The 115343-nt window shown below is 60.8% G+C and carries 104 protein-coding genes and 4 pseudogenes (1 of these 108 running past the window's edge); 72 read left to right on the top strand and 36 right to left on the bottom strand.

Annotated elements, in window-relative coordinates; genetic code table 11:
* The 9 genes from ATN84_RS07595 to ATN84_RS07555 all read left to right on the top strand — a co-directional run.
* Positions 1–202, top strand: partial view of an ABC transporter ATP-binding protein gene (locus ATN84_RS07595; protein WP_068881020.1) — the final stretch only. The gene continues 899 nt to the left of window position 1, outside the view; only the last 202 of its 1101 coding nucleotides appear in the window; its start codon lies off the left edge, out of view; the stop codon is at positions 200–202.
* 10 nt (positions 203–212) lie between these two features.
* Positions 213–1715 (top strand): GMC oxidoreductase, encoded by a 1503-nt coding sequence (locus ATN84_RS07590; RefSeq protein ID WP_068881019.1) that lies wholly within the window; start codon positions 213–215, stop codon positions 1713–1715.
* Positions 1716–1729: 14 nt separating this feature from the next.
* The gene (locus ATN84_RS07585) at positions 1730–3361 is read left to right on the top strand and encodes a GMC family oxidoreductase (protein WP_153020148.1); all 1632 of its coding nucleotides are present in this window, start codon (positions 1730–1732) and stop codon (positions 3359–3361) included.
* A 183-nt stretch (positions 3362–3544) separates the two neighbouring features.
* Entirely contained in the window at positions 3545–4168 is a 624-nt protein-coding gene (locus ATN84_RS07580; RefSeq protein WP_068881018.1) for an HAD family hydrolase, read from the top strand.
* A 4-nt stretch (positions 4169–4172) separates the two neighbouring features.
* The gene (locus ATN84_RS07575; protein ID WP_068881017.1) at positions 4173–4952 is read left to right on the top strand and encodes a DeoR/GlpR family DNA-binding transcription regulator; all 780 of its coding nucleotides are present in this window, start codon (positions 4173–4175) and stop codon (positions 4950–4952) included.
* Between the two features lie 29 nt (positions 4953–4981).
* Complete coding sequence (locus ATN84_RS07570) at positions 4982–5986, top strand: glycoside hydrolase family 3 N-terminal domain-containing protein (protein WP_068881016.1); 1005 nt, start codon at positions 4982–4984, stop codon at positions 5984–5986.
* Positions 5987–6323: 337 nt separating this feature from the next.
* Positions 6324–7616, top strand: a complete 1293-nt coding sequence (locus ATN84_RS07565) for an MFS transporter (protein WP_244491017.1) — start codon at positions 6324–6326, stop codon at positions 7614–7616.
* 17 nt (positions 7617–7633) lie between these two features.
* Positions 7634–8014 (top strand): hypothetical protein, encoded by a 381-nt coding sequence (locus tag ATN84_RS07560; RefSeq protein ID WP_068881015.1) that lies wholly within the window; start codon positions 7634–7636, stop codon positions 8012–8014.
* A 159-nt stretch (positions 8015–8173) separates the two neighbouring features.
* Complete coding sequence (locus tag ATN84_RS07555; RefSeq protein ID WP_068881014.1) at positions 8174–8356, top strand: hypothetical protein; 183 nt, start codon at positions 8174–8176, stop codon at positions 8354–8356.
* A 215-nt stretch (positions 8357–8571) separates the two neighbouring features.
* On the opposite strand, the gene ATN84_RS07550 is transcribed toward ATN84_RS07555, so the two are convergent.
* Entirely contained in the window at positions 8572–9474 is a 903-nt protein-coding gene (locus tag ATN84_RS07550; RefSeq protein WP_068881013.1) for a LysR family transcriptional regulator, read from the bottom strand.
* Positions 9475–9728: 254 nt separating this feature from the next.
* Here ATN84_RS07550 and ATN84_RS07545 point away from each other — a divergent pair, with 254 nt between their 5' ends.
* The 5 genes from ATN84_RS07545 to ATN84_RS07525 are packed head-to-tail and all read left to right on the top strand — an operon-like array spanning position 9729 to position 13986.
* On the top strand, positions 9729–10505 hold the full coding sequence (locus tag ATN84_RS07545; protein ID WP_068881012.1) for a 5-oxoprolinase subunit PxpA: 777 nt from the start codon (positions 9729–9731) through the stop codon (positions 10503–10505).
* Between the two features lie 20 nt (positions 10506–10525).
* On the top strand, positions 10526–10768 hold the full coding sequence (locus tag ATN84_RS07540; RefSeq protein ID WP_068881011.1) for an acetyl-CoA carboxylase: 243 nt from the start codon (positions 10526–10528) through the stop codon (positions 10766–10768).
* The gene (locus tag ATN84_RS07535) at positions 10765–12150 is read left to right on the top strand and encodes an acetyl-CoA carboxylase biotin carboxylase subunit (protein ID WP_068881010.1); all 1386 of its coding nucleotides are present in this window, start codon (positions 10765–10767) and stop codon (positions 12148–12150) included. Before ATN84_RS07540 ends, ATN84_RS07535 begins: the two co-directional genes overlap by 4 nt.
* Positions 12150–13025: a 5-oxoprolinase subunit B family protein gene (locus ATN84_RS07530; protein ID WP_068881009.1), complete on the top strand. Its 876-nt coding sequence runs from the start codon at positions 12150–12152 to the stop codon at positions 13023–13025. The genes ATN84_RS07535 and ATN84_RS07530 overlap by 1 nt, the downstream gene beginning before the upstream one ends.
* Positions 13015–13986, top strand: a complete 972-nt coding sequence (locus tag ATN84_RS07525; RefSeq protein WP_068881008.1) for a 5-oxoprolinase subunit C family protein — start codon at positions 13015–13017, stop codon at positions 13984–13986. The genes ATN84_RS07530 and ATN84_RS07525 overlap by 11 nt, the downstream gene beginning before the upstream one ends.
* A 60-nt stretch (positions 13987–14046) precedes the next feature.
* On the opposite strand, the gene ATN84_RS07520 is transcribed toward ATN84_RS07525, so the two are convergent.
* Positions 14047–15057: a GntR family transcriptional regulator gene (locus tag ATN84_RS07520; RefSeq protein ID WP_068881007.1), complete on the bottom strand. Its 1011-nt coding sequence runs from the start codon at positions 15055–15057 to the stop codon at positions 14047–14049.
* 555 nt (positions 15058–15612) lie between these two features.
* Between ATN84_RS07520 and ATN84_RS07515 the strand changes: the two genes are divergently transcribed.
* From ATN84_RS07515 to ATN84_RS07460, 12 genes are all read left to right on the top strand, one after another.
* Positions 15613–16686, top strand: a complete 1074-nt coding sequence (locus tag ATN84_RS07515) for an ABC transporter ATP-binding protein (RefSeq protein WP_068881006.1) — start codon at positions 15613–15615, stop codon at positions 16684–16686.
* Between the two features lie 45 nt (positions 16687–16731).
* Complete coding sequence (locus tag ATN84_RS07510; protein WP_068881005.1) at positions 16732–17637, top strand: ABC transporter permease; 906 nt, start codon at positions 16732–16734, stop codon at positions 17635–17637.
* Positions 17638–17640: 3 nt separating this feature from the next.
* Positions 17641–18486, top strand: coding sequence for an ABC transporter permease (locus ATN84_RS07505; RefSeq protein ID WP_068881004.1), 846 nt, complete (start codon positions 17641–17643; stop codon positions 18484–18486).
* Positions 18483–19220, top strand: a complete 738-nt coding sequence (locus ATN84_RS07500) for an SDR family NAD(P)-dependent oxidoreductase (protein WP_068881003.1) — start codon at positions 18483–18485, stop codon at positions 19218–19220. Before ATN84_RS07505 ends, ATN84_RS07500 begins: the two co-directional genes overlap by 4 nt.
* 14 nt (positions 19221–19234) lie before the next feature.
* Positions 19235–20002, top strand: a complete 768-nt coding sequence (locus ATN84_RS07495) for an SDR family NAD(P)-dependent oxidoreductase (protein WP_068881002.1) — start codon at positions 19235–19237, stop codon at positions 20000–20002.
* A 74-nt stretch (positions 20003–20076) separates the two neighbouring features.
* Positions 20077–21309 carry an ABC transporter substrate-binding protein gene (locus tag ATN84_RS07490; RefSeq protein ID WP_068881001.1) on the top strand — a complete coding sequence of 411 codons (1233 nt, stop codon included), beginning with the start codon at positions 20077–20079 and terminating at the stop codon, positions 21307–21309.
* Between the two features lie 66 nt (positions 21310–21375).
* Entirely contained in the window at positions 21376–22470 is a 1095-nt protein-coding gene (locus ATN84_RS07485) for an ABC transporter ATP-binding protein (protein ID WP_068881000.1), read from the top strand.
* 38 nt (positions 22471–22508) lie between these two features.
* Positions 22509–23390, top strand: coding sequence for a polysaccharide deacetylase family protein (locus ATN84_RS07480; RefSeq protein WP_068880999.1), 882 nt, complete (start codon positions 22509–22511; stop codon positions 23388–23390).
* Between the two features lie 56 nt (positions 23391–23446).
* Positions 23447–23779: a hypothetical protein gene (locus tag ATN84_RS07475; RefSeq protein WP_068880998.1), complete on the top strand. Its 333-nt coding sequence runs from the start codon at positions 23447–23449 to the stop codon at positions 23777–23779.
* A complete protein-coding gene (locus ATN84_RS07470; RefSeq protein ID WP_068880997.1) occupies positions 23772–24848 on the top strand; it encodes a CobW family GTP-binding protein in 1077 nt (358 codons plus the stop codon). Before ATN84_RS07475 ends, ATN84_RS07470 begins: the two co-directional genes overlap by 8 nt.
* Positions 24848–26080: an ABC transporter substrate-binding protein gene (locus tag ATN84_RS07465; protein WP_068880996.1), complete on the top strand. Its 1233-nt coding sequence runs from the start codon at positions 24848–24850 to the stop codon at positions 26078–26080. Before ATN84_RS07470 ends, ATN84_RS07465 begins: the two co-directional genes overlap by 1 nt.
* A complete protein-coding gene (locus tag ATN84_RS07460; RefSeq protein ID WP_161939561.1) occupies positions 26077–27438 on the top strand; it encodes an amidase in 1362 nt (453 codons plus the stop codon). Before ATN84_RS07465 ends, ATN84_RS07460 begins: the two co-directional genes overlap by 4 nt.
* 138 nt (positions 27439–27576) lie before the next feature.
* On the opposite strand, the gene ATN84_RS07455 is transcribed toward ATN84_RS07460, so the two are convergent.
* Both ATN84_RS07455 and ATN84_RS07450 read right to left on the bottom strand, forming a co-directional pair.
* Entirely contained in the window at positions 27577–28197 is a 621-nt protein-coding gene (locus ATN84_RS07455) for a response regulator transcription factor (protein ID WP_068880994.1), read from the bottom strand.
* Positions 28194–30188 carry a two-component system sensor histidine kinase NtrB gene (locus ATN84_RS07450; protein ID WP_068881066.1) on the bottom strand — a complete coding sequence of 665 codons (1995 nt, stop codon included), beginning with the start codon at positions 30186–30188 and terminating at the stop codon, positions 28194–28196. The genes ATN84_RS07455 and ATN84_RS07450 overlap by 4 nt, the downstream gene beginning before the upstream one ends.
* A gap of 145 nt (positions 30189–30333) precedes the next feature.
* Between ATN84_RS07450 and ATN84_RS07445 the strand changes: the two genes are divergently transcribed.
* Genes ATN84_RS07445 through ATN84_RS07435 form a run of 3 tightly spaced genes read left to right on the top strand, consistent with a single transcriptional unit; the run spans position 30334 to position 33348 of the window.
* The gene (locus tag ATN84_RS07445; protein WP_068880993.1) at positions 30334–31341 is read left to right on the top strand and encodes a TRAP transporter substrate-binding protein; all 1008 of its coding nucleotides are present in this window, start codon (positions 30334–30336) and stop codon (positions 31339–31341) included.
* A gap of 52 nt (positions 31342–31393) precedes the next feature.
* Complete coding sequence (locus ATN84_RS07440; protein ID WP_068880992.1) at positions 31394–32026, top strand: TRAP transporter small permease; 633 nt, start codon at positions 31394–31396, stop codon at positions 32024–32026.
* Positions 32023–33348: a TRAP transporter large permease gene (locus ATN84_RS07435; protein ID WP_068880991.1), complete on the top strand. Its 1326-nt coding sequence runs from the start codon at positions 32023–32025 to the stop codon at positions 33346–33348. Before ATN84_RS07440 ends, ATN84_RS07435 begins: the two co-directional genes overlap by 4 nt.
* A 91-nt stretch (positions 33349–33439) precedes the next feature.
* Here ATN84_RS07435 and araH read toward each other — a convergent pair whose 3' ends face one another.
* From araH to ATN84_RS07415, 4 genes are all read right to left on the bottom strand, one after another.
* Complete coding sequence (araH, locus tag ATN84_RS07430; protein ID WP_068880990.1) at positions 33440–34393, bottom strand: L-arabinose ABC transporter permease AraH; 954 nt, start codon at positions 34391–34393, stop codon at positions 33440–33442.
* 18 nt (positions 34394–34411) lie between these two features.
* The gene (gene araG / locus ATN84_RS07425) at positions 34412–35917 is read right to left on the bottom strand and encodes an L-arabinose ABC transporter ATP-binding protein AraG (RefSeq protein WP_068881065.1); all 1506 of its coding nucleotides are present in this window, start codon (positions 35915–35917) and stop codon (positions 34412–34414) included.
* A 72-nt stretch (positions 35918–35989) separates the two neighbouring features.
* Entirely contained in the window at positions 35990–36970 is a 981-nt protein-coding gene (locus tag ATN84_RS07420) for an arabinose ABC transporter substrate-binding protein (protein WP_068880989.1), read from the bottom strand.
* Between the two features lie 106 nt (positions 36971–37076).
* On the bottom strand, positions 37077–37847 hold the full coding sequence (locus ATN84_RS07415) for a FadR/GntR family transcriptional regulator (RefSeq protein ID WP_068880988.1): 771 nt from the start codon (positions 37845–37847) through the stop codon (positions 37077–37079).
* Between the two features lie 250 nt (positions 37848–38097).
* Between ATN84_RS07415 and ATN84_RS07410 the strand changes: the two genes are divergently transcribed.
* The 8 genes from ATN84_RS07410 (at position 38098) to ATN84_RS07375 (ending at position 47392) form a co-directional block, all read left to right on the top strand.
* On the top strand, positions 38098–39069 hold the full coding sequence (locus ATN84_RS07410) for a substrate-binding domain-containing protein (protein ID WP_068880987.1): 972 nt from the start codon (positions 38098–38100) through the stop codon (positions 39067–39069).
* Between the two features lie 88 nt (positions 39070–39157).
* On the top strand, positions 39158–40684 hold the full coding sequence (locus ATN84_RS07405) for a sugar ABC transporter ATP-binding protein (RefSeq protein ID WP_068880986.1): 1527 nt from the start codon (positions 39158–39160) through the stop codon (positions 40682–40684).
* A gap of 12 nt (positions 40685–40696) precedes the next feature.
* Positions 40697–41704, top strand: a complete 1008-nt coding sequence (locus ATN84_RS07400) for an ABC transporter permease (RefSeq protein WP_068880985.1) — start codon at positions 40697–40699, stop codon at positions 41702–41704.
* Between the two features lie 16 nt (positions 41705–41720).
* Entirely contained in the window at positions 41721–42599 is an 879-nt protein-coding gene (locus ATN84_RS07395; protein WP_483140689.1) for an aldose 1-epimerase, read from the top strand.
* Between the two features lie 27 nt (positions 42600–42626).
* The gene (locus tag ATN84_RS07390; RefSeq protein WP_068880983.1) at positions 42627–44255 is read left to right on the top strand and encodes a GMC family oxidoreductase; all 1629 of its coding nucleotides are present in this window, start codon (positions 42627–42629) and stop codon (positions 44253–44255) included.
* Between the two features lie 16 nt (positions 44256–44271).
* Positions 44272–45420 (top strand): galactonate dehydratase, encoded by a 1149-nt coding sequence (gene dgoD / locus ATN84_RS07385; RefSeq protein ID WP_068881064.1) that lies wholly within the window; start codon positions 44272–44274, stop codon positions 45418–45420.
* Between the two features lie 10 nt (positions 45421–45430).
* On the top strand, positions 45431–46210 hold the full coding sequence (locus ATN84_RS07380; protein ID WP_068880982.1) for an SDR family oxidoreductase: 780 nt from the start codon (positions 45431–45433) through the stop codon (positions 46208–46210).
* Between the two features lie 444 nt (positions 46211–46654).
* Positions 46655–47392 (top strand): GntR family transcriptional regulator, encoded by a 738-nt coding sequence (locus ATN84_RS07375; RefSeq protein ID WP_244491021.1) that lies wholly within the window; start codon positions 46655–46657, stop codon positions 47390–47392.
* 125 nt (positions 47393–47517) lie between these two features.
* Here ATN84_RS07375 and ATN84_RS07370 read toward each other — a convergent pair whose 3' ends face one another.
* From ATN84_RS07370 to ATN84_RS07360, 3 genes are all read right to left on the bottom strand, one after another.
* Positions 47518–48552, bottom strand: a complete 1035-nt coding sequence (locus ATN84_RS07370) for an L-idonate 5-dehydrogenase (protein ID WP_068880981.1) — start codon at positions 48550–48552, stop codon at positions 47518–47520.
* A 62-nt stretch (positions 48553–48614) separates the two neighbouring features.
* Complete coding sequence (locus tag ATN84_RS07365; RefSeq protein ID WP_068880980.1) at positions 48615–49379, bottom strand: SDR family oxidoreductase; 765 nt, start codon at positions 49377–49379, stop codon at positions 48615–48617.
* A 13-nt stretch (positions 49380–49392) separates the two neighbouring features.
* A complete protein-coding gene (locus ATN84_RS07360) occupies positions 49393–50592 on the bottom strand; it encodes a mandelate racemase/muconate lactonizing enzyme family protein (RefSeq protein ID WP_068881062.1) in 1200 nt (399 codons plus the stop codon).
* A gap of 419 nt (positions 50593–51011) precedes the next feature.
* Between ATN84_RS07360 and ATN84_RS07355 the strand changes: the two genes are divergently transcribed.
* The 3 genes from ATN84_RS07355 to ATN84_RS07345 are packed head-to-tail and all read left to right on the top strand — an operon-like array spanning position 51012 to position 54000.
* On the top strand, positions 51012–52034 hold the full coding sequence (locus ATN84_RS07355; RefSeq protein ID WP_068880979.1) for a TRAP transporter substrate-binding protein: 1023 nt from the start codon (positions 51012–51014) through the stop codon (positions 52032–52034).
* A gap of 55 nt (positions 52035–52089) precedes the next feature.
* Complete coding sequence (locus tag ATN84_RS07350) at positions 52090–52668, top strand: TRAP transporter small permease subunit (protein ID WP_201026335.1); 579 nt, start codon at positions 52090–52092, stop codon at positions 52666–52668.
* Between the two features lie 3 nt (positions 52669–52671).
* The gene (locus ATN84_RS07345) at positions 52672–54000 is read left to right on the top strand and encodes a TRAP transporter large permease (RefSeq protein WP_082766153.1); all 1329 of its coding nucleotides are present in this window, start codon (positions 52672–52674) and stop codon (positions 53998–54000) included.
* A gap of 272 nt (positions 54001–54272) precedes the next feature.
* Here ATN84_RS07345 and ATN84_RS07340 read toward each other — a convergent pair whose 3' ends face one another.
* From ATN84_RS07340 to ATN84_RS07300, 9 genes and pseudogenes are all read right to left on the bottom strand, one after another.
* The gene (locus tag ATN84_RS07340; RefSeq protein ID WP_068880977.1) at positions 54273–54764 is read right to left on the bottom strand and encodes a GlcG/HbpS family heme-binding protein; all 492 of its coding nucleotides are present in this window, start codon (positions 54762–54764) and stop codon (positions 54273–54275) included.
* 291 nt (positions 54765–55055) lie between these two features.
* Entirely contained in the window at positions 55056–55388 is a 333-nt protein-coding gene (locus ATN84_RS26720) for a BrnA antitoxin family protein (protein ID WP_244491020.1), read from the bottom strand.
* Between the two features lie 105 nt (positions 55389–55493).
* Positions 55494–55732 (bottom strand): annotated as a pseudogene (locus tag ATN84_RS26715) (BrnT family toxin); the annotation flags it as partial.
* A 384-nt stretch (positions 55733–56116) separates the two neighbouring features.
* On the bottom strand, positions 56117–57238 hold the full coding sequence (locus ATN84_RS07325) for a Fic family protein (RefSeq protein ID WP_068880976.1): 1122 nt from the start codon (positions 57236–57238) through the stop codon (positions 56117–56119).
* 198 nt (positions 57239–57436) lie between these two features.
* Entirely contained in the window at positions 57437–58738 is a 1302-nt protein-coding gene (locus ATN84_RS07320) for an SLC13 family permease (RefSeq protein ID WP_068880975.1), read from the bottom strand.
* A gap of 21 nt (positions 58739–58759) precedes the next feature.
* Positions 58760–59584 (bottom strand): amidohydrolase family protein, encoded by an 825-nt coding sequence (locus tag ATN84_RS07315; protein ID WP_068880974.1) that lies wholly within the window; start codon positions 59582–59584, stop codon positions 58760–58762.
* A 44-nt stretch (positions 59585–59628) separates the two neighbouring features.
* Complete coding sequence (locus ATN84_RS07310; RefSeq protein ID WP_068880973.1) at positions 59629–60366, bottom strand: GntR family transcriptional regulator; 738 nt, start codon at positions 60364–60366, stop codon at positions 59629–59631.
* Between the two features lie 511 nt (positions 60367–60877).
* Entirely contained in the window at positions 60878–61582 is a 705-nt protein-coding gene (locus ATN84_RS07305; RefSeq protein WP_068880972.1) for a hypothetical protein, read from the bottom strand.
* Positions 61579–62157, bottom strand: a complete 579-nt coding sequence (locus tag ATN84_RS07300; protein WP_068880971.1) for a TetR/AcrR family transcriptional regulator — start codon at positions 62155–62157, stop codon at positions 61579–61581. The genes ATN84_RS07305 and ATN84_RS07300 overlap by 4 nt, the downstream gene beginning before the upstream one ends.
* A gap of 70 nt (positions 62158–62227) precedes the next feature.
* On the opposite strand from ATN84_RS07300, the gene ATN84_RS07295 reads away from it, so the two are divergent.
* Together ATN84_RS07295 and ATN84_RS07290 are read left to right on the top strand one after the other, a co-directional pair.
* Entirely contained in the window at positions 62228–62605 is a 378-nt protein-coding gene (locus ATN84_RS07295; RefSeq protein WP_068880970.1) for a nuclear transport factor 2 family protein, read from the top strand.
* A gap of 162 nt (positions 62606–62767) precedes the next feature.
* Positions 62768–63130, top strand: coding sequence for a nuclear transport factor 2 family protein (locus tag ATN84_RS07290; protein WP_068880969.1), 363 nt, complete (start codon positions 62768–62770; stop codon positions 63128–63130).
* A gap of 439 nt (positions 63131–63569) precedes the next feature.
* On the opposite strand, the gene ATN84_RS07285 is transcribed toward ATN84_RS07290, so the two are convergent.
* The 4 genes from ATN84_RS07285 to ATN84_RS07270 are packed head-to-tail and all read right to left on the bottom strand — an operon-like array spanning position 63570 to position 68145.
* Positions 63570–64421, bottom strand: coding sequence for an alpha/beta hydrolase (locus ATN84_RS07285; RefSeq protein ID WP_068880968.1), 852 nt, complete (start codon positions 64419–64421; stop codon positions 63570–63572).
* Between the two features lie 15 nt (positions 64422–64436).
* On the bottom strand, positions 64437–65900 hold the full coding sequence (locus ATN84_RS07280) for an NAD-dependent succinate-semialdehyde dehydrogenase (protein ID WP_068880967.1): 1464 nt from the start codon (positions 65898–65900) through the stop codon (positions 64437–64439).
* 18 nt (positions 65901–65918) lie between these two features.
* Complete coding sequence (locus ATN84_RS07275) at positions 65919–67118, bottom strand: iron-containing alcohol dehydrogenase (protein WP_068880966.1); 1200 nt, start codon at positions 67116–67118, stop codon at positions 65919–65921.
* A gap of 22 nt (positions 67119–67140) precedes the next feature.
* A complete protein-coding gene (locus ATN84_RS07270; RefSeq protein ID WP_068880965.1) occupies positions 67141–68145 on the bottom strand; it encodes an Ldh family oxidoreductase in 1005 nt (334 codons plus the stop codon).
* A 94-nt stretch (positions 68146–68239) separates the two neighbouring features.
* On the opposite strand from ATN84_RS07270, the gene ATN84_RS07265 reads away from it, so the two are divergent.
* The 8 genes from ATN84_RS07265 to ATN84_RS07230 all read left to right on the top strand — a co-directional run bounded on the left by ATN84_RS07265 (position 68240) and on the right by ATN84_RS07230 (position 76829).
* Complete coding sequence (locus ATN84_RS07265; RefSeq protein ID WP_068880964.1) at positions 68240–68932, top strand: GntR family transcriptional regulator; 693 nt, start codon at positions 68240–68242, stop codon at positions 68930–68932.
* The gene (locus ATN84_RS07260) at positions 68929–70521 is read left to right on the top strand and encodes a sugar ABC transporter ATP-binding protein (protein ID WP_068880963.1); all 1593 of its coding nucleotides are present in this window, start codon (positions 68929–68931) and stop codon (positions 70519–70521) included. Before ATN84_RS07265 ends, ATN84_RS07260 begins: the two co-directional genes overlap by 4 nt.
* Positions 70487–71482 carry an ABC transporter permease gene (locus ATN84_RS07255; protein WP_068880962.1) on the top strand — a complete coding sequence of 332 codons (996 nt, stop codon included), beginning with the start codon at positions 70487–70489 and terminating at the stop codon, positions 71480–71482. Before ATN84_RS07260 ends, ATN84_RS07255 begins: the two co-directional genes overlap by 35 nt.
* Positions 71483–71510: 28 nt before the next feature.
* Positions 71511–72479 carry a substrate-binding domain-containing protein gene (locus ATN84_RS07250; RefSeq protein WP_068880961.1) on the top strand — a complete coding sequence of 323 codons (969 nt, stop codon included), beginning with the start codon at positions 71511–71513 and terminating at the stop codon, positions 72477–72479.
* A gap of 59 nt (positions 72480–72538) precedes the next feature.
* Complete coding sequence (locus ATN84_RS07245) at positions 72539–73126, top strand: DJ-1/PfpI family protein (protein ID WP_068880960.1); 588 nt, start codon at positions 72539–72541, stop codon at positions 73124–73126.
* A 728-nt stretch (positions 73127–73854) separates the two neighbouring features.
* Positions 73855–74655, top strand: a complete 801-nt coding sequence (locus tag ATN84_RS07240) for an alpha/beta fold hydrolase (protein WP_068880959.1) — start codon at positions 73855–73857, stop codon at positions 74653–74655.
* Between the two features lie 422 nt (positions 74656–75077).
* Entirely contained in the window at positions 75078–75590 is a 513-nt protein-coding gene (locus tag ATN84_RS07235) for an IS1/IS1595 family N-terminal zinc-binding domain-containing protein (RefSeq protein ID WP_068880958.1), read from the top strand.
* 123 nt (positions 75591–75713) lie between these two features.
* Positions 75714–76829, top strand: coding sequence for a mannitol dehydrogenase family protein (locus tag ATN84_RS07230; protein ID WP_068880957.1), 1116 nt, complete (start codon positions 75714–75716; stop codon positions 76827–76829).
* Between the two features lie 40 nt (positions 76830–76869).
* Here the strand turns inward: ATN84_RS07230 and ATN84_RS07225 are convergent, their stop codons facing one another.
* Entirely contained in the window at positions 76870–77772 is a 903-nt protein-coding gene (locus tag ATN84_RS07225) for a GntR family transcriptional regulator (RefSeq protein ID WP_068880956.1), read from the bottom strand.
* Between the two features lie 123 nt (positions 77773–77895).
* On the opposite strand from ATN84_RS07225, the gene ATN84_RS07220 reads away from it, so the two are divergent.
* The 7 genes from ATN84_RS07220 to fhuB all read left to right on the top strand — a co-directional run bounded on the left by ATN84_RS07220 (position 77896) and on the right by fhuB (position 87325).
* On the top strand, positions 77896–78918 hold the full coding sequence (locus ATN84_RS07220) for an ABC transporter permease (RefSeq protein ID WP_068880955.1): 1023 nt from the start codon (positions 77896–77898) through the stop codon (positions 78916–78918).
* 35 nt (positions 78919–78953) lie between these two features.
* The gene (locus ATN84_RS07215) at positions 78954–79892 is read left to right on the top strand and encodes an ABC transporter substrate-binding protein (RefSeq protein ID WP_068880954.1); all 939 of its coding nucleotides are present in this window, start codon (positions 78954–78956) and stop codon (positions 79890–79892) included.
* A gap of 72 nt (positions 79893–79964) precedes the next feature.
* Positions 79965–80735 carry an ATP-binding cassette domain-containing protein gene (locus ATN84_RS26710; RefSeq protein ID WP_068880953.1) on the top strand — a complete coding sequence of 257 codons (771 nt, stop codon included), beginning with the start codon at positions 79965–79967 and terminating at the stop codon, positions 80733–80735.
* Complete coding sequence (locus ATN84_RS26705) at positions 80732–81760, top strand: zinc-binding alcohol dehydrogenase family protein (protein WP_244491016.1); 1029 nt, start codon at positions 80732–80734, stop codon at positions 81758–81760. Before ATN84_RS26710 ends, ATN84_RS26705 begins: the two co-directional genes overlap by 4 nt.
* Before the next feature lie 470 nt (positions 81761–82230).
* Complete coding sequence (locus ATN84_RS07200; protein WP_244491015.1) at positions 82231–84426, top strand: TonB-dependent siderophore receptor; 2196 nt, start codon at positions 82231–82233, stop codon at positions 84424–84426.
* 2 nt (positions 84427–84428) lie between these two features.
* Positions 84429–85322 carry an ABC transporter substrate-binding protein gene (locus ATN84_RS07195; RefSeq protein ID WP_153020141.1) on the top strand — a complete coding sequence of 298 codons (894 nt, stop codon included), beginning with the start codon at positions 84429–84431 and terminating at the stop codon, positions 85320–85322.
* 23 nt (positions 85323–85345) lie between these two features.
* Positions 85346–87325, top strand: coding sequence for a Fe(3+)-hydroxamate ABC transporter permease FhuB (gene fhuB, locus ATN84_RS07190; protein ID WP_068881056.1), 1980 nt, complete (start codon positions 85346–85348; stop codon positions 87323–87325).
* 76 nt (positions 87326–87401) lie between these two features.
* Here the strand turns inward: fhuB and ATN84_RS07185 are convergent, their stop codons facing one another.
* Complete coding sequence (locus ATN84_RS07185; RefSeq protein ID WP_068880952.1) at positions 87402–88265, bottom strand: LysR substrate-binding domain-containing protein; 864 nt, start codon at positions 88263–88265, stop codon at positions 87402–87404.
* 117 nt (positions 88266–88382) lie between these two features.
* Here ATN84_RS07185 and ATN84_RS07180 point away from each other — a divergent pair, with 117 nt between their 5' ends.
* From ATN84_RS07180 to metC, 6 genes are all read left to right on the top strand, one after another.
* Positions 88383–89333 (top strand): tripartite tricarboxylate transporter substrate binding protein, encoded by a 951-nt coding sequence (locus ATN84_RS07180; protein ID WP_068880951.1) that lies wholly within the window; start codon positions 88383–88385, stop codon positions 89331–89333.
* A gap of 76 nt (positions 89334–89409) precedes the next feature.
* Positions 89410–89895 carry a tripartite tricarboxylate transporter TctB family protein gene (locus tag ATN84_RS07175; protein WP_082766151.1) on the top strand — a complete coding sequence of 162 codons (486 nt, stop codon included), beginning with the start codon at positions 89410–89412 and terminating at the stop codon, positions 89893–89895.
* Between the two features lies 1 nt (position 89896).
* Positions 89897–91462, top strand: a complete 1566-nt coding sequence (locus ATN84_RS07170) for a tripartite tricarboxylate transporter permease (RefSeq protein ID WP_068880949.1) — start codon at positions 89897–89899, stop codon at positions 91460–91462.
* Positions 91463–91486: 24 nt separating this feature from the next.
* Complete coding sequence (locus tag ATN84_RS07165) at positions 91487–92092, top strand: cysteine dioxygenase family protein (protein ID WP_068881055.1); 606 nt, start codon at positions 91487–91489, stop codon at positions 92090–92092.
* A gap of 14 nt (positions 92093–92106) precedes the next feature.
* Positions 92107–93681 (top strand): rhodanese-like domain-containing protein, encoded by a 1575-nt coding sequence (locus ATN84_RS07160; protein ID WP_068880948.1) that lies wholly within the window; start codon positions 92107–92109, stop codon positions 93679–93681.
* Position 93682: 1 nt separating this feature from the next.
* Positions 93683–94858 carry a cystathionine beta-lyase gene (gene metC, locus ATN84_RS07155; protein ID WP_201026334.1) on the top strand — a complete coding sequence of 392 codons (1176 nt, stop codon included), beginning with the start codon at positions 93683–93685 and terminating at the stop codon, positions 94856–94858.
* A 53-nt stretch (positions 94859–94911) separates the two neighbouring features.
* Here metC and ATN84_RS07150 read toward each other — a convergent pair whose 3' ends face one another.
* The 9 genes from ATN84_RS07150 to ATN84_RS07110 all read right to left on the bottom strand — a co-directional run bounded on the left by ATN84_RS07150 (position 94912) and on the right by ATN84_RS07110 (position 104958).
* A complete protein-coding gene (locus ATN84_RS07150; protein WP_244491014.1) occupies positions 94912–96072 on the bottom strand; it encodes a patatin-like phospholipase family protein in 1161 nt (386 codons plus the stop codon).
* A gap of 85 nt (positions 96073–96157) precedes the next feature.
* A complete protein-coding gene (locus ATN84_RS07145; RefSeq protein ID WP_244491013.1) occupies positions 96158–97579 on the bottom strand; it encodes a sensor histidine kinase in 1422 nt (473 codons plus the stop codon).
* On the bottom strand, positions 97576–98304 hold the full coding sequence (locus tag ATN84_RS07140) for a response regulator (protein WP_068881053.1): 729 nt from the start codon (positions 98302–98304) through the stop codon (positions 97576–97578). Before ATN84_RS07140 ends, ATN84_RS07145 begins: the two co-directional genes overlap by 4 nt.
* A gap of 132 nt (positions 98305–98436) precedes the next feature.
* Positions 98437–99144 (bottom strand): methyltransferase family protein, encoded by a 708-nt coding sequence (locus ATN84_RS07135; protein ID WP_082766150.1) that lies wholly within the window; start codon positions 99142–99144, stop codon positions 98437–98439.
* A gap of 43 nt (positions 99145–99187) precedes the next feature.
* Positions 99188–99874: an ATP-binding cassette domain-containing protein gene (locus tag ATN84_RS07130; RefSeq protein ID WP_068880945.1), complete on the bottom strand. Its 687-nt coding sequence runs from the start codon at positions 99872–99874 to the stop codon at positions 99188–99190.
* Positions 99874–101034 (bottom strand): ABC transporter permease DevC, encoded by a 1161-nt coding sequence (gene devC, locus ATN84_RS07125; protein WP_068880944.1) that lies wholly within the window; start codon positions 101032–101034, stop codon positions 99874–99876. Before devC ends, ATN84_RS07130 begins: the two co-directional genes overlap by 1 nt.
* On the bottom strand, positions 101031–102191 hold the full coding sequence (locus ATN84_RS07120) for an HlyD family efflux transporter periplasmic adaptor subunit (protein ID WP_082766149.1): 1161 nt from the start codon (positions 102189–102191) through the stop codon (positions 101031–101033). The genes devC and ATN84_RS07120 overlap by 4 nt, the downstream gene beginning before the upstream one ends.
* Before the next feature lie 33 nt (positions 102192–102224).
* Entirely contained in the window at positions 102225–103100 is an 876-nt protein-coding gene (locus ATN84_RS07115; RefSeq protein ID WP_082766148.1) for a DUF3313 domain-containing protein, read from the bottom strand.
* A 343-nt stretch (positions 103101–103443) separates the two neighbouring features.
* Positions 103444–104958 carry an MDR family MFS transporter gene (locus ATN84_RS07110; protein WP_068880942.1) on the bottom strand — a complete coding sequence of 505 codons (1515 nt, stop codon included), beginning with the start codon at positions 104956–104958 and terminating at the stop codon, positions 103444–103446.
* 481 nt (positions 104959–105439) lie between these two features.
* On the opposite strand from ATN84_RS07110, the pseudogene ATN84_RS07105 reads away from it, so the two are divergent.
* The 3 genes and pseudogenes from ATN84_RS07105 to ATN84_RS07095 all read left to right on the top strand — a co-directional run bounded on the left by ATN84_RS07105 (position 105440) and on the right by ATN84_RS07095 (position 109571).
* Positions 105440–107585, top strand: a pseudogene (locus ATN84_RS07105) (ParB/RepB/Spo0J family partition protein).
* A 310-nt stretch (positions 107586–107895) separates the two neighbouring features.
* Positions 107896–108291, top strand: a complete 396-nt coding sequence (locus ATN84_RS07100) for a hypothetical protein (protein WP_068881051.1) — start codon at positions 107896–107898, stop codon at positions 108289–108291.
* A gap of 89 nt (positions 108292–108380) precedes the next feature.
* The gene (locus tag ATN84_RS07095) at positions 108381–109571 is read left to right on the top strand and encodes a hypothetical protein (protein ID WP_068880941.1); all 1191 of its coding nucleotides are present in this window, start codon (positions 108381–108383) and stop codon (positions 109569–109571) included.
* A gap of 339 nt (positions 109572–109910) precedes the next feature.
* Here ATN84_RS07095 and ATN84_RS07090 read toward each other — a convergent pair whose 3' ends face one another.
* On the bottom strand, positions 109911–111101 hold the full coding sequence (locus ATN84_RS07090; protein ID WP_068880940.1) for a DUF1173 domain-containing protein: 1191 nt from the start codon (positions 111099–111101) through the stop codon (positions 109911–109913).
* A gap of 215 nt (positions 111102–111316) precedes the next feature.
* Between ATN84_RS07090 and ATN84_RS27235 the strand changes: the two genes are divergently transcribed.
* From ATN84_RS27235 to ATN84_RS07075, 6 genes and pseudogenes are all read left to right on the top strand, one after another.
* Complete coding sequence (locus ATN84_RS27235; RefSeq protein WP_161939560.1) at positions 111317–111478, top strand: hypothetical protein; 162 nt, start codon at positions 111317–111319, stop codon at positions 111476–111478.
* A 116-nt stretch (positions 111479–111594) separates the two neighbouring features.
* On the top strand, positions 111595–111864 hold the full coding sequence (locus ATN84_RS28120; RefSeq protein ID WP_425287380.1) for a hypothetical protein: 270 nt from the start codon (positions 111595–111597) through the stop codon (positions 111862–111864).
* Positions 111747–112694, top strand: a pseudogene (locus tag ATN84_RS07085) (DUF7146 domain-containing protein); the annotation flags it as partial. The gene ATN84_RS28120 and the pseudogene ATN84_RS07085, both read left to right, overlap by 118 nt.
* A pseudogene (locus ATN84_RS25855) lies at positions 112693–112899 on the top strand (toprim domain-containing protein); the annotation flags it as partial. The pseudogenes ATN84_RS07085 and ATN84_RS25855, both read left to right, overlap by 2 nt.
* Before the next feature lie 315 nt (positions 112900–113214).
* The gene (locus ATN84_RS07080) at positions 113215–114156 is read left to right on the top strand and encodes a DUF2493 domain-containing protein (protein ID WP_068881050.1); all 942 of its coding nucleotides are present in this window, start codon (positions 113215–113217) and stop codon (positions 114154–114156) included.
* 63 nt (positions 114157–114219) lie between these two features.
* Positions 114220–114480, top strand: coding sequence for a type II toxin-antitoxin system prevent-host-death family antitoxin (locus ATN84_RS07075; protein ID WP_068880939.1), 261 nt, complete (start codon positions 114220–114222; stop codon positions 114478–114480).
* The last annotated feature ends 863 nt before the right edge of the window (positions 114481–115343 follow it).

Raw genomic sequence — 115343 nt, 5'->3', positions numbered from 1 at the left:
TACCGGTCCATCGCTGACCGTCGATTTCGACGTCGTGGAACCAACGGGACCGGATACGTTGGCTGTCTTCCAGCTGGGCGGTGTCGAGGTGACAGCCCGTCTACCGCCGAGGCAAGCGCATGCGAGGCGGGAGGCTGCACTGGCGGTCGATACGACCAAGATCGTGCTCTTCGACAGTGAAACCGAAACGCGCATTGACTGAAAGACTCTCCATGATCCAGACGGCAGACATTGTCATCATCGGTTCGGGCGTGGGCGGAGCCTCCCTGGCGTATAGCCTTGCGCCTTCGGGCCTCAGGATCGTCATTCTCGAGCGGGGGAGGCATCTTCAGGACAGCCCCGAAGCACGTGATGACGTTGCGATCTTCCAGAAGGGTTTTTACCGCTCGTCCGAGGAATGGCTGGGCACGGATGGTGAAAGTTTCCTACCTGGCAATTACTACTACGTTGGCGGCAACTCGAAATTCTTCGGCGCGGTCATGTATCGCTACCGCCGCGAGGATTTTACGCCGCGCCGCCACATGGACGGCGTGTCTCCTGGCTGGCCACTGTCCTATGAGGATGTGTCGCCTTGGTATGATGCGGCCGAGCAGATATTCCGGGTGCGGGGTTCTGTAACAGGCGACCCTACGGAGCCGCCGCACGAAAAACCCTACGAATATCCGCCGGTTCCCGACGAGCCCTCGGTTGCCGTCGTCCGTCGCCGGCTGGAAAAGGCCGGTGTCCATCCAGCATCGCTGCCGCTGTCGATCGATATCGACGCCTGGCTGAAACGGGCCAAGACGGGCTGGGACGCCTTCCCCAACACGGGGCTGGGCAAGATCGATGCTGAGGTCGGTCCGCTGGCAAGCGCGCTTACCCATCCGAATGTCAGCGTGGTGACCGGTGCGAATGTGGCCCGCCTGGAAACCGATGACAGCGGATGCCGCATCATTGCCGCCGTCTACGAAAAGGACGGAGCGGAGCACAGGATCTCGGCTGACAGGTTCGTGGTCGCGGCGGGTGCCGTCCAGACCGCGGCGCTGCTTCTGCGATCGGCAAACAGGGCGCACCCCGCGGGCCTTGGCAACGGTTCTGACCAACTGGGCCGCAACTTCATGAACCACAACACGACGGCGATGCTGACCATAGATCCGTTCGTCCGCAACACCTGCGTCTATCAGAAGACCATCGCTTTCAATGACTTCTACAACGACGACAACGAATATGGTTTTCCGCTCGGCAATGTGCAGCTTCTGGGCCATATCACCGGAAACATCCTGAAGGCCAATTTCCCCGTTGCAGCGCCGGCTTGGCTGACGCGGCTCATAGCCCTACATGCTTATGGCTGGTTCCTTACGAGCGAAGACCTGCCGAATCCCGAAAGCCGGGTGATGGTCCGGGACGGCCGCATCGTCATGCACTGGGTCCGAAGCAACATGCGCGCGCACGAAGCGCTGATTGCGAAGACACGGGCGGTGATGCGCAAGGCCGGCTTCCCGATCGTCTTGACGCATACGTTTGGCCGCAAGACCACATCCCATCAATGCGGGACGGCCCGCATGGGTACCGATCCCCGCAACTCGGTGGTCAATCTCGATTGCCGCAGCCATGATGTCGATAACCTTTATATTGCCGACGCATCCATTCTGCCGACCTCTGCTGCCGTCAATCCGGCGCTTACAGTTGCGGCCCTTGCGATCAGGGCCGGCAAGTCCATTGCAGGAGGCAACTGATGGCATTCTGGAAAATGGGATCGGCCAGGTTTGGCATTCGTCCGTTCCACGCTCAGGAGCTGAACACGTTTGACTACATCGTCGTCGGCGGCGGCTCGACGGGTTGTGTGGTCGCCTCGCGGCTTTCGGAGAATCCGGACGTCAATGTCCTCCTTCTTGAAGAGGGACCACGTGACCTGAACCCCTATATCCATATACCCGGCGCATACTACAAAACCGCACAAGGCAATCTGTTGAAGCGGCTTGAATGGGAGCCTTCCACCGAGCGGGAGCGCACCGAAACGCCGACGATGGTGCAGGCGCGGGTCCTGGGCGGCGGCAGCTCCGTCAATGCGATGATCTATATTCGCGGCGTACCGTCCGACTACGAGCAATGGGTAAGCATGGGCGCGGACGGCTGGGGCTATGCCGACGTCCTGCCATTCTTCAAGCGGGCAGAAGACAACAACCGCTTCTGCAACGACGTGCACGGGGTCGGCGGACCGCTTGGGGTTTCCGATATAGACTATATCCATCCGCTCACGCGCGCTTGGCTGCGAGCCTGCCAGCAGGCGGGACTTCCTTATAATCCGGACTTCAATTCGGGCGACCCGCAGGGGTGCGGCTTGTATCAGATCACGGCCCGGAATGGGCGCCGCAGCTCGGCGTCCGTGGCTTATCTGAACCCGGCACGTGGCCGGCGCAATCTGCGCATTAAAACCGGGGCCACAGTGATGCGTGTGCTGATCGAGAAGGGGCGAGCCGTTGGCGTGGAATGCGTAGAGGGCAGGCGCAAGACGGTCTACAGGGCACAAAGGGAAGTGGTTCTCTCGGCGGGCGCGATCGCCACGCCCAAGCTGCTCATGCTGTCGGGCGTCGGACCGGCGGACCAGATAGCACGCCAGGAAATAGCGGTTCAGGCGGATCTGCCGGGTGTCGGGCAAAACCTCCAGGACCATATCGAGATCTCGCTGGTCTACCAGCTCAATGGACCGCACAGCTACGACAAGTACAAGAAGTTGCGGTGGAAAGCGGCGGCGGGCTTGAACTATCTGCTTTTCCGCAACGGGCCTGCGTCCTCGAACCTTATTGAAGGCGGTGCCTTCTGGTGGGGTGATCGCTCCGAGACCAGTCCCGACATCCAGTATTTCATGGTCGTCGGGGCCGGAATCGAAGAGGGCGTGGACGCGGTGCCGGGCGGAAACGGTTGTACTGTCAATCTTGGCCAGATCAGACCGCGCTCCAGAGGTGAGATAACGCTCGTGAGCGCCGACCCCTTGGTCAATCCGCGCGTCGAGCCACGCTACTTTTCGGACCCTTACGATCTGGAGGCGATCACCGACGGCACGATGATCGCACTTGACATCATGGCGCAGCCTGCCATCGACAAATATGTCGCGACACGACACACGCCGGGGGCCGCCCTGCGCACGCGCGATGAAATCAAAGCTTTTTGCGGCAAGAACGCTCACGCTGCACTCCATCCATCCGGCACATGCCGAATGGGCCGTGACGGCATGTCGGTGGTCGATCCGCAGCTTCGCGTATACGGCGTTGAGGGATTGCGCATTGCCGATGCCTCAGTGATGCCAACCCTTATTTCCGGCAATCCGAATGCCGTTTGTATCATGATTGGCGAGCGTGCCGCCTCGTTCTTGAGCACTTGACCAAGAGCCGAGCGAACCGAACCAGCTGGATAACCTAGAGCTTTTACACAGGGGCCTGAGTGCTGCTGGTGCTCAGCCGGTCGGCGAGGGACGGCCACTCAGGTTTGCGTTTTCATGCGGCAACATGTTGCACGAAGATACATGTTCATGCATAATAACGCATAACTTGAAATGGAGACAAACATGGAGCCGCGCGTCGTCGTTTTCGATATCGGAGGTGTTCTGATCGATTGGAACCCCGCTTATCTCTACCGAAAGCTGCTGCCGGATGAGGCAAGCGTCGCGGCCTTCCTGAACGAAGTCTGCAACTCGACATGGAACGAGCAATTTGATGCAGGCGTACCGTTTGAGGAAGGCATTGCCAATCTCGCCAAAGACCATCCGGATCGGGCCGATCTCATCGAAGCCTACTGGTCGCGCTGGCATGAGATGCTTGGTGGGGAGGTGCCGGGAACGTCGGGCATTCTTGAACGTCTGAAGACAGCAGGTGTTCCCGTACACGCGATTTCCAATTGGTCCGCGGAGACTTTTCCGCGGGCGCGGGCCATCTTTCCCTTCCTTGATTCTTTCGAGGTTCTCGTCGTCTCAGGACGGGAAAAGCTTTTGAAGCCTGATGCCGCGATTTTCGAACTCTTCCTTGAACGGGCAGGGGTGGGCGTCGAAGAGTGTATCTTCATCGATGACAACGCCACCAATATCGCAGCAGCTGCCGCATTGGGCTTTCACACGGAGCATTTCCAATCCGCGGCAGCGCTTGAGGAGCGGCTCGGCCTTCTCGGCCTTCTTTCATGCCGGGTCGAGGTATAGTGACATGGTAGAACAGCACGAACTCACCCATCTTTCGCCGGAAGAGCGGCAGGCCATTATCCTGGAGAAGATAAACGCGGCGGGCCGCGTACTTGCCACCGCCCTCGCGCAGGAATTCGGCGTTTCGGAAGATTCAATCCGGCGCGATCTCCGCGATCTTTCCGATGCGGGGCTCGTACAGCGCTTTCACGGCGGCGCATCGCGCTTGGTGAAGCCCGCTTTCGATTTTCACCGTCGCGAAACCTTGGCCACAAGGGAGAAGGAGGCAATCGGCCGGGCAGCGGCCGCAATCATACCGGATGGCGCTACACTTCTAGTCGATACCAGCACAACGGTTGTCCATTTCGTACGCAATCTCTCTCCTTCGCTCTCCGTGCGGATCATCACAACCGCTGTCGATGTCGCGGCAGCCGCACTCGACCATCCGCGTGCCGAGGTGATCATGCTCGGCGGACGGTTGGGCAGGTTTACGCGTAGCGTCACCGGAGGCAGTGCAGTCGAGGCAATCCGTTCATTGAGAGCCGACTGCTGCATCCTCGGAACCTGTGGCGTGGACGACGGCCTCACACTTCGAGCCGAGGATTTCGAGGACGCCTATGTGAAGGGAGCTATGATCAAAGCGTCGAACAAGACGCTGCTTCTGGCTGATGCGGAGAAAATCGGCCAAGTCGCCACTTACGAAGTGGCGCCCGTTACGGCCGTATCCACCCTTTTCACCAACAGCCCGGACAATACCATCTTGGAGCGTATCCGCGAACTCGGCGTCAACGTCGAAGCTGTCTGACACACGCTCCTTGCCATATGGAGAAAGACATGACGTTCTCTTTGGAACAGGACGCCAGGGCAGTCATTCTGCCTGCGTTCGATACGCTCGACGTCGCCGAGGTAATGATCCCTTTTCTGGAAAAAGGCGGCTGTTCCCTCCTGATCGGCGAGACGCGCGCAGAATATGTGGCCCGCGCCATGTCTGCGGAACGGCTTGCCGTCGAGACACCTGAGCTTTTTCGCGCCAGTATCGATAGATTGAGGTCGGTGTGCCCGCAGCTCATCGTCGCGGTCGACCAGGAACTTGGCGGCATCCAGCGTCTGGAGGGGATCGCCCCTCCGCTTCCATCGCTTGCCGAGGCTGCGGGGCTTACCGACGAAGCACTGATCGAACGGTGCAGATTAAATGCTGCGGCTGCCCGCGACCTTTCCGTAACGATGTTTCTCGCCCCAATCGCCGATGTGGTCGACGGGCAAAATCCCTGGTTGAGGGGACGCACGATGGGTAGTGATCCGCAAAGCGTTGCTCGGCTGGCGGCCGCATTTGTCACCGGCGTCCAAAGCGCCGGCATCACAGCGGTTACAAAGCATTTCCCAGGTTTCAATGATCTTGCCGGTGACCCGGCGCTGGTCGATATCTCGCTGAAAAGCGCACGCGAGCATATCTTGCAGAACTCACTGCCCTTCCGGGCTGCAATAGCGGCGGGCACAAAGGCCGTCATGACCGGGCCAGCGCCCGTAATCGCCTTCGACGCGCAGGATGCGGCAAGCACATCAGCGGCGGTCATCGGCCTGCTGCGGGAGGAATTCGGCTTTAAGGGCTTGATCGTCAGCGATGACCTCGATGCGCCAGCCACCTTACGCGGCAGGACGCTGCTCGAGACGGCCATTGCGTCGATCAATGCGGGCGCGGATCTGCTGCTCGTCGGTGGCGGATCGCATCTCGGCACGCTGTGCGACGGCATCGCGGCGGCTGCCCGGATCGGGCGCATCTCCGCGGAGCGGCTTGCGGAAGCCGCTGATCGCGTACGCCGAAACACCGCCCGCCACTGACGAATTGGATCAAGAGCGTTGAACAAGCCTGTCGCAGGCAGCGGGATTTTATCTTCAAGAACACTTCCGATGTGACGCACGGTCTATCGCGGATCCGGCCAAGACGCTGGATCGCGGCCGGATATCAGCAACAGATCGACCCCCGGGCGGCAGAGCCTCGACGATAGCGTCGTCTGATCTACTGCCCAGCGTTGGCTTGTGATCGAGGTCGCAGGGGATCCGGGTCCTCGGGAGTTTGGCATTTAGCTGATTGTTTTTGCCCTTGCCGTGGAGTGCGTCAGGTTGCGTCGGCTTGTTGATGAGTGCGAGATTGTTTGGCGGAAGATTGGCACTACTGATGAATGAACGACCTGGCCTGGCATCGGCATCGCGCTGCACCATCTTTAAGGATCTATTAACCATGTCGGCAATGCGCAATGACAAAGGCGCGCGTAGTGTAAAACGCTTGAGCTGCAGCCTGTTCTTCGTGGCGGCAGGCGTTGGGATCGGCGCATGGGCGTCGAGCCTGCCCCTGCTTACCGCGCAGGCGAAACTGGACAAGGGGCAACTTGGCCTGGTGCTTCTGTGTTTCGCACTCGGTGCGATCGTCGTTATGGTGAATGTCGGACGCTATCTGGACCGCCTTCGGAAGGTCTCTTTAATTAGCGTTTGCGGCAGCGTGACATTCGGTGTGGCCGTCTCGTTCATCCCGAACATTGAAAATCAGTTTGTGCTTGCCGGCATTGTCTTTATTGCGGGTGCGGGATTCGGTGCACTCGATGTCTCCATGAATACGGAGGCATCAGAAATCGAACGGGAAACCGGCCGGCATCTGATGGCCTCTTTTCATGCGCTGTTTAGCATCGGAAACCTTTTTGGGGCATTCGCTGTGGGAAAGCTGATCGCGTGGGGGCGCGGGCTTCATGAATGCCTGATGGGCGGCGGCGGCGTTGTCTTGCTGATGGCTCTATCGACGCTTTTCGTCTCGCATAGGCCTCGCAAGTTGCCGCCTCACAAGGACGCGTCTGCTAAAGCGCAAGCAAGTACCCCATTTACCGCGTCACAGAGATTACTGATCGCTATGTTCGGCGTGATCGGCTTCCTCGCCTTTTTGGCGGAAGGTGGCCTGATGGACTGGACGGCTATCTACATGGTCGATGTCCTCGGCACTACGGAAAGTAATGGTGCCTATGCTTTTGCCATCTTCGCCTCGATGATGGCTGCGGGACGATTGGCTGGAGATTACGCCACGAAACTGTTTGGCCATGTCCGGCTCCTGCAATTCGGCGGCGCTATCTGCGCGATCTCGCTTGTCGTGATGCTGACGGTTGACAGTATGCTCATGGCTTTTGGCGCCCTTGCAGTTTGCGGCGCAGGGGTGGCGAACATGGTGCCGACCGTGTTTGCTGCCGCCGGAAAGATTGGGGCGCAGGCAGCCGGCAAGGCCATGGCGACGGTAACCACGATGGGATACAGCGGCTTGCTGCTCGGACCTGCCATACTCGGATTTGTGGCACAGGCTTGGAGTTTGATGGTGAGTATTGCGCTGATAACGCTCGCATTCGCGCTGATCTTGGCCTTGGCCGCGTATCTCAAGGGTCGGCTGGAGCGCTATAAGCGCGCCCATCCCCTTGCTGAAAGCTTCACCTAAAGAAGAGGAGGACGGATATGGATGCGGCATCCTCCGGACGACTGACGATTTTTTCGACCGGCAATGCCTTTGACCGACAGGAGTGGGACCGGGAACAGAAAGCCGTCCGCGAGCGGATGGACAGAAGCTGGCTGGAGAGCCTGCCGGCTTGCAACATGGTGCAATACCGCAGGAGGATTGCAAAGGGCGGCAGACCGCTGTTTGTGCTTGATCAATCCTCGAAGTTTGCTAACCCCGTCTGGCTTCTACTGCTTGAGGAGCGAGATGGTACGCTGCTTCGGGTCACGACGCCGACCAACCCTCTGGCACGGCGTCTGAGTTCGATCAACCAAGTCTATTCAATAGCACGCAGCAGCGGTATTCGAAGCCTTACTGTTCCCGTCGAGCAAAAGCGGTGAAATGGCAAGTCAATTCGGCCCACTCACAACAGACTGGCGGATACCATGAACCGCGCGGTTCAGGTATCTCATCGAAGAGCATGAACGCCTTCAGAAACCGGGACATACGGCCGTGTGAGGCAGCGCGCCTTCGCTCAGATAAGCAGAAGAGGGATCATCTTGGCGCGTATTTGTCTTTTCGAGGGGCTCGGGGCACCGCTCGCCCGCCCATTCGAACACGCCCTGAAACAGGTGCTTATGAAGCGCCTGAAGATGGGCCGTGTCGAAAGTGGGTTCCGGGCCGAGACCGTTGCGCAGTTCGAGCAGCCGGATCGCAATAATCGGATGCTCGGCCGCTTCTAGCGCCTCGTGTGTCTCAGCCCCTATCTTGTTTCGAAGGGTAGGATGGCCCTGGCGTACCACGTCGATTGGCGATGGTTCGAAAGCAGCTTGACGTCACTTGGGATATGTCGGACCTACCTCATGAGAAGATCCTTCAGCTTCTTCCTACTGAGTTCAATGGTTTCAAACCAGTGGCGATGCAGGCACGGTGCTCGTGGTTCCTCGCGGCTGGCCGATCAGCGTTCCGGCAGGTGGAAAGCCTGTTGGAAATAGGAGCGGAAGGCGAGCATGGGAGGCGTCAGCTCCATGTTCCTCCGCCAGGCGAGACCCACGTCCATGGCGGGCACCGGATCGCCAATATTGACCGTCTCGATCCGCCGGCCCTCGAGTGACCAGGGCCGGTGCACCATGTCGGAGAGGATGGCGACGCCCTGGCCGTTGGCGACCAGCGAGCGCACCGCTTCGACGGAGGAGGTACGCAGGATGACACGTGGCTGGTAGGGTGTAGCGCTCCAGTATTTGAGGGCGGAGTGGGCGGCCTCGTCGACCGTCAGCATGATGTAGGGCTCTTCGGCGATCTCCTTCAGGCCTACCGTCTCGGCCTGCAGGAGCGGGTGCTGCGCCGGCAGCCAGAGGCGGCGTGTCGAGCTTAGAACCTTCTCGGTCACCAGCGCCGGGTTGAGGATGTTGGAGGTGAGCAGTACCGATATGTCGTAGCGGTTGCTCAAGAGCCCTTCCTCGATGGATTCGCGGTTGAGTTCGAACAGCTGGATCTCGAGCTTTGGAAACAGCCGGCGCAGCCGTTCGATATGCAGCGGCAGGAAGTAGCCGATAACCGTATAGGTCGCAGCCACCGTCAGCATGCCCTCTATTTCGCTGCCGATCACGTTGAGATGCGTGGCCTCATCGACCTTCTTCAGGATCTCGTAGGCATGGGAGAGGAACTGTCGTCCAGCGGGCGTCAGGTCCATGCCGTGCGGCGTTCGCAGGAACAGGCTGACGCCGACCGTGCGCTCCAGCTCCTTGATCGCCGTCGTGATGGCGGATTGGGAAATGGAAAGGTCGATCGCGGCCTGCGAGATCTGGCCGAGTTCGGCGGTCGCGACAAAGTAGCGGATCTGGCGGAGGCTGAGCGTCAAAGCTGTCGAAGTCCTTCTGATTTGCCACGAAATGCTATCGAAAAATCAGAACCGCTGGTGGCGATATAAGCATAAAATCGCACCTTTAGGGGCAACTCGCCCCCATCTCATTGTTTCGCCTCGATTTTGCGTTGCAACAAAAATAGGCTCTCCGTTCTGATTTTTAGAATTTATCCATGTGAAAATAAAATTTTTCAAAAAGCTGTAAAGGGCTTAGCGTTCCTCCGTCCAGAAAAGCATGCGAGGAACAGACGGTGCGCGAGGAAGTCGACATCAACTGCGACATGGGCGAGGCCTTTGGCCGCTGGCGTGTCGGCGACACGGACGACGCCTCCCTCATGCCGCTGATCAGCTCCGCCAACATCGCCGCCGGTTTCCATGCCGGCGATCCGAACCTGATGGACGAGACGGTGCGGCTTGCCGCCGAACACGGCGTCGGTATCGGTGCCCACCCCGGTTACAATGACCTGCAGGGCTTCGGTCGCCGCAAGATCGCCGGTACGGCGAAGGAACTCGTCAACGACATCATCTACCAGGTCGGCGCCATCAGGGAATTCGCCCACCGCCACGGCGCGCGGCTCCAGCACGTCAAGCCGCACGGCGCGCTCTACATGGAAATGGCGGCCAGTCCCGAACTGTCGCGGATCTTCGTGGGCTACATGCGAACGGTCGAGCCGAATGCCTATATCTTCTGCATGGGCGGCTCGGCGACCTGGCGCGCGGCAATGGAGGCCGGCCAGCCCGTGGTGCGCGAATTCTACGCCGATCGCGACTACGACGACACTGGCTCCATCGTCTTTACCCGCGACGCCGGCCGGCCCGATCCGGCGGCCATCGCCCGCAAGGTCCTGCGCGCCTGCAAGGAAGGCAGGGTCCAGACCGTGACGGGCAACGACATCGCCATCGATTTCGAATCCATCTGCTTCCATTCCGACACGCTCGGCGCCTTCGGCATCGTGCGCCAGATGCGCGAGGCGCTGTTGAATGCGGGTATTCGAATTGCACCGGTCTCGGACATGACCGGGCGCTGACATTTCAAGTGGAGAGAGTGATGAGCAAGATCGAAATCAGATCGCCCCTGCCGGGTACCTTCTACCGGTCATCCGCCCCGGACGCTCCGCCTTTCAAGGCGGAGGGTGACAGCGTGGCGAGCGGCGATGCGATCGGGCTCATCGAGGTGATGAAGACCTTCCAGGAAGTGCCGGCCGGCGTCGAGGGCAGGAACATCACCTTCCTCGTCGAGAACGAGGAGCCCATCATGGCAGGTCAGGTCATCGCCGAGGTGGAGGCATGACCATCCGCTCGCTCCTCGTTGCCAACCGCGGCGAAATCGCGGTGCGCATCATCAAGGCAGCGAAGGTCCTCGGCATTCGCACCGTCCAGGTCCACAGCGCGGCGGATGCCGACATGCTGGCCGTCAAGCTCGCGGATGCGGCTGTCGACATCGGTTCGCCGGCCCCGAAAAAATCTTACCTCAACATCGAGGCCGTGGTGAATGCCGCCAAGGCGGCCGGTGTGGATGCGGTGCACCCCGGCTACGGCTTCCTGTCGGAGAATGCCGATTTCGCCGATGCCGTCGAGGCGGCCGGTATGATCTTCATCGGCCCGAAGGGCGATGCGATCCGCCTGCTCGGCGACAAGGTCGCCGCCCGCGCGGTGGCGGCGAAAGCCGGCGTGCCGACCGTTCCGGGCAGCGCGGGACGTCTTGCGACGATCGAGGAAGCCCGAGCCGTAGCGGCTAAGACCGGCTTTCCGATCATGATCAAGGCATCGGCGGGCGGCGGCGGTCGTGGCATCCGCATCGCCGCCGACCTTGCCGACCTGGAACGTCACCTTCCGCAGGCCTCCGCCGAGGCGCTCGCCGCCTTCGGCGATGGCGGCCTCTATCTGGAGAAGGTCATCACCAAGGCACGCCATGTCGAGGTGCAGATCCTCGGCGACGGGCAGAACTTCGTCCATTGCTTCGAGCGGGAATGCTCGCTGCAGCGCCGCCGCCAGAAAGTATGGGAAGAAGCACCGTCATTTCTGCTGCCGGCCGATGTGCGTACCCGGCTTTGCGCGAGCGCCGTCGCGCTTGTCCGCGAGGTCGGCTATCGCGGTGCCGGGACGGTCGAATATCTCTATGACGAAGCGACGGGCGAATTCTACTTCATCGAGGTGAACACCCGCATCCAGGTCGAGCACCCGGTGACGGAAATGATCACGGGCATCGACCTCGTCGAGGAGATGATCCGGATCGCCGGCGGCGCGCCGCTGTCGATCCGGCAGGCGGATGTCGCGGCCGAGGGCCATGCCATCGAATGCCGTATCAATGCGGAGGATCCCGCAAGAGGGTTCATGCCCGCACCGGGCACCATATCGAAACTCTCTGTGCCGCAAGGCGAGGGCATCCGGTTCGATACGATGCTCTACGAGGGTTACACCATCCCGCCCTTCTACGATTCGCTCATCGGAAAGCTCATCGTCTGGGCCGAGACACGCGAGGCCTGTCTCGAGCGCCTGCGCGGGGCGCTGGAGGGCCTGGTGATCGAGGGCATCCCGACCACCATTCCGCTGCATCTGGCGCTTGCCGCGGATGCGAGCGTTGCGCGTGGCGCCTTCGACACCCGCTTCCTCGAACAATGGCTTGAAACCGAATTCGCCGCGAAGACCGGCGCGACCGCGGAGGTTGCCTGATGACGATCAGATACACATTCGGAGGCGATGAGCACCTCTTCGTCGAATGCAACGAGGAAATGTCGCTCGAAGCCTTCTTCACCAGCCTTTCCATGGCGAAGGGCGTCCGGGAAAGCGGTATCAAGGGTGTCACCGAGATCTGTCCGGCCAATGCTTCGTTCCAGATCAAGTTCAACCCCGATATCATCCATCCCGATGACATCCTGAAGGAGGTGAAGGCGATCGAGGGGGCGGCCGCCAGGGCGGAACCCATCCTGAAGACCCGCATCGTCGAAATCCCGGTGTTCTATAACGATCCCTGGACTCACGAGACGCTGATGCGCTTTCGCGAGCGCCACCAGGACCCCGCCGGCACCGATCTCGACTATGCCGCTCGCATCAACGATTACGGTTCGGTCGAGGATTTCGTCGGCGCGCATTCCGGCTCGCCCTGGTTCGTCTCGATGGTCGGCTTCGTCGCGGGCCTTCCCTTCATGTACCAGATGGTGGAGCGAAAGCGGCAGATCCAGGTGCCGAAATATCTGCGGCCGCGCACGGACACGCCGAAACTGACTGTCGGCCATGGCGGTTGCTTCGGCTGCATCTATTCGGTGCGGGGCGCGGGCGGCTACCAGATGTTCGGCATCACGCCCATGCCGATCTTCGATCCGACGCAGACGACCAGCTATTTGCGTGATTTCATGGTCTTCTTTCGCCCCGGGGACATCGTGAAGTTCAAGCCGATTGATCGCGACGCCTATGACCAGGCGGTGGAGGATGTCGAAAAGGGCCGTTTCGCGCCGCCGATCCGTGAGGTGAATTTCGACCTCGGGGAATTCCAGAAGGATATGGATGGCACCAACGCCAGGCTGGAGGGCATGCTTCATGGCCATTAAGGTTCTCCACCACGGTCTTGCGACCACTGTCCAGGATCTCGGCCGTCCCGGTTATTTCCATCTCGGCATCCCCGTCGGCGGCGCGATGGATCGTTTCGCCATGCGGGCGGCGAACCTGCTCGTCGGCAATGATGAGGGGGCCGCTGGCCTCGAGGCCGTCTTTATCGGCCCGAAGCTGGAATTCACCGAGGACGCGCTGGTCGCCGTCACCGGCGCGGACATGCCAGCCAAGGTGGATGGCGTTCCCCAGCCAGGCTGGACGGCCTTCAAGGTAAAATCCGGCCAGACACTGACCTTTGATTTTCTGAAATCCGGCGCGCGTATCTGCATCGCCGTTTCCGGCGGCATCGACGTCCCGGAGGCGCTTGGCAGTCGCTCGACCTATCCGATCGGCGCGCTCGGCGGTTACAAGGGCCGGCCGCTTGCCGCGGGTGACGTGTTGCCGGTCGGCAAGGGCAGCCTTGCCAGCGAGGGCAAGACCGTTGACGAGGACCTGCGCCGCAAGCCGGACATGCCGGCTGAACTGCGCGTGCTGCCGGGCCTCTACTGGCATCGGGTGACGGAGGAATCGCAGGAAAACTTCTTTGCCGACGAATGGAAGGTGGCGAACGAGGCCGATCGCATGGGTTATCGCTTCAAGGGCGGGCGCACGCTCGACTTCGTTGATCGTGAGCAGCCCTTCGGAGCTGGTTCCGATCCCTCGAACATCGTCGACAGCTGCTATCCCTATGGCTCCATCCAAGTGCCTGGCGGCACTGAGCCGATCATCCTGCACCGCGATGCCGTCTCCGGTGGCGGCTACTTCATGGTCGGAACGGTCATCTCCGCGGACATGGACCTGATCGGCCAGTTGCAGCCGCACACACCCACGCGCTTCGTCAAGGTGACGATGGAAGCGGCACTGGCGGCGCGCGAGGAACGCCGGGCAGGCCTTGCGCGGCTGCGCGAAGCGCTGACCTAGGAGGCGGTGATGCGCTCGACGGTTCTGCTTCTGGAAAAAGGCGGCCCGTCTGGCGGCGGGTCAGTCGAGCACGGGGGTAAGATAGGCAGCCGTGACGCCAGGGCCGGGGACGATCGCGACAATCTTCATCTGCGCAATCGTGCGGTTCAGCGAAGCCTCCAGATGGGTCTCCATCATGGAGACCGCCGATTCTGTCGCCCCGCGCAGCAGAAGTTCGGCGATCAGCCGCAGTTCCGTGATGATTGCGGGATCACCTGGCAGACCGAGGCGGCGCAGCAGCCGGTCGGTCGCCGTCACCGGCAGGAGGTTGTTGCGCACGAGATCCTTCAGTCGTTCGTTGGGCGCGGCGAGCACGCAGCATTCGATGAATTCGGTCTGGATCGCTTCGCTTTCTCGAAGCGAGCCTGTGGCGCTCGCCTCCTCGGCGGCACGCAGACGTTTCAGGAGCGCCTCCAGCCGCGCCGGGCTGACGGCGCGCGCGCCAAGGCGGATCGCTGGCGGCTCCAGCATCGTGCGCAGCGCGAAATGGTCCTTTACCGTCTGTGCGGTGAGGGGACCCGCGATCCAGTGCGAGCTCTGGTTCTTGCGCACCAGCCCCCGTTCGCGCAGGCGTGTCAGCACGTCGCGCACGACGGTGCGGCTGACGTTGAAATGGTTGGCGAGCTCCATCTCGATAATCCGATAGCGCCCGAAGACCACGCAGCCCGCGACATCCGCCTCGACCTGGTTGTAGATGCGCTCCCAGGAAGAGCGGCTTTGCAGGGCTTCGTCCGCATGGCGTGGCACGATCAGCCCGAGCGCCTTGATATCGGTCCGGTTGGGTTCGATATCGGCTCCGGGCGGACCGACGAGAAAACCCCTGCCGGAAAAGCGGTGCACGAGCCCTTCGGCCTCCAGCGCCTGCAAAGCCCTTTGCACGGGCGCGCGCGATGTCTGCAGGATGTCGGCAATTGGGCCTTCCAGCAGCACGAGGCCGGGCGGCAGCGTGCCCGCTTCGATATTGCTGCGCAGCACGTCTTCGGCGATCGCGTAGCGCCGCTGTGTGCCGGTGGCCGCCTGGTCGTCTTTCATGGATCTTCGTATCTCTCGGCATCTTGGACGACTGCACTCTGACGCATTCTCCGCGACAAGGGAAGGATGGCATAAATGATTATTGAATACAAAAATTGAAGAATACACTTGAGTGAGGTGCTGGATTGAAAGTTGTGCGATGCATCGCGGGTGGTCGCATTACTACCTTGGCGCAACCGCTGATTTGATCAGCGAAACCGATGAAATTTGCGCGTATCGCGCGCAAAACGAACAAATGATATGATAATGCCGGCCGCGGAAAGCGCGCTGCCGTGGTGGAAAACCTGTTGCTGTGTGGCAAGAATCTCTGCGCAGTAGAAATTTTATAAAAGGGCTATTGAATACAAAAGCCATTCATGTCATGGTTTTGATAACAAGGCGCCCGGAAGAGGCGTCGCAGGTGGAACGAAACGAAGTGCCCCAGGATTGACGCTACGCCGCGCCTCTGACCGAGGTGTGAACGGGAGCTTTTTGCCTTCTCCGGCAGCCCTCTGGCGGCCGGTGGATTGCGGAGCTTTGCGCGACAAGTCCTGGCCTGAACTGGTGGGAATACAGGTGAAGTCCGTCCTCCAACTGAAGAACGTGCACAAGGCCTTCTCCGGCGTGCCGGCACTGGCGGGTGTCGATGCGGCGCTGCCGGAGAACTCCTATATCTCACTGCTTGGTCCCAGCGGATCGGGTAAGACGACACTCCTGCGCGTCATCGCCGGCTTCGAACAGCCGGACGGCGGGGAAATCCTCTTTGCCGGCCAGCGCATCGACGGCGTGCCGCCCCATGAGCGCGGCATCGGCTTTGTCTTTCAGAATTTCGCGCTCTTCCCGCATTTGAGCGTCGCTGAGAACATCGCCTTCGGCCTTGAAAACCGTGCCGTCGATCCCGTGACGGATACGAGGGTCGTCGCCGCGAAGGTGCGCGACATAATCGGTCTCGTCGGGCTTTCGGGCCTGGAGGGCCGTGCCGTCACGCAGATTTCCGGCGGCCAGAAGCAGCGCGTGGCGCTTGCCCGCACGCTGGTGACGGAGCCGAGCATGGTGCTGCTTGATGAACCGCTTGGCGCGCTCGATGCAAATCTGCGCACCCGCATGCGTGGTGAACTTCGTACCATCCGTGAGCGCTGTGGCGTCACCTTCCTCCATGTCACGGGCTCGGAGACCGAGGCGCTCGCCATGGGCGATACCGTGCTGGTCCTCGATCGCGGCCGCATCGCCCAGTCCGCGGATGCCGGAACGCTCTACGGCCGTCCGGCTTCGGCCGATGTCGCGCGTTTTCTCAATTGCTACAACATCTTTTCCGGCGCGATTTCGGATGATGCCTTCGAGAGCCCGGTCGGTCGATTGGCCCTGGGCGGCGCACAGCAAAAATCCGGCGAACCGGCCTATGCCATCCGCTACGACCGCGTCGCGATCCGCCCCCTCCACGCGTCGGCCGCTGGCGACGAGGTGCGCATCGAGGCGAGCTTCGTCGCCAGCGAATATTCCGGCGCGGCGATCAATTCCTTCTTCACGCTCGATGACGGCCGCGTTTTCGAGGTGGAGACCCATCTCAGCCATGCCGCGCCCGAGACCTTCGAGGAGAAGGCGCGATACGCCCTCGTCTGGAAACGGGAGGACGCCCTTGTCTTCGTTTGAGAACCCCGTCGCCGGTTTCGCCCCTGTCCACCCGGAGAATGAGAGATGACGATGGTCGCCACCAGCGATGACACGCCCGTCGAAACGGCGGCGCCTTCCACCCGCAGGCAGCCGGACCGCACGGCCCTTCTGCTCGCTCCCGGCGTCTTGTGGATGCTGCTCTTCCTCGTGGCGCCGATCCTGATGATGGTCTACGTTTCCTTCTGGACGCAGACCACCTTCAAGATCGAGCCGACGCTGACGCTGAAGAGCTGGGTCACCTTCTTCTCGTCCGACACTTATCTCGGCGCGTTGTGGACGACGATCCGCATCTGGCTGATCGTGCTCGCTTCCACGCTGCTTGTCGGCTATCCGGCCGCGCTCTTCGTCGGGCTCTTCGTCAAGAACAAGACGCTCTCGACAGCGCTCCTGGTGCTCTGCGTCATTCCGTTCTGGACCTCCTTCCTCATCCGCGTGCTCGCTTGGCGGCCGATGCTCGGCAAGGAGGGGGCAATCAATATGATCCTTATGAAGATCGGCGTCATCACGCAGCCGATCGAGGTGCTGCTGTTTTCGGAACTTTCCGTCATCATCGGCATGACGCAGATCTATTGCGTCTTCATGGTCGGACCCATCGCCTTCATGCTTGGCCGCATTGATCCTTCGGTCATCGAGGCGGCGCAGGATCTCGGCGCGAGCTTCTGGCGCATCTTCCGCACCATCATCCTGCCGCTCTCGATGCCCGGTGTGGTGGTGGGCGCGATTTTCGTCTCCGTCATGGTGCTCGGTGAATTCGCCACCTCCGCGGCCCTTTCCGGCCGCAAGGTCAACCTTCTCGGGAACATCATCGTCACCCAGGTGGGCTCGCTGAAATGGGCTTTTGCCGCCGTCGCCGGCGTCGTGCTGACCGTCCTGATGGGGGCGGTCGTCGCCGCACTTCTCCGCGTTGTCGACCTTAAGAAGGAGCTTTGAGCCATGAACGCATCCGGCATAAAGCTTGGCCTTGGCCTCTATACGATGCTGTTCATCGTCTTCCTTTATGGCCCGCTCGCGGTTCTTGCCATTCTCTCCTTCCAGACTGGACCGGAGGGCGGGCCGCAGTTCCCCATCATCGAGTGGTCGACCTACTGGTACAAGCACCTCTTCGGCCTCACTCCGCCGTCGCGCATCGCACCGCTGCCGATCGAGCAGGCGCTGATACGCTCCCTGACGCTCGCCGTGATGACGATGATTGTCTCGACCGTGCTCGGCGTCACCGCCGCCCAGGCCTTTCGCAAGAAGTTCCGTGGCTCGGGTGTGGTCTTTTATCTCATCGTGCTTGGCATGATGGTTCCTGGCGTGCTCGTCGGCCTCGGCATGGCGCTGGTTGCAAACACGCTCGGCGTCGACCGGCACTGGTGGGGCACTGCCTTCGTGCTACACGTCGTCTACACCTTCCCCTTTGCCTTCCTTGTGATGCTGGCGATCTTCAATCGCTTCGATCCAAGCGTCGAGGAGGCGGCCTGGTCACTCGGCGTGACGCCTACGCGCACCTTCCGCAAGATTACCTTCCCGCTGATCTTTCCAGGCGTGCTCTCGGCCATGCTGTTTGCCTTCACGCTCTCCTATGACGAATTTTCGCGCACGCTTTTCGCCTCTGGCCGGGACCTGACGCTGCCGCTCGCCATCTACGGCACCTTCTCCGTGGAAGTGCATCCGAACGTCTTCGCCTTCGGCGTCTTGACGACACTGTTCTCTTTCGCGCTGCTTGGAACCTATGCCGTGCTGATGGGCCTGTCGGTGCGCCGCGCCAGGCGCATGGCGATCCAGGAGGATACATGATGGTGGGCAGCGCTCTCGTCACCGGCGCAGGCTCTGGCATCGGTCGCGCCATCGCCCGGAAACTCGCCGCCTTAGGTTATGCGGTCACGATCAACGATCTTTCGCTGGAGCGCGCCGAGGCCGTGGCGGATGAAATCCGGGCCGCAGGCGGCAGGGCGGCGGCCGTGGCGGGTGACGTCTCCGGCGAGGCGGATGCCGCCACCATTTACCTCACCGCCGTCGCGGCGCATGGCGAGGTCTCGCTGCTCGTCAACAATGCCGGCATGGCCCACCAGGCGTTGTTCGAGAAGCTTGAAGTTGGCGATTTCGACCGCATGTTTGCAGTGCATGTGCGCGGCACCTTCTTGATGACCAAGGCCGTGCTGCCGGCGATGCTTGCCGCGGGCGCGGGCGTCATCGTCAATGTCGCCTCGCAGCTCGGCCAGATCGGCGGCGTCGAACTCGTGCACTATTGCGGTGCGAAGGCCGCCATCATCGGCATGACCAAGGCACTCGCCCGTGAGGTTTCCGCACGCGGTGTCCGGGTGAACGCGGTTGCGCCTGGGCCGATCAACACGCCGCTGGTGATGCAGCTCTCGGAGGATTGGCGCGCCGCCAAGCGGGCAGGCCTTCCGCTTGGCCGCTTCGGCGAGCCGGAGGAGGTCGCCGAAACCGTCGCCTTTCTCGCTTCGCCTGCCGCCAGCCTTTTCGTCGGACAAACGCTCGGACCCAATTCCGGCGACGTCATGCTTTGAATCCGGAGACACCCATGACCACGGAAAAGAAACGTATCGTCATCGTCACAGGCGCAGGCATCGGCATCGGCGCGGCCACCGCGAAGGCTTTCGGCGCGCTCGGAGATCATGTGGTCGTGACGGATATTCTTGAGAAGGAAGGCCGTGAAACAGTGGCCGCCATCACCGGCGCTGGCGGCTCGGCGGACTTCCATCTCTATGACGTTCGCTCGACCGCTACGACCGGCGCACTGGTCTCCAACATCGAAGCGCGGCATGGCCGGATCGACGTCATCGTCGCCAATGCCGGCATCGCGCACCGTACGCCGCTCGCCGATCTCACCGATGAGAAGTGGGATCTCACCTTCGACATCGATCTCAAGGGCATCTTCCGCCTCGTGCGTGCCGCGGCGCCAGGCATGCGTGCGCGCAAATCCGGTTCCGTCATCGCGCTCTCCTCCATCATGGGCGTTGCCTATGGCTGGGACGAGCATGTGCACTATTCGGCGGCGAAGTCCGGTGTCATCGGCCTCGTACGCGGGCTTGCGGTCGAGATGGCGCGCGACGGCGTGCGCGTCAACGCAATCGCGCCCGGCTATATCCGCACCGCACAGCTGCTTTCCGAAGAGAACTCGCTCGGCCCTGCGGGCGCGGAAAAGGCGGCTGAGTTCATTCCGATGGGGCGGCTGGGAACAGGGGAAGACATCGCCGATGTCGCCGTGTTCCTCGCTTCCGACAATGCGAGATACATGACCGGCCAGGTGCTGGTCGTGGATGGCGGCCTTCTCGTGGGCCGGTACTGAGTCGCCTCGAAAAGGCGGGCGAATAGGGGCCGCAAAGCGGTTCCGGGGAACGATAAACAAACTGGAGAAGAGACATGTTCAAGTCGGAAATCAATCGCCGCTCGCTCCTCAAGCGCTCGGCCGGAGTGATGGCGCTGGCTATGGGTGGTGGCACGCCCTTCCTGTCCTCGCGCATGGCCTTTGCGCAGGCGGCTGACCTTGCCGGTCAGCAGCTGCGCACCATCGGCCTGTCTGTGACGGTGCAGGAACGCATCCTCGAAGAGTTCAGGAAGGCGTCGGGCGTCGGGCGCGCGTCGGGCACCGCTGCGACCTTCCCCGACGCGCAGACGAAAATCCTCTCAGGCTCCAAGGATTATGACTGCTGGGAAATCATCGCCGAGCGCCTGCCCTCCATCGTCATGACCGACAATGTCGAGACGATCCCGGCCGCCTCGCTGAAGAACTGGGCGAACATCCGGGACACCTTCACCACAGTGAACGACAAATGGGACCGCTCCGCGCAGATCGTCGGCCAGATCTGGGCGGACGAAGCCCAGACGGTGCTCAACATGGTCCCCGCCGTCTATAACTACGATTCCATCGGCTACAACCCGGATGTCCTCTCCGATGAAGAGGCCAACACCTGGACGTCGATCTTCGATCCCAAGTGGAAGGGCAAGTCGGGCCTCAATACCGACCCGCTTATCGCCTTCGGGCAGGCTATCATGGCGATGAACACGCTCGGCCTTTCCGAAGTGAAGAATCCCGGAAATCCGACCGCCGCCGAAATCGACGAGGCCGCCGCTTTCCTCGTCTCCAAGAAAAAGGAAGGTCAGTTCCGCGCGCTCTGGGGCGATTTCGGCGAGCTGGTCAACCTCATGGCCTCCGGCGAAATGGTGGTGTGCGACGCCTGGCAGCCGGCCGTCATGGCCGTCAAGGCGCAAGGCAAGCCCTGCAAATACGCCGTGCCGAAGGAAGGCTATCGCGGCTGGGCGATCGGCCCCTCGATGATTGCCGGCACGACCAACGAGGAGGCCGTCATCGCCTATGCCGATTACTGGCTCTCGGGCGAGCCGGGCATTACCGTCTCCGAACAGGGCTACTACTCGCCGTCGACCAACATCAAGGACGTCATGGCGCCGGAGAAATACGCCTTCTGGTACGAGGGAAAGCCCTGGGTCGGCGCGGAAGAGCGCGGCATCAAGGAAGGTGACCTGCGCGATGGCGGCTCGCTCGAGGAGCGCGCCAGGAACGTCGCCTACTGGCACCAGTGGCCGGAAGAGTACGATCACCTCATCCAGAAGTGGGACGAATTCCTCAACGCTTGATCCCAAGACGAGCGGACCGGGGCGGCGCGCCCCGGTCCCTGACCGGCAATTCGGGAGATGTCCCCCATGATTTTCGACCTGGAACTCAATTCCATCGGCAAGGTTTATGACAACGGCACACCCGCCGTCACCGATTTCAACCTGTCGGTGACCAAGGGCGAGTTCATCGCCTTCCTCGGGCCTTCCGGCTGCGGCAAGACAACGACATTGCGCATGATCGCCGGCTTCGAGACCATTTCCTCCGGCGACATGCTGATCCGCGGCGAGCGCATGAACGACGTGCCGCCGCAGCGCCGCCCGACCTCGATGATCTTCCAGAATTACGCGCTCTTCCCGCACATGAGCGTGCGCCGCAATGTTGGATACGGCTTGGAGGTCAAGGGCCTTTCAAAGGCCGACCGTGAGGCGAAGGTGGATCGCATCCTCGCAACGCTCGGCCTTGAGGACATCGCGGAGCGCAAGCCGGAAAAACTTTCCGGCGGTCAACGCCAGCGCATCGCGCTCGCCCGCGGCCTCGTCGTCGAGCCGGATATTCTTCTACTCGACGAGCCGCTCGGTGCGCTCGACGCGAACCTCAGGAAGGCGATCCAGAACGAGCTGAAGCTTTTGCAGAAAAGCCTCGGCGTTACCTTCATCTTCGTCACGCACGCCCAGTCGGAAGCGCTGGCGCTTTCCGACCGCATCGTGGTGATGAACCAGGGTCGTGTCGAGCAGATAAGCCCGCCGCATCAGCTTTATACCCGCCCGAATACGCCCTTCGTCGCCCAGTTCATCGGCCGCAATACCGTGCTTTCCGGCGAGGTCGCTGGCAACGATGGCGAGGACGTCATGGTGGCGACTGGCATTGGCATGCTTTCCGGCCGCGCCAACGGCACGCTTGCCAGCCACGGTCGCGTCAATCTCGTCGTGCCGGCCGAGGCGATTGAGGTGAATGCGGCGGGCAGGGGGATGCTCACAGGCGCGAGGAACCGTGTCGACGCCCGGATCGAGCGCTCCGAAGTTGTCGGTCATATCGCGCATCTGACAGCGCGCCTTCAGGACGGGCGGGTCGTATCGCTGGAAGCCCATGTCGACAAATATCGCCCGGGCGCGTTCCCGGCCGGCAGCCACGTCTTCCTGAGCTGGAACCCCGCCGAGGCGACGGTCATTCCAGCCCATTGACCATCCGAAACATTTTAGGGAAACCAAAGGAGATACCCATGGCGAAGGAAATTTTTTGCAGTTTCGGCATCGATGTCGATGCCGTGGCCGGATGGCTCGGCTCCTATGGCGGAGAGGATTCGCCGGACGACATTTCGCGTGGCCTCTTTGCCGGTGAGGTCGGCAGCCTGCGGCTTCTGAAGCTCTTCGAGCGCTTCGGCATCAAGACGACCTGGTTCATCCCCGGTCACTCGATCGAGACCTTCCCCGAGCAGATGCAGGCAGTTGCCGATGCCGGCCACGAGATCGGCATCCACGGCTACAGTCACGAGAATCCGATCGCCATGACGCGCGAGCAGGAGACAGAGGTGCTCGACAGGTGCATCGAGCTCGTTACCAAGCTTTCCGGCAAGCGTCCCACCGGCTACGTGGCGCCGTGGTGGGAGTTCTCCAACGTCACCAACGAGCTGCTGCTGGAGCGTGGGATCAAGTACGACCACTCGCTGATGCACAACGATTTTTCACCCTATTACGTACGCGTCGGCGACAGCTGGACCAAGATCGACTATTCGAAAAAACCATCCGACTGGATGATCCCGCTGAAGCGTGGTCACGAGACCGACCTTATCGAAATCCCGGCCTCCTGGTATCTCGACGATCTGCCGCCGATGATGTTCATCAAGAAGTCGCCGAACAGTCACGGTTTCGTGAACCCGCGTCAGATCGAGGAAATGTGGCGCGACCAGTTCGACTGGGTTTATCGTGAGATGGACTACGCCGTCTTCCCTATCACCATACATCCGGACGTTGCCGGCCGGCCGCAGGTTCTGATGATGCTGGAGCGCCTCTATGCGCATATGATCAAGCATCCGGGCGTGAGGTTCGTCACGATGAACGAGATCGCCGACGATTTCGCCAAGCGCTTCCCGCGCAAGAAGTGACCCGGCAGGGGAGCGGTTTGCCCGCTCCCTCGCAATGATCGGAAAGGAAGGACGCCATGTGTTCCCTATGCGGCGTCATCGGCGGAAACGAGCACTGGACGGATGCGGCGGCCAGGCCCGGCGTCTTCACGCGCAACCTCGAGCGGCTCGACCGGCGTCGCGAGCGCGCCAAGCGTGTCTCGGCGGTCAACCGCGTGCTCTCAGCATTCGGCATGAGCCTTTCCGACTGGCAGGGCTCCTCTTTCGTGCTTGCAACGCGCACCGGCAAGAGTGAGATGATCGAGGATCTCGGCCATCTCTGGCCGGCGGCCGAGCGGCTTTCGGGGCGGCCATGCGATCCGCTCGACGCCGCGCTCATCGCGCGCATGGAGGAGGCCAGCGGTGGTTGATATACCAGTCTTTACACCTGTCCATCTCCTCACCGGTTTTCTCGGATCCGGCAAGACGACGCTGCTCAAGCGTCTGCTCGCCGATCCGGCGCTTGCCGACACCGCCGTGTTGATCAACGAATTCGGCGAGATCGGTCTCGATCACCAGCTCGTCGAGCGCATCGACGACACGATGGTGCTGCTGCAGTCGGGTTGCGTGTGCTGCACCGTGCGGGGCGAGCTTGCCGAGGCGTTGCGCGATCTCCATTCCAGGCGTGAGCGCGGCCTCGTGCCGCCCTTCACCCGGGTCGTCATCGAAAGCACCGGCCTTGCCGATCCCTTCCCGGTTCTGTCGACGCTGAAATCCGATCCCGTACTGCGCCACCATTTTCGCGCCGGCAGCGTCGTGACGACCGTCGATGCCGTCAACGGTCTTTCCCAGCTCGACACCTATGTGGAATCCACCCGGCAAGCCGCAATCGCCGACCGGCTCGTCATCACGAAAACGGATCTTTGCCAGGACAAAGCGGAACTTTCCTTTCTCCTGTCACGTCTCGCCGAACTCAATCCGGATGCCCTGCGCACCATTGCCGGCGATGACGGTCCTGACGCGGAAATCCTCTTCGGTGATGACACGGTGCAACGGGCGGCTAAGCTCCAATCAACGAGCGGCTTTTACTGCGATAACCCCGCGTTGAAAGTGACGGCGGACGGCGTGGCACATCACACCGCGATCTCCTCCTTCATCGTCGCGGTGGATGAGCCAATCGACTGGACAGGATTCGGCGTCTGGCTCACGATGCTCCTCAACCGTCATGGTGACCGGGTGCTCCGGGTGAAAGGCATTCTTGCTCTTGCGGGCGAGGAGCGTCCTGTCGCGGTGCATGGTGTGCAGCATCTCGTCCATCCGCCGGTGCATCTTGCCGGCTGGCCGTCGGCGGAACGGTCGTCGCGTCTCGTCTTTATTGTTGACGGTCTCGATGTGAACCTGTTGAAACGGTCCTTCAACGCCTTCGCGCTTGCCGGGAATGTCGAGGCCCGTCTGCAGCCAGGGGCGGCATCGCGGATCCGGAACACTCAGAGCTCTTGATGAACAAGCATTCCCCGAAAGTGGCCCCCGCGGCCCCGGCCGTCCACACGGCCGGTCGACCGAAGCTGCGCGTGCTCGGAACCGCGATCTCCCTGCTGGAGGAACTGCGGCTGAAGGCGCAGGCCGATCTCGGTATCGACATCTGCTTCGACAACAACGATTTTATCGTCACCCAGCACAAGGCCGCCCAGGAGCCTGACAGCTACGATATCTACGACCAGTGTTTTCACAATCTCGATATCGTCTGGTACTGGCGCGCCATTCAGCCAATCGAGATTTCGCGCATCCCCTTATGGGACGAAATCAACGATCTGACGAAGATCGGCCAGATCGGCCCGAGCGCCCGGATGGGGCAGGGGGACGTACCGGCGCGTAAGCTATACGTGCAGCCTAGCCTTGCTCTTGGTGATAGGCCGACGGGGCGCATCTCCATGCTGCCGACGACCCACAATTTCGACAGCTTCGCCTATCGCGGCGATGTGCTGGAGCATGCACCACCGATGGTGAGTTGGGCGGCATTGCTGGACGAGCGCTGGAGCGGCCGAGCAGCCCTCGTCGACGAGCCGGCCATCGGCATCTTCGATGCGGCGCTCGCCGCCCAGGCCGCGGGGCTCATGAACTTCGGCAATATCGGTAACATGACAGTCGACGAGATCGATCAGCTGGTCGATATTCTGGAAGTGCGGCGCAAGGCGGGCTTTTTCCGTGGCTTCTGGCGCACGGCGGAAGATGCCGCGAGCCTGATGATCCACGGCGAAACCGACATCCAGAGCATGTGGTCGACGGGCATTGGCATTCTCAACAGCCAGGGCTTTCCCGTCGAGCAGGCCGCACCGGTCGAGGGGTATCGCGCCTGGCACGGGGGGCTGTGCCTTTCCCGCAACCTTTCGGGCCGCATGCTCGATGTCGCGTATGAGTATCTTAACTGGTGGATCTCCGGCTGGCCCGGCGCGGTGGTGGCCCGTCAGGGCTACTATATTTCCACGCCTGAGCGCTCGCGCCACTACATGACGGCGGCGGAATGGGATTATTGGTATGAGGGGCTTCCGGCACGAGAGGATCTGCCGGGGCCTGACGGCACGGTCCGCATCAAGCGTGGCGCGGTGCGCAGTGGCGGCTCATACTGGCATCGCGCCAACAGCATTGCTGTCTGGAACACTACCATGGATGAACACAACTATCTCGTCCGCCGCTGGATGCAGTTGGTCGGACGCGCGGAAAAGGACATCTGACCATGCCAGCCCGTTCGATCGCTCAGCTCTCCGTTCTCCTGCAATCCGGTGCACTCGATCCGGTCGATCTGGCGGAGGAAACGCTGGCACGCATCGCGGGACATCCGGACAAGACTATCTTCACGAGCGTGACGACGGTGCGGGCAAGGGCGGATGCGGAAGCGGCCCGCAAGCGGCTGCGCGAAGGCCGCTCCCGCGGCGTGCTGGAAGGTATACCGGTCGCCTGGAAGGACCTTTTCGACCTCGAAGGCCTACCGACGACCGCTGGCTCCCGCGTACTGAAGACGAGTGCTCCGGCGACGAAGGATGCCGCCGTGGTTCGGGCGCTTGCAGAGGCGGGCATGGTGAGTGTCGGGCGCGTGAACATGAGCGAGTTCGCCTTTTCCGGCCTTGGCATCAACCCGCATTACGGCACGCCGCGCAATCCGGCGTCGCCCTCCGGTGAACACCGTATTCCAGGTGGTTCCTCGTCCGGCTCGGGCGTGGCGGTTGCTGCCGGCCTTGTGCCGGTTTCCATCGGCACGGATACCGGCGGATCGGTACGCATCCCCGCGGCCTTCAATGGTGTCGTCGGCTATAAGGCGACGCGCGGCCGTTATTCGATGGAAGGGGCGTTTCCGCTGGCGAAAAGCCTCGATTCCCTTGGACCACTTTGCCGCACCGTGCAGGATGCGGCCTGGATCGACGCGGCGATGCGCGGCTTGCCGGCGGCCGATGTTCTGCCGCGTGTCGAGCCGGGTGACCTTTCCTTCGTCATCCCCGAGACCGTCTTTTTCGACGATGCCGAGCCGGAAGTCGTCGCGGCTTTCAAGATGGCCGTGGAGTCCTTAACGCGGGCCGGCGCCCGTATCCGCCGCGCCGCTTTCCCGGAATTCTCCGCCATCTTCGATCTGATGGCAAAGCACGGAGCGCTTGTTACCGCTGAGGCGTTCGTGCTCCACCGCGCCCGCATCACGGGTTCGGACGCGGCCGACATGGATCCACGGGTCGTCAAGCGCACGCTGCTCGGCGAGAAAATCACGCTGTCCGACTATGTGGAGACCCTCGCCGCGCGCGAAAGACTGACAGCCGACTTCGAGGCGCGCCTCGGACCAGGCGAACTTGTGCTGAGCCCGACGCTGCCTCACGTGGCACCAGCGTTGCAGCCGCTGCTCGATGACGAGGACCTGTTCTTCCGGATGAACGGGAAGACGCTGCGCAATACGCTGATCGGTAATTTCCTCGACTGGTGCTGCGTTTCGCTTCCGTATGGCACAGGCGCGAACAATCTTCCGGTCGGTCTTCTTGTCTCCGGTCGGCGGGGAAGCGACCTTCGTGTTCTCGCCGCCGCAGGTGCCGTGGAAGCGCTCTTCGGCTAAAAGCTGCGATCCCTGAAATGCAGCCGCACCACCACGCGGCAGCTCGGCGCCGGTTTCACGGGGATGAAATCGCTCCACATACCGCATCCGCTGCATTGCCCCCGCAACGTCAAATCGTTAGATGATCTCAAACCGGTATCAGATGATTTCTTGCGACAGACTGTCCACGTCCGCCAGCATTCCGGCAAGTTCGGTCGTGTTGCGGGCGCCCATCTTCTCGAGCACTCGGCTTCGATGCACTTCGACGGTGCGTATCGAAATACCGAGTTCATGGGCGATTTGCTTGTTAAGATTGCCTTGCAGCATCAGATGCATCACCTGGGTTTCCCGCTTGGAGAGTGTCTGGAGACGGCGCTGCAGATCCTGCCGATGCCCGATGAGTGCATGACGGGTCTCATGCGCGGCGACGGCTTTCAGGACGAGGTCGACCAGAAGATTGTCGTTGAAGGGCTTTTCGACGAAGTCGAAGGCCCCCGCCTTGAGCGTCTGCACAGCCACTGGCACGTCCGCGTGGCCCGTGAGGAAGATGACTGGCGCGGTCCATCCCTTGGCGCGCAGACGGTCGAAAACTTCCGGGCCCGACAACCCCTCCATGCGGACGTCGAGAATGACGCAGCCGCAATCCTCGATCGGCAGGGCCTCCAGAAAGGCTTCGCCGGAGGGCCAGGCCTGTGCGGAGAGTCCGCGCGAGGCGAGGAGGAAGGCGAGAGAGTCCCGGATGCTTTCCTCGTCGTCGATAATATGGATGGTGCTCGTCATCCCGCGCCTACGGCTTTCGGCATTTCATCGGTGAGCGGCAGGGTGACCGTGAAGATGGTCCCTCCGCTTGCCCCCGGTCGATGCGCAAGATGGCCGCGATGCAATTCCACGATCGATCGGCAGATATTCAGTCCCATTCCCATTCCCTGTTCCTTGGTGGACGTGAAGGCATCGAAAAGCCGTCCCGCCACCGCGGGCGCGATACCGGCGCCCTGATCCTCTATTTCGATCGATACATCGTCATCGCCTTTGAGAAGGCGCACTGTGAGCCGGTTGCCCGTGCGCCGCCCGTCGGCCATGGCTTCAATGCCGTTGCGGATCAGGTTGACCAGAACCTGTTCCAGCAGAATGCGATCAGCCATGACGGCTCCGACATCCGTGACTTCACTGACGATCTTGACGCGATTCTCGCGGGCATCTGCCAGCAGGAAACCGATCGTCTCCGTCACGATTTCGCTGAGACCCAGCCTGCTAAACCGCGGTTCGCGCTTTTTTACGAAATCCTGGATGCGCCGGATGATCTGTCCGGCGCGGCTGGCCTGGACCGAGAGCCTTTCCACCGCCAGTCCCAGAACACGCGCATCGGCCTTGCCCTGTTCCAGGAGATTGGCGACACCCGCGGCATAGCTCGCGATGGCCGATAGTGGCTGGTTCAGCTCATGGGCGAGCGTCGAGGCCATCTCTCCCAGCGTCACGAGACGGCCCGTGCGCGCCATGTTCTCGTCCTGTGCGCGTGCCTGCCTGGCGGCCTGCTTGGTTTCGGTGATGTCGATGACCGATCCCATCCAGCCGCGATGCCGTCCCGTAGCATCGATGAGGGGGGCCTCGTAGACCTGGATATCGATCTCGCTCCCATCAACACGGCGAAAGCGGGTCTCGAAGGATTGGGAGGCGGCGCCGCCCTCGGCGAGCGCGCGTTGCCGGGCAAGGGTCTCCTCCAGCCGGTCGGGCGACCAGTATGGCATCGGCGGCGAGCGCCCGACGAGCTCGGCGACGGGCCAGCCGACGAGATTGCAGAAAGCCGCGTTCACGTAAAGCACGCGCCCGTCATGATCCTTTGCCCTCAGCCCCACCGTGAGGCTTTCTTCCATGGAGCGGCGAAAGGCCATTTCGCCTTCGAGGCGCTGTTCGGCGCGCCGCCGGCGCTGCGTGCTCCGATAGAGGGTGAGTAGGGCGAAGATGGCGAATAGCGCCAGTGCCGCTATGACGGCGACGAGGAGCGTGTTCACGAAAGCCGCCGGCGGGTCGTAGGAGGTGATCCGCAGAACCGTACCGGGCAGCGGCGGATCAAAGCTGATCGTATGGGTTGGGTTTTGCGGATCGGGCATGCGTTTGGCACGCCTGGCGATGACACTGCCACCGGCATCGGCGAGCTCCACGCCGTACTGCTCGGCGATCCACCATGGTATGTGCCGTTGGAGCATCAGGGGAACCGAAATAGTCGCGGTGACGATGCCCTTCCCGCCTTGCAGCCAGACGCCCATGGCGAAGCGCTGCGCTTTAACCTCGCCGAAGACGGGTCGGGCCGAGACCACATGCGATTGCACCATGCGTTCGACAAGCTGCTGGTCCGGCGCGCTGTCCAGCCCAGGCACCGCCCTCATCACGTTGCCCGTCGCGTCATGCCATGCGATCGACAGCACTTCCGGATTGTTGGCGATATGAAGCCGCGCTCGTGCGTCGAGCACGTCGGCGGCGGTGCCTCCGGAGGCTTCCAGCGCCAGCCGCGCCAGCATGTCCTCGTCCACGGAAAGCTGGAAGCGCAGCGTCTGCTCTACCCACAGCGCATCGGTGGCGAGCTTGGTGCGCGCCTGTTCGGCCTCGCTGCGGCTGACGATCCAGACGAGGGCCGTCACGAGCACGACCAGCGCAACGATGGCCGCAAGCGGCACGAGCGACAGAAGATCGGTCCGTCTGCCTTGTTCCTCGATATCCGTCGACCAGGGATCCTCCCCCAGCCCGGTTCGTTCACTGTCCGTCAGTGTGTCCACCTCCTCCTTGATCGCCAGGCCGCTTTTTTCGAGTTTCTCCAGTCCGGCCTGTCGATTGTGGAAACCCACAATAGCGGCTAGGCTGGAAGACTGGCAAGGGAGGGGCATCGCGCCGGGAGGCGTAGGATAGAGGAGGAAACAGAATATGCTGACGCGTCGTTCTTTCGCCCGTTTGGCCGGGGCTGCCGCCCTTGCCCTTTCCGTGGCAATGCCCGCCTGGGCCGAGCCGGTCACGATCAAGTTCAGCCATGTCGTCGCACCGGATACGCCGAAAGGCAAGGGCGCGGAAAAATTCAAGGAGCTCGCGGAGAAATACACCGAAGGCGCGGTGAAGGTCGAGGTCTACCCCAACAGCCAGCTCTACAAGGACAAGGAAGAGCTGGAGGCGCTCCAGTTGGGCGCAGTACAGATGCTTGCTCCCTCGCTTGCCAAATTCGGGCCGCTTGGGGTTCAGCAGTTCGAGGTTTTCGACCTGCCGTTCCTGATGAATGGCTATGACGATCTGCGCAAGATCACCGACGGAGAGATCGGCAAGTCGCTGCTTGCCAGGCTTGAGGACAAGGGTATCATCGGGCTTGCCTATTGGGATAACGGCTTCAAGGTCATGTCGGCCAATTCGCCGCTGCACACGCCTGACGATTTTCTTGGCCTGAAGATGCGCATCCAGTCATCGAAGATCCTCGAGGCCCAGATGCAGGCGCTCGGCGCCGTTCCGCAGGTAATGGCGTTCTCGGAAGTCTATCAGGCGCTTCAGACCGGCGTTGTCGACGGTACGGAAAACCCGCCGTCGAATATGTACACTCAGAAAATGCATGAGGTACAGAAGCACGCGACACTCTCCAATCACGGCTATCTCGGCTATGCGGTGATCGTCAACAAGGCCTTCTGGGAAGGGCTTGATCCGGCGGTTCGCGAGAAGCTTTCACAGGCGATGGCCGAGGCGACGGTTTATGCGAACTCCATTGCCAAGGAAGAAAACGAGGCTGCACTCGCCGCCATGAAGGCGAGCGGCAAGACCGAATTCCACGATCTGACGGATGAAGAGCGTGCCGAATGGGTCGCCGCTTTGCAGCCGGTCTATGAACAGATGTCCGGACGCGTCGGTGCCGACCTGATCGAACAGGTCCGCACCGTTCTTGGCACCACCAACTGATCGCCATTCAGGGGGATGTGACCCACGTCCCCCATTCTTATCGAGGCCCGCCATGGCTATGCGCATCCTCGATCGCTTCGAAGAAATTCTGATTTCCGTGCTCATGGCTATCGCCGTGGCGCTGATCTTCGTCGCGGTCCTGCACCGTTTTTCGATCGGATTTGCTGCCGATCTCGTGGGTTTCGCCCGCCGCAACGACATGCCCGCTCTTCTCGACCTTGCCCGTTCCACTTTCAAGGCGGTGAACGCGATCAAGCTCACCTGGGCGCAGGAAGCCTGTATCTACCTGTTTGTCTGGATGGCCAAATTCGGCGCGGCCTATGGCGTGCGGCTCGGCATCCACGTCGGCGTCGACATTCTCGTGGAACGGCTGACCGGCATGACGCGCCGGATCGTCACCATCTTCGCCATGTCCGGTGGTGTGATCTTCACGGCCATCATTGCGTGGATCGGCAGCGATTTCGTCTACCACGTGGCAAGGGGCGGGCAGACCTCGCCTGACCTCGAGATCAAGATGTGGATCGTCTATCTCGCCGTTCCGCTCGGCTCCGCGCTGATGTGTTTCCGCTTCATTCAGGCGCTCTGGCTCTTCATCACGACGGGCTTCGTCGCGCATCACGACCATGGCGCCGTTGAAGGACTCGATGACGAGGCGGAGGATCTTTCCAAGGGGGCGCACGCATGACCGCGCTTTTGATCTTTGCGATCCTCGCGATCCTGCTCGTCACCGGCATGCCGGTCTCGATCGCGCTGGGGCTGACGGTCTTCAGCTTCCTTTTTGTCTTCACCAACATTCCCATGGACTCGATTGCGCTCAAACTGTTCACGGGCATCGAGAAGTTCGAGATCATGGCGATCCCTTTCTTCATCCTCGCTGGCAATTTCCTCACCCATGGCGGGGTTGCCAAGCGGATGATCCGGTTCGCGACCTCCATGGTGGGACATTGGTATGGTGGTATGGGGCTCGCCTCGGTGCTGGCCTGCGCCCTCTTCGCCGCGATTTCCGGTTCATCGCCGGCAACCGTCATGGCCGTCGGCTCGATCTTGATCCCCGCCATGGTTCGGCAGGGTTATCCGGTGCAGTTCGGCGTCGGCGCGGTCGCCACGTCGGGGGGGCTTGGCATCCTGATTCCGCCCTCCATCGTCATGGTCATGTATGCCGTCGCCACGTCGGGCATGGTGGTCACCGGTCCGAACGGCGAACAGGTGATGTCAGCCTCGATCGGCACGTTGTTCATGGCGGGTGTCGTCCCAGGGCTGATGCTTGCGACGATGCTCGGAGCCACCACCACTTACCGTGCCTGGAAGAATGATTACCCGCGCATGCCGCGAGCGCCGTGGCGCGAGCGCATCAAGGCCTTCCGCCAGAGTGTCTGGGGGCTGATGCTGATCGTCATCATCATGGGCGGGATCTACGGGGGCATCTTTACGCCGACCGAGGCCGCTGCGGTTTCCGCGGTCTACGCCTTCTTCATAGCCATCTGGGTTTATAAGGACATCACGCTGCGCGAGGTGCCGAAGGTGTTGCTTGCCTCGGCGGCCATGTCGGCGATGCTGCTCTACATCATCACCAACGCCGTGATGTTCGCCTTTATCCTGACCTCGGAGCAGATCCCGCAGATGCTATCGGCCTGGATCGTGGATTTCGGCTTCGGCAAGATCGGCTTCCTGCTGATGGTAAACGTGATCCTGCTGCTGATCGGCATGGTGATGGAGCCCTCGGCGGTCGTGCTGATCATGGCGCCTATCCTGTATCCCGTGGCCGTCAAGCTCGGTGTCGATCCGGTCCATTTTGGTATCATGCTGGTGGTCAACATGGAGATCGGCCTCTGCACACCGCCGGTCGGGCTCAATCTTTATGTCGCTTCCGCGTTATCCAAGCTGGGGCTGACCGAGGTGACGAGAGCGAGCTGGCCGTGGCTGCTGACGGCGCTCGCCTTCCTCGCGGTGCTGACTTATATTCCGGCGATCTCGCTCGGCCTGCCGCGGCTCCTCGGAATGAACTGAACCGGAGGGCGCGGGACAAATGCGGCTCCGCGCCCTTTCCGACACTGGGACGTAATGTATTTGAACTTGGACTGCGTTTGCGGCACCTCTCTCAGGCTCTGCCGCGGCCTGCTGCCGAAGAGCGGAGATTGTCCAGGAGGACGGCGATCAAGAGGATGAAGCCGCGCACGACATACTGATAGAAGGCCTGGATGTTGAGCAGGTTCATGACATTTTCGGCAATGCCCATGATCAGCACGCCGACGATCACGCCCGTCATCGCGGCGCGGCCGCCGGCGAGCGAAACGCCGCCAAGCACGCAGGCCGAGATGACCGAGAGTTCCAGGCCGGTTGCGGCATTCGGTTGACCGGATGTAATACGCGAAGCAAGCAGGATGCCGGCGACGGCGCAGACCATCCCCTGCAGCGTGAAGATCCAGATGCGCATCCGGTCGACGTTGACACCGGCAAGCCGCGAGGCTTCCGGATTGCCACCGATCGCCAGCGTATTCTTGCCAAACACGGTGCGGTTCAAGATGAAGCCAAAGACGATGAACAGCAGGATCATGATCCAGATCGGCGTCGGAATGGTGAAGATGCGCGATAGCGCCAGCTGATAGAAGCTGGGATCGTTGATGCCGACGGCGCGGCCGTCGGACGCGATCAAGGCGAAGCCACGGACGATCTGCATGGTCGCGAGCGTCGTGATCAGCGCATTGATCCGAAGTTTGGCAATGACTACGCCGTTGACGAGGCCGACGGCTCCGCCGCAGAGCAGGGCAGCCAGCAGGCCGAACGGGATCGAGCCTGACGCATTGGAGACCATGACGGCGATCATGCCGGAAAAGGCGACCGTGGAACCGACGGAGAGATCGAAATCGCGAGACGCGAGACAGAACATCATCGTGCAGGAGACAATGCCGATCGTCACCACCGATTGCAGCAGGCCCAGCATGTTGCGCTCGGTCAGGAAGTTCGGAACGAAGATCGAGACGACCACGAAGGCACCGGCGAAGATGACCAGGAGACCCTGTTCGCCGAGAAGTATCTTTTTCAATGAATTCATCGATATCGGATCCTGAAACTAGATTGTTCCGGCGGCGTTCCTGTCGGGCAGGGCCGCGGCCAGAATTCTGCGTTCGTCGAAATCGGTCCGTGCAACTTCCGCGGCGATGCGACCCTGGCACATGACCATGATGCGGTCCGAAATCCCCATGACTTCCGGAAGCTCGCTCAAGATGACGATGATTGCCAGGCCGTCGGCTGCAAGCCCGTAGAGGATTTCATAGATCTCCGACTTGGCGCCGACATCGATGCCGCGTGTCGGCTCGTCGATGACAAGCACCTTGATGCCTTGTTCGGAAAGCCAGCGGCCGAGAATGACCTTCTGCTGGTTGCCCCCCGAAAGATTGATGACGTCCTGCCTGCGTGAAGGTGTGCGGACCCGAAGCCTGGCGATGAATTGTTCGGCGACCGAGGCCTCTTTCTTCGGATTAAGAATGCCGAAGGGCGAAAAGTGACGCCGCGAAGAGATCGCGATGTTTTCCTCGATCGAGCGACCCTGAATGATACCGTCGAATTTCCGGTCCTCGGGGCAGAGAACCATGCCGGCAGTGATCGCGGCTTTTGGATTGTTCGCGGATACCGCGACACCGTCGATGCTGACCGAGCCCTGATGACGGTGATCCGCTCCGTAGAGCAGCCGCGCCATCTCGCTTCGTCCGGCGCCAATCAGGCCGAAGAATCCCAGGATTTCGCCCCTTCGAACAGAAAAGCTGACCGGGTTGCGCAGCTTTGGGCCGGAAAGGTTTTTCACCTCGAGCCGCATGTCGCCAAGCGGGCGTTCCCGCCAGCCCCAGATGTTGCTGATTTCGCGGCCGACCATTTCCGCAATGATCTGTTCGCGCGTCGTTCCCGCGATTTTCGGATGGTGGGCGGCGAGCTTTCCGTCGCGCAGCACGGTCAGGCTGTCGCAGAGCCGAAAAATCTCGTCGAGGCGGTGTGAAACATAGAGGATGACTGTTCCCTTGGCCTTCAGTCTCTCGATCAGGGAAAACAGGATCTCGCTTTCGCGCGAGGAGAGCGATGAGGTCGGCTCGTCGAGCGCGATCACCCGCGCTTCCAACATGACCGCCTTGGCGATTTCCACCATCTGGCGGGTGCCGAGAGAAAGGGAGGAAACCTTGGCGGTCGGATCGATGTCGATCCCGATTTCTTCGAGTTTGGTCCGGACCGTCTCGACCAGCGTGCGGCCGTCGATCACGCCTGCCTTGCCTGGAAATCTTCCAAGCCAGAGATTTTCGGCGACGCTTAGTTCAGGAACAAGCTGGAGTTCCTGGTGGATGACGATGACACCGGCATGGAAGGCATCGCGGACAGACCGGTAGTTCTGTTCCCCGTCATCGATCAGAATGCTGCCGGTGTCGGCCGATTGATCCCCGGACAAGATGCGGATGAGGGTGGATTTGCCTGCGCCGTTTTCGCCCATCAATCCGTGAACGGCCCCCTTCTCCACCGAGAAGGAGATGCCAGACAGCGCCTGGACACCCGGATAGCCTTTGGAAATATTCCGGAATTCGAGGAAAGCCATCATTGCCCTGCCAGTATGATCAGCCAACCGGCGGCGCCAGGCGCCGCCGGAATAAGGTCATCGATCGGCCGGCTATTCGATGCCGAGATCCTTGCGGACTGTCTCATAGTCGCCACGCAGCGCGAGCGAGCCGGCCGTAAGCGTCAGCTTCGGCGGCTCCTTGCCGTCGGCGATCCACTCATACATGTTGAGCGCGGTCTCGTAGCCATGGCGCTTCGGCGAGATGATGACGGTGCCGAAGAAGCCGGTGGCGGAGGGCTTCTTAAACTCGTTGATCGCCGATTCCGCGCCGCCGATACCAACGCCGATCACGTTCTCGGCCGGAATGCCGACGGATTCGGATGCGCGTACCGCGCCGAGTACGGCTTCGTCATTCAACCCGAAGGCGACCCAGTATTTCACGTTGGCGTGTTTATTGAGAACCGTCGTTGCGGCATTCAGAGCGGCTTCGGTATCCGTTTTGGCCTGCGGTGCGTCATGGATATTCTCGGCGGGGAAGCCGGCGGCCTTCAGAACCGAGATCGCACCTTCGACCCGGTCCACTGCAGTGGGAAGCTGGTCATAGGAGACGCGGATCGCGCCGACTTCCTTCATGTCCCAGTCGCGCTTCTTGATCTCGTCGATGATGGCCTGACCAACCGTCTCACCGATCTTGGTCGCCGAGATGCCCATATGGGGCACATCTTCCAGCGGATTGCCATCTGCACCGACAAGGCGATCGTCGACCGTCATCAGCTTGAGATCGTTCGCCGCCGCCTTGGCAACAATACCCGGGCCGAGCTTGACGTCCGGTACGCAGATGATGAAGCCCTGCGCGCCTTGCGCACCCAGATTGTCGATTGCGGACTGAACCTTCTCGCCGTCCTGGGCGCCGATTTTGACCAGCGTGAAGCCTTTTTCCTTTGCGGCCTGGTCGGCGAACTTCCATTCATCCTGGAACCAGGGCTCTTCCGGCTGCTTTACGACGAAACCGATCTTGACGTCCGCCGCCCATGCCGCGCTTGCCGTGAGGGCAATAGCGCCGGCCATGAAAAATGCCTTCAATGAACGCATGAATTTCCTCCCTCTTATCCGCGTGCCTCTCCGCGGGTCGCGCCTCACTATCCAGTAAATATCATACCAGTCAACATATATGTATGATTTTTTCTACGTCTTTTCGTTACCTGTTTGTGCGTCCCGTCGCGTTCCGTGCGCGACGCAAGGCATCGGTCATTTCACTCCGCGCCACACCGATCAGATGTTCCATGGCGTGGCGGGCCGCTTCCGGCCGTCGCATCCGAATGGCTTCCAGTACGTCTTGATGGGCAAGGATTGCCTGTTCGTGTGATTGGCTCGCGCGGTTGGTCAGTCGGAAGCTCGCAAGCAATGCAGCCCGAATAGCGCTGGCGAACTGCCGATAGACCCAATTGCCGCTGGCGTCGATGATAGCCGTGTGAAATTCAAGGTCGGCGCGGCTCCAGGCTTCATTGTCGCGGGAGTTTGCTTCCACCATGTCTTCGAAGGCCTTGGAGATCTGGTACAGCTGCCTTGCATTGGCGTTGGCGGCTGCTTGCGCGGCCGCGGCAGGCTCCAGCAGTTGGCGCGCATCGATGAGCGATGAGTAAAAAGTGTCATCGCCGCCAACGGACAGCATGACATCGAGGACAATGGGATCGAGATAATTCCAGTTCTCGCGGGGCAGCACGATCGTCCCGGCTCTCGTGCGCGAGCGAACCATGCCCAGCGCGGAGAGATACTGCATCGCCTCCCGCAGGCTTGTGCGGCTGACGCCGAATTTGTCCGTCAACTCAGCCTCGCTCGGAAGGGTGGAGCTTTCGGGGAAGGTGCCGGAGACGATCATTTCGACGAGTTGCTGAAGAAGAGCCTCTCTTACGCCCCGCTTGCCTCGCTGGGCAATTGGAGCGCCGTGTTCCGTCAATATCTGAGTCATGGGTCCGCTCTTCACCTGAATTCCCCTCGGTTTCTTCGTGCGCCCGGACCTCCTTGATCGGAATAGCCGCTCTCAGACCAAGATCAATCTCCGGGTCACGCTGCGGTAATATGAATGATCCGTCATTTGCGTTCAAATTGATTTATAAATCCTATTTATATTGACATTTATCATACAGTGCCTAACCTTGGGTTAGCCGTACAGTGGAGAGCGCGGCCGGCGATCGAACCGGTAACCGAGGGAGGACTAAATGAAGCTTGTTAGACAGGCAGCGCTTTTGGCGGCCATTGCATTGGCCTGCCCAGCAGCTGCCGCGGCACAGGAAGATCTCAAGATTGGCGCCATCTATATGGACGCGCAAGGCTTTTATGCCGGCGTGCGAAAGGGAATTCAGACCGGCGCTACCGAGGCCGGCCGCAAGCTCGACATCATCGAGACCAACGCCCAGGGCGACGTCAGCAAGGAATCGTCCTTTATCGATTCCCTTATTTCGGCGGGCGTCCAGGCAATCATCGTCTCGCCGGTATCGGCCGACGGTTCCTATCGCGCGATCCGCCGCGCCCATGAGGCCGGCATTCCGGTCATCTGCTACAACACCTGCCTCAACGAAGAGGACATGAAGGAATACATTTCGGCTTATGCCGTCGGCGATCCCTTCGAGTTCGGCCACAAGCTCGGCGATGCCGCGGCGGACTATTTCATCGCGGAGAAGAACGAGGCTCCGAAGATCGCGGTCCTGAACTGTGAGTTCGTCGAGGTCTGCGTCACCCGGCGGAAGGGGTTCGAAGAGGCTTTGAAGGCTAAGGTGCCGGGCGCTCAGATCGTTGCAAACCAGGAAGGTGCGATCCTCGATAAGGCGGTGTCCGTTGCCAGCACCATGCTGTCCTCCAATCCAGACATAGATGCTTTCTTCGGCGAAGCGGGTGGCGCAACGCTTGGAGCCGCGCGCGCTGTCAAGAGCCAGGGCAAGACGGGTGAGGTCGTCGTATTCGGTGGCGACATGACGACCGAGATCGCGCAGGAGCTTGCCGACTTCTCGATCATCAAGGCGGTTGTCGATATCTCCGGGCAGGGGCTCGGGAAACTCGCCCTCGCGCAAGCGATCAAGTCGATTGACGGCCAGCCGCCGGAAGGCATCAAGGTTGCCTATGACATCGACCTTTATAAGTCGGCGGACGATGGCAAGGCCTGGCTAGAGGCCCATGCCGACGGAATTCCGTGATCGCTTAACCTGGCCGCCGGCTCTGCCCCCAGGCGCAACTCTGTGATGTCGCCGGAATCCGGCGACATCGGTTGTAACGGAAACACGGATGACAACTGCTTCCCGAATGAGCCAGACGATTGCGCCGGTCGTGGCGTCGATCAAAGGATGTACGCGCCGATATCCCGGCGTGCTTGCCCTCGACAATGCCACGTTCGATGTGGCGCCGGGCGAGGTGAGGGCGCTGCTCGGCAAGAACGGCGCCGGCAAGTCGACGCTGATCCGCATGCTGACCGGTGCCGAAATTCCAGACAGCGGCACCGTCCTGATCGATGGCGTCGAGCTGACCCAAACTGGCTCCGGTCGCGCGCAGGAATCTTTCGAAAGGGGCGTCCGTGTCGTCTATCAGGAACTCAGCCTTGTTCCCGGCATGACGCTTGCCGAAAATCTCTTCCTTGGGCGCTGGCCGCGCAAGGGGGGTGTCATTCAATATGCGATGATGGAGACCGAAGCCACCGAGGCCATGGCGCGCCTCGGGCTTGATCTGCCGCCAGACCGGCTGGTTGCGGGTTTGAGCCCCGCCGAACAGCAACTTCTTGAAATCGCCCGGGCGATGCTCGGAAAGCCGAGGCTCGTCATTCTCGACGAACCGACAAGCTCGCTCGCGGCGGCCGAAGCGGACAAGGTGATGGCTGCCGTGAAAAGAGTAGCGGCGCAAGGCATCGCGGTGATCTATGTCAGTCACCGGATGAACGAGATCCGCCAGATCGCCCACTCGGCGACCATCATGCGGGATGGCCGGATCATCGATACGGTCGACGTCAAAGGGGCTGATACGCGCGAAATCGTTCGCCTGATGCTCGGTTCGGAGGCGTCCCAAGCTGCTGTACTGGAAGACAGGAGCTGTCCCGAAATCGTGCTCGAGGTCAGGGAGCTTGCACTGGCGCCAAAGCTTTCCTCGATTTCCTTCTCACTACGCAAGGGCGAGGTTCTGGGCATCGCCGGACTGCTTGGCTCGGGCCGGACCGAACTGCTGCAGTCGATCATCGGCGTTCGGCGTTTCGACAAGGGCGATGTTCTGGCCGACGGACAGTCGGTCAAGTTCGCCGGCTACAAGGAGATGGTGCGTCGCGGCTTCGGTTATACGCCTGAGAGCCGCAAGGAAGAGGGCATCGTGCCACTGCTCGGTGTCGACGAGAACACGCTTGCCACCAACTTCCCGGGCGTCAGCCGCAACGGCATCCTCTCGGCAAGGCGTATGGCACAGGCAACGCGTGGGATCATCGACCGGCTTCATATCAAGACAGCGCGAACCGATACGCCGATAGGTACGCTTTCTGGCGGCAACCAGCAGAAGGTCGTCATCGGCCGCTGGGTCTATGCCGGCAGCCGCATCCTGTTGCTCGACGAGCCGACCCGCGGCGTCGACGTCGAAGCGAAGGCACAGATCTACGCGATCATTCGCCAGCTCGCTTCCGAGGGGCGCAGCATCATCTTTGTCTCGAGCGAGATCGAGGAACTGCCGCTCGTCTGCGACCGCGTGCTCGTTCTGAGGGATGGCGCGATGCAGGAAGAATTCAAATCACCCAATATCGATCAGGACACCTTGATGGCGGCCTGCATTACCGGACATTGAGGGAGACGGAATATGTCGCTCGATCATGCTGCCAAGCCGGCGGTTTCCGAGGAGGCTCAAAAGTCGGGCTTCGCCTTTTCGCAGCACATGAATGAGCTGAGCCTGTTCTTTGCTATCGTCGTGCTCTACGTGATCTTCGCGTCGTCCGCGCCCGGCTTCGTGTCGTTCAACAATCAGGTCAACATTCTGCGCGACGCAGCGACGATCGGCATTGCCGCCTGGGCGGTTACGCTCATCATTATCGCAGGCGAGATCGACGTCAGCGTCGGACCGATGGTCGCCTTCATCTCCGTAGAGCTTGCCTTCCTTCTGCAATGGGGCGTGCCCACACCCGCCGCGTTCATTCTGGCCATCGCGCTCGGCGCATTGCTCGGTTCCGTCTCCGGCGTGTTGCGCGCCTATTTCGACGTGCCGTCCTTCGTCGCGACACTCGGCATGTGGAGCGCGCTTCGCGGCACCGCATTGTTCGTGACCGATGCGCTTCCTGTCTCGATCGGCCGCAACGACATGCTGGACGCGCTCGACAGGTCCGTCTTCGGCATCCCGCCAGCCGCCATCATCATGCTGGTGTTGTTTGCGATCTTCGCCTTCGTCAGCCGCAAGACGGCGTTCGGACGCTCGGTCTTCGCCATAGGCGGCAATGCTCACGCCGCTTTCCTGAGCGGCATCAACGTATCGCGCATCCGGGTCGCGCTTTTTGCGATCGGCGGCGCCATGGCGGCGATATCGGGCATCCTTCTGGTCTCGCGTCTTGGCTCGGGCAATGCGACGGCCGCCAACGGGCTGGAATTCGATGTGATCGCCGCGGTCGTGGTCGGCGGCACGTCCCTCTCCGGGGGGCGGGGCTCCATGCTCGGCACCCTTCTCGGTGTTCTCGTCATCACCCTGATCGGCAATGGCCTTGTCCTGCTCGGCATCAATCCATTCTTCCAGCAGGTCGTCCGTGGCCTGATCATCGTCATCGCCGTGCTCGCCAATATCCAGGCGATCAAGCGAAGCCTGTCGCGCAACAAGGGGTGATGTTGGAATGTCGGTCATGGAGTTGAAATCCGGCTCCCTTTCGCTGCGGGTATCCGCCGCGGGGGGATTGATCCTCGGCTTCTGGAAAGAAGGCTTGGAAGGTCGGGTGCCGTTATTGCGGCCAGCTCCTGATGATGCGGATGCGTTGTCGTCGTCCTGCTATCCGCTCGTTCCATTCGGGAACCGCGTCAAGAACAACCAGTTCGAATTCGAGGGGCGGTACTATACCCTTAGCCCTAACACGGCTTGGGATCCGCACTATCTGCATGGCGACGGCTGGCAGTCGCAATGGTCTGTCGATGAGCGCCGGGATGATCGGATTGTGATCAGTTTCGTGCATTCCGGCGGACATACGCCTTACGTCTATCGTGCAGCCCAGACCTTTTCGCTAACGGGCGACGAATTGCTCCTGACGCTTTCGGTCGAAAATATGGGCGAGACGTCGCTTCCCTTCGGCCTCGGCTGGCATCCCTATTTCCCGATGACATCGCGGACGACACTATTTGCGCCGGCGCGAAAATTCTGGACCGAGGTCGAGGGATGGTTGCCGGGTGAAGCGACAGACATTCCGAATGATCTCGACTTCAGCAGGCCTTCGCCGCTGCCACATCGCTGGGTCAATAACGGCTTTGAGGATTGGTCCGGTGAGGCAATAATCGCCTGGCCCGAACGAGGCATGCAGCTTCGTTTGACCGCTGATCCACTGTTCCGGCATGCCTTCGTTTTTGTCTCGGACACGATCTTCGATCCGCAGTTCAAGCGCGATTATTTCTGCTTCGAGCCGATGTCGCATCTGGCAAACGGCCAAAACCTGCCGGATCTCGGCGGACTTCGAATTCTTCAGCCCGGTCAGCAATTGTCGGGCAGTATCCGGCTTCGGCCGCAGGGCCTATGAGCGCACGCATGTCCGTCAGGAGAGGAAATGTCTGAAGAAGGTCGTTTCGACTACATCATCGTCGGTGGCGGCAGTTCGGCCTGCGTGGTCGCGGCTCGCCTTGTTGCCGATGGCCGTGCGCGTGTGCTTCTTCTGGAACGAGGCCCGGCCAAGGCCAATCCGATCATGCATTTTCCCGCCGGCTACATGAAGTTTCTGGCGAAGGATATCTATCTCGTCATGCACAAGACCAAACCGCAGCCGCAGCTTGACGGGCGCGGGCCAATCGTGCCGCAGGGCAGGGTCCTCGGTGGCGGCAGCACGGTCAACGCCATGGTCTATATGCGCGGACAGGCGGCCGATTTTGATCTCTGGAACGCGCTTGTGACGGCTCCGGGCTCGAAGAACGATGGCTCCTGGTCCTATGGTGACCTCCTTCCCTACTTCAAGGCGCAGGAGGACAACGATCATCTGGCCGGCGAATATCATGGGGTCGGTGGACCGCTGAAGATCTCACATCTTAGTCATACGAGCCCGATGACCCGTACCTATGTAAAGACGCTGCAGGAGATGGGTATTCCCTATAATCCGGATTTCAACGGCGCCGAGCAGTTCGGCGTCGGCTTCATGCAGCACACGATCGACTGGCGGACGCGTAAGCGCTCCAGCGCGGTCAATGCCTTTCTCGCGCCAGTGATGAAGGACCCACGGTTAACGATCAGGACCGGAGCGACGGTGACAGCCATCCGAATGGACGGCGATCGCGCCGTCGGAGTCGACTATGTTCTCAACGGCTCACCCAAGACGGCTTTGGCTGGAGCCGAAGTGATCCTGGCCGCCGGCGCCTATCAGACACCAAAGCTGATGATGCTTTCCGGCATTGGTCCGGAGGATGAGCTAACGAGACACGGCATCAAGACCAAGGTGGCGCTGTCCGGCGTCGGCAAGAACCTCCAGGACCACTACGAATGCCCGGTGGTCGCGACGACCCAGGGATCTTTCGGCTATTACAAGCAGGATCGCGGCTGGCCGATGATCAAGGCAGGCCTGCAGTATCTGATGTTCAAGTCCGGCCCGGTCTCGACCACCGGGGTTGAGAGCTGTGCCTTCTACGATCCGGATGGCCACCAAGAGCGGCCGACCATTCAGATGTTCTGCGTGCCGACCGTCTACCTCGACCGCGACGTGATGGGAAGCGAGCCGGCAGACGGTGTGACGATCAATTCGCTGTTGTTGAGGCCAAAGGCACGGGGGTCGGTGATGCTGGCATCAAACGACCCGTTCGCTGATCCGATCGTCGATACACAGATATTTGATCACCCGGACGACCTGAGATTGACGATGGCAGGTTTCCGTTTTGCTCGCACGGTGCTTGCCGCTTCGCCAATGCGCGATCTGATCGACAAGGAAATCTTCCCGGGCGCGGAGGTGACGAGTGACGAGGCGATCGCCGCACATTGCAAACGGACGGTCAAGACTGGCTATCATCCCGTCGGCACCTGCAAGATGGGCCACGATGACGATCCCGAGGCGGTTCTCGATCCCGCGCTGAAGGTTCGGGGGACGCACGGCCTTCGTGTCATCGACGCGTCTTTGATGCCGACCATCGTCAGCGGCAACACCAATGCCGCCGTTCTTGCCGCCGCCGGCAAGGCGGCCGACCTCATTCTCGCGTGACCGGAACAAAGCCGCCATGAAAATTACCAAACTCACCACTTATATCGTCCCGCCGCGCTGGCTGTTCCTGAAGATCGAAACTGACGAAGGCATTGCCGGCTGGGGCGAGCCGGTCGTGGAAGGTCGCGCGCTGACGGTCGAAGCCGCCGTCCAGGAGATGTCGGATTACCTGATCGGCAAGGATCCCTTCCTGATTGAGGATCACTGGACGGTTCTTTATCGTGGCGGTTTCTATCGCGGTGGCGCGGTCCACATGTCGGCCCTCGCGGGTATCGACCAGGCACTATGGGACATCAAGGGCAAGGCGCTCGGCCAGCCTGTGCATTCGCTGCTTGGGGGTCAACTGCGCGATCGGATCAAGGTTTATTCCTGGATCGGCGGCGACCGCCCCTCTGATGTTGCGCGCAACGCGAGGGACGTTGTGGCGAGAGGATTCCAGGCGATCAAGCTCAACGGTTGCGAGGAGATGCAGATCGTCGACACCAATGAAAAGGTGGAGAAGGCGGTCGAGACGATCGCCCTCATCCGTGAAGCGGTTGGACCGCATATTGGCATCGGCGTCGATTTCCACGGTCGGGTTCATAGGCCAATGGCCAAGGTGCTGGCGAAGGAACTCGAGCCATACAAGCTGATGTTCATCGAGGAGCCTGTGCTTTCGGAGAACAAGGAGGCGCTCAAGGAGATTGCCAACCACTGCTCGACGCCGATCGCGCTTGGCGAGCGGCTTTATTCCCGCTGGGATTTCAAGTCGGTCTTCGAAGGCGGCTATGTCGACATCATCCAGCCAGACCTCTCCCACGCCGGCGGCATTACCGAATGCCGAAAGATTGCCGCCATGGCCGAAGCCTATGACATAGCGCTCGCGCCTCATTGCCCGCTCGGACCGATAGCGCTCGCAGCCTGCCTGCAGGTCGATGCCGTGTCCTACAATGCCTTCATTCAGGAGCAGAGCCTGGGCATCCATTACAACCAGACCAACGATATTCTCGACTACATCTGCAATAAAGACGTGTTTCAATACGCCGACGGTTTCGTCAGCATTCCGCAGGGCCCAGGCCTCGGTATCGAAATCGACGAGGCCTATGTGCTTGAGCGGGCGAAGGAAGGGCACCGCTGGCGTAACCCCATCTGGCGCCATGCCGATGGCAGTTTCGCCGAGTGGTAGGGAGAGCGCGATGACCGGGCGGCTTTGGGGTAAGCGAATATTCGTGACGGGCGCTGCGCAGGGGATTGGTCTTGCGATCGCAAAGGCTTTTCTTCGTGAAGGGGCGGCGGTGTTCCTGGTTGATCGCGATGCCGGGCTGCTGGAGCGCGAGGCTAGAGCCTTGCGGGAAAATGGTGGCAAACTCGGCTGGCTCGCGGCAGATATCACCGATGCGAAAGCGATCGCCTCCGCTGTTGATCAATCCGCCGGCGAGATCGGGCCGATCAACGCGCTCGTCAACAATGCCGGCGTCAATGTTTTTGCCGAGCCCCTCGAAACCGGTGACGAGGAATGGAACCGCTGCTTCGACATTAATCTCAAGGGCGCTTGGAACTGCTGCAAGGCCGTACTTCCTGGCATGATCGAGGCCGGCGGCGGCGTCATCCTCAACATCGCATCGACCCACGCTTTCACGATCATTCCCCACACGTTCCCTTATCCGCTCGCAAAACATGCGCTTCTGGGAATGACAAAGTCGCTCGGCCTTGAGTACGCGTCGAAGAACATCCGGGTAAATGCGCTGGCACCCGGCTACGTGGCCACCCAGAAGGTGATCGACTACTGGAACAGTTTCCCCGACCCTGAGGCTGCCAAAGCCGAGACAATGAAGCTGCATCCCGGCGGGCGAATTGCCTCACCGGAAGAGATCGCAATGGCCGCGGTGTTCATGATCTCAGACGAATGCCCGTTCATGAATGCAACCTGTCTGACGGTCGACGGCGGCCTGAGCGTCCAGCAGCATCCGGCCTGATCAAGCTCGAAATCGAAGGTCCGAAGGTATTCCAGGTCGCTGCTGGAAGGCTTGATCGTTGAGATCGGCTGCACGGCGATCGGCCCTTCGGAGCATCAGCGGTTTGGGCCTGGTGACGCTATGCGTCGAAGCCGGGTTCGACTAAAATTCTCAGCATCGCTTCCGCATCGTTGCCCACAGTAAGTTTGCTATTATACAGCTATAGGCAGGCTGGGAGGAGAAGCGGCCAGGGCGCAGTTGCCAAAGCAAGTGCAGCTTACGAGCCGCACTGAATGGCGGAAGACACAACGGTGCCCAATCAAGAGATTGGATCATCAGAAACATTCTCTTGAAAAATGCCAGGACGTTTCTCGGATGCCTCACGAGAGTAGATGTAGGTCCTGGCTGAAAGGGAGGGAAGCAGTGGCGGTAAAAGAGATCAAGCCTGTTGAGGCGCGAAAGCAGATTGGGGACAGGCAGCGGCGGTCGGACCGGACCAACCGCGTCAATTTCTTCCAGCTTGCCTACGAGCGGATTGAGGATCTGATCGTCAAATGTGAGCTGCTGCCCGGTAGCGAGCTTTCGATGTTGGACCTCCAGAACCTGACGGGTCTCGGACGCACGCCGATCCACCATGCAGTCAACCGGCTGGCGCACGACACGCTTATTGTCGTGCGGCCCCGGCATGGCTTACGGATCGCGCCTATCGACCTGTCGCGCGAGCGGCTGTTGCTGAGCCTGCGCAAGGACGTCGAGCGCTTCGTCATCGAACTGGCGGCGCAACGCTCCAGCGCCTCGCACAGAAATCAGATGTTGCACCTCATCCGGGCGCTGCGCGAGCGCAGGAGCGAGATGGAGATAAATGAATTCAACGAGATCGATCGTCGCATCGACACACTGATGATGACGGCGGCGGGCGAACCGTTCGTCGAACACACCTTGCGCCCGCTACACACGATCTTTCGGCGCACCGGCTGGCTCTACCATCGCCAGATGCCAGGCAGCGCCGACCTCAAGTCAACGATCGATGTGCATCTTGCCGTGCTTGAGGCTGTCTCCAACCGGCATGTCGAGGCGGCATTGCAGGCATCCGATGCGCTCATCGCCTTCGTCGACGACATGTTCGATGATCTGGAGGCGAGAATCGATCCGAGCCTGCTGGATGCCAGTATCCAGCCGCTCAGCGATCCGCACAGGGATTGACAGGCGCGACGATTGAGGATGGAGCGGGCTCCGCTGTCTTCAGCGAAGGCACGATTTCCATTCGCGGTGAGCGCAACGGCTTCGCCGCTCCGACCACAGTCGTCAATTGACGGTCCGGTCCCCGATCAGGTGAAAGAAAGCTGTGTCTTCATGGAGCGAGAACGGTCGGTGGCAAGCTCGAAGGCATCCACCGCTTGCTCGGCTGGCAGCGTAGCGGTGATTAACGGCTTGACGTCGATGAGCCCCTTGCCGAGCAATTGGACAGCCAAGGCAAACTCGCTGTCGAAGCGGAAGCTTCCGACATAGGCGATTTCCTTGGTCACCATGATATTGATGGGCAGGTTCATATCGCCGCCAAGACCGAGCTGAACGAACGTGCCGCCGGGCCTTAGCACATCGAGCGCCAGACGGGCCGCCTGCTCGGCTCCTGACGCTTCGAACACCACGTCGAACTGGCCCTTTTCCGCCTTCTCGGGGTCAAGCGCCTCGGGCTCCTCCGCCGTGTTGATCCCGCGTGTTGCGCCAACCTCCATGGCTTTGGCGAGCGGGAAAGGCGCGATATCCGTTACCACCACCTCGGCCGCACCGGCAAAACGCGCGGCCAGGATCGTGAGCGCTCCGATCGGACCACATCCCGTGACGAGGACACGCTTGCCCATCAGTGACGGGGCGCGCTGGATGGCATGGAGGCAGACCGCAAGCGGTTCCGCCATGGCCGCTTCCGCCAGCGACAAGGTTTCGGCGATCGGCACCGCTTGTGCGGCCTCAACAACCACATGGCTGCGAAAGCCGCCCTGCACATGGGGAAAACGCATGGCGCTGCCCATGAAACGCATATCAAGGCATTCATTGCGCATGCCCCGCTGGCAATAGACGCACTGCCCGCAAGGTTGGCTGGGATTGACCGCCACGCGCGTTCCAATGGCCAGATTCGACACGCCTTCGCCCAGCGCGGTGACCGTGCCGGAAATTTCGTGGCCGAGCGCCATGGGTTCGCGAATACGGATCGTGCCGAAGCCGCCATGGCGATAATAATGGATATCGGACCCGCAAATGCCACCGGCGCCGATTGAGACTTCAACCCGTCCGGGGCCGGGGGGCATGCGGCTTGACGCTTCGACCCGCAGGTCTCCAGCCGCGTAGATCATGACAGCAGGCATGGCCATTCTCCTTTTGATTTCAACGCCGCGTCCGAAGCGTCGCACGCTTTTCCTGAAACGCTCTACAGAACCGAGATCATCCCGCCATCGACATAAATGATCTGGCCATTCACATAATCCGCAGCCGAGGAGGCGAGATAGACGGCGGTGCCGGCCAGTTCCTCAGGCCGACCCCAGCGCCGGGCCGGAGTACGTGTTTTCACCCAGCTGTCGAACTGCGGATTGGAGATTAGCGCCTCGTTCATGTCGGTAACCATGTAGCCAGGACCGATGGCGTTGGCCTGAATACCATGTTCGCCCCATTCTGCGGCCATGGCCTTGGTCAGCATCTTGATGCCGCCCTTGGCAACGGTATAGGGCGCCACAGTCGCCCGTGCCAGTTCGCTTGTCAGCGATCCGATGTTGATGATCTTTCCCTGCCCACGCGTCATCATGCGGCGCGCCGCTTCGCGCCCGATCACGAAGGCGCTGGTGAGATTGGTGTCGATGACGCGCTGCCAGTCGGCGGTCGCCAGTTCCACCATCGGCTTGCGAAACTGCATGCCGGCATTGTTCACGAGAATATCGACACTGATGTTGTCGGCATCGAAGCTTGCGAATGCGGAAACGATTGCGGCCTCGTCCGTCACGTCAAAGACAGCGGTCAGCACGTCATATCCTGCCGCACGCATCTCGGTGGCGGCGTCCTCGAGACGTCTGGAATTGATCCCATTGAGGATGATGCGGGCCCCGGCGCCTGCCAAGCCCTCGGCAATGGCGCGGCCAAGGCCGCGCGACGAACCAGTGACGAGGGCAGTGCGTCCGGAAAGGTCGAATGGATTGCTCATGAATCAGTGCCTTTCAAAGGGTGGACAGACGGGTGGAGAGATCTTGCCGCTCAAACACTTGAGGCAGCAATTCCGTGCCAAGCCCCGGCCCTTCCATGGGCAGTACATGGCCGTCCACGATGCGCGGAAGCTCGGTCACCAGTTCCTTGTACCAGCCCGTGTAGAACGCCCGCACGGATTCCTGGATCAGGGTGTTGGGTTGCGACAGCGATGAATGGACCGCGGCGACATAGGCAACCGGACCCGTGCAGTCATGCGGCGCATAGGGGCGGTGGTAGGTATCTGCCAGGGCGGCGATTTTCCGACCTTCGGTCAGTCCGCCCGTCCAGACCAGATCGGTCATCACCACGCCGATCGCCCCAGCTTCCAGCATATCCTTGTAGGGGAACCGCGAACCGAGCGTTTCAGAGGCGCAGATCGGCACGGCGGTGGATGCGGCCAGTTCCTTGAGGGCGGAGACCGAATTCATCCGGATCGGATCTTCATACCAGGTCGGCTCGAATGCCTCCAGTTCGCGGGCAATTCTCTTCATGGTCGGAAGGTTCCACAGGCAGTGGAATTCGACCATGATCTGCATCCTGTCGCCAACGGCCTTGCGGATTTTCTCGAACGGCGCAATCGCTCGCCGCATCTGTTCGGCGGTAATGAAACGGCCATCGTTTTCAATGGCGGGAGGGTCGAACGGCCAGATTTTCATCCCCGTTATCCCCTGCTCCAGCAAGCTTTCGGCAATCGCCCCGGCATCCGTCATGAAGCCGTTGAGATCCTCATAAGGACCATCGGACGTGCCGAGATTCCATGTATCGACAGGTTTGATCTTGTTGGAGCGCACATAGCCATAGCCTGCGCAGGTATTGTAAACCGGCACACGATCATGGCACAGTCCGCCCAGCATCTGGTGTACGGGCTGGCTGCACAGCTTGCCAAAAATATCCCAAAGCGCCAGGTCGATCGCCGAGGCCGCACGATATTCGGCGCCGGTCGAGGACTGCGCCATCGGCAGGTTCACCATTTCACGCGAATGAGCCTCTATCCGCAGCGGATCCTTTCCAAGAAGCCGCCCGGCCAGAACATCGTGGATATGCGCTTCCACCGAACCTGCACCATAGAAGGTCTCGCCCAGGCCGACGATGCCGGCATCTGTTTCCACGTGGACCCACAGCACGTTGGCGAATTCTTCCAGGCGAAAGGTCCTGATGGCGGTGATCTTCATGGTTCCTCCAAAAACATGATACCGGCGCCGGGCGCCGGTCGCGGCCGTCATGCCGGACTACTCCGGAATTTCCGGCGGTCAGCCATAAATTAGTTTGTAAAATGTCACAACATGTTTTATGGGTGCGCCTCGTAAGAGAACGCAAATGGAGGTCGCGGTAATAAGCCACGGTGCAAAGCGCCCGGCGGGAGGCCGCGGGTGACAAATCCGAGGAGATGTCACCAGGGGGCAGGGACTCGGTTTAAACCTTATCCAATATTCCCGGCAAGATGCCTCGTGCCAGGACCTTCGGTTTCGCGGTGGCTTTTCAATGATGGTTGCCGCTATAACCAGGCGACGATTTCGCGCCGATGACGGCGGTAGCGCCCAGGGCTGGCGATAGAGCCGGCAGTCTCAATTATTCAAGGGAGGAAGCAAGCATGCGACGCATTCTATTCAATACAGCTGTGGCATTCGTGACCGTGATCGGTCTGACGAATACCGCGCTTGCCCAGGAATTCTCATTCCGGTTTCAGTCTTCGGATCCGGCGGGCAATCCCAATTTCGAATATCAGAAGGCCTGGACCGATCTGGTGGCCGAGCGCTCTGGCGGCAAGGTGAAGATCGAGCTTCTCCCGGTCGGCTCCGTGGTGGAGTATAACGAGACCCTCGATGCGGTGGCCGGCGGCATTCTGGACGGACAGATCTGCGATTCCTCGTATTGGGCCGGCAAGGACCCCGCCTTCGGCCTCATCTCCAATCCGGTCGGTGCCTGGTCCGATCCTGCCCAGATGGTCGATTTTGTCGAAAATGGTGGCGGCAAGGAAATCATGCAGGAACTGCTCGGCTCTTACGGGCTGCACTTCATCGGCGTCACCACGCCGGGCCTGGAAGCCTTCGTATCGCGCGTTCCACTGGACGGCGTGGACGACCTCAAGGGTGTGAAGGTCCGTTCACCCGAAGGTCCGATCGCCAACGTGTTTGCGGCCGCGGGCGCCGCACCGGTCAACTTGCCGGCTTCGGAAGTCTATACATCCCTTGATAAGGGCGTCGTCGATGCTGCTGATTATTCGGTGTTCTCGGTCAATCAGCAGCAGGGCCTCAACAAGGTCGCGCCCCATCCCGTCTATCCGGGCTTCCACTCCCTGCCGCTTGTTGAAGTATCGATGAACAAGGAAAAGTGGGACGCGCTGCCCGACGATATCAAGAAAATGCTGGAAGAAACCGTGAAGGAAGCCCAGCAGGCGCAGATCAAGGGTCTCAAGGCCGCTGACCAGAAGGCGCTCGAAGAGGCAAAGGCCGACGGCTCCATCACGATCCACAACTGGTCGGACGAAGAGCGCGCCAAGTTCCGCAAAATTGCCGTGGCCGAATGGGAGCGTGTTGCAAAAAGTTCCCCCATGGCGCAAAAGGTCTTCGACACGCTGACGGCCTATCTCAAGGGAAAAGGCATGCTCCAGTAGCATATGTGGCGGTCTCTTCGGAGATCGCCATTTTAACATGCCGAGGGAGAGAGGTATGACAAACACCCCACCGACAGTCTCGGAGACAGATTCGGCGTTGATGGCCGAAGGGGCCGGTTCCATGGCGCCGGAAGCCGGCCTCATGGGACGCATCGTCGACAAGGTGAGTTACATCTTTGCAGCCGGTATCGTCCTTGCCGCGGCCATCCTGCTCATGGAAGTCTTCCTTCGGTACGTCCTGAACAGTCCAACGATCTGGGCGCACGAAGCGACGGTCTTTCTCTGCGGCGCGGCCTTCGTCTTCGGCGGCCTCTATTGCACATCCCGGAACACTCATATCCGGGTCGCCCTGCTTTACGATGCTTTTCCCCCGCGGATACGCCGCGTCGCCGATGTCCTGATCTCGCTTGTTAGCGCGCTTGCGAGCGGGTTCTTCGCCTATGCCGCCTATCACATGGTCAGACGCGCCGTCCTCACCCCCTCCGGCGAGATCCGGTTGGAAACGACCGGCAGCGCCTGGAGCCCTCCAACACCCGCTCTCATCAAGATCTTCATTCTGGTCACGATGGTTCTGCTCGTTCTCCAGTTCCTGATCCTGGCTGTGAACTACGCCAGGCGCAGCGTGAAAGACTGATCGATGACCGACTTCCTGGATTTCAGCATCAACCTCCAGGCGCTTGGCATTGGCTGGGGTACGGTCCTCATGTTCGTCACGATGGTGGGGCTGTTGCTGACCGGCATGCCGCTCGCATTCGTGACATTGCTGGTAGCGCTCATTTTCGCGCTGGGCTGGTTCGGCCCGATGTCGATCCCGCTGATCACCAGCCGCGTCTACTCCTTTGTCATGAACTTTGTGTTCGTCTCGGTGCCCATGTTCGTGCTGATGGCGGCGATCCTGGATCGCTCGGGCATCGCGCGTGATCTCTTCGACGCGATGAAGCTTTTCGCCGGACGCATCCGTGGAGGCGTCGCCGTTCAGACAGTTTTCGTCTCCGTCATCCTCGCGGCGATGAGCGGCATCATCGGCGGCGAGATCGTACTGCTCGGCCTCATTGCCCTGCCGCAGATGCTGCGCCAGGGCTATGATCGGAATCTCGCGATCGGCGTCGTCTGTGCCGGCGGCTCACTGGGCACGATGATACCGCCGTCGATCGTTCTCATCATATACGGCTTGACCGCGAATGTTTCGATCGGGGATCTGTTCACGGCCGCTTTCATGCCCGGCTTCATGCTGGCGATGTTCTATGTCCTGTACATACTGGCGCGAGCCTATTTCACGCCCAAGGTGGTTCCTCCCGTCAATAGCGATCCGATCCCGACAGCCGAGAAGCTCCGGCTGCTGAAAGGGCTTGCGCTGCCGATCCTGGTCGTCTTCGTCGTCCTCGGATCGATCTACGGCGGCATCGCCTCCGTGACTGAAGCTTCGGCGATCGGCGTCGGCGGTGTCATCCTTTCGACGATCCTGCGCGGTGAGTTCTCCTACAAGCTCCTGCGTGATGCGGCTATGCAGACGCTCGCGACCGTCGGCATGATCGTCTGGATCGGCATTGGCGCCACCGCGATCGTAGGCGTCTATAATCTAATGGGCGGCGTGAATTTCGTGTCCGGCCTGATCACCGGCATCTCCGATAACCCGACGATCATCGTGCTCGTCATGATGTTGATCCTCTTCGTGCTCGGCGCCTTTCTCGATTGGGTGGGAATTGCTCTCCTGACAATGCCCATCTTCGTGCCCATCATCAAATCGCTCGGTATGGATCCGGTCTGGTTCGGCGTGCTGTTTTGCATGAATATGCAGATCTCGTTCCTGTCCCCGCCCTTCGGACCAGCTGCGTTTTACCTGAAATCCGTTGCCCCCCCCGGCATAACGCTGGGCGTGATCTTCAAGGCCCTGTTGCCGTTCATTGCGCTTCAGATGCTGGCGGTTGGTCTGCTGATCGCGTTCCCCGGAATCACCGGCCGATGATAACCCCCCAATCCAAGGCAGTTATAAATGTCGACTTGATGAGCATTACGATGTGATTTGACTCCGGGGCGCCGGCTACCGCGAACTGCTCGGGGAGGCGGCTTCGCATCACTTTGGTCATTATTGCCACGCTACCCGTGGATACGCCCGGTTCACGTTTCGGCGCTGCCCGGCCGCCCCGTGCATGGTGTATGGCCTGATAGCGCGAAAAAGTGCCGGGTGAACTGCACCCGGCCGCAAACATTTCCGTGATAAAGGTCGAGATGGACTACTTATTTGGCTGTAATCGCTGAGATTCCAGCGGCAGCACAGGCTTCATCGAACTGCGCTCCCGGCGCACCGCCGACACCGATCCCCCCCACAGGTTCACCATTCATCTCGATCGGCAGACCACCGCCAAGGATAAGAATGCTGTCATTCATGTCTTTGAGCGCCGCGTTTTCCGGGTTTTCCTGAATCAGCTTTGCATAGAACGAAGTCGGGCGCCGGAGCGAAATCGCCGTATATGCCTTTTTGCGACTCGAATCGATCGTGTGCGGGCTGGCACCGTCGGCCCGGATGAACGCTTTGATATTTCCGGATTTATCAACGACCGCCGCCGACACATCGTATCCATCGCTTCGGCATTTATCGACGGCTGCCTGCGCCGCTTGGACAGCATCTTTTGCGGACACCTGGTTCTCGGAAACCACATCAGCGCCTGCCCTCGCTGTAAGAGAAACAAGTACGAATGCTGTATAAATGGTTTTTGATCCAAAATTCATGAAATCTTCTCCTATTTTTCATAAAAATAATACGCACGAACGTCCCACTTGATCAGATCCGTCCACACTGCTTAGGCTTACCCGCGCTAGCAACGGTTCAGGCAATCCGCGGCCTCTTTTCGGGTGCTATCTTATAGGCTGCCGCATTAGTCGCCCTTGACGCGGGAGACACAGGTCGCGTCAACGACCTGTCCGCTCGCTTACTTGGGAAAGGTTGGCCACCATCGCTCCGCTTTCGAGCGTAGCGGATATCCTCAATAGAGCAATGATCTTTTCAGGAGTCGAGTCTGGCTATAGCTTTGCGTGATCCAAAATTTCCGCCATCTTGGTGCGCCAGTTCTTACCGGCGACTTTGAAGCGTTTCAGCATTTCTGGATCGAGCCTTAGAGTGACCGCCTCCTTTGGCGCCTCGACGCGAGGACGACCGCGAGCTTTCCGCGCCCTGTCTATACTAGCCGCAAAATCGGGGTGCGCTTCGCGGAAAGGGCGCGCCCTTTTCAATTCAACTTCTATACGCGGGCGCTCAATTTCAGGATCAGGGCCAATCAGTTCGCCGGTAGTGTCGTCCACCCACCAGCCGTCGTTGTCCTGATGCACGCCGCCTGCCGCGATGATTGCCCGCATTTCCCGATTATATACTTCCCGCCGGCGCAGGACTTCCGCCTCGTCCGCCTCCGATGTGCCAAGGTCTTTCGTCACAAAGCTAGGCCAATTCTTACCCATAGTGCGCTTCCTTTCGTCTTTCCGAGCCGGGCGCATCGATATTACCGAGATTGCTTCCGACCCGACTGCTCTGAAAACTACCGCAATAACAACCTGCCCTTTGAATTCACCGATTGCCATTTCCCGCCCTCTTTGGCGGGACAGATGGTGGAGCTATCAAAGAAATCAATTGTGAGCTCCGCAAAGTCGAGGTTGTGCTTCACAAGGTTTGCTAAGCGTTTCGGTTCGTCCCATACAATCTTCATGAGGTTTTTTCGTGCACGGAAAATAAAATCCATCGGCAATATTCGTGTACGAAAATGAGGTCGATTATCTACAACCACAATTTAAGATTGATATGCAGTGATCCACAACATCTGGAGATCGCTTTAATTTGATGCCATTTCTCTATCTGAGCTCTCGTTTTGTTCTTGTCCATGAATCATGTCTCGGCCGATAGATTGTGGTCGATTTGAGTCCTTGGAGGCAATCTACCGACAAAATCAATGAGATAGAAAAGATATGGTCTAAGTAAAGGTGTGGCAAAAAATTGATAAGGTTTGCGCTAAGCGAAATCGAGGAATATGATGCAATTGAAGAACTACGACTGTTGTAGTCAATCTCACCGTTACAATCGGTGTTAGAAGAGACTATGCTTCACCTTTATTCGTCTCAATATTGAGGTGGTAGCGCGTATAGCGGCGCTCCCCGCTTCTGGTGAGAACGCCGATCTCAACCAACTCGTGCAGGTCACGCGTAGCGGTCGCCCGTGAAGCCTTGGTGATGCTGATATAGTTCTCGGCGCTTAGCCCACCCTTGAAGCCGTTGATCCCCTCGCGGAACATGCGCGCAATGGCTTTCGCCTGCCGTTCATTGAAGTGATTACCAACCCGCTCATACAAGCGCGCCTTCGCGATATAAAAATCGACGCGGCGCATGGTGGTTTGCTGGGCCTCAAGAACAGTCTGCGCAAAATAGACAAGCCAGTCGGTAATCTCTGTGTCTTTATTGCTGGCTTCCAGCATGTCGTAATAGCGCTTGCGGTTCCGCTCGATCGTATAGGCAAGTGAGATCAGGCTGGGCTGACCGAGACCTTGCGCCAATGCCTTTTCGGACAGCGCCCGACCGATCCGGCCATTGCCATCCTCGAAAGGATGGATACTCTCGAAAAAGATATGCGCCATACCGCTGCGGATCAACGGCGATAGCGGTGCTTCCCCATCCGGCGCCGATTTGTTGAACCAAGCGACATATCTGTCCATCTCCGCCGGCACCTCTCTGGAGAGCGGTGCTTCAAAGTGAATTTTGAGTTGGCCGATACCGCCCGAGACAACCTGCATCGGGCCACTATGGGTGCGGTAGGCGCCGATCGTCTCAATCCGGCGCTCTCCGGCCATGACCATTCTGTGCCAGGCAAAAAGCGATTCATGGGTAAGCGGATCGGCAAAGCCCCGATAGAGATCGACCATCATCTCCGAAATGCCCCGTTCCTTTGGCGGGATGCGCTGATTGTCCGAACCAAGGCCGAACTGATTGCGAAGAGAGGACTGCAAGCTGTCGCGATTGAGCATTTCGCCCTCGATCTCCGAGGTCTTTAATGCTTCATCGCTGATCAGATCGATACGCAGCATATCCTGCTCGTCCGGCCGGATATGTCTGTATGCACCGATAAATTCGCCCGAGCGCAACAGAAATTGCTTTTCAAGCGGTTCGATCTTTGCCGCGTCATAGGTGAGTTCCGGCCAATTGGCCTGTTGCCAGTTCCAAATCATGAGTTATAGGGCGCCTTTCTATAACTCATTTATCTGCAATTTGTGAGCAATAGCAAGTTTTTCTATCGCTCACGTGAAACAGCCGGGAGGGGTCGGGGTCGGACAGTGATTTAAATCGCCTGCAAAAGACCATGTTGGTGAGGGCAGATGTCGGCAGTACATCCTCTCCGGCAAGATGCACGCCAACACGCTGGATCGTCAGAAGATGAAGGCCAATGCAAGGTTCGCCAGCAAAGCCGCCACAAAGCCGATAGGCGCCGCGCGCAGCAAAAGCTGGGGAAAGAGCGAAGCGCGGGTCTCGTCGGGGGCGGAGCCGAGGATGAGGCTGCCGCCGGAGGAAAATGGTGAGATGGAAGTCGCTTGCGAACCAAGCACGATAGCGACGAACATCAGCATCGGATCGATGGAAAGTGTGCTTGCCAGCGCCGGCACCGCGGGGAAGAGGGCCGGGGTGACGACACCGAGCGTGCTGGCGAACAGCGACATGATCCCCGCGACGACGCCCAGAATGATCGGCACCAGCAGAGCCGGAATGTTACCGCCGATCCAGTGCGAAAGCTGGTCGATGGTGCCAGCCTTGATGGCGACCGAGATCAGCATGCCCATGCCGCAGATCATGATCAGCGTCGCCCATGGCAGCGAGGCAATGGCCTTTTTCTCGTCGCCGAGTTTCAGGAAAAGGGCGATAACGGAAAAAACGCCGGCAATGAGGCCAATATCGATCTTGGAATTGATGAAGCGGGCGGTCGCGTTGCCCGGCAGGAGCAGCGTGGCAAGCGGCGCGGCCAGCACAATCGCCATCATGGTAAGGGTCAGGAGAAGCGTTGTGCGCTGCTGTCCGGTGAAGGGGCCGGGTGCTTGCATGGCGGCGATGTCGGCTGTGGTGTCACTGCCGGTTCCGCGCTTCGAGAACAGCACGAACAGGCTGATGACGATCAGTGGCAGTGCGAAGGTGGCGGCGAAGATCGCGAAAGCGTCGATGAAAGCCTGGCTCTCACTGATGCCGGCATTGACCATCAGGCCACGAAAAATGATGCCGCTCTGGCTGGAAACAAAATTAGCCCCGCAGAGCGCGCCATAATTGACGGACAGACCGCCGATGATGAGGCCCATGCTCGTGCGCTGGCACAGGATCAATGTCAGCGGCGCCATGAAAGCGAGCACGGTGTAATAACCCGCGCCCATGGCGGCGATCAGTGTGGATGCCAGAAAAACCGCATAGGGTAGCAGATAAGGTACCTTGCGGCAGCGGTAGAGCATATGCTCCGCCATCTTTTCCAGCGTGCCGTTGATCATGGCGAAGGAATAGAACAGGCAGACGGAAAAGATCACAAAGAAAATCTTCAACGGCCATAGCTCGATAATCTCGCCCGGCTTCATGCCCATGAAGAAACAGCCGATGATGTAGGCGAAGGCGATGGCGAAAAGGCCGATATTGATACGGGTAAGATACCCAAGGGCGATCGCGGTGACGATCGCCAAAACCACGACGAGACTCATTTGTTTCCTCCTTGGCCGGGCTCAGGCGATGCCGAAGAGCCAGGCAGCATTGCCGACGAGCACCTGCCGTCTCTCCTCGGCAGCTGGGAAGAGCGTTCCGGTCATTGAGAATTGCGCGTCGTAATCGGTGTTTTCTTCGTATTGGGTATGCGGCCAGTCGCTGCCCCAGATCATCCGGTCGATCCCTCCGGCCGCCTGGCGCAGCAGCGCCAGGCTTGTCTTCGCCTGCGAACGCGTCATCGCACTGCGATAGGTGGCGGATAGCTTCACCCAGAGCTCCTTGGCCGGCAGCAGCTCGAGAAATGCCGCATGTTCCGGTTTTTCAGGATCAACGCCGCCGACGGGCAAGCCGAAATGGTCGATCACGATGGTGACGCCCGAGGCCAAGATAGCTGGTACAAAGGCGGGAAAATCCTCGAAACGGCGTTGGATTTCCACCTGCAGGCCACGCGAAGCAAGCTTTGCAAAGAAAGCCTGCCATTCTGGCTCGCCGTAATCTTCGAGCTCCTTGCCGACGAGATTGAGCCGGATTCCGGCAAACCCTGAAGTTACGAGGCTGTCGAGTTCGCAATCGCTGACGTCGCGAGCGACGACAGCGACACCGCGCAGCCGATCCGGATGGGCGGCGATAGCCTCCTTGATGAAGGAATTGTCGGTGCCGAGGAAACTCGGCTGGATCAACACGCCATGGGACAGGCCATGTGCGTCGAGATGGGCAAGGTAATCCGTCACCAGCGCGTCGTAACCAGGGGTATAACGGCGTCCGGCCTCCATCGGTAGCGCGCGCGTGAAGATATGGGCATGGGTATCGACGCCGGTGACCGGGGAGGTCGGTTCTCTCATCATGACTGGCAGGAATTCCTTAAGGTCAATATTGCGCTATTCGCGGGTCATGCCGGTCCGACATGGCTGCGATAGCGAAACCAGCTGGCGGAGCCGCGCGCGACGCGCCACTCGACCGGGCGGCCATCGGCCGAGTAGGCGGTGCGTTCGATCACGGCGATCGGAGCGCCTTCGTCGATGCCCAATCGCCCGGCGATCACGGCCTCGGCGGTTGAAAAACTCACTTCGTCAATGGCGCGCGAAATGAAGACGCCAAAACGTTCGAGAAAGAGCGGATAGAGGAGGGGACCGACATTGCTTGCCGGCAGCGTGTCAAAACCCCTGAAGCTTGATTGCCGCAACCAGATGTCCTCGGTCATGAGGACGCGCTCGGAGTCCCCGCGGAGGCGATCCACATGAATGGCGTCGGCTTCCCCGAAGAGCGCTGCGGCGGGAGCCGGCGCTTTCTCGACACGGCGGGACAGGATACGGCTCGTCGGAATGGTCCCTTGCCCTTCGGGCATCTGCACGCTGAAAAAGCGGAAGAGCGAGGCGTTGAAGGCGGGCGTGCGCAGATAGGTGCCTGAGCCACGCCGGCGCTCCAGGAGGCCTTCATCGACCAGCATCTGCATGGCTTTGCGCACCGTGCCAACCGAAAGGCCGGTTTCCGCTGAAAGGATATTCTCGGAAGGAAGTGCTGTTTCGAGCCCCCATTCGCCATTGCCGATCCGGGCTGCCAGGCGGTCGCGCAGCTGCAGATAGGCGGGCAGCCGCGTATCTATTCCAGGCGCGTCAACAGACTTCATGATGACTCCTCCGTATTCTCCTGACGACGAGGCTTATGCGGCGGAAGTGCATGAGTCAAGTAGTTCTGTGTAGAACTTGCTCGTGGTTGGTCGGGAGCGGCGAGAAATCAGATTGACCGTCGATCGTCCTGCTTGCCCGTGCGGTTGTGAGATCAAGGTGCCGCGTCTTTGGCGCTGCCCACCGGCTTGACGGCAAGTTGGCCGTTTCGAGTTAGAGCAACAGCTGTTCACGCCCTGTCGTTCGCCGACGAGGATTCCATCCCAAAATGAGTGGCTCGTTTGCCGCTGTGTTCGGCGAATGACTGAATCATATTTTTTTAGCACTCACGATCACGAATTCATGCAGCCGTCGCCCGAGTATGCCGTCGGGATTTGCAGGATCGAGGACAACGCTCATGTGATTGAGGCTGGACCCTGGGGTCATCACGGAATAGCGAAATGATTGCGGAGAGGTCTTTCTCGGGATGGAAACGCCGAACGCTCATCTGTCCGTTTCCAGTTGTGCTTGCCTTCACCGAGGGTCGCCGATTTCCCGGGGCGATATTCCGCGTTCCTCTTCATTCAGCATGTGATCCGCGAGGCTGTAGCAATGGCTCGCCTGATAGGCGTTCCGGCCCCGGTTCATGTGCGTCAGGTTGAACGCCCGGATGGCCCGCAACGCTCGGCCCGCCGCGAGGAATTTTCCGATCGAGGAGGAACCACGGACCTTGATGCCGAAAATGTCCTCGCCTCGGGGGAAGAAATAGGCGACGTCTTCCGGCGTCACGACGCAGCGCTCAAGAAAAGCTTCGTCCACTTGGTCGTGATCGAGTGAATGGTCGGTAGTGAAATCGGAAAGATGCACCACGAATAGCGCGCGGATGCCCTCGCCGTCCGCATAGAGCGAGAAAAGCTCCATCCAGCTTGCATTGACGCGAACCAGCGCCTTGCCGGGGGTCGAGGGCAGACAGGAAACCGACCAGTAGTGCCGCTCGGTTCGGCGGGGAATCGGGATGCAGTCGCGCCCGTAGCACCGTAGAATCCTGAAAACCTCTGGCGCCTGCGGCCGGCGCAGCAGCTTCTCAAACCGCGGAACATATTTGAAACGCAGTTCCAGGGACTCCGCGCGCTTGTCGGTGTCGCGCAAGGTCGTCTTGCCTTCCATCCAGTCGTGCTGCTGCTGGAGATCCAGGAACTGGCGCAGACCGGTGCTGCTTGGGCGGCGAGCGGCACTCATCGGCGGTCCAGCAGTCTGGCCACCGCCTCGCCGACAAGGGCGGGGACGCTATCGGCATTATCCAGATAGGCACTTTCCATCAGGCCGTCCGAAACCGCGACGAGGAGAGAAGCGGTGACGGAAGGCGTTGGGTCGCCGTCTTCTGCAAGAAGGCTCTGGAGGCTGTCGTGATACCACAGGCGGCGCGCATTGATCGCCTGGCGCACAGGGCTGGCCGGATCGGGGTATTCGGCGGCTGCGTTGAGGAACGGACATCCCCGCCAACCTCCGGCGACCACGGCTTCGCTGATGCGCTCCATGATGGCCGAGATCATTTTCCGAGGAGGCTGCTTGGGAAGCGCCGCCACGGCCGCGCGCCCGAGCCGGTCTATCTCTTCGAGATAGGCGACGACGAGGTGATCCTTCGACGGAAAGTGATTGTAGAAGGTCGCCTTGGCGACGCCCGCCTCCGCGATGATCCGGTCGATGCCGACAGCATGGATGCCCGCGTCATAGAAAAGCCGTGTCGCGGTGTCGAGCAAACGGCGGCGCGCGGACCCGGCTTCAGATGGATTTTCATACGTTCTTTGCTTCATGGGTTGACTCTAACAGACAGGTCTGTATAGTGCAAGAAGTAGACAGACCTTTCTGTATTGGAGAAATGTCATGCAATCGAGAGAAACAGCCGAAGTCATCCGCCGGTTCAACCAGGCGTTTGAGCAACACGATCCTGCTGCCTTCGAGGACCTGGTCGCGCCGGATTGCGTCATGGAGTCGATCCAGCCGGCGCCGGACGGCACGCGCTACGAAGGCTACGATGTCAACCTGGCGTTCTGGCAGGCCATGGCGGCCGACCACGTCAACCGCTTCGAGGTGGAAGACACTTTCGTCATGGGCGACCGCGCCAGCATCCGCTGGCGCTTCCACTTCGGCGACGGCGGCTCGGTCCGCGGCGTCAGCCTGATCCGTGTCCAGGACGGCCGGATCGTCGAGGCCCTTGCCTATGCCAAAACACCTGGTGAGTCGGTGCCATTGCCCGAATGACCGGCCGTGGGTGGCTCCGTCACTCATGTCATTCGTATGGAGAGTGGCAAGGCAGGCAAGAGTCTCAGGTGCCGGTGTTCTTCTTATTCAACCGGAGCCTTGTTCGTCATCGGCCACACGCTCGGGATCGACAGCGGCTCCATTGTTTAATGAGGTGAGAAAATGACCAGTGACAGCAAAGTTACCCGCGAAATCCTGGAACGCTTCCACAACGCATTTGAGATGCATCGCCCCGAGGACCTCGATGACCTCATCGGCGAGGGTTGTGTTCTCGAAAATACGGCCCCGGCTCCGGATGGAGCCCGCTACGAAGGACGCGAGGCTTGCCTCACTTTCTGGAAGGGAGTGGCTTCGTCCGCCGACCTCGTCTTCAAAGCAGAAGAGATCTGGGCAAGCGAGGATCGCGGGATCATCCGCTGGCAGCTTCGCTGGGGCGAAGGCGAAAAGGACCGGACCCGAGGCGTTAACGTCATGCGCGTTCGCGATGGAAAGATCGTCGAGGGACTGGGCTACGTGAAAGGCTAATGTCGGACGGCGTAAACGTGCCCAAAGGCTTCTGTCGGCCCGAAGCAGATAAAGCTAGTCGCTGATTTTTTTCCGATGACGATGCTTGGTCAAGCCAGATCTTCCGCGGCTCGTCCCAGGCTGCCCTTACGCTCGTGTGCTCGCTTTGGAACTTAATCTTGAGATCATTCCCGGAATGTCATGAACCCAGCGCTGGCAGCGAGCGCCTAACCCCAAAAGTCCTGAATTTCCATCAGTAGGTAGATATCCACGATTACAGCCATAGTCCCGCTGCGACGGTAATGGACCGTTCGGTGCGAGTAGCGCGTCCCTATGCGGAAATCTGTAAATTGGGCAGCGGCGTGATGATCGCCTCAGGATCGGGATCCGCTGGACGCGCAGTTAGTCCAAACTACGACCTGTGTGATCTGGTCAGTGTGCTCGACGCAGAATGACTGAATCATGTTCTTGCAGCACTCCCGGCCACGAAATCATGCAGCCGTCGCCCGAGTATGCCGTCGGGATTGGCAAGATCGAGGACAACGCTCATGTGATTGAGGCGGGGTACCGGCAGCATTTCTGCTGTCTGCCCCTTCGAGCGTAGCAGCGTATGGAGCGCAAGGGCCTGTTCGTGAAAAGGTGTGGTCTCCTCTGCGCCATAGGCGAGAATGCGTAGCGGGCAGGGATGCTGGATTGCAGTGAGGGGTGACCACGCAGCCGCTTCGGCCGGAATCATTTCAGCCTCCTCGCGAAGGAAGCTGCAGGGTATTTCCGAAAGGTCATAGATGCCGCTTAGCAGGAGCAGTCCCTGCAGGACGGGCAACTGGGGCGGGCGGATTTCGTCCCGCCCTATGGCGGCGAGAAAGGAGGCAAGATGTGCCCCCGCCGAATGGCCGCTGACCGTCAGCCGCGCGGGATCTGCGCCGAATTCCCTGGCGCGGGCCTGCAGCCAGAGCACGGACCGGCGCACCTGATCAACCAGAACGGCAAGCCGGCGGCCCGGCATAAGATCGTATTCGACGAAGGCCGCGATGCCCCCAGTTGCCAGAACGGGCTCGGCGATGAAGCGATAGTTGGCCTTTTCGCCGGAGCGCCAATAGCCCCCATGAACAAAGACATGCAAGGGGGCGCCAGCTTTCGGACTTTCCGGTAAGATAAGGTCCAGGACCTCCCTTGTGCCGGCGCCGTACGGTATATTCGCCTGGACATTCGTCCGTGCCGAAAGGGCCCGGCTGCGCTCGGCGAACTCGCTGGCGATGGCGTCGAAATCCGGCACGAAGTCGCGAATTCTGTAAAGGTCCTGTGACGTCATCCTCTGTGCCTCCGATCAGTAATCAACTGCGTAGTACTTTACCTCCATGAATTCGAGAATACCGGTCACGCCACCTTCACGACCGAGGCCGCTCTGCTTTACGCCGCCAAACGGGGCGGCGGGGTCGGACATGAGACCTCGGTTGATGCCGAGCATACCGGTTTCGAGGCGCTTGCCTACCCGCATGGCGCGCTTCAGGTCGCGTGTATATACATAGGCGGCCAGACCATACTCCGTATCGTTGGCAAGCCGGATGGCCTCCTCATCGCTTTCAAATCTGTAGACAGGGGCGACCGGCCCGAAGATTTCCTCCTGGGCGATCGCCGCGTCGACTGGAACGTTCTCCAGAACAGTAGGCGGATAAAAATAACCCTTACCCGGTAGCGGTGCGGCGCCTGTCGTAGCACGCGCGCCAAGCTCGATTGCGTTCGAAACGAGCTGGTCAATCTTCTGGACGGCCTTCCGTGTTATCATTGGACCGCATTGCGTTGCCGGATCGTAGCCTGGGCCGATCTTCAGGGTTGCCATGCGTTCGGTAAGTCCCTCGACGAAGGCGTCGTGGATGCCGGCCTGGACGTAGAAGCGGTTGGCGGCGGTGCAGGCTTCCCCGGCGTTGCGCATCTTGGCGATCATCGCGCCGTCCAGCGCTTCGTTCAGATCTGCGTCGTCGAAGACGATGAAAGGAGCGTTGCCGCCAAGCTCCATCGAGCAACTGACGACCGTCTTTGCGGCTTCCGCCAGAAGCACGCGACCGACGCCGGTCGAGCCTGTGAACGAAAGCTTGCGGACGCGTGGATCGGCGAGCATGGCGTTTATCAAAGGTCCGGGATTGTTGGTGGTCAGTACATTGACGACGCCGGCCGGTACGCCTGCTTCCTCGCCAAGCCTTGCCATGGCATAGGCCGTGAGCGGTGTTTCCGATGCGGGCTTGAGGATGACGGTGCAGCCCGCTGCCAATGCCGGGCCGATCTTACGCGTCGCCATGGCGGCGGGAAAATTCCACGGTGTGATGAGCACGGCGATGCCGATCGGCTCATGGTCGACAAGGATGTGGTGCGAGCCGGAAGGGGTGTGCCGGTATTCGCCCGGAATGCGCGTCGCCTCTTCGGCATACCAGCGTAAGAACTCGGCCGCATAGGCGACTTCGCCACGTGCATCGGGCAGGGCCTTGCCGTTTTCGAGTGCTATAAGCGTTGCAAGCTCCTCGGAATGCTGGGTCATCAGCTCGAACCAGCGGCGCAGGATCTCCGAGCGTTGGCGGGCAGGTGTGGCGCGCCATCCGGCGGCGGCGGCCTCTGCGACATCGATCGCACGCAATGCATCTTCGATCGAGGCATCGGCCACTTCGGCAAGCAGATTGCCGGTCGATGGGTCGAGAACGGGTATACCGCTACCCTTTTGCCATTTGCCGCCGATATAGAGGCCTTCGGCGTGAAGGGCAGGATCGGCATAGCCGGAAACCTTGGCATGGAACGTCATGGTGTGGGTCCTTTCAAATCAGTTCAGGCTCGACCTGTCGCCACGATGAGCGGCGGCGACGAGGTTGCGCATTTCGTGTGGGGTAAGGGGGCGGGGATTGTTCTGGATGAGGCGCGCTATGCCGGAACTTTGCTCGGCCACCCAGTCAATTTTTTCTTCTTCAAGGCCGAGGTCGCGAAGCGTCGCGGGAATGCCGATCCGTTCGAAGAGCGAGACGAGGGCAGGAATTACGGCATCGGGCCCGTTTAGTCCGGCAGCTTGTGCGATCTTCATAAGTTCGTCGTTAATGAGCGGTGCATTCCAGGTCAGCACATAGGGCATGAGGCAGGCCACGCCGAGGCCATGCGCGGTATGGGTAAGCGCACCGACCGGGTACTGGATGGCGTGTGCTGCCGCGGTGCCCGCCACGCCGAAGGCAAGGCCGGCAAGTGTCGCGCCCAGCATGACCTTTTCGCGAGCGACGCGGTCGGAGCCGTTCTTGCAGGCCGCTTCCAGCCCCTGCCACAGGAGGGCGATGGCGCTGAGGGCAAAATGATCGGAGAGTTCGTTCTTGCCGACGAAGACGCGCTGCTGCGCGATACCGGCCACGGGCTCGCGCCGAACCGCGGTAAAGGCCTCGATCGCATGGGTCAGTGCATCCGCGCCCGCAATTGCCGTCAGGCCGGAAGGACAGGAGAGAGTGAGTTCGGGATCACAGATCGATACGGTCGGGATCAGGTGCGGGCTTGAAATGCCAACCTTCAGGCTGCGCTCGGAATCCGAGAGCACGGCGACGGGGGTCACCTCCGAGCCGGTGCCGGCGGTGGTGGGGATGGCAACCAGCGGCATCACCGCCCCCGGCACGATGTGCTCCCCATAATAGTCCTGCGGCCGTCCCCCATGGGTAAGGAGGAGGGCGACGCATTTTGCCATGTCGAGACAAGACCCGCCACCGATGCCTATGACGAGATCGGGCTCGAAGCTTTTGGCATCTTCGGCGCTGGCGATCGCCGATTCGACGGGAACGTCCGGCAAAGTGGAACTGTCCACCCTGACCGCGAGGTCTGCCTTTTCAAGCTGCCGCACAAGAGCAAGGAAATCGGGTTCCCCGGCAAGACGGTTGTCCGTGATGATCAGCGCCCGCTGCCCGAGCCTGGCGGCAATGCCGCCGAGCGCATGCCGCTGACCGGCTCCGAAGAGCAGTTCGCGTGGTGCCCTCAATGTGCCGAATAGGTTCATTCCGCGTATCCTTCCGATAAATTTAAGCGGCCTCGAGGGCTATAAGGTGTTCGAAAAGCGATTGTGGCAGCTCGATCCCCGCTTGCGACGACGCGGCGCGGCGGGCACGTGCCCCATCGCCGGGAATGGCGACCGGACGGGCCGGGTCGAGCGGAGGGGACAGGCGCAGGCGGTCGAGATAAGCCGCAAGCGCGGGGATGCTCCCCATTCCCGCTGAAGGGTCGATCAGTATGAGAAGGTCGCCCTTGTTGGCGGCGTGGGTGTCATCGAGCGTGCCGCGGACGTCAGGGGCGAGGTCGGAGCCGGCAAGCGCGGCGACCAGAAGTTCTACCGCAAGGCCGAGCCCATAGCCTTTGGCGTCCCCGAAGGGCGCGATCGCCCCCCTCATTGCCGCCTGTGGATCGACTGTCTGACGGCCGTCCGCATCCACCGCCCAGCCAACCGGGATCGGTATGCCGCGCATGGCATGATTGTTGATCTTGCCCATGGAAACGACGCTCGTCGCAAGATCCAGCACGAAGGGCGCATCGCCCGCCGGGATGCCGATGGCGATCGGATTGGTGCCGAGCATGGCTCGCGTGCCGCCGAAAGGATGCACGAGCGCTTCGCTGGTCGACATCACGATGGCGATCAGGCCATCCCGTGCCGCGGCCTCCACATAATAGGCGAGCATGCCGATGTGGTTGGCATTGCGAATGGCGGCAACGGCGAACCCTGTTTCCTTCAAGTTGTTTCGAAGGATGCGCATGACGTTCATCAGCACGACCGGGCCGAGACCGTGTTCACCATCGACGCTCAGGAAGGCCCGCCGTTGCCACGTTCCGGTTCCGCGCGTTCGCGCGTCAGCCAGTCCCTGGTCGAGGCGGGAAAGAAGCAACGGCAGTCGTTGCAGGCCGTGAGAGGGCAGACCACGCAACTCGGCTTCCAGAAGGAGGTCGGTCTGAAGACGTGCGGACTCGGCGGAAGCCCCCCGGCTTTCGAGCAGGGCGGTCGCCAATTTCCGGAGCCGGTCAGCAGGGAGCTTCATTTTCAAATCCTATATCAGATCGTATACGATATTGCATTTGACATACGATATCTTATCTGCAACAAAAGATCGCATGTCAATAAGCAGTCGGAGAGTGGAAGTGGCAATTGCAGCGGAGCGGGAAGGCAGGGCGACGGTCGTTCGTCCCACCAGCGTGGTCGAGGGCGTCTATGATGGCATCTATCATCGGCTGATGTCGCTTGAGATTGCTCCTGGCGCGCGCATCCCCATTGATGTTCTCACCCGCGAATTTGGCGTTTCCCAAACGCCCATCCGTGAGGCTCTCAGCCGTCTTGAGCGCGAGGGACTTGTTCGCAAGGAGCATCTCATCGGCTATAGTGCAGCCCCCCAATGGACTCGCAAGCAGTTCGAGGACCTTTACGTCTTCCGCCTGCTGATCGAGCCCGAGGCCGCGCGTCTTGCCGCCATTCACATGACACCCGACGCGCTCCAGCAGTTGGAGAATTCCGCGGCGGATATGGAGCATGGCGAGCCGCCGGTCGACCGCAACACGCGCTACTCCCGTTTTGCCCGTGCCGATGCGCAGTTCCATGATTCCATTCTCAAGATCGCTGGTAACGAGGTGATCCGCAGCACACTGTCGAACCAGCATGTCCATCTGCATATCTTCCGGCTGATGTTCCACACGCGGGTAACGCAGGAGGCGTTGGAAGAGCACGAAAATCTACTCGCGGCGTTTCGGGACGGCGATCCGCAGGCGGCATTCGACGCCATGCGCATCCACATCGAGCGTTCACGCGACCGCTTGCTTTCGGCTTTCGAATGAACGCGGTCCTCTCCCCAAAGCCGGTCGCACCTTCGGCAGGCACGGCCGTTGCCGCGCTCAGGGCAGAGGAGCTTGGCAAGGCTTATGGCCCGATCATTGTCCAGTCGGATATTACGCTCGATATTCAGGCTGGTGAGGTGCACGCCATTATTGGTGAAAACGGTGCGGGCAAGTCGACGCTGATGAAGCTCCTGTCCGGCCATGTCGCACCAAGCGCCGGGCACTTGTTCATGGAGGAGGCGCCGGTTGAATTCCGGAATGCGGTGGAGGCGGAAAATGCCGGCATCGTGCTGGTGCATCAGGAGATACTGCTTGCCCCCGATCTCACTGTAGCGGAGAACCTGTTCCTTGGGCGTGAGGTCGGCCCCGGCCCGATGGTAGACGACCGCACAATGAACCGCCGTACGGCCGAGCTCCTGACTAGGGTCGGCTCCACGGCACGCTCGCGCGACCGCGTTGGCGATCTGCCACTCGCCCAGCGCCAGCTTGTGCAGATCGCGCGCGCTCTTCTGGACGAGCGGAAGGTTGTCATCTTCGACGAGCCCACAGCGGTTCTTGCCAATGACGAGGTGGCGGCACTGCTCGACATTGTACGCAGCCTCCGTGATCATGGGGTGGCGGTACTCTATATTTCCCACCGTCTCGACGAGGTTCAGGCGCTCGCTGACCGCATCACCGTGCTCCGCGATGGTCGCATGATCGGCACCTGGCCAGCCGCGGGCCTCAGCCAGCGCGAAATGGCGGAGCTGATGGTCGGGCGCGAGTTGTCGGTGCTCTATCCACACAAGCGTCCTGCCGCCGCCGGCGCACCGGTCCTCTCCGTCACGGATTTGACTGTCGACCATGGCGCGGAGAAAGCCTCCTTCAGCGTCAGTCCTGGAGAAGTGCTTGGCATCGGTGGCATGATCGGGGCAGGGCGCACAGAACTGATTGAGGGACTGATGGGGCTTCGCCCGTCGGAGGTGGGAAGCGTCGTCCTCAATGGCAAGGAAATCGCGAACCGTTCTGTCCGCACCTTGATGGATGCGGGCCTCGTCTATCTGACGGAGGATCGCAAGGGCAAGGGCCTGCTTCTGGAGGAGAAGCTCGGCCCCAACCTCACCCTGCAGGCGCTGGATGCCGTCAATCCCGGCGCTTTCCTTGACAGGCGGAGAGAGCTTTCCCGTCTGCGGAAGGCGGTGATGGACTATGACATCCGTGTGCGCTCGCTTCGCCTCGAGGTCAGCAAGCTTTCTGGTGGCAATCAGCAGAAGCTGCTTCTGGCAAAAGTCATGATGGCCGCCCCCTCGGTGGTCATCATCGATGAGCCGACACGCGGCATCGACATCGGCAACAAGAGCCAGATCTACGATTTCATCGATGCGATGGTGCGCGCCGGAAAGGCCTGCATTGTCATCTCGTCGGAAATGCCGGAGCTCGTTGGCCTCGCCGACCGCGTGCTGGTGATGCGGGCTGGCAGGATCGTCGCCGAGCTTCGCGGCAATGACATCAATGAGGAAAATATCGTCTACGCCGCCACAACCGGCGGGCGCGAAGACGTCGGGGAGGATGAACATGACCGTAGCGACAGCAACAATCGCGCCTGCTGACGAAGGAACACGTATCCGCTGGGCGGATCTCGCGCCCTTCATTGCCCTTGCGATGATCGTGCTATTCGGCGCATTGGTGAATTCCAATTTCGTTTCGTCGGCCAACCTGATCAACGTCATCACGCGTAGCGCCTTCATCGCGATCATCGCCGTCGGGGCGACCTTTGTGATCTCCTCCGGCGGGCTCGACCTCTCGGTGGGATCGATGATGGCCTTCGTCACGGGCATCATGATCATGGTGATGAATCATCTCGCCCCGGCCTTCGGAGCCTGGGCCATCCCCATGGGAGCAGGTGTTGCACTCGTCGTCGGTTCGTTGTGCGGCCTCTTCAACGGATTGATCGTGACCCTCGGGCGAATAGAGCCCTTCATCGTCACACTCGGCACGATGGGCATCTTTCGCGCCTTCATCACCTTCATGACGAATGGCGGCTCGCTGCCGATCGACCGCAGCCTGAGGGAAGCCTATCGTCCGGTCTATTTCGGCAGCATGCTCGGTATTCCCTATCCGGTGCTCATCACCTTCGTCGTCGTCATGCTCGGTGCTTTCCTGCTTTACAAGACGAAGTACGGCCGCCGTCTGGCATCGACAGGGTCCAACGTCGAGGTCGCGCGCTTTTCCGGCGTTAACGTTGCTGGCGTGCGCACGATCGCCTACGTGATCCAGGGCTTCTGTGTCGCCGTCGCGGCCATCTGCTATGTGCCCCGCCTCGGTGCGGCGACCCCCACGACAGGTCAGCTCTGGGAATTGCAGGTCATCACTGCGGTCGTGATCGGTGGCACTCTGCTGCGTGGCGGGCGGGGGCGCATCGGCGGCACGGTGGCCGGTGCCCTCATCCTCGAGGTTATCGCCAACGTCATGGTCCTCTCGGACATGGTGTCGGAATACCTCGTCGCCGCCGTGCAGGGCGCGATCATCATCATCGCCATGCTGGCACATCGCTTTACTGCCAACCGCTGAAAACAGCATCGACTTCAAGGAGGAGAAAATGAAGTCTTTTATCCAAAAGGCCGGGTTCTGGTTATCGACAGCCACCTTGGCGCTTGTTCTGCCGATTGGCGGCGCCCAGGCCCAGGACAGGAACGTGACGATCGCCGTCTCGATCCCGGCCGCAACGCATGGATGGACGGGAGGAGTCGTCTATCACGCCGAACAGGCCGAAAAAGAAGTCGAGGCCGCGTTCCCGAACATCGACGTCGTGTTGTCGACAGCATCCTCGGCGACCGCCCAGGTGTCTGCCCTTGAAGACCTCTCGGCGAGCCGCAAGCTCGACGCACTGGTCATCCTTCCCTTCACGTCCGAGGAACTGACCGGGCCGGTCCAGCAGATCAAGCAAAAGGGTACATTCATTTCCGTGGTGGACCGCGGCCTCACCGACCCGTCCGTTCAGGACCTTTATGTCGCCGGCGACAATATCGCCGTCGGTGCGAACACCGCCCACTGGCTTGCCGACAAGCTCGGCGGAGAAGGAGAGATTGTCGTGCTGCGGGGCATCCCGACCGTTATCGACGACGAACGTATCAAAGGCTTCTCCGACGTCATCAACAAGACGAATATCAAGATCCTCGACATCCAGTATGCCAACTGGAATCAGGACGAAGCCTTCAAGCTGATGCAGGACTATCTTGCGAAGTATCCAAAGATCGATGCGGTCTGGGCGAATGACGACGACATGCTGTTGGGCGTTCTGGAAGCCGTCGACAATGCGGGGCGCAAGGACGTCAAGTACGCGCTCGGCGGTAACGGCATGAAGCAGGTCATCGAGATGGTAAAGGAAGGCAACGAGCGTACGCCGATCTCGACACCCTATCCGCCGTCGATGATCAAATCGGCGGTCTACATGACGGCTGCGCAGTTCGGCGGACAGGCGCCTATGCGAGGATCGTTCCTGCTCGGCGCGCCGCTGATTACACCGGAAAACGCCGACCAGTTCTATTTTCCCGCTTCCCCATTCTGATCCGATCTGGTGCCCGGTCGGTTGCCGGGCACCCCCCAATTCATGACAGGAGATATGACATGAGCGGCAAGAAGATCCTCATGCTGACCGGCGAGTTCACCGAAGAATATGAAATCTACGTTTTCCAGCAGGGTATGGAGGCTGTCGGTCACACGGTGCACGTGGTCTGCCCGGGCAAGAAGGCCGGCGACCGCATCAAGACTTCGCTCCACGATTTCGAAGGTGATCAGACTTACACGGAAAAGCTCGGCCATTACGCCGACATTAACAAGACTTTTTCCGAAGTGCGGGTCGAGGAATATGACGCCGTCTATGCGGCGGGCGGTCGTGGTCCGGAATATATCCGCACCGACAAGCGTGTGCAGGACATGGTCCGCCATTTCCATGAAACCGGCAAACCGATCTTCACCATCTGCCATGGGGTGCAAATCCTGATGGCAGTGCCGGGCGTACTGAAAGGCCGGAAAGTCGCCGGCCTCGGCGCTTGCGAGCCTGAGGTAACGGCTGTCGGTGGTATCTATATCGACGTGAAGCCCACCGAGGCCTATGTCGACGGCAATATGGTCTCGGCCAAGGGCTGGACCGGCCTCGCCGCCTTCATGCGTGAATGCCTTAACGTGCTTGGCACGAAGATCACACATAGCTGAGGCCCTGGTGATCGGCTGCGCGGAGGTCCCGCCGCACAGGTCGACGGACTGGCGCGCCAAAACTCGCGCCAAAACTAAAGGCTGCACTCGCGTGGGACTAGCTTGTCGTCCTTAGACGGGCGCGCTTCGGCGCCTCTTCGGAGAAGATCGAACGGCCGATCAGCTTGAGCTGGCGTCCTCGCCCGTCAGATGGATTAGGCAACCCGCGACACGCCACATCAGGCGTGTCGCACCGGTTTTCTAGCGAGCAATCGCATTCATCTTGGGAATAAGCGGCCGTCTTTCGTTCCAGTGATGGCGTTTGGCGTGCGCGGCCAGGAGAATCTCCTGCACCACGTCCTTCGGGGTTCCCGCGTTCAACCCAGCCGAAGCGCATACCGGCCCACGATACGGCCCAGCTCATGACACGGCGCCGGGAAGCGGCGAGATCTGTCAGAAACGCTTCCAAGCTGCGGTTGCCACCCAACCGCCCCGCTCGCATTGCCGCTGATCATGCTGCTTCCTTATCGCCCGCGATTAGCCATTTTGGTTGCGGACGAGAATTCGCTGCAGGCCCAGGTGAAAGAATTCCTCGGATTCGGCGTTCACAGCTACGTGAACGTGAAACAATCGCGCTCCCAACCACGAAGACCTCGGTGAGGCATCTGCTTCAGAACCGGGTGGCGTCGAGATACCAGAAGAACCAACCGCTGCCTCAACCACCGACCAAGCGAACCAAGGATATCACAATGATGAACAGACGTACCTTTTCCAAGGTGCTCGTCGCTGGCGCCGCCGCCTCTCTCGCGGCCACGCGCGGCTTTGCGGCCACCGCCAAGCCGGTTCAGGCGCGCAACGTCGTGCTCGTGCACGGGCTTTTTGCCGACGGCTCCTGTTGGCTCGATGTTCTCGCCCGCCTGCAAGGCCATGGCCTCAACACGACATCCGTCCAAAACCCTCTCACGACACTGGAAGAGTCCGTCGAATCCGCAAAGCGTGTGCTTGATCGTCAAGATGGCCCGACTGTTCTTGTAGGACATTCATTCGGCGGCATGCTCGTCTCCGAGGCGGGTGTACACCCGAATGTCTCCGCGCTCGTCTATATCGCAGCACGCGCTCCAGACGCCGGCGAGGACTTTCCGGCGCTTGCAAATACATTCCCCAAGCCGCCGGCATCCGCCGGCATTCTCTTCGATGGCCAGGAAGGCCGCCTCGGTGAAGAAGCGTTCCTCAGGGATTTTGCAGGCGACCTGCCGGCCGAAAAGGCAAAGCTGCTCTATGCGGTCCAGCAACCTTTCCAGAAGAAGCTTCTTGCGGGGCGGACGACGCAGGCTGCGTGGCGTTTCAAGCCGAGCTTCTTTGCAGTGTCCACGGACGACCGCACAATCAACCCTGAGCTTCAGCGCTTTCTCGCCAAGCGCATGGGCGCAAAGACCATCGAATTGGAGGCAAGCCACCTCTCTATAGTTTCCCGCCCTGATGAGGTTGCAAATCTCGTTTTGGAAGCTGCCGGCTACAGTCACCGAACCGATCCGGCAACGGCGGGTTGATCGGCCAGGTGTCGAAGCTGGGTGCCGCAGAAAGCAGGATGGCTATCGAGGTCGCCGCGCGGGCCAGGAAGAATGGGCGGCCCGCGCCGCGAAGGAATGCGCGCCGGCATCATCGCGAATACGAACGGCGCGAAGACGGACGGGGACTGGCGTTTGATTAGACGGACAACTAGCTACGGCATAACCTCCGCCTGCTTTGTTCGGCCCCATCTATCTCTTTATTTTGCGTAAAATTCATCATTGCAGCGAAAGCGGCAAGTCATATCCTGACGGCATCTCGAACGGCCATAAGGAGTGGCAATTGGATATACTCTCGCTAACAGCGGCTATTGTTGCCATCACTGGTTTGATCGCGGCGATCAGCGCACTTCTCCGTGAGCTGCGAAGCTGGCGCAGGCGTCCGTCACAAGAAAGGAAATAGAGTGGCTGACACGGATGATGACGACGATGTTTACTGCCCGGGGTGCAACGGCAGGGACTTCGTGAAGAACGGGAAAGTTCGAAAGATGCAGCGCTTTCGATGTCGGCCTTGCGGCTTGAATTTTGTCAATGATCCTAAGCATCGCTGGCCCCCTTCCTCCAAAATGATCAATCTGGTGCTTTTACAGGCGGGCGACGGGCCAGAGGAACCTGTTGAGGCCGCTCGGGCTGATCGGTGGCTGTTGGAAGCGAAAGAACATCATCCTTGGTTTATCAGGGCTCTGGCCGAGCAGGCGGTGACCACCGCAGACCAAGAGAGAGGAACGATGGAGAAGATTCTCACGAGGACATGGGAACTGTATGCTTTCATCACGAAGCGCGACCCAGAACATTTCTACGACGCGCTTGCTCCCGAGCTATATCTCGACATGTTTAAAATCGGGGACACACGCTTCCAGGAGGACCTGATGACATGGCTGGTTGCACATTCGTCGGAAACAGATGGCTCTGATTAATGTAGTAAAATATTGTGGTAGTATTGTCGGCATTTTGGGAGGCATGAGTCTCCTCCACTGGCGCCAGCATGCCTTGACACAATGTCTGTAATAATAAAAAACATAAAAAAACCGGAGGAGCTGATGTCAACCACGCCCATTCTTCAATTCGGCACAAGCCGCTTCCTGCAAGCCCATGCCGACCTGTTTGTCTCTGACTCGCTGGCGCGAGGCGAGGCTCTCGGGCCGATCACGGTGGTGCAATCTAGCGGCGAGGCAACACGTGGGCGTCGGTTGCAGGCGCTGACGGCGCCCGAGGGCTTTCCGGTCCGGATCGAAGGGATCGAGGCCGGACGACCGGTTCAGCGAATTGAGCGTGTTACTTCAATCCGCCACGGCCTTTCAACGGCCACTGACTGGCCTGAGATTGTCCGGATTGCCGCACAAGAGGCCGAAATCATCCTGTCGAATACCAGTGATGCCGGCTGGGTGCCGCAACGGGAGGATGATGAGCCACGCTTCCACCAGGCGATGTCCTATCCGGCAAAGCTGACGCAGTTGTTGCTCGCCCGGTTTCGAGCAGAAGGCCGTCGCCTGACGATCATGCCGACGGAACTGGTTGCGCGGAACGGGGACAAGCTGCGCGAACGGGTATTCGAACTTGCGAGACCATTGGCGCCGGGCCTTGCCGACTGGATTGCCGAGAGTGTGATCTTCGCCAATTCGCTGGTGGACCGGATCGTTTCGGAGCCGCTCGAGCCGGCAGGTGCTGTCGCCGAACCCTACGCGCTGTGGGCTGTCGAGGAACAGCCCGGCCTGGTGCTGCCCTGCCAACACGCCGCTCTGACGCAGGTGTCCGATCTAAATCGGATCGAGCGGATGAAGCTGCACATCCTGAACCTCGGGCACAGCTATCTCGTGGCGGGCTGGCTGGCGGAGGGCGGTGCCGGTTCGCCTCTGGTGCGGGAAAAACTTGCAGATCCGGCCGTACGCGCGGATCTGGAAAGCCTCTATGCTCATGAAGTGCTGCCGGTTTTCGCCGCCGCCGGTTACGGTGACGCCGCTGATTATGTGGCCACGACGCTTGATCGTTTTGCCAATCCGTTTTTGGCGCACCGTCTTTCCGACATTGCGCAGAACCATGCCGAAAAGCTGCATCGCCGGATTGGCGCCTTTCTCCACTGGGGTGCCGCCCTCGGTGTCACGGTGCCGCAACCCCGCTTACTTCGCGTGCTTGCTACAGCGGAGCAGGCTCCGTGAAACGAAATCAGATCGGCGGCACCGGCGTTGCGTTCACGACCTAGACAAGAGCGTGGCTACGCAGCGACGACAGGAGCGTCAGCTTGGATGTGCGCAAATGATCACGCGCGGCGGCGATCGCGTCTGCCTCGTTACGATCGGTCAGCGCCTCGATCAACCGGAGATGTTCGCCGATAGCCGCGAGGTTGCGCTCACGTTCATCCTTCTTGTCCCACTGATAATGGTAGTGGAAGATGAGCGTGATGACCTTCTGGAATTCGGCCACGAAGCGGTTGCGCACCACGCTGCCGATCGTCGTATGAAACCGTTCGTCGAGCAGAGAGAAATCATGGTAGCGCCCGTCGATCTGCTCGGCCAGCCGATGGTGCTCGGCCTCGAGCGCCGCCAACTGGCTCCAGATCGGATGGTCGACGGGTAGCGCTACAAGCTGCGATACGGCGTTCAGCTCCAACATCATGCGGAAATCCGACAGCTCGATGGCGAAATCACGGGTGAAGCCGACCAGTTCCCAGCCTCCACGCGGGCGGCGTTGCACCAGGCCGAACCGACTGAGCGAAGCCAGAAACTCCTGCAGGCTATGAGCCGGCACGCGGAACCTGCGGGCCAGTTCGGTCACGTTCAGCGGGGTGCCGGGCGGCACGTCGAAGCGCAGGACCCAGTTGAGGAATTGCCGTTCCAGTTCTTCGGCCGACATCTGGTCCGACTCAACGGGCAGCCAGTCCGGAGGGACGGGCTGACGAAGCAAGGCTTTCTCGCGCCCCTCCCACCTGATAAGCCCCTCCGTCCGCAGCCTCTCCAGAGCGGAACGGACAACTGTGCGGCTAACCTCCAGATATTTGGCCAGGGCCACTTCCGAGGAAAGTTGGGCGCCTGGGGCCAGCGTCGCGCAATAGTCCAGCAACGCATTATAAGCTTCGCGAAAGCGTTCGTCCGTTCTGGCCAATATCTCCCCCTGTTTCGAGCCGGCATAGCTGGGTTTCAGACAATAATTAAAAACAATTGACAGCAGCCTGTGTGCGGGTCAATCCTGTTCTTAATAATTCTAAACCGAAACGAGGGGAGCGTTATGTCGGTTGCTTCGAGCGAAGTGCATGCCGCGGCCAACGCAAGCGGACCCAATGCCGAGACGTTGCACAAGCTTTCGGCACTGCTGACGCTGGCTTTGCTGATTGCGATCTTCGCCTTCGGAAATGCCGCCTTTCTGTCGGTCAATAACGGACTGACAGTTCTGCTTCAGACGTCGGTCATCGGCATACTGGGAATTGGTATGACGATGGTGATCATCACCGGCGGCATCGATTTGAGCGTCGGCTCTGTTTTGGCGCTCTCGGGAACGGTAACGGGGATGCTCGTAAAGGCCGGCATGCCGGTTCCGGCGGGTATGGCGGCCGGAATCGCTGTCGGGGCGCTATGCGGGCTCGCCAACGGTCTGGTCATCACCAAGATGCGGATCACGTCATTCGTCGCGACGCTCGGAATGATGCTTATCGCGCGTGGCACGGCGCTGCAATTGACCGGCGCCGCCCCGATTTCGCAATTGGGCGAGGCTTTCGGGCGCCTGGGCAATGGCGCACTCTTTCGCATGGTCGAAAAGCAGCCGAACGGTCTTTCGAAGGTGATCTTTCCCGGCATACCCTATCCGGCGATCGTGCTTCTGATCGTGGCCGTTGCCGCGGCATATCTGCTGCACCGCCGCGCACTTGGCCGTCATATCTACGCCACTGGCTCGAATGAGGAGGCGTCGCGGCTTTCCGGCGTCAATGTCGATCGCACCAAGATCGCGGCTTATGTCCTGTCGGGCGCGCTTGCGGGACTTGCCGGTAATATCCTGATGTCGCGCCTTGTCACCGCGCAGCCGAACGAGGGCGTGATGTACGAGCTCGATGCAATCGCATCCGCGGTGATCGGGGGAGCCTCGCTGATGGGCGGTGTGGGTACGATCTCCGGCACCATGATCGGCGCTTTCATTATCGGCGTGCTCCGCAACGGTTTGAACATGGCCGGCGTCTCGGCCTTCATCCAGCAGATCATCATCGGCTTCGTCGTCATTCTGGCCGTATTCGTCGACCAGTTGCGTAGCCGCAGGTGAGACCAGCAGCAGTCTTCAACCAGGGAGGAGAAACCATGAAGATTACTCTGAAAGCCGCTCTCGCCATTGGCGCCGTTCTGGCGCTTCCGGCCGGAGCGATGGCGGGCGAGATAGCCGTCATTGTCAAGACGACCAATTCCAACTTCTGGCAAAATGTAAACAAGGGCGCGTCGGCTGCAATCGAGGGAACCGGGCATACGCTGACATTCGACGGGCCCGCGGCCGAGTCCGCCGTGGCTGACGAGGTGAACCTGGTCGACAACGCCGTGAACCGCGGCGTTGCAGGTATGGTTCTGGCTCCTTCTGATCCCGAGGCGCTCGTCCCGGCGGTCAAGCGTGCCAACGAGGCAGGCATCCCCGTCGCCATCATCGACTCCGCGCTCGGCAAGGATGGCGAGGGTACCTACCAGACATTCCTGTCGACCGACAACTGCGCGGCGGGGAAATTGGCCGCCGATAAGATGATCGAACTGACTGGCGGTGAAGGTAAGCTAGCCGTCATGTCCTATGTCGCCGGTGTCGGCTCGGAAATCGGTCGTGTTGGCTGTTTTGTCGAGCAGATCAAGGCGAATTCGAAGATGGAGATCGTCGGTCCCTATTATTCGCAGTCTCAGATGGCGACCGCGCTGAACCAGACCACCGACGTGCTGGCCGCCAATCCTGACCTAAAAGGCATCTTTGGCGCCAATGAACCCACGGCCGTGGGCATGGGACGCGCGCTCCAGCAATCGGGCAAGGCCGGCCAGGTCGCGGCCATTGGCTTCGATGGCAATGAAGACCTGCAGGCCTTTGTCAGGGATGGTGTGCTGAATGGCACGCTTGTGCAGGGCTCATTCCAAATGGGCGAACTGGGCGTCAAAGCCGTGGTCGACCTGATTGCCGGCAAGACAGTCGAAGCTCAGATCGATACCGGCGTCGTCTATGTCACCAAGGAGAATCTCGATTCGGCCGAGGCGAAGAACGTTCTTTACTGACGGACCATCCGGGCGGTTGCACGCGCCGCCGCCCGGACTTTTCCGGCTGAAAAAAGGACAAAGAGCAGGACGATGACGCCTTTAGTGGAAATGATTGATATCGAGAAGCATTTCGGCGGAATTCATGCGGTGAACGGGGTGTCGCTGGATCTTTATCCGGGCGAAGTGGTTGGTGTTTTAGGTCACAATGGCGCCGGGAAATCGTGCCTGATGCGCATCCTGTCGGGAGCCATGCGGCCAAGCGCGGGCGAGATACGGGTGGGCGGGAAGACGGCCGAGATCAACTCGCCACATGATGCGCGCGATTTCGGGATCGAAACGATCTACCAGACCCTCGCCCTGGCCGATCATCTGGATGCGCCAGCAAATCTATTCCTGGGCCGAGAGCTCCGGACCCGTTGGGGCAATCTCGACGACAAACGGATGATGGAGGAAACCCGGAGGGTTCTTGCTCGGCTAAATCCGAACTTCCGCAACCTCGGCGACGCGGTTTCGCGTCTGTCAGGCGGGCAGCGTCAGGTGATCGCCATAGCCCGTGCGATCTATTTCAATGCCAAGGTACTGATCATGGACGAGCCTACCGCGGCACTTGGCCCGGCGGAAACGGCGATGGTTGGTAAGTTGATCAAGCAGTTGCGGCAGGAAGGGGTGGGCATCTTCTTGATCAGCCACGATATGCATGACGTGTTCGACCTGTGCGACCGCGTCGTCGTCATGAACCGGGGCCACAATGTGGGGGCGTATCGAATCGATGAGGTTTCCAAGGATGATGTGCTGAGCCTGATCATCAAGGGCGCGCTGCCCGACGACTGGACGACGCGCAACCGGGAGAGGCTGCAATGACCGTTATCGAAAAGACCGATGTGCACACCATGATTACAGGCACTTGCGTCAAGCCGGGGAAGTTCGAGCTGCGCGAGGCGGCGCTGCCTCAGACCGCGCCTGAGGGCTGGGCGCTTGTCGATATATGCGCCGTGGGACTGTGCGGTACGGATTACCATATCTTCCAGGGCAAGCATCCCTATCTCGAATATCCCCGTGTGATCGGGCACGAGCTTTCCGGCCGCGTTGTGGAATCGACCGCGGAACTGAAATCCGGAACACTGGTCGTCATCAATCCCTATGTGTCCTGCGGCACTTGCCGTGCCTGTCTCAGGGGCAAGCCCAATTGCTGCACGCGGATCCAGGTGCTTGGCGTACATTGTGATGGTGGGCTTTGCGCGCGAATAGCCGTCCCTTGCGGCAATCTCTACCCGGCCGAAGGACTGACGGAGGTTCAGGCCGCGATGGTGGAGTTCCTGGCGATAGGCGCACATGCGGTTGCGCGCTCCGGAATTGCCCCCGGCGATCGGGTGCTGATCACGGGCGCGGGGCCGATTGGCATCGGCACGGCCATGTTCGCGCGGCTGCAAGGAGCCGAAGTTCATCTGCTGGACCTGAGCAGGAAACGTCTTGAACTCGCCTCGGACAAATTCGGATTCGAGCACCTGCATGGGGACTCCACCGCGATTCTTGTGGGTGACCTGGCCGATGGTTTCGATGTGATCTTCGACGCCACCGGCTCCGCGCGCGCCATCGAGGCCGGGTTTCCTCTGCTCGCCCATGGATCGAGTTATGTGCTGGTCAGTATCGTCAAGGATCGGATCAGCTTTGATGATGCCGAATTCCACAAGCGGGAGGCCCGGATCATCGGCAGCCGCAATGCGTTGAAATCAGATTTCGAGCGGGTGATGGAAGCAATCCGGAAGGGAGCTATCGACACCGATGCTCTCTTGTCAGCGGAGTTCTCCCTGGCTGATCTGCCCACCCGGTTCTCTGAGCTCGTCGAGGACCGCGAGGGCCTGATCAAGGCTATTGTGCGGCCATGAGTTGACTTCCGCGCCGCCCTCAGGCGGCTCGGCGGGTGCCATGGACAGGAAACAGCAATCGCAAGTCCTGGGCTGAAGCCTTCCTGGATTCCAGCTGAAGCCCCAACGTTGGGCGGCCGATCCGAGATGGAGCTCGGGCGCCGGCCTGGGTGACATTTTCGGTAAAGCAGTCGCCTCCACACCACTCCGATTGACCGACATCAAGGCTGATGAAGCCGATCCGTGGGCAGCCTTTCTGGCGGGCCAACGGTCGTAGGTGTTTGGCGGTTCACGACCGGCTCCGAGACGGCCTCCGCCGCCGGCATCAGCTCACGTCTCGCACGGCTTGACTATAAAATATGATTCCAATACTCCAGTTTTATCGGGCTGGGGATTGCCCGCTTTGTGATAAAATTTGAGAGGGACGCTGCGTGGGCAGTTTTTCGACATCCGATAAAGATCGTTATCCGGCACCTGGGGGCAGCGAGGCATTGAAACGGCGGCTTGGCCGCCTGCTGGTCTCGACCGCTGTGGGATGCGGAGTTCTGACGGGCACGGCATTTGCGCAACAGGCGCAGCCGGCAAGTGACGGCTCCGGTGCGGCCACGGGCGGAACGATCGTTCTCGACGAGCTCACCATCCAGTCCCGGATCGAAGATGCTTCGGGCCCCGTCGACGGTTTTGTCGCCAGCCGTAGCGCCACGGGCGCGAAGACGGACACGCCGTTGATCGAGAACCCGCAATCGATCTCCGTGGTGACCGCTGACCAGATGGCAGCGCAGAATGTGGAGAGCATCGGCGGCGCGTTGCGCTACACCGCCGGTGTCGTCAGCGAATTGTGGGGCATGGATACCCGCGGTTATGGTCTGCAGATCCGCGGTTTCAACGTCTCGGATGAAGCCTTCTACAAGGACGGGCTGCGCCTCAAGGGATCGGATTTTGCGACCTTCCTGTCGCTCGATCCTTACGGCGCCGAACGCCTGGAGGTCCTGCGCGGCCCAGCCTCGGTGCTCTACGGCCAGAACAGCCCCGGCGGCATCATCAATTACGTCAGCAAGCGCCCGACCGGCGAGACCTTCCGGGAAATCGAAGTCAGCGCCGGCAGCTTCAACCGCTATCAGACGCAATTCGACATGGGCGGCAAGGCCGATGACGACGGCGTGCTCAGCTACCGGATAACCGGGCTCTTGCGCGACGGCGAAACCAATGTCGACTTCGTCAATGACGACCGCATTTTCATCGCGCCATCGCTCAAATGGCAGCCCGACGCGGACACCAGCCTGACGCTGCTCGCCACCTATCAGCGCGACAGGACCGGATGGGGCATTCAGTTCCTTCCGGCTGACGGAACCGTGTTTCCGGGGCTCGACGGGAAGCGCCTGCCGAACAGCCGCTTCGTCGGTGAACCGGCATTCGACGAATTCAACCCGACGCTCGCCATGATCGGCTACGAATTCGAGCACCGGGTCAACGAAACCTGGCTGGTGCGGCAGAACGCTCGTTACTCGTATCTTTACAATGGCGAGCAGCTTGGTGTGTTCGGCGGCGGCGCCAATCCCAATCCCGATCTGGATCCCGGCCTCGATCCTGATGGTCACACCTATCATCGCTATGCCGATGCCGGCCGATCGAAACTCGGCACCTTTGCGATCGACAACCAGACGGAGGCCACGTTCGACACGGGGCCGCTCAACCACACGCTGCTGATGGGGCTCGATTATCAATATACCGACTACGACGATTGGGGCGCGTCGGGAACAGTCGCCCCGCTCGATGATATCTTCAATCCGGTCTACGGCGCGCCGGTCACCGATCTGACGCCTTATATGAACACCGACACCAGGCAGTGGCAGGTCGGCATCTACGCCCAGGACCAGATCAAATACGAGAATTGGGTGCTGACCTTCGGCGGCCGCCAGGATTGGACCAACAACAGAACGCTCCACAAGCTCTCCGACGGTGCGAGCGAGCAGTCCGACAACGCCTTTACCGGCCGTGCCGGCCTGGTCTATCTCTCCGATACCGGGCTGGCACCCTATGTCAGCTATTCGACATCGTTCTATCCGGAACTTGGCACCGGCAGCGACGGTACGCCCTTCGAACCGGAAACCGGCAGGCAATATGAGGTCGGCGTGAAGTACCAGCCGCCTGGCTGGAACAGCTTCTTCACGGTGGCCGCCTTCGACCTGACGCGTGAGAACGTCGTCCGCAGTTTCGGCAACGACCGTTTTCAAACCGGCAAGATCCGATCGCGCGGCATCGAGGTGGAGGGCGTCGCGAGCCTCGATTCTGGCTGGGATATCAAGCTTGCCTACGCCTATACGGACATGGAAATCGTTGACGACGCGGACGGCACCGGCGGCAACACCCCCTATGGTGTTCCTCGCAACCGGCTGTCGCTCTGGGGCGATTATACATTCCGAAGCGGTCGGCTGGAGGGTCTCGGCTTCGGCGGCGGCATGCGCTATCTCGGATCGAGCTTCGGCGATGACGCCAACTCCTTCGAGGTACCCTCGGCGACGCTGTTCGATGCAGCCATCCATTACGACTGGAAGAACATGAAGTTCCAGCTCAACGCCAGCAATCTGTTCGACAAGCAATATGTCGCCACCTGCTACAGCCGCAGTTCGGGGTGCTTCTATGGAGAAGGCCGCAAGATCACCGGATCGATCAAGTATCGCTGGTAGATATGGGCGAGTTCTTCAATCACCGGCGAACTCCCGGCGCGCTTGCGACCAGACGGCAATGCCTTGGCGGGCTTGCGGCGGCGATGATCGCCGCTGCGGCGCCGGCCGCATATGCCGGCACACCGCGCATTGCCTGTCTTGAGTGGGCATCGGCCGAAATGGTCTTTTCGCTGGGCATTCCGCCGATCGCCGTCGCCGATATCAAGGGATATCGCGACTGGGTCGCGGCGCCCAGACTGCCGGCCGATTGCCTCGACCTTGGTTCTCGCGGCGAACCCAATCTCGAAATGCTGCTCAAGCTCAAGCCGGATATGATCATCGGCGCCTATGGATACGGGCTCGACGAAGGCCCGTTCACGCGGATCGCCCCGCTTCACACCGTGCCCTTCTATGACGGCACCGACACACCTTACCACCAGGCCGAGGCGGAGACGCGGAAGCTTGGGGCGAAGCTCGGGCGCGAGGACGAGGCGGAAAACCTCATCCGTCAGGCGGAGGTCACGATTTCCGACGCGAGGACAAAGCTCGCCGGTCGGGCGGGACAGCCGCTCGCCGTGGTCAGCATATTCGACGACCGCCATGTACGCGTTTATGGTCGAGGCAGCCTCTTGCAGGATGTGCTCGACAGGCTTGGTCTCATCAACGCCTGGACTGGAAAGACCGACAGCTGGGGTTTTTCGACGCTCGGCATTGAAGAACTCGTGGCGGTCGGCGAGGTCCGGCTGGTTTCGCTCGATCCGATCCCGGCCCATATTCGCATCCGGCTGGAACAGAGCACGCTGTGGGCGAACCTTCCCTGCGTCAAGGCAGGCAATGTGACGACCATCCCGCCTGTCTGGCCGTTCGGAGGACTGGCCGCCGCGGCGCGCTTCGCCACGCTGCTTGCCCAGACATGACGACCATGCAGTCCGCAGGCGAAATGACCACGCCGGACGGAGGAAAATGGCCCCTGCTTTTGCTGGTCGGCATCCCCGCATTGCTGGCTGCATTCCTGACCATTACCAGCCTTCTGCGCCTGCTGCCGATGGAGCTCTGGTGGTATGCTATCAGCGCTACCGACGCCACTGATCCGCGCCAGTTGCTCTATCGTCATGCATTCCTGCCCCGCGTCGCGATCAGCCTTCTCGCGGGTGCCGCACTCGGCTTGGCCGGCACGCTTTTACAGCAAACGCTGCGCAATCCTCTGGCCGAACCAACGACCATAGGCACGAATGCCGGCGCCAGCATCGCGCTGACCATCGCAACCCTTTATGCCCCGTGGACCTTGGAGCACGGCAAGGAATGGGTGGCGCTTGCCGGAGGAGCGGTCGCCACGCTGCTCGTCTTCGGGCTGGTGAAGGGACGCCGTTTTTCACCGATCGCCATCATCATCGCCGGACTGGTAATCAGTCTGACATGCAGTTCGGCAGGTGCGCTACTGATGGCGATCAACCGCGAATATTCGCAGGAACTTTACATCTGGCAGAGCGGCTCGCTCGTCCAGAACGGCGATGCCACGCTGTTTATATTGCTGCCCTGGTTCGCCTTGAGTTGCATCGTTGCGTTCATCCTGCTCAGCCCGCTGCGGCTGCTCGATCTAGGCGATGAGAGCGTGACAAGCCTGGGGATGAGCCCTGCAGCGATACGGCTCGCCGGGATCGGCCTTGCCGTGGCCTTGAGTGCCGCGGTCGTCGCGGCGGTCGGCGTTATCGGTTTCGTGGCGCTCGCGGCACCGGCGCTGGTCAGGATCGCCGGCGCGCGCACGTTGCGCCAGCGCATGATATGGGCGCCGGTCGCGGGCGCAACGCTGTTGTGGCTTACCGACAGGATGGTGCAGGTCCTGCCGTTCGCCTCGGAAATTCCCGCCGGCACGGCGACCGCGTTCCTTGGAGCACCACTGCTTCTCTTCCTGCTGCCGAAGATGCAGTTCCTGCCGGACCCGCAAGGGATCATGCTATCCAGACATAGGCGAAACGGCTGGCTGCTGCTGCCGCCGATCCTGGCGATGCTGGCCGCGCTGATCTGGGTCGTCCTCGCGGTGGGATATGACGGCGTCGGATGGCACTGGGCAACGGGCACGGAGCTTACCGAATTGCTGCCGCTGCGCGCGCCGCGTGTCGCTGTCTCGCTCGCAGCCGGCGTCATGCTGGCGATTGCCGGCACACTGATGCAACGCATGACCGGCAACCCGATGGCGGCGCCCGAGGTGCTAGGCGTCTCCGGCGGTGCTTCGCTCGGCGTGTTGCTCCTTTTCGTCATGAGTCCAACTCTCGGCCGTCCCGCCATGCTCGTCGCCGCCTTCGCGGGCGCTTTGGTGAGCCTGGTGATCGTTGCGCCGACCGGCAGTCGCCGCGCGCGCTCTCCCGAGCGGCTATTGCTTGCCGGTGTCGCAGTGGGGACGATCGCCTCCGCTTTTTCGGCGGTGGTGCTGGCCAGCGGCGATCCGCGCCTCGATACGCTGCTGGCATGGCTATCGGGGTCCACCTATCGCGCCACTCCAATCGACGCCTTTATAGCGGTCCTGGTGGCCGTGGCCGCGCTGGCGATCGTGCCGTTTACCGCGCGCTGGCTGGAAGTTTTGCCGCTCGGCGGTACCGCCGCGCGCGGGCTCGGCCTCCGGCTCGATCGCGTCCGCGCCATCCTTCTGGTTCTCGTCTCGGCATCGACCGCGGTTGCCACCCTCGTCATCGGCCCATTGAGCTTCGTTGGGCTGATGGCTCCGCACCTGGCGCGCATGCTCGGCTTCCAGCGTGCCCTGCCACAGCTTTTCGCCTCCGCGATGTTGGGCGGACTGATCCTTGTTTGCGCGGACTGGGCCGGGCGAATGCTGATCTTCCCATGGCAGATACCCGCCGGGTTGCTCGCCGCGCTGATCGGTGGGCCATGTTTCATGCTTCTGATCGCTAGACGCAGGCAATGAAAGCTCTCGCATTGCAGCTGGCTGTCGGGACCATATAAGCGGCTTATGTCAGCCGCAGACTTTGCCGGAGGTGCCTTTATGCAAATCCCGTCAGTTGCGCGGAAACGATTTGATCAAACAGCGCTGTCACATGCGCAGGGCGGTCCGCGTTGCCCAGATAGGCGTAATAGCTAACCAACGGAAGCGTCGGGAGACCGTGCTCCAAGCCCAGGATCCTGGTTTCCGAGAAGAAGGAGCTTTCGGTTCGTGCGGTGATGCCGATGCCTGAATAGACCGCCAGCCGAACCCCGGCGAGCGAAGGCGAGGTCACCCGTTCTATATAGGACAGCCCGTGCAGGTCCAGCGCCGCAAGCGCGATCTGGCGGAACATGCTGGGTTCGTCGGCCAGGATCAGCGGCACCGGCATATTTGTGTCCCACTGGAAATCGGGGGCGGCGATCCACCGGGCCGGTATGTTGGCGATCAGCCGTCCATCGAAGGCTTCGGCACGGCGGGTGCTAAGGGTCATGTCCAACCGCCCCTCCTGCAGCATCGTCATCAAGATTGGACTGCGGTCAACATGCACCGTCACATGCACCGCGGGCCAGCTTTTTGCGAATTCCGCCAGAATCCGCGGCAGCAGGCGTTCGGCCAGTTCCTGCGGTGCGCCGATCCTGACGACGCCCTGTTCGTTCGCCTGCTCCAATGCGGTCAGCGCATAGCGTGAAATGGACAGGATCTCGCGGGCATAACTGACCAGCGTGCGCCCGGCCGCCGTCAGTTCACGCCGCCGTCCCACCTGTCTGAACAGCTTGGTTCCTGTCAGGACCTCGAGCTTCTGCATCTGCTGGGTCACGGCGGATTGGGTGCGCCCGATTTGTTGCGCGGCAGCTTCGAAGCTGCCAGCATCCGCAATGGCAAGAAGGGTGCGCAACTGCGCCAGATGGAAGTCAAACCGCATGTCCTAAAATATAAGAAAAACTGAATTGGGGTCAACAAAAACTAAATATACATGAACATTCAGCCCCCATAAGCTCGACGCATAACAACAATCGACCCCAGAGGAGACATTCCCGAAATGATGAAATCCCTTATCCTGGGGCTGGTCCTTACCGGCGCCCTTTCCAATGTCGCACTGGCGGAAGATTACCCGACCCGCGACATCGACCTCGTCGTGCCTTTCGCGCCAGGCGGTGCGGTGGATGTGACGTCGCGTCTGATCGCCGCCACCGCCAACACCTTCTTGCAAGGCGCGGAGATCGTGGTGTCCAACCGTGCCGGCGGTGGCGGAGTGATCGGGCAGAGCTTTGTCGCTGGCGCCGATCCGGATGGCTACACCGTGCTGGCCATGACCAGCTCGGTCGTAACCAATCCTCAACTGAAGGGGGCGCCTTACAAAGTGAGTGACTACACCCCCGTCGCGGCCTACAACCTCGATCCTGAAGTGCTCGTGGTGCCGGCAAACTCGCCTTTTAAGACTGCCCAGGACCTCATCGCCGCAGCCAGGCAGGCTCCGCTGAACATGGATGTGGCGGGTATCGCGACCTCCCATCACATGGCCGGTATCGCGCTTTCCAATGCCACCGGCGCGAAGTTCTCATACCTCCCGGCCAAGGGCTTCGGCGAGCAGCTTCAGGCAATGGTTGGCGGACACGTCGACTGCGGCTTGTGGGCGATGGGCGAAGCGCTGAGCCACGCCAAAAGCGGTTCTATACGCATCTTGGCCGTTGCTTCGGACGTGCATGACGAGAGCATGCCTGAAATCCCGACCTTCGAAGAGGCGGGCCTTGGCATACCGATCTGGGCGACCTTCCGCGGCTGGGCAGTACCCGCCGACACGCCGGAGCCTGTGGTGACCTTCCTATCCGACCTGATGAAAAAGGTGTTCGAGGACGCAACCTATCAGCAGAAGATGAAAGAGGGCGGTTATGAGCCAACCTACCGCGGTGCCGCCGACTTTCAGAAGATCATCACCTCCTACGCCGAGCAGACTTCGACCATCATCGAAGAGAACAAAATGGGCAAGTAACAAGGTCTGATGTGATGCCGACCGCGCGGTCCGCCGAGCGGTTGGTCTCCTTCCAGTCTTTTCGTTTGGAGCTGTGATGCCCCTTTCCTCATCTTCCCCAGCCAGCAGCGGCGCTGCAATGCGCAATGTGGATTTCTGGGTCGGCCTGATCCTGACGGGTGCCGGTGGTTACGCCCTGTTTGAGGCCAGTGGGTTCGACGCCGCTTCCCGCGTTTTCCCCATGGCTGTCGCGAGCCTGTTGCTTGTCCTTGGCTTCATGCTGTTCCTGAACTGCATAATAAGAGGGACAGGCCGTCCGTTGCCGCTGCGCGAGATCGGTCTGGTTCTGCTTTGCGTCGTGCTGGTGGGCGGATGGGCTTTGCTGCTTAAGGCTCGTCTGGGTTTCGCTCTTTCGACCTTCCTGCTGCAGCTCGGGTTGGCCTGGCTCGCCGGTGAACGTCAGCCGCTGAGGCTGGTCGCATTCGCTGCGCTGATTACCGTGGTCACCTACCTGATCTTCGTCGTCGTGCTCGACGTGCGCCTGCCGCGCTCAATTCTATCCTTCATTGCACCGGGGCTCTGACATGGACCAGATATTTCTCGGCTTCGCTCAATTGCTTCAACCTTCGGTGCTGTTGCTGCTCACCCTTGGCGTTCTGGCCGGGCTCGTCGTGGGCTCCATCCCCGGCATCAACGACAACATCGCCTTCGCCGTTTTCATTCCTTTCTCGTTCGGCCTGCCCGCCGACCAGGCACTGGCGCTGATGGTGGGCGTTTATTGCGCCGCTGCGGCGGGCGGCGCAATTCCCGCCATTATGATCAAGGTGCCGGGCACCGCTTCGGCCTTGATAACGACGATCGACGGCAATGCCATGGCCCGCACGGGGCAGGCCGGGCGTGCGCTTTCCATCGCGATGACCTCCTCGGTCGTGGGCGGGCTTATCAGCTCATTGGTGCTGCTTGTCTGTGCGCCCGCATTGGCCAATATCGCGCTGCGCTTCGGCTATGTCGAAAACGCCGCGCTGACGATCCTCGGTCTATCCAGCGTCGTCGGCCTGTTGTCGGGCAACGTTCTCAAGGGCATGATTTCAGCCGCGCTCGGCCTGCTGGTGGCAACCATTGGCTACAGCCAGGTAACGGGCCTGCCGCGTTACACGTTCGGGAGCGTAAACCTGATCGAGGGCGTTCCCTTCGTGCCGATGCTCGTGGGACTTTTCGGCGTGGCCGCGGTGTTCGAACTGCTGCGCGACATTTTCAAGGAACGCCGCGAAAGCCAGCCCTACACCAGCATACCCGTCATAGGCTCCATGAAGCTCGAAAGCGGCCTTGTCCGGCGCCTGCTGCCGGTCTGGGGAACAAGCTCGGCTATCGGCAACTTCATCGGCGTTTTGCCTGGCGCGGGGATGCTCATGGCGATCTATCTGGCCTACGACCAGGCGGCGCGCCGCTACCGCCGCCGCTTTGCCGGCAAGGAAGGGGAGGCCGAATGGGGTAAGGGTACGCCAGAAGGCATCGCCGCCCCCGAAGCTGCAAACAACGCCGTTACCGCCAGCTCGATGGTGCCGCTGCTGTCGCTCGGTATCCCCGGAAACTCGACATCGGCGTTGTTCATCGGAGCCATGGCGCTACACGGGCTGGTGCCCGGACCACTGCTCTTCGCGCAGCATGGCGAGATAGCCTGGATGGTCATCGTGGCCTTCCTCGTTGCCAATATCGTCATGTGGCCGCTTGCTTTTGTGGTGATCCGCGTTGTCTCGCGCACCATTTTCTCAATCCCCAAATCCGTGATGGTTGGCATCATCCTCCTGCTCTGCATCCTTGGCGCCTATTCGGACGGGAACAATCTCTTCAACGTGTGGGTGGCGCTCGGGGCCGGTGTGGTGGCCTTCGCCATGAACCTCGCCGGCATTCCGCTCGGCCCGGCGATCCTGGGTCTGGTGCTGGGTGCTCAGATGGAGGCGTCGATCTCCAACTCGCTCAACATCTCGCAGGGAAGCTGGTTGATCTTCATCGATCCGGTGAACCATCCGATTGCGGCCGCCATGATCGCCTTCTCGGCGCTCATGTGGGTGGCCCCTCTCATCAGCGGCCTGCGTGGCCGCAAGGAACCCGCTGGAACCGGGCAAAGCACCCCGGTTTCGGAAAGCTGATCCCCCATGCAAGGAGACATGACCATGTCCAATTCCGACCGTACCGCCATCGCGGCTGCCCGCGAGAAACAGGTGCGGGCGCTGCTCACCGGCACCCGCGCTCTGCTCGATCGCGCACCGCTCGACCGCGCGCTGCTCGACAAGATCCGCGCCGAGGTGCAGGCGCTGGCGGATCGCAAGGAGCTTTGGAGCGCGGCGGATTACGCCCCACCCGAGGGTGACGAGAAACAGGCCCGCTACCTGATCGGCTCCGAAGGGCCACAGGGCATTTCGCTTTATCTCAACGTGATGCGCGCCGGGAAGAAGATACCGCCGCACGATCACACCGTCTGGGCCTGCATCGCCGCCGTCGAGGGCAGCGAGCACAACACGCTCTATACCCGCGAGGATGACGGTTCAAAGGAAGGCCATGCGAAGCTCTCGATCCGTGAGGTGGTCGAGATCGCGCCCGGCCAGTCCATTGCGTTGATGCCCGACGACATCCACAGCGTGGAAATTCGCGGCGACCAGATCATCCGCCACCTTCATTTCTACGACCGCCCGCTCGAGACGCTGTTGGAGCGCAAGGCCTTCGATATCGAGACCGACACCTACAAGATCATGTCGGTTGGCGTGAAAACCAGGACCTGAGCAGGACTCACTCGATGAAGACGATAATTGCAACCGCGCTCAAGCCCCTGCTGAGCGCGGAAGGGGAATTTGCATTCCTCGACATCCGCGAACACGGGCAGTACGGCGAAGGTCATCCCTTCTTCTGCGTCAGCGCGCCCTACAGCGTGATCGAGGAGCGGGCGCCCATTCTGGTGCCGCGCAAGGACACGTTTTGCATTTTGATGGATGACGGCGACGGCGTGGCCGGGCTCGCCCATGAAAGGCTGGCGGCGCTGGGATATGGCAACCTTCTGGTGCTGGAGGGTGGGGCGCCGGCCTGGGCGGCGGCGGGATATACGCTGTTCAAGGGCGTGAACGTGCTGTCGAAGACTTTTGGCGAACTGGTCGAACATGCCTGCGGAACGCCTTCGATCTCGGCCGAAGACCTGCACGCGCGACAAAAAGCCGGCGCATCGCTGGTCGTGCTCGATGGCCGCTCACCCAAGGAGTTCAACAAGATGTCGCTGCCCGGCGCACGCTCCTGCCCGAATGCCGAGCTGGGTTACCGTCTGCCCGAACTGGTGGCGGACGAGAGCACGCCCGTCATCGTCAATTGTGCGGGGCGCACCCGGTCGATCATCGGGGCGCAGTCGCTGCGCAATCTCGGCTTGAAGAACCCCGTCTTTGCGCTGCGCAACGGCACGCAGGGCTGGCGCCTGTCCGGCTTCGAGCTCGAAAACGGGCGCAGGCCCGACCCGCAGCCCAAGCTCGGCAGTGCATCGGTGGCGCTTGCGCGTGCGCGGAGCGCGGAGCTTGTGCGCAGCTTCGGACTTTCGCGCATCGACATGGCGACGCTCGCCGGCTGGATGGCCGATGAAACACGCACGACGTACCTCCTGGATGTGCGCACCGAAGAGGAATATCTCGCCGCCCATCTTGATGGTGCGCGCCACGCGCCGGGCGGCCAGCTCGTTCAGGCGACCGACGAGTACCTCGCGGTGCGCAACGCCCGCATCGTGCTGAGCGATGATATTGGGCTTCGAGCCGCCTCGACGGCGATCTGGCTCAAGGGCATGGGACACGAGGTCTATCTGCTGGATGCGGACGCGTCCAGGGGCCCGGCCCGGGGGGCGGAACCGTGTCCGCAGATGGCGTTCGCGCCGTGGATGCCGCTTTCGGAAGTCACCACGCGGCCGGGCCTTCGCCTGCTCGATGCGAGCCGGAGCATGGATTACCGCGCCGCGCATGTGGCGGGGGCTGAGTGGGTCACCCGCGCACGGCTCCCCGAGCAAATGGCGCAGGGTCCAATTCTCGTCATCGGGCGCAGCGCGGCGCTTGTCGCGGGTGTCGTGCAGCGCCTGCGCGAATTGGGCGCAACGGAGGTCGCGGGCAATGTGAGCGGCCCCGAGGATTGGCGCGCCGCCGGGCTCGAAGTGGTCTCGACACCCTATACACCGCCCGAGGAGGCATGTATCGACTTCCTCTTCTTCGTGCACGACCGGCACGACGACAATCTTGAGTCCGCCCGCCAATACCTGGCATGGGAGCTTGGCCTGCTCGACCAGCTCGACGCACAGGAACGCGGCGTGCTTAATCCTGTCATGGCCACGGAGCGGGAGACTGTCTGAAATGAGCGCCGATACAAGAAACAGCCTGCGTCGTGAGACGCGGCTATGCCATTACGGCCAGCCCGCGCATCCCGGCCCGGCCAACCCGCCCATCGTGCGGGCATCGACCATCCTGCATGACACGGTTGAAAGCTACCGCGACACCAAGCGCCGACGCGAGAGCGACGACAGCGTGCTGTCTTACGGCCGTCGCGGCACCACGACCGCCCATGCGCTGATGCAGGCGATCGCCGATCTCGAGGGGGCCGAAGGCGCGTGGCTCTTCCCGTCGGGCGTCGCCGCGATTTCGTCCGCGCTTACGGCGCTGTTGCGCCCGGGCGACCACTTGCTCATGGTCGATACGATATTCGGGGCGACCCGGACCTTCTGCCAGGATATCCTCTCGGAATACGGGGTGAGCTTCGACTATTTTCCATGCGGCACGGCTGATATCACCTCGCACCTGCGTTCCGAAACGAAGCTGGTCTTCGTCGAAAGCCCAGGTTCGCAGACATTCGAGGTGATGGATCTGCCGGCGCTCTGCGCCTCGGCCCATGCCGCCGGGGTTCTGGTGATGGCCGACAACACCTACGGTTCGGGATGGCTCTATCGCCCGATCGAGCTGGGCTGCGACCTGTCGATCATCGCGGGGACGAAATATCTGGGTGGCCATGCCGACGTGATGATGGGCGCGGTCAGCGCCCGCGGCGACGCGGCCGCCCGGCTGCGCAAGGCGGTGCATGTCACCGGCCAGACGCTCGCCCCCGACGAAGCCTATGCCACGCTGCGCGGTATCCGCACCCTGTCGCTGAGGCTCGAACGCCACGAAGGCAACGCACTGCGGCTTGCCGAATGGTTTGCCATGCGCCCGGAGGTTCTGGGCGTGCTGCATCCCGCGCTACCCGGCCATCCCGGCCACGAGATATGGATGCGTGATGCCTCGGGAAGCAATGGGCTGCTTTCGGTCGTCTTCGCCCCTGGTTTCGACGCCGAGGTACTGCTCGACCGGCTGACATTGTTCGGCATAGGCAGCAGTTGGGGCGGGTTTGAAAGCCTCGCCATGCCCATCGACCCCGAGCGTAATCGTGCCTCGCTGCTGGATTATCCGAAAGAGGCGAAAATCGTACGGTTTCATGCCGGGCTTGAACATATCGATGACCTGATCAACGATCTCGAAGCTGCGCTGGCGACCCTCTGAAAAGGACGAACGACGGCGAACTGCTTCGACACGAGCCATTGCGAAACATTTCATTACCGTGTCACGTCCACTGGCTGCGCCACCGCGAGTTCGTCGGCGAACAAGGGCTTGTCCTTCCATAAGCCGCCGCTCGCCAGTCTCGCATATCCATGGTTAAAGACGGCGCGCATATAGTCGGTGTTGAATGGATCGGTAACGTTATAGGGGATCTGTGTATCGATCGAGGCGACACGGACCCGGATGCCGGTCCTTTGGGCATAGAGGTAAGTGGCCACCAGCGCGCTGCGTGTCTGTGCCCTGATAAGGGCGGAGCTCGCCCTGGCCATGACGGCGAACGTGTTGTTCGTTGTCGTTGAGAATTCCGGCATGAGCGCGTTGTTGACAATGATATACATGTTTAGCCGGTGGCCCTTGGGCCAGGCGCTCTTCGCCGGATTGGTCATCCATCCCTCGGGGATCGTCAAAATCGAGGAGGCCGAACCGCCATCGGAATGCATTTCCTCAAATTCCTGGCCGCCGGATTTCGCCTTGATAAGCACGGCGGGAAAAATGCCGGGTAAGCTTGCCGACGCGATGATGATGTCCTGGAAGAGCTTCAGTGCGTCGGGCCGGCCGCTGTCGGCGATGGCGCCCATGTTCCAGACCACGGCTCTTAAGGAATCGAGATTGGACGTCAAAACCAGCAGACGCCGTCCCTTGCGGTGCTCCGCGGCGATCTTCGCCATGACTTCACGCGTCAGATGCCGTTCGACCATTTTTCGAAGCGGCGCCTGTTTGAGAAGGCTTGGGCCGAGCAGGCCCTTCGGCAGGAAATCGGCATCGACCAGTTCCTTTGCAACGCCGCTTGTATAGAGCTCGACGAGCATGTCGTCATAGGTAGGTCCGAGAAACGCAAAAGGCGCCATCAGCGCACCAGTGCTGACGCCGCTGACGATATCGAATTCCGGCCGCTCTCCTCTGTCCGACCAGGCCTTCAGCACCCCGACGCCGAAGGCGCCTCCGGAGCCGCCGCCGGACAGCACGAGATAGTTGACGTCCTTGTCTCTGGGGATCGGAAGCCACTCACGTTCTTCCGGAAGCTGCCGGCTCGTATCGGCATAGATGCGAATATCGCCAAATCCCTCAATAGTGGCGTTTGCCGCGGCTTTCGGCCCATAAACCACACGGTCCGGCGCCAGACAGCCGGCAAGAAACGCCAGCATCAGGATTCCCACCAGCCTATCCAAATTCACCGCCCTATATTCGATTGCGTTGGGCGATATCAATTCAGATCGGCTGTTTGCCTTGGGTTTTGTGTTATTAAGAGTTGTTGTGCTGGAGCGCCGCGTTTCGAGGCAGGTTCGCTTGCCGTTGCGGCAAAGGCGAGGTTTGCTGCGAATGAGCTTGTACCGGCGGCAGCACCAAAATTGCGCATAAGCCATGCGGCGATATGTTCGTGAGCGTCAGTGAGCCGCCGTGGCCTTTCACGATTTCATCCGCGATCGAAAGTCCGAGACCGAAACCGGTATTCGCGCTTGATGTTCGCGCCTCGTCAGCCTTGAAAAACGGCTCCAGAACCTTGTCGTGAAAGCCGTCTTCGAGTCCAGGGCCGTTATCTTTTACGACAATGACCGTTTCGCCCTGGTTATTGCCGCTGAGCTCGATGTCCACGATCGTGCCAAATCGCACCGCATTCTCAACGAGATTGGTGACAGCGCGGATGAGGGCTTTTTGCCTGCACAGATACCCAAACCGCTCGGGACCAGTATAGTAGACGGTATGTCCCAGATCACAAAACTCCGATGTGATCGTTTGCAGCAGGCTGGAGATATCGACCTTCTTGAGCGGCTCGATCGTGGCATTGCTGCTCAAATATTGCAGGCTTTCCTCGATCATGCCGGTGAGCATGTCGATATCCGCGAGCATCGCTTCCCGCGAAGCCGGGTCCTTGGAGCGCTCCACCCGCATTTTGAGGCGCGTCAGGGGCGTCCTCAGATCGTGGCTTACAGCGGTCAGCATCCGCGTACGGTCATCGACCATCTTGCGGATACGGCGTCTCATGGTGTTGAGCGACGTCGCAAGCGTATGAAGTTCCTTGGCGCCTTCGGCGGAAAACACCTCTTCCTCATCGCCATCCAGGCGCAATCGCCCCGCCGCGTCGGCGAACCGGACGAGGGGCGATGTAATCATGGTGCTGATATAGAGAACCAGGACGATCATCGGCAGCATCAGGATGAGGATCTTGACGGAGACCTCTATGATGGTGCCGAACAACGGTGGTGAGACATCGGCGCCGGAGAAGCCGATGACGAGGGCGCGCCGCGCGTCGAGGTGAACCGCGAGCGTACTATGTCCTTGACCCTCCGACGTATTTTCAAGAACGATTGCTTCGAAATCGGCTGGCAGGAGGTTGCGCAGCTCATCCGAAAGGAGGTGATCGTCTTGACGATCCCTTTCGCCGATAATATCGCTCCACGGCGCAATTTTCAACTCAAGTCCGAGTGGCGCGCTGGAGCGTATCAGATTTTCGATTTCGGATTCATTTCTGGCGTGACGAAGCTGGGTCACGAGCAGCTCGATCTGGGCACCCTTGGCCAGAAGAGCTTTTTCATTCTGGAAGATGAACGGCTCCGGTAGAATTGCAATGATACAAATGATGATCGTCGGTATGGGAATCGCCGCGAAGACGATGAACTGCAGCCGTATTGACGCCTTGCGGAAGCGGTCGATCATGGAGTTCATGGCGCTATCGCCACTTCCGGCGTGAAGATGTAGCCGCCCAGACGTACGGTCTTGATCAATGTCGGATTCTTGTAATCCGGTTCGATTTTCTGCCGGATCCGGCTAATGTGAACGTCGATGCTGCGCTCGACCGGACCGGCGGAGCCGGCATGGGTGTGCACGAGGATCTCATGCCGCGTCATCACCTGTCGGGGATTTCGGCAAAGCACGAGCAGCACATCGAATTCCGCCGTTGTGAGCGACACATGGACACCGTCGCTATCGATCAACTCGCGCGTGACCGGATCGATCCGCCAACCGGCGAAAATCATGACTTCCTGGCTGGGCTTGACCGGAACCGGATAGGATGAGCGCCGCAAAAGCGCTTTTATCCTTGCCAGAAGTTCTCTGGAATTGAACGGCTTGGTGACATAGTCGTCGGCGCCCAATTCCAGCCCGACGACCTTGTCTATCTCCTTCGTCAGCGCGGTCAGCATGAGGATGGGGACGGTGTTGGACGCCCTGACCCTCCTGCATATGCTGAAGCCGTCCTCGCCCGGCAGCATCCCGTCCAGAACGATAAGCTGAAATTCCTTCTTTTTCAGGATGCGGTCCATCTCGACCGCCGATCGAACGGTCTCGGCGACGTAACCGGCCTCCTTCATCAGATCGATCAGCATACCCGCGATATCCCGATCATCCTCGACGATAAGAATTCGGGCCGGGGTGAGGCCATTATATGCCATTGAATTCATGAGTTCAGCCATTTGTGTCGCCGCCCGATTGAAGAATATCCCGTCTCCAAACCTGATTGTCAGCAATAATTGTGTTTAATTTTGTTATTGCCGCTCTGTCGGGTCGAACGGCGACGTTGCGTTTTAGAACAGGGCCAGGACCGGTAAATTGGGGATCGAAGCCTGTAAACAGCCGATGCTTCTGATCAGGGGAACCAAAGCCAGCATGATCAGCCCGTCGAGCACCGTCTGTCGCAACCGGCTCGGATCGATCTCCAGCTGGTGAGCATCTTTCCATGAACGCCATCGAGGCGCGAAACGAGGAACGGATTTAAGGTACAATTCGAAGGATTCGCCGTGTATCTCGTGCAAAGCGGCTTCTTCGCGCTGAACCACCGGCCAGAATATTGCGTAGGCGACAAGAACCAGCACCAGCGCAATGGTAATGCTTCCGGTCTGGGCGCCAAGGCCGGCGGCGGCGGCAAATGAAAACAAGTAAAGGGGATTGCGGGTAACCGAATATGGGCCTGATGTGACCAGATGATCGATTTTCCGGCCGCCAATGTAAAGCGTGCTCCAGGCGCGGCCGAGAATGGCGACGAAAACCATCAGCAGCCCGGTACTCTCCAGGGCTTCGCGTTGCCATGAGCCTGGCTCGAAAACGCCTGATGTGAAGAGGAGAACGGGTGAAAAGAGAAGCACGGCAAGACGGATCCTCGTCTTGCGGCGGGACTGGATCTGGGCGAGATCGTGCGCGGAGGTAGGCAAGGTGGCCATGATATTTCCCATATGTGCGAACGGCATTCGAGTGCCGTTGATGGGGTCCATGTTAATTTGGCCCGCCGTTATCATGTGTGTCGTTGGATTGAGAAATGTTAATGCTGGTTTCCATGCGTCATGCCAACCGCCCGTCCTCGATGGTGATGATCATGTCGGCAAGATCGATGATGCGCGTGTCATGGGTCACCATCACCGTCGAGGTGCCGCGCGTCTCAGCCAACGTTTTGAGAAGGCGCACCACGTTGAGCCCGGCTTCCTTGTCCAGCGCGGCGGTTGGTTCGTCGGCGAAAACGATCTCCGGGTTTGATACCAGCGCGCGGGCGATGGCGACGCGCTGCTTTTGTCCACCGGAAAGCTTTTCCGGTAGATAATCGATACGCTCGCCGAGGCCGAGTGAGGTTAGAATATGGACCGCCGCGGCGTTCTGCTTGGCCGCATCGCCGCCCGGACCATGCACCTCAAGCCCCATCAGTGTGTTCTGACGTGCGGTCAGGCTTTCATGCAGATTATGCGCCTGAAAGATGAAGCCGAACCGGCGGCGCAACATCTCCTGCGCCGCCTCGCTCGCGCCATGCAATTCCTGTCCGAGAAGCCGGATCGAGCCTTCCTGTACCTTGCGCAGAGCTCCCATCAGTGTGAGCAAGGTCGTCTTGCCGGAGCCGGAGGGGCCGCGCATGACGGTCAGGCTGCCGCGCTCGATCGAAATCGATATGTCGAAGAGCACCTGTCTTCGGGTTTCGCCCGAGCCGAACCAATGATTGACGCCCTGAAGCCGGATGGAAGGTTCCCTGCCTGTCATCATCAGAACAAATCCGCCGGTTCAGCGCTGCGAAGGCGAAAGGTCGCGAGCATACCCGAGACCGCACAGGCAACGAAGGTGCCGGCGAGCACGGCCAATGCACGGTCCGGCGTCATGCCGAGCGGCAGGCCCGTCGCCACCGCCATGATCTGATAGGCGCCGCTCCCCAATATGACGCCGGGCACGAAGCCCAGAAACGCCATGATCAACGCCTCCTCCAGAACGATGCCGAGGAGGAAGCGGTGCGGATAGCCCATCGCCTTGAAGGTGGCATATTCCTTGATATGGGCGGCGACGTCCGATGCGAGCACCTGATAGACGATGACGAGACCGACCAAGCCGCCGATGAAGACACCGATCCCGAAGATGATGCCCATCGGCGCCTCGGTGTTCATGTAGTTGATTTCGTCGGCGACGGCCTGAGACATGGTGCGAACCTGCACCTGTTCCGGAGCAAGGCGCGCATTCAGGCGCGCGGCGACGATTGCCGGGGTCTCGCCCGGCTTCACCTGTATGAGGACATGGCTTGGTGTGCTCGTGCTGCGCTGGCGGACGAGCTGCTGAAATGTCTGGTCCGAGACGAAGAGCCCGCCATCGGCACCGAACCCGCTGCCAAGCTGGAAACTGCCCACGGCTTGAACGGTATGGCCATTGATTTCGAATGGCGGGGATTTTCCGGCTTCCGCGAGCTGGTCAATACCGGCGATTTCGCGATCGATGAGGACGTGGCCGAAAGGCGCGAGCATTGCGAGCTGGTTGCCGACCGTTGCGCCCGCGAAAGCAACGGCCTCGGGTTTCATGCCATAGACGATCAGGCTTTTGGTCGTGCTGGGGGACTGCTTCCAATCGGCATTGCCGATATAGAGCGGGGTGGCGTCGGCCACGGCTGCATCCGCAAGCGCTATATAGAGAACCCGGCGCGAGACCAGTTCGCCATTGACGAGCTGCTGGCGCAGCGGCGAGATGATGATATCGGCGCGAAACGGCGCATAGGTCATTTCGATGGTGCCGGTCATCGATGCCACCACTCCGAGCTGGACGAAGACCAGCAGGTTGGCAAACGCGATGCCGGCCACCGCCGCGAACAGACGCGCACGGTTGTGTGTGAGTTGCAGCCAGCCGATGGGTATGCGCCGGAACACAAGTTGCAGCAGGCGGGTCATTCGGCGTTCGTTCCGATCCTGCCGATGATCTCGAGATTGGTGTAGGTGCGAGCCTCGACCGAAGATTCCGCGTCGAGCGCGACGGTGACCAGAACGATGCGGGCATCGGCATTGGCGGCGGGCTCGTTGGACATCACCGATTGGCGCCCGACGATCTGCCCGATCCTGATGACCTTACCGGTCAATGGCGCGCGCAGCGCCTCAGCCGTCATGCTGACCGTCTGGTCGAGCGCGACCTTCTTGACGTCGGTCTGGTAGACTTCCAGCTCGGCGGTCATCCGCTCGACATCACCGATTGTCATGATACCGGCGGTGGACGGTTTCTCGCCGACACGCGCACGGATTTCCAGAACGGTTCCCGCCCTTGGCGCCACAACCCGCGAGGCCGCCAGATCCTCATCGGCGCGGGCAAGATTGGCGCGCGCCAGATCGACATTGCGTGCCGCCAGCACGATGTCGGATTGATTCCCGCTCTCGGCGCCGTTGAACCGCTCGACGAGCGCGGCGGTGCGACCCAGTTCCGCCGTCGCCTTGATGACGTTCGATTGCGCCTGCTGGAGCAGCGCCTGGGTCGTCACCTTGCTTTCGGCCAGCCGAGTGAGGCGGGAGAGATCCTGCTTCGCCAGAGCGAGCGCCGCTTCGGCGGAAGCGCGGGCGGCCTGCGCCTCCGCGAGGCTTGCCACGGTCGAGGCTTTCACCTGCGCAAGCGCGGCGACTTGTGCTGCAAGTGTCGACTCCGCACTTCGTTTCGCCGCAAGGAGCTGCGGCAGATTGTCGAGTTCCGCGAGGATTTGTCCGGCATCGACACGGTCGCCTTCGGGCACCAGCAGCCGGGCGATGCGTGCATCTCCCGCACCACTGGGAAGCGCCACCGCCAGCGTACCCCCATCCGGGATGAGGCGGCCGAGCGCGACGACATCGGCGGCGGCCAGGTTCTGCCCAAGGGCCGGAACATCGGAGGTATGGACCGGATCTATGCTGCCCGGCTGCGAATAAAGGCCCGCCATGAGGCCGACGCCCAGCGACGGCGCTACCAGAGCCAAGCGCCGGAGCCATATTTGACCCCGCCGTTCCGCCGGGACGGCGGGGCTTTGAGCCGCCGCCTTTCCCGGGTTTTCCAGCGGCAATACGATACCATCCTCGCCCATCTTACGCATTGGCGCGGCTTTTCTTCTCAGATTGTGCAAAACTTATTTACCCTGCACCGGACGCCGTTTGTCGGTCCATGACGGCGGCGCACCGACCTGTGAGGCGGCCATGTCGATCAAGCCGGGCGAGCGGCCAAATGCTTCGCAAGCGGCGTATTTCGGCTTTCCGCCTAGATTGGATTTAAGCTTCTGCCCAGAGGGCAGGCTCACAGGAAACCCCTTGAACGGCGACTTGCCCTTGACGAGCATCTTGGAGAAATCATCGCCGAATTTCGAGGCGAGCGAATAGGCGTCTCCTACCTGCGAGGCGCGTGCATCGTCGCCGATGAACTTCGCACCCTTGGCCCAGACCATTGCACCCAGCTGTCGGCCGTCCCGCGACGTCGCTTCCGCTTCGACCGCAAGCCCGCCAAGCCCTATCGGTATTCTCGGAACGGGAACGGATGTCGCGAACCCTGCTCCGAACGAGGTGGCAGCCGACACGCCGGCGACGGTGGCATTGGTCGGCACGATATTCGTGACGGTGGCGTGAACGGTAATATCGGCGTTTTCCGGCGAATCGACCACGGTATAACGATCGCTGACGCCGACACAGAGCGCGCGGCCGAGTGCATTGGCCACCAGACCCTGATCCGAGGACTTTTTGACGGATCGCGCGGCGGCGGGGGAAATCGCCACAGGCTCGATATAGATCGTCTTCAGCGAAGCCAGATCGGCGGGAGCGACCTTGTATTTCGCCTTGGTCATTTTCCCGTTATTCGAGGTCAAGCCGTCATAGGAAGCCAGCGTGTTCGCCTGATCGAGCGGCACGTTGGCGCAGCCGCCCATCATCAAGGCAAGAGGCCATACAAGATGGATGGCGCCGATAGACCGGCGCCGCGGCAGGTCGCCTGCCAGGCCAATACGGGAATGTGACATTTCGTGTTCCTGTTAAAAGGAGAAGGCGATGACACTCCGTTTCGGACCGCACCACTTCTGCCTGCTGCAGGAATGAGGTCTCACACCCCCTGATTAGATTGGGTTTTGAAATGTTAAGTGATGTTGCTCACTGACGCGAACGGATATTACCTTCAGAAACGTCAGGCCCGGGCCCTGTCCCGGCATGAATGCGCGCCGTCGCGGTGCGCAAGCAGGCCCCCGCGGAAGCTTCGCGCATTGTCCAGCATCCACACCCGCCAGTCCGCGCGTGTCGCGGGAGGGATCGGGGCATGCTGTTCCAGCATGGTCTTGGCCATGGCATCGAGCAGCGCACGCTTGTGACTTATTCCAGCCCCATCGGCGCTTCCTGCACACGGTCTCGCAAGGGCCGCTCTTCCATGGCGATGAGGGCTATCAACGCGATAAGAAGACCTGCGGCCGCCGCGGCGAAGACCCAGCGGTAAACGAGTGCGACATCGAGGCCATGGGCGACGAAGCTTTGCGCAAGTGTCTCCATCGTGATGTGGCTGGCGGCGCCTGCGGGAAGCCCGCCCAGGAGGATCGCGCCAAAGCCCGCCACCACGAGCGCGCCGCCCAGCGAGCGAAAGAAGTTCATGGTGGCGGTGGCCGTGCCCATCTGATGCGGTGCCACCGCGTTCTGGATCGCGACCGTGGCGACGGGCAGAACCGTGCCTAGCCCTATACCGGCGATGCCGAGGACGATTTCGAGTGCGATGACGGGGAGGCTTTTCGGCATGGCGGCCAGAATGGCGAGCGCCAGGATGGCGATGATGAGGCCGATCACTGGCATGCGCTTGTAATGCGTGACGATCGGCATCATGCGGCCCGTACCCGCCGCGCCGAACATCGTGCTCACCATGAACGGCATCAGGGCAAAACCCGACGCGCTCGGGCTGAAACCGTAGACCGTCTCAAGGTAGATCGGCAGATAGATGATCAGCCCGATGAACGTACCCATGCAGAAACAAGCAGCGACGGTTCCCATCCTCACGATCGGGTTGGCCAGCACCTCGGCGGGGATGAGGGGCTCGGGCGCGGTTCTCAGCCGCCAGATGAAGGTGATCCAGAGTGCGGCGGAGAACGCAAAGAGGCTCAGGATAAGCGGCGAACCCCAGGGATAGCTGAGCCCTCCCCAGTTGAGCGCCAGCATCAGCGATATGGCCGCGGTGGCCATCAGCGCCGCACCCAGGAGGTCAAGACGGTGAGGGCGCTCGTAATGCGGCAGCTTTTTCAAAAGCGTGCTCGTCATCCAGAAGGCGAGAAGGCCGAGCGGAACATTGATCCAGAAAATCATCGACCAATGCAGATGCTCCGCGATCAAGCCGCCCAGCAAGGGGCCGGCGATGCTCGACGTGATGAATACCGCGGCGATATAGCCCTGATAGCGTCCGCGCTCCTTCGGCGAGACAACATCGGCGATGATCGTCTGGGGCAGGGCGATCAGGCCGCCGCCGCCAAGGCCCTGCAAGGCGCGGGCGAGGATGAGCACCACCATGTTCGGAGCAAGCGCCGAGGCGATCGATCCCAAAATGAAGAGACCGACGGAGACGAGCAGCGTCACCCGTCGTCCCGCGATATCGGCCATTTTGCCGTAGAGCGGCGTGACCACCGTCGCGGTCAGCAGATAGGCAGTGACGATCCACGAGAGGAGGTGAATGTCGCCCAAATCCTGCCCGATGGTCGGCATGGCGGTGGCCACGATCGTCTGGTCGAGCGAGCCCAGCAGCATGGCGAGCATGATGCCCAGGATGATGGCCCGCGTCTCCGCGAAGGTCAGTGCCGGTTTACTGGAGGGCTGGGCCGGTTTTCGGGATGACTTCGTTTTCGCAATAGCCATGAATAGTCTTAAGCACCGTTTGCGTAGCTGTTCAGAATAAATGCAAGGTATGGCGAGTTTTACCGGATATACTTAGCTAATATGTTGCTAATATGTTTGAATAATCTATTGCGCTGTATGTTTATCAAACATGTTTATCAGACGTCATTCCTTCGGTTCCCGCTTCGTTAACGGAAGGCGGCTTTCGTTGAGGAATGTCCCGGATTGATCGTCGCCCGTGGTCGATCGGGTGAAAATCACGCGAGGACCGGGACGATATCGCAGGGGAGCTCTGGATAGGCAAAATCAGTCTGCGTGCCGCTTGTTCTTTTCCTGTTCCCTGACGGCTCGTTGACGGGTGTCGGCAGGAGGCGGCGGCTAATTTGCGGGAATGCGGCGGGCGTTGCGGAGCGGCGGCACAAAGGGAGAGGGGGGAGGGAGTTTTCGCAGCGGGTTGAAAGGTTGGAGAGAGGCTCCAGTCGGCCTGCTACGGAGAAACGACATGGCAACGGCCATTCAGAAAATTACCCTCGACCGGTCCGAAGACATTCCGTTCGACAAGCTTGAACTCTCACAGAAGAACGTGCGCAACATCAAGACGGGCGTCTCCATCGAGGATCTTGCCAACGATATTGTGTTGCGTGGACTTCTCATGTGCCTGAACGTTCGGCCGATCATCCGTGAGAATGGCGAGGAAACCGGACGTTACGAGGTGCCCGCCGGCGGCCGGCGCTATCGCGCTCTCGAACTGCTGATCAAGCAGGAGCGTATGGCAAAGACGGAACCGATACCCTGCATCGTCAAGCGCGGAGGCGTTACTTCGGTCGAAGACGATTCACTTGCCGAAAATGTTCATCGGCTCCAGCTCCATCCTCTCGAACAATTCCGTGCTTTCCAGACCTTGCACCTCCAGGGTCTCGACGAGGAGGAAATCGCTGCGCGTTACTTCGTCCCCGTTTCGACGGTACGCCAGCGCCTTCGGCTCGCATCGGTCTCGCCATGCCTGCTCGAGCTCTACGCAAATGACGAGATGAAACTCGAGCAGGTAATTGGCTTTCTCGATCACCGACGACCACGTTCGCCAGGAACAGGTCTGGGATACGGTGACGCGGTCGCATGTCCGGGAGCCGTATTACATCCGTCGGCTGCTCACCGAAACCGCGGTGCACGCCGCCGACCGACGCGCCGTCTATGTCGGCATCGAGGCCTACGAGGCGGCGGGGGGTGTTGTCATGCGTGACCTATTTGATGAGGATAATGGCGGCTGGCTCCAGGATCCGGCACTGCTTGAGCAACTCGTGTTCGAGAAGTTGAAGACCGACGCCGAGGCGCTGAAGGCCGACGAGGGCTGGAGATGGGTCGATGCCGCGATTGACTTCCCCTACGGCCATGCATCGGGTTTGCGCCGCCTCTACGGCAAGCCGGCCGCATTCACCGCGGACGAGCTTGCCCGCTTTTCCAAGCTGAAGCCGGAATACGACAGGCTCGATGCGGAGTATGCCGAGGCGACCGAATATTCCGAGGAAGCCGAGGCTCGGCTTGAGGAACTGGGCAATGAGCTGGATCAGCTGAATGAGCGCCCTTGTGTTTTTGACCCCGAAGAGGTCGCGTGTGGTGGTGTCTTCGTTTCCTTGAGCGCAAGCGGCGAACTCAAGATCGAACGCGGCTTCATCCGTCCCGAAGACGAGGCCGTCATCGAAACCGATGACAGCCATGCGGGGGATGATCATGGCGAGGGCAGCAACGCCGCCACCGCATCGATGACCGGTGGAGTCTCGATCGCAGGCAAGCCGGTTGTCATCGAGCCGATCGAGGAAGAAGATGACAAGATCCGACCCTTGGCTGATCGCGTCATCTTGGATCTGACCGCGACACGCACTGTCGCGCTCAGGAACGCACTCGCCAACGATCCGATAATGGCCTTTGTCGCCGCGCTACACGCCTTCGTCCTGAAGACCTTCTTCATCTACAGCTCGGACACGTGCCTGGACGTCACGCTGCGGAGTGCAACGTTCGGCCAGACGCAGGGGCTCGGCGAAACGGTCTGGGCAAAGGAGATCGAGCAGCGCCACGAGGCATGGGGACAGGATCTGCCAAAAGTGGCCGGCGATGTGTGGAACTATCTGGTCGCTCTCGACGATGCCAGCCGTCAGGCGCTATTCGCCCATTGTGTTTCGCTGTCGCTCAATGCCGTTATCCATCCGTGGGACCACCGGCCGGCGGCGCTCGCCCATGCTGATCAGATCGCACGCTTGATCGGTTTCGATATGATCGAGGCAGGCTGGAGGCCGACGGTCGATAACTATCTCGGCCGCGTAACCAAAGCGCATATCCTGGAAGCTGTCCGTGAAGCCAGGGGCGAGCAATCGGCGCAATCCATCGATCATCTCAAGAAGCCGGATATGGCGCGCGAAGCCGCCCGACTGCTGGAAGACAGCGGATGGCTCCCCGGACCGTTACGCCTGGCGGTCGATGCGACGTCTGGAGTCCACCCCGGCAATAGCCAGGGCGGAGGTATCGCGGATAGTACCCTCGAAGAGGTAAATGCCGACCTGCCGCTATTCCTGGCCGAGGCTGTCAAAGGCGAGGATAACGCCGCGGACGATGACGACCGCGAAGGACATCGCCATCTCGGCGCCGCGGAATAACCGGCCTCGGTCTATTCAAATCAGGTCCGGATCCGTGCCCGGCGCCGTCTTGCCATCCGGACAAGGAGAATAAGCGTGGCCGCGCCGCTCATCCTCAATGCCGTCGGGGCGGCTTCACGCTGCCGCTGATCGGTGGGTGGGGCTGCGGAAAAGGCCGTCCCGCAGCCTGATCGGTCATCTCGCTGGTCTTACCGGCAACGAAGATGAAACCCGGGACGTACGGCAAAGCGGCCTCTTTCAGCATCAATTCAAACCACTTGACCCGGCTCCGGCAGGAGACCGGGTCGCGGCCATTTCGAGGAGCATGCAAATGTTTCAATGGACACAATCCTGCTCATATGACGACAGGCAGAAGTGCCTCTTCCATTCCACCGCCCGTTCCCGGCTGAAAAAGCTGGCGGCCGAACTCCGTCTTGCTGGCGCATCTTACGACATCCGGTCCAACAAAGCGGGCATCGCGGTCAGCGGTGAGATCACGCTGTACCACGAGCAGTTCTACCTGCAGGTTGGGCAGTTCGGTCTGGCGTCTGGACACGGCATCCTGATCCGCACCTGTAAGGGGCGGAAGGGTTTCACCGGCGGGCTCAAACATTTCGTCGAGCTCCATCTGCTCGACGACATTCCCGCGCTCGCCGCCAGTGTTCGCGCCATCACTGGGATCGGGCGAGCGATCGAAGCAACACCGATGCGCGGTGACACGGCCTGACGCCTCTCAACTCACCCATCCTTGTCCACCTCCCAGCCCGATTGCCGCGCACGCGTTCAGTCGGACTCTTTCTCCCAGGAGCTTTCATCATGAACACCATGGTTTCCACTTCCATGCCGGTGCCCGCCGGCTTCAAGGTTGACATATCGCGTGGCGAGCGCATCGGTCGCGTTTCTTCCGAGTGGTTCTCGCGTCCCGACGACGAGCGATATCTGTCGCTCGGCGAGCTCCATCGAGCCGTCAAGTCCCGGGCCGCCCACGCCCGCGCCAGGACGGTGGAAAGCACCGCGATCCGCGTGGAAGCAACCCGCGACAATGCCGAGCGCATCTCCCTCATCGTTCCCGGCGAACACCAGCCGCTCGCGCCCACGCATTGGAGCTACGGACAGCTTTGCAGCCTGATCGGCGCTCCTTCCAACTATATGCGCCAGTTGCCTGCACCGCTCGCGGCGATCAATCTCCAGCACGGTCTCCTCAATAATCGCTCCGAGTCGGTGAAGACGCTGGTGATGGATGACGGTCGTGTCGCGCTGCGGGCGGTGACGGGTCCCGAGTACGGCCGCATTTGGGATCACGAGCTGATCTCGGCCGTGATGAATATCGCAGGCAACGGCACAGGCGACACGATCTGGAAAGTGCCGGGCGTACTCGACTGGTCGACAATGACCCACAACCCATTTGTGGACATCACGAGGGATACGACGACGCTTTACGCTTCGGACAGGGATGTGTTCGTATTTCTGGTCGACGACACGCGCCCGATCGAGGCTGGCCGTCTTCCGAATGGCGAGCCGGATCTGTACTTCCGCGGATTTTATGCGTGGAACAGCGAGGTTGGCTCCAAAACGCTGGGAATTGCGAGCTTTTATCTGCGCGCCGTCTGCGCCAATCGCAATTTGTGGGGCACGGAAAATTTCGAGAAAATCACCATCCGGCACTCAAAATTTGCCGCGCACCGCTTCGCCCACGAAGCGGCACCAGCGCTTGCGAACTTTGCCAATTCCTCGCCATCATCCTTCATCGCCGGCATCCATGCCGCGCGCGAACGCATCGTTGCGCGCAACGACGAGGACCGCCAGACCTTCCTGCGCCGTCGTGGTTTCTCCAGGGTCGAAACCGGCAAAATCATCGAGACGGTGCTCTTCGAAGAAGGCAGGCCGCCGGAGAGCGTGTTCGATTTCGTGCAGGGCATCACCGCGCTGGCACGCGGCAAGGCTCATCAGGACACGCGGCTGGAACTCGAAGGCAAGGCTAAAAAGCTGCTCGAGAGTGCGGCCTGAGCGTTTCCCAGAGGCCTCTTGGCCCGAAGTCATCGCCGCCGCACGGATTTTCCAGGCGGTGGCACTTTTCTTGTTTGCAAAGGCAACAGCGGTCGGCCGGCAATGTCGGCGGGTTTCAACGCGCGATCGGGGCCGGGCTTGTTTCCGTCGTCGTGTTGGAGCGCTTACCATCTGTTCGACCGGGACCTGGCGCGCCACGGCGTTCAGATCGATGTTCCCCAGGTGGGGCGGCTTCTTCGGGTCAGACCGCGCGGTTCTCGAATTCGACGACGGACGGCGTCAAGGGTTTGCATCGCCACGGCAACGTCAGGCGGCTGAAATCGGAACCCTTTCCGGGGCTCAGGGGAGTTTTGGCATCTCGCCATCTGCTACTCTCCAGACCCAGGGCGTAATCTCCGGTCTCGCTTCAATCATATCCGCGAGCGCATGCTCGTAATCGTCTCTGGCTGCCGCGGGCACGATGAACATCGCGACCGGGGCAGGTTTGTGCTCCGGCAGCGTCACCGACACAATCGGCTGCTCGCGCGACAGGTTGAAGCGCAATCCCTTGATGCTCTTGCGCTTGAGAAAGCTCAGCTTCTCAAGCAGTCGCAGCTCGTTGATATTCTCGAAAGGCAGCCAATGCTCGTTGACCACCATCAGCGCGATCTCCTCGACCGAGGCGATGCCAGCGGCCGAAATCCCGAACGTCGCGATAGCGATCAGATGGAAACCTTCATTCGAGCGCCAGAGCTCCAGCTCAGCCTCGTAACGTGCGGTCAATCGTCCCCATGCGCCGTCGTCGATCATCAGGGGGAATGGCAGATGCCGAACAACGATCTTGTGCCCCTCCCGTGCCGTGGCGAACTCCTTCACGTCAGCCACGATCAGCATCAGCTTACGCGGGCCCGGGCCAGTTGTCTGTATGCCCTTGAGCGCAGCCGCCCGGCGGGCGCCGATACCGTCCCTGTCTTCGGAATGAAAAGCCTCGGGAACGAAGAGCATGTCGTTCAGGGGCTCGCCCCTTGCTGTCATCAGCGAAGCCGCGTTGAGAAGGCTGTTACGCACCCGGCCCCAACCGCGCTTGCCGGTCCAGGTGGAGCGCCATTCAGTCAGTTCTCCAGCGTCCCACAGATAGTGCAGCATCGCCCGCAACGAGAGCTTCTTCGCTTCACCGCGGATGCCCGGTTCCGATTGTTCTGAAGAAGCAACTGGCGATGACCGAGGCCCTCTCTTCGTCAGGGAAAAGTCCAGCTTCAGGTCGGCCCTTCCGCTTGCATCGACCTGGATCGCGTTGCCAATCAGTGGTCCCAAGCCGGATAGCTCGTACGGCGGCTCATAGGATGGGCATGAAGGATCATGGTCGCGCCCGGTTAAAGGCATGCGCTTGACGAGATGCTGCCCGTCCAGCCGCGCGATATACATCGGAACGGGCGGTTCCATGCACATGCACAGCGGTCGTAGCCGCTGCTCATAGGCAGAGGGAAGAAGCTCCTCGAGCTCGGGTGAGCTCTCATTCAGCGTCCGCTCGCCGATCGTGAATTTTCGCATCTCTTTCCTCCTCACGCCGGGTCAAGAGGTAACATCGACCATATTAGGATCGATGTAACACGGACGGTATCGATTAGACTATCAGAAATTTACCAGTATAGTCGATGTTGGCCGGAAGGACGGGTGGCACGGTCCGACACCGACGTGAATGTGAGAAAGCGGCGGACAAGGAAGAGGCTGGATCAGAGCTGAGGTGCGGCTTTCGGCAGCCCTTCATGAGCGATCGACATGATCAGCCGCTTATGATCGCCGCCGCCGAACTTACCCGGCATTGCTGCAATCTGGGGGTTGGCTGGATGGAGGTTCTCACCACCAGGCAGTCCCGGCAACCCGCGCTTGACCGGTCGGGGATCGATCGGCCGGTTCAACCAGGATGATCGCCCTGGCGTGGCGCTTCTTCGTGTCGAGGAAGGAGTGGCCGGCGATCCTTTGCAGCCTGATTCAGCGTCATCGCCTGCTCGACATCTTTAGCTGGTCGCGAAGGAGATGTTTCATGCTTACCGCCACGGATCTGGCGGACTGTCTCGCACGCGATGCCGAGGCCGTCTGCCGGCATTATCTTTCCGCCGGCCGCAGAGCCGGTAATTACTGGGTCGTTGGCGACGTCGCCAACAATGAAGGCCGCTCACTCTATGTGCATCTAGTGCGCGCGATGCCGAGGCTGTCTGTCGGCATTATCTTTCCGCCGGCCGCAGAGCCGGTAATTACTGGGTCGTTGGCGACGTCGCCAACAATGAAGGCCGCTCACTCTATGTGCATCTAGGCGGCCCCCGCAAGGGTCGGTGGACAGATGCCGCAACCGGGCAATATGGCGATCTGCTCGATCTTGTGCGGGAAACCTGTGGGCTGGTGGATTTCCGCGATGTTGCCGATGAGGCGCGGCGCTTCCTCAGCCTCCCTTTATCCGAACCGGCGTCGTCCCGTGGGGACGACGCCCCCGATCCATCGCCGGTCAAAAGACCGGCGGCCGAGCGGGCGAGACGTCTATTTCGTATGACACGGCCGCTCGCGGGAACGCTTGCCGACAGCTATTTGCGACAGCGCGCCATCCCGCGGGCCTCCCTGCATCCGGCCCTGCGGTTCCATCCGTCCTGCTATTACCGGGATCTCGCAACCGGCCGAATGGGCGGTTTTCCCGCCCTGATCGCCGCCGTGACCGATGCCTCCGGTTCCATCACCGGCGTGCATCGCACTTATCTTGGGTTCTCCGGGACCGATCCGGACAGCGTCGGCAAGGCGAAGGTTGACACACCCCGCCGCGCGCTCGGCCACCTGCTCGGCAATGCCGTGCGCTTCCGCTTCCCCCTCCATGGTCCCGTCCCGGTAATGGCGGCGGGCGAGGGACTCGAGACCATGCTGTCGCTTGTCACCGTGATGCCCGGCATGCCGATGGTCTCGGCGCTGACGGCCAATCACCTCGCCGCCTTCCGGCTTCCGGCCGGATGCCGGCGTCTCTACATCGCCGCTGACGCCGACGCCGCCGGCAGGCATGGCATCGAGGAATTGAGCCTCCGCGCACAGGCGGCGGGGATCCTGCCGCTCGTGCTCGCTCCGGAGCTCGGCGACTTCAACGACGACCTGCGTCGGCTCGGTCGCCGCTGACGCCGACGCCGCCGGCAGGCATGGCATCGAGGAATTGAGCCTCCGCGCACAGGCGGCGGGGATCCTGCCGCTCGTGCTCGCTCCGGAGCTCGGCGACTTCAACGACGACCTGCGTCGGCTCGGCCCCGACCGGCTTATGGCGCATCTGCGAGCGCAACTCGTTCCCGAAGACGCGCTGGCCTTCCTCTCTGCCTGAACCGGCCGTACGGAAAAGCGAGGGATACGCGGCGTGGGGTAAGGCCGGTTCTTGCCGGTCCTCGTCGGTGAGCGGGCGCCTGCGGCCTGCCGGAAGGCGCCTCGTACCATGCGGGGGCGGGCCTTCAGCGGGTCAGTCGGGTTTCTTCCCCGCGCCGGCAGAGCCGGCGCTCCTCGCGGGTCAAGAAACCCTCTTGTTCCCGCCCGGCGCTTCGCTGGGCCGCGGCGCAAGGCGCCGCGGTTCCGGCCCGCCCCCACATGAACAGAGATCGCCGTCAGGCCGCGAGAGGCGCGGCCGCAACCGATGGAGATCATCATGAACCTGACCTTGCCCCTCGACGACGCCTTCGAGCCCCACCATTCATCCTCCCCGACCGACCGCTTCATCTACGAGATGCAGATTTATGGCCATCGCCCCTTCCAGGACGGGCCAGATCCGCGTCCGCTGCCCGAGGAGCCAGTCATCCAGTCCGCGCTAACCACGGTCTTCGATGCGCTGTTCGAGATGCTCGGTGACACGCGGCTGGAGCCCGATCTCGAAGACCTGCTGTGGTCGACGGTCAATCTGTTCCACCGCGCCAGCGAGCGCATCCAGCGCGAGCTCCACCACAACGAGGATGCCCAGCGCATCGGCCAGCGCGAGCAGGACGGTAGCGAAGTGAAGAGCGTCGAGCTTGAGCGCCGCATCGCCGAAGGCGTCACGCTTCTGGAGCGCCGCAACGCCTTCGAGTTCATGCGCGACTATGCGGCCGACCTGTTCGAAGCTCAATGCGGTTCGGCATGGCGACCGCGCACCGGCTCGAAGGTCAGCCACGTCAACATGACCGCGGCAATGATCGACAGTCGCGACTTCCTTTCCGCCCGCCGCCACGCCGAGACGGAAGTTCTCATTCCTGCTGGCACCAAGATCGCCTTCGGCGGTGGCGTCGACTACAATGATCACGAAGCGATCTGGGATGCGCTCGATCGTGCCCGAACAAAGTTCCCGGACATGGTGCTGTTGCACGGCGGCTCGCCGAAAGGGGCCGAACGTATCGCCGCCTGCTGGGCCGAGACCCGCAAGGTGACGCAGATTGTCTTCAAACCGAACTGGACGAAACATGCCAAGGCGGCTCCCTTCCGGCGAAACGACGACATGCTCCAGGTCATGCCGATCGGCATCATGGTCTTTCCGGGCTCCGGCATCACCGGCAACCTCGCCGACAAGGCCCGCCGGCTTGGCATTCCGGTCTGGCGCTTTGGAGGAGACGGCGCGTGAGCACCGTTTTCTTGGAATTCTGGAAAATATGGATCATATGGAGACCAACAAAAAGAGTACGGCATGCGGCACTTCACGACAGGCGATCTCAACAAGCAGGTTGGCGACGTCACCGACGCCGCCAGCCGCGAACCCGTTGTCCTCACGAAGCACGGGAAACCCCGCTTCGTGTTGATGAGCTACGAGCACTACGAGCGGATGCGCACCGGCGGAGACCCGCGTCGTGCTTATCTTGCCTCCGAGATGCCGGAGGAACACAAGGAGCTCGTCGCCGCGGAGACCGACAGACTGGCGCGCGGCGAGGGGTATGACGATGAGCCGTGAGCCCGGTCAGGTCATCGTCTAAAGCCATCGGAGATACTTTGGAAAGAGGCAAGGTGGAATGAGCGCCGATCCTCGCCGGGTGGGCCGCGCGGACAGGTCCAAGGCACGAGGCCCGACTGGCATGCGGGAGACCTCCGTGGCGCTGGCCTGTCCAAACCCGAAGCCGGCCCTTCGGGGAGCCGGTTCGGCTCGTGCTATTCCGGGATAGTCCAGAGGATGGCTTTGTTGCCTCGCCTGCCGCCCGCGCGGTGCGAATTGTCGAAGATCGCGGCGGCTCCAGGCGTTTCGCGCCGAACAAGTGACGTATTCGACCCCCCGGCGTGACCGTCCTGAACCAGCCGCCGGGTTCGACCGCCGGGGCTTATTGAAGAGCACGGGTAACCAGGAGAGCCTTCGCGCGCCTTTTTCTGACCGCGGGTGACGACGGGCAATGACGGGGTAGCGAATCCCGCCGCTCCCGCGATCATGGTGCATTGTGGAGAGCGGGATCGTGGCGGCCTGGTGTGCGTCGCCATCGGTTACATCCGGCTCATTCCCGTGTTATGTCGCCTTGTAGAGGACCGCCTGCTTACCGCGGTCAACCCCCGCTGGGGGTACGCTCGACAAAAATCCAGGAAAATTCGATTTCGGTTTTATGCCCGCAGGCCAGGCACTTTCCCTCCCACAAGCGGGGCCCTGGAGAAAGTGCGGCCGGCTTACCACGGCAAATAGAATTTTCCTGGATTTATGCCGAGTGACCGCAGCAGGACGGCCCTCTCCTTTGACGCCATCGGGAATGGTCCCGATGCAACCGAAGGAGAAGTACAATGGCATCCACAATCGCAAACCTCACCACCAAGGCTGATGGCTCGATGGAAGGCATC

This window comes from Paramesorhizobium deserti, from assembly GCF_001558695.1.
Taxonomy (GTDB): Bacteria; Pseudomonadota; Alphaproteobacteria; order Rhizobiales; family Rhizobiaceae; genus Paramesorhizobium; species Paramesorhizobium deserti.
This window is presented reverse-complemented; position numbering and strand designations above follow the sequence as displayed.

What these genes read in the sequence shown, in the direction of transcription:
- ATN84_RS07390 (WP_068880983.1), top strand. Translation starts at nt 42,627, where the DNA reads ATGTCTGAAGAAGGTCGTTTCGACTACATCATCGTCGGTGGCGGCAGT.
- ATN84_RS07380 (WP_068880982.1), top strand. Translation starts at nt 45,431, where the DNA reads ATGACCGGGCGGCTTTGGGGTAAGCGAATATTCGTGACGGGCGCTGCG.
- araG (WP_068881065.1), bottom strand. Translation starts at nt 35,917, where the DNA reads ATGGCTTTCCTCGAATTCCGGAATATTTCCAAAGGCTATCCGGGTGTC.
- ATN84_RS07535 (WP_068881010.1), top strand. Translation starts at nt 10,765, where the DNA reads ATGACCATCCGCTCGCTCCTCGTTGCCAACCGCGGCGAAATCGCGGTG.
- ATN84_RS28120 (WP_425287380.1), top strand. Translation starts at nt 111,595, where the DNA reads ATGCTTACCGCCACGGATCTGGCGGACTGTCTCGCACGCGATGCCGAG.
- ATN84_RS07570 (WP_068881016.1), top strand. Translation starts at nt 4,982, where the DNA reads ATGACGTTCTCTTTGGAACAGGACGCCAGGGCAGTCATTCTGCCTGCG.
- ATN84_RS07295 (WP_068880970.1), top strand. Translation starts at nt 62,228, where the DNA reads ATGCAATCGAGAGAAACAGCCGAAGTCATCCGCCGGTTCAACCAGGCG.
- ATN84_RS07320 (WP_068880975.1), bottom strand. Translation starts at nt 58,738, where the DNA reads ATGAGTCTCGTCGTGGTTTTGGCGATCGTCACCGCGATCGCCCTTGGG.
- ATN84_RS07395 (WP_483140689.1), top strand. Translation starts at nt 41,721, where the DNA reads ATGGAGTTGAAATCCGGCTCCCTTTCGCTGCGGGTATCCGCCGCGGGG.
- ATN84_RS07240 (WP_068880959.1), top strand. Translation starts at nt 73,855, where the DNA reads ATGATGAACAGACGTACCTTTTCCAAGGTGCTCGTCGCTGGCGCCGCC.
- ATN84_RS07350 (WP_201026335.1), top strand. Translation starts at nt 52,090, where the DNA reads ATGACAAACACCCCACCGACAGTCTCGGAGACAGATTCGGCGTTGATG.
- ATN84_RS07260 (WP_068880963.1), top strand. Translation starts at nt 68,929, where the DNA reads ATGAACGCGGTCCTCTCCCCAAAGCCGGTCGCACCTTCGGCAGGCACG.
- ATN84_RS26705 (WP_244491016.1), top strand. Translation starts at nt 80,732, where the DNA reads ATGACCGTTATCGAAAAGACCGATGTGCACACCATGATTACAGGCACT.
- ATN84_RS07540 (WP_068881011.1), top strand. Translation starts at nt 10,526, where the DNA reads ATGAGCAAGATCGAAATCAGATCGCCCCTGCCGGGTACCTTCTACCGG.
- devC (WP_068880944.1), bottom strand. Translation starts at nt 101,034, where the DNA reads ATGACCCGCCTGCTGCAACTTGTGTTCCGGCGCATACCCATCGGCTGG.
- ATN84_RS07420 (WP_068880989.1), bottom strand. Translation starts at nt 36,970, where the DNA reads ATGCGTTCATTGAAGGCATTTTTCATGGCCGGCGCTATTGCCCTCACG.
- ATN84_RS07165 (WP_068881055.1), top strand. Translation starts at nt 91,487, where the DNA reads ATGTCCAATTCCGACCGTACCGCCATCGCGGCTGCCCGCGAGAAACAG.
- ATN84_RS07230 (WP_068880957.1), top strand. Translation starts at nt 75,714, where the DNA reads ATGTCAACCACGCCCATTCTTCAATTCGGCACAAGCCGCTTCCTGCAA.
- ATN84_RS07185 (WP_068880952.1), bottom strand. Translation starts at nt 88,265, where the DNA reads ATGCGGTTTGACTTCCATCTGGCGCAGTTGCGCACCCTTCTTGCCATT.
- ATN84_RS07345 (WP_082766153.1), top strand. Translation starts at nt 52,672, where the DNA reads ATGACCGACTTCCTGGATTTCAGCATCAACCTCCAGGCGCTTGGCATT.
- ATN84_RS07270 (WP_068880965.1), bottom strand. Translation starts at nt 68,145, where the DNA reads ATGAAGCTCCCTGCTGACCGGCTCCGGAAATTGGCGACCGCCCTGCTC.
- ATN84_RS07175 (WP_082766151.1), top strand. Translation starts at nt 89,410, where the DNA reads ATGCCCCTTTCCTCATCTTCCCCAGCCAGCAGCGGCGCTGCAATGCGC.
- ATN84_RS07355 (WP_068880979.1), top strand. Translation starts at nt 51,012, where the DNA reads ATGCGACGCATTCTATTCAATACAGCTGTGGCATTCGTGACCGTGATC.
- ATN84_RS07130 (WP_068880945.1), bottom strand. Translation starts at nt 99,874, where the DNA reads ATGATGACAGGCAGGGAACCTTCCATCCGGCTTCAGGGCGTCAATCAT.
- ATN84_RS07245 (WP_068880960.1), top strand. Translation starts at nt 72,539, where the DNA reads ATGAGCGGCAAGAAGATCCTCATGCTGACCGGCGAGTTCACCGAAGAA.
- ATN84_RS07095 (WP_068880941.1), top strand. Translation starts at nt 108,381, where the DNA reads ATGAACACCATGGTTTCCACTTCCATGCCGGTGCCCGCCGGCTTCAAG.
- ATN84_RS07275 (WP_068880966.1), bottom strand. Translation starts at nt 67,118, where the DNA reads ATGAACCTATTCGGCACATTGAGGGCACCACGCGAACTGCTCTTCGGA.
- ATN84_RS07340 (WP_068880977.1), bottom strand. Translation starts at nt 54,764, where the DNA reads ATGAATTTTGGATCAAAAACCATTTATACAGCATTCGTACTTGTTTCT.
- ATN84_RS07080 (WP_068881050.1), top strand. Translation starts at nt 113,215, where the DNA reads ATGAACCTGACCTTGCCCCTCGACGACGCCTTCGAGCCCCACCATTCA.
- ATN84_RS07580 (WP_068881018.1), top strand. Translation starts at nt 3,545, where the DNA reads ATGGAGCCGCGCGTCGTCGTTTTCGATATCGGAGGTGTTCTGATCGAT.
- ATN84_RS07530 (WP_068881009.1), top strand. Translation starts at nt 12,150, where the DNA reads ATGACGATCAGATACACATTCGGAGGCGATGAGCACCTCTTCGTCGAA.
- ATN84_RS07525 (WP_068881008.1), top strand. Translation starts at nt 13,015, where the DNA reads ATGGCCATTAAGGTTCTCCACCACGGTCTTGCGACCACTGTCCAGGAT.
- ATN84_RS07180 (WP_068880951.1), top strand. Translation starts at nt 88,383, where the DNA reads ATGATGAAATCCCTTATCCTGGGGCTGGTCCTTACCGGCGCCCTTTCC.
- ATN84_RS07325 (WP_068880976.1), bottom strand. Translation starts at nt 57,238, where the DNA reads ATGATTTGGAACTGGCAACAGGCCAATTGGCCGGAACTCACCTATGAC.
- ATN84_RS07285 (WP_068880968.1), bottom strand. Translation starts at nt 64,421, where the DNA reads ATGACGTCACAGGACCTTTACAGAATTCGCGACTTCGTGCCGGATTTC.
- ATN84_RS07100 (WP_068881051.1), top strand. Translation starts at nt 107,896, where the DNA reads ATGTTTCAATGGACACAATCCTGCTCATATGACGACAGGCAGAAGTGC.
- ATN84_RS07465 (WP_068880996.1), top strand. Translation starts at nt 24,848, where the DNA reads ATGAACAAGCATTCCCCGAAAGTGGCCCCCGCGGCCCCGGCCGTCCAC.
- ATN84_RS07280 (WP_068880967.1), bottom strand. Translation starts at nt 65,900, where the DNA reads ATGACGTTCCATGCCAAGGTTTCCGGCTATGCCGATCCTGCCCTTCAC.
- ATN84_RS07410 (WP_068880987.1), top strand. Translation starts at nt 38,098, where the DNA reads ATGAAGCTTGTTAGACAGGCAGCGCTTTTGGCGGCCATTGCATTGGCC.
- ATN84_RS07220 (WP_068880955.1), top strand. Translation starts at nt 77,896, where the DNA reads ATGTCGGTTGCTTCGAGCGAAGTGCATGCCGCGGCCAACGCAAGCGGA.
- ATN84_RS07135 (WP_082766150.1), bottom strand. Translation starts at nt 99,144, where the DNA reads ATGATAACGGCGGGCCAAATTAACATGGACCCCATCAACGGCACTCGA.
- ATN84_RS07250 (WP_068880961.1), top strand. Translation starts at nt 71,511, where the DNA reads ATGAAGTCTTTTATCCAAAAGGCCGGGTTCTGGTTATCGACAGCCACC.
- ATN84_RS07585 (WP_153020148.1), top strand. Translation starts at nt 1,730, where the DNA reads ATGGGATCGGCCAGGTTTGGCATTCGTCCGTTCCACGCTCAGGAGCTG.
- ATN84_RS07075 (WP_068880939.1), top strand. Translation starts at nt 114,220, where the DNA reads ATGCGGCACTTCACGACAGGCGATCTCAACAAGCAGGTTGGCGACGTC.
- ATN84_RS07140 (WP_068881053.1), bottom strand. Translation starts at nt 98,304, where the DNA reads ATGGCATATAATGGCCTCACCCCGGCCCGAATTCTTATCGTCGAGGAT.
- ATN84_RS26720 (WP_244491020.1), bottom strand. Translation starts at nt 55,388, where the DNA reads ATGCGGGCAATCATCGCGGCAGGCGGCGTGCATCAGGACAACGACGGC.
- ATN84_RS26710 (WP_068880953.1), top strand. Translation starts at nt 79,965, where the DNA reads ATGACGCCTTTAGTGGAAATGATTGATATCGAGAAGCATTTCGGCGGA.
- ATN84_RS07435 (WP_068880991.1), top strand. Translation starts at nt 32,023, where the DNA reads ATGACCGCGCTTTTGATCTTTGCGATCCTCGCGATCCTGCTCGTCACC.
- ATN84_RS07170 (WP_068880949.1), top strand. Translation starts at nt 89,897, where the DNA reads ATGGACCAGATATTTCTCGGCTTCGCTCAATTGCTTCAACCTTCGGTG.
- metC (WP_201026334.1), top strand. Translation starts at nt 93,683, where the DNA reads ATGAGCGCCGATACAAGAAACAGCCTGCGTCGTGAGACGCGGCTATGC.
- ATN84_RS07405 (WP_068880986.1), top strand. Translation starts at nt 39,158, where the DNA reads ATGACAACTGCTTCCCGAATGAGCCAGACGATTGCGCCGGTCGTGGCG.
- ATN84_RS07485 (WP_068881000.1), top strand. Translation starts at nt 21,376, where the DNA reads ATGATTTTCGACCTGGAACTCAATTCCATCGGCAAGGTTTATGACAAC.
- ATN84_RS07495 (WP_068881002.1), top strand. Translation starts at nt 19,235, where the DNA reads ATGACCACGGAAAAGAAACGTATCGTCATCGTCACAGGCGCAGGCATC.
- ATN84_RS07370 (WP_068880981.1), bottom strand. Translation starts at nt 48,552, where the DNA reads ATGCCTGCTGTCATGATCTACGCGGCTGGAGACCTGCGGGTCGAAGCG.
- ATN84_RS07415 (WP_068880988.1), bottom strand. Translation starts at nt 37,847, where the DNA reads ATGACTCAGATATTGACGGAACACGGCGCTCCAATTGCCCAGCGAGGC.
- ATN84_RS07110 (WP_068880942.1), bottom strand. Translation starts at nt 104,958, where the DNA reads ATGGCTATTGCGAAAACGAAGTCATCCCGAAAACCGGCCCAGCCCTCC.
- ATN84_RS07455 (WP_068880994.1), bottom strand. Translation starts at nt 28,197, where the DNA reads ATGACGAGCACCATCCATATTATCGACGACGAGGAAAGCATCCGGGAC.
- ATN84_RS07120 (WP_082766149.1), bottom strand. Translation starts at nt 102,191, where the DNA reads ATGCGTAAGATGGGCGAGGATGGTATCGTATTGCCGCTGGAAAACCCG.
- ATN84_RS07315 (WP_068880974.1), bottom strand. Translation starts at nt 59,584, where the DNA reads ATGATGAGAGAACCGACCTCCCCGGTCACCGGCGTCGATACCCATGCC.
- ATN84_RS07255 (WP_068880962.1), top strand. Translation starts at nt 70,487, where the DNA reads ATGACCGTAGCGACAGCAACAATCGCGCCTGCTGACGAAGGAACACGT.
- araH (WP_068880990.1), bottom strand. Translation starts at nt 34,393, where the DNA reads ATGAATTCATTGAAAAAGATACTTCTCGGCGAACAGGGTCTCCTGGTC.
- ATN84_RS07510 (WP_068881005.1), top strand. Translation starts at nt 16,732, where the DNA reads ATGACGATGGTCGCCACCAGCGATGACACGCCCGTCGAAACGGCGGCG.
- ATN84_RS07505 (WP_068881004.1), top strand. Translation starts at nt 17,641, where the DNA reads ATGAACGCATCCGGCATAAAGCTTGGCCTTGGCCTCTATACGATGCTG.
- ATN84_RS07565 (WP_244491017.1), top strand. Translation starts at nt 6,324, where the DNA reads ATGAATGAACGACCTGGCCTGGCATCGGCATCGCGCTGCACCATCTTT.
- ATN84_RS07475 (WP_068880998.1), top strand. Translation starts at nt 23,447, where the DNA reads ATGTGTTCCCTATGCGGCGTCATCGGCGGAAACGAGCACTGGACGGAT.
- ATN84_RS07300 (WP_068880971.1), bottom strand. Translation starts at nt 62,157, where the DNA reads ATGAAGCAAAGAACGTATGAAAATCCATCTGAAGCCGGGTCCGCGCGC.
- ATN84_RS07490 (WP_068881001.1), top strand. Translation starts at nt 20,077, where the DNA reads ATGTTCAAGTCGGAAATCAATCGCCGCTCGCTCCTCAAGCGCTCGGCC.
- ATN84_RS07560 (WP_068881015.1), top strand. Translation starts at nt 7,634, where the DNA reads ATGGATGCGGCATCCTCCGGACGACTGACGATTTTTTCGACCGGCAAT.
- ATN84_RS07480 (WP_068880999.1), top strand. Translation starts at nt 22,509, where the DNA reads ATGGCGAAGGAAATTTTTTGCAGTTTCGGCATCGATGTCGATGCCGTG.
- ATN84_RS07520 (WP_068881007.1), bottom strand. Translation starts at nt 15,057, where the DNA reads ATGAAAGACGACCAGGCGGCCACCGGCACACAGCGGCGCTACGCGATC.
- ATN84_RS07305 (WP_068880972.1), bottom strand. Translation starts at nt 61,582, where the DNA reads ATGAGTGCCGCTCGCCGCCCAAGCAGCACCGGTCTGCGCCAGTTCCTG.
- ATN84_RS07500 (WP_068881003.1), top strand. Translation starts at nt 18,483, where the DNA reads ATGATGGTGGGCAGCGCTCTCGTCACCGGCGCAGGCTCTGGCATCGGT.
- ATN84_RS07360 (WP_068881062.1), bottom strand. Translation starts at nt 50,592, where the DNA reads ATGAAGATCACCGCCATCAGGACCTTTCGCCTGGAAGAATTCGCCAAC.
- ATN84_RS07290 (WP_068880969.1), top strand. Translation starts at nt 62,768, where the DNA reads ATGACCAGTGACAGCAAAGTTACCCGCGAAATCCTGGAACGCTTCCAC.
- fhuB (WP_068881056.1), top strand. Translation starts at nt 85,346, where the DNA reads ATGACCACGCCGGACGGAGGAAAATGGCCCCTGCTTTTGCTGGTCGGC.
- ATN84_RS07310 (WP_068880973.1), bottom strand. Translation starts at nt 60,366, where the DNA reads ATGAAGTCTGTTGACGCGCCTGGAATAGATACGCGGCTGCCCGCCTAT.
- ATN84_RS07440 (WP_068880992.1), top strand. Translation starts at nt 31,394, where the DNA reads ATGGCTATGCGCATCCTCGATCGCTTCGAAGAAATTCTGATTTCCGTG.
- ATN84_RS07115 (WP_082766148.1), bottom strand. Translation starts at nt 103,100, where the DNA reads ATGTCACATTCCCGTATTGGCCTGGCAGGCGACCTGCCGCGGCGCCGG.
- ATN84_RS07590 (WP_068881019.1), top strand. Translation starts at nt 213, where the DNA reads ATGATCCAGACGGCAGACATTGTCATCATCGGTTCGGGCGTGGGCGGA.
- ATN84_RS07445 (WP_068880993.1), top strand. Translation starts at nt 30,334, where the DNA reads ATGCTGACGCGTCGTTCTTTCGCCCGTTTGGCCGGGGCTGCCGCCCTT.
- ATN84_RS07145 (WP_244491013.1), bottom strand. Translation starts at nt 97,579, where the DNA reads ATGAACTCCATGATCGACCGCTTCCGCAAGGCGTCAATACGGCTGCAG.
- ATN84_RS07215 (WP_068880954.1), top strand. Translation starts at nt 78,954, where the DNA reads ATGAAGATTACTCTGAAAGCCGCTCTCGCCATTGGCGCCGTTCTGGCG.
- ATN84_RS07090 (WP_068880940.1), bottom strand. Translation starts at nt 111,101, where the DNA reads ATGCGAAAATTCACGATCGGCGAGCGGACGCTGAATGAGAGCTCACCC.
- ATN84_RS07160 (WP_068880948.1), top strand. Translation starts at nt 92,107, where the DNA reads ATGAAGACGATAATTGCAACCGCGCTCAAGCCCCTGCTGAGCGCGGAA.
- dgoD (WP_068881064.1), top strand. Translation starts at nt 44,272, where the DNA reads ATGAAAATTACCAAACTCACCACTTATATCGTCCCGCCGCGCTGGCTG.
- ATN84_RS27235 (WP_161939560.1), top strand. Translation starts at nt 111,317, where the DNA reads ATGAGCGATCGACATGATCAGCCGCTTATGATCGCCGCCGCCGAACTT.
- ATN84_RS07575 (WP_068881017.1), top strand. Translation starts at nt 4,173, where the DNA reads ATGGTAGAACAGCACGAACTCACCCATCTTTCGCCGGAAGAGCGGCAG.
- ATN84_RS07365 (WP_068880980.1), bottom strand. Translation starts at nt 49,379, where the DNA reads ATGAGCAATCCATTCGACCTTTCCGGACGCACTGCCCTCGTCACTGGT.
- ATN84_RS07400 (WP_068880985.1), top strand. Translation starts at nt 40,697, where the DNA reads ATGTCGCTCGATCATGCTGCCAAGCCGGCGGTTTCCGAGGAGGCTCAA.
- ATN84_RS07195 (WP_153020141.1), top strand. Translation starts at nt 84,429, where the DNA reads ATGGGCGAGTTCTTCAATCACCGGCGAACTCCCGGCGCGCTTGCGACC.